97 protein-coding genes, 1 tRNA gene and 8 pseudogenes (1 of these 106 cut by a window edge) are annotated in these 115,343 nt (G+C 47.1%); 33 read left to right on the forward strand and 73 right to left on the reverse strand.

The window, feature by feature from the left end:
• Together RS889_RS18935 and RS889_RS18940 are read left to right on the forward strand one after the other, a co-directional pair.
• Positions 1 to 170, forward strand: the final stretch of a protein-coding gene (locus RS889_RS18935; RefSeq protein ID WP_315708361.1) for an NAD(P)/FAD-dependent oxidoreductase. 1,132 nt of this gene lie to the left of the window's left edge; the window shows 170 of its 1,302 coding nt (coding positions 1,133-1,302); its start codon lies off the left edge, out of view; its stop codon occupies positions 168 to 170.
• A gap of 48 nt (positions 171 to 218) precedes the next feature.
• Complete coding sequence (locus tag RS889_RS18940; RefSeq protein WP_315708362.1) at positions 219 to 590, forward strand: cupin domain-containing protein; 372 nt, start codon at positions 219 to 221, stop codon at positions 588 to 590.
• On the opposite strand, the gene RS889_RS18945 is transcribed toward RS889_RS18940, so the two are convergent.
• Together RS889_RS18945 and RS889_RS18950 are read right to left on the reverse strand one after the other, a co-directional pair.
• Positions 566 to 835 (reverse strand): hypothetical protein, encoded by a 270-nt coding sequence (locus RS889_RS18945; protein ID WP_315708363.1) that lies wholly within the window; start codon positions 833 to 835, stop codon positions 566 to 568. The two genes, RS889_RS18940 and RS889_RS18945, sit on opposite strands and share 25 nt — an antisense overlap.
• Before the next feature lie 53 nt (positions 836 to 888).
• On the reverse strand, positions 889 to 1,545 hold the full coding sequence (locus RS889_RS18950; RefSeq protein WP_315708364.1) for a helix-turn-helix transcriptional regulator: 657 nt from the start codon (positions 1,543 to 1,545) through the stop codon (positions 889 to 891).
• A gap of 336 nt (positions 1,546 to 1,881) precedes the next feature.
• On the opposite strand from RS889_RS18950, the gene RS889_RS18955 reads away from it, so the two are divergent.
• The 6 genes from RS889_RS18955 (at position 1,882) to mltB (ending at position 7,105) form a co-directional block, all read left to right on the forward strand.
• Positions 1,882 to 3,375: an APC family permease gene (locus RS889_RS18955; protein ID WP_315708365.1), complete on the forward strand. Its 1,494-nt coding sequence runs from the start codon at positions 1,882 to 1,884 to the stop codon at positions 3,373 to 3,375.
• Positions 3,353 to 3,958 (forward strand): DUF3156 family protein, encoded by a 606-nt coding sequence (locus RS889_RS18960; RefSeq protein ID WP_315708366.1) that lies wholly within the window; start codon positions 3,353 to 3,355, stop codon positions 3,956 to 3,958. Before RS889_RS18955 ends, RS889_RS18960 begins: the two co-directional genes overlap by 23 nt.
• Before the next feature lie 24 nt (positions 3,959 to 3,982).
• Positions 3,983 to 4,762 (forward strand): SDR family NAD(P)-dependent oxidoreductase, encoded by a 780-nt coding sequence (locus tag RS889_RS18965; RefSeq protein WP_315711117.1) that lies wholly within the window; start codon positions 3,983 to 3,985, stop codon positions 4,760 to 4,762.
• Positions 4,763 to 4,776: 14 nt separating this feature from the next.
• Positions 4,777 to 5,583 (forward strand): MoaF C-terminal domain-containing protein, encoded by an 807-nt coding sequence (locus RS889_RS18970; RefSeq protein ID WP_315708367.1) that lies wholly within the window; start codon positions 4,777 to 4,779, stop codon positions 5,581 to 5,583.
• A 10-nt stretch (positions 5,584 to 5,593) separates the two neighbouring features.
• The gene (locus RS889_RS18975; protein WP_315708368.1) at positions 5,594 to 5,731 is read left to right on the forward strand and encodes a hypothetical protein; all 138 of its coding nucleotides are present in this window, start codon (positions 5,594 to 5,596) and stop codon (positions 5,729 to 5,731) included.
• A gap of 282 nt (positions 5,732 to 6,013) precedes the next feature.
• Positions 6,014 to 7,105 carry a lytic murein transglycosylase B gene (mltB, locus tag RS889_RS18985; RefSeq protein ID WP_315708369.1) on the forward strand — a complete coding sequence of 364 codons (1,092 nt, stop codon included), beginning with the start codon at positions 6,014 to 6,016 and terminating at the stop codon, positions 7,103 to 7,105.
• Between the two features lie 174 nt (positions 7,106 to 7,279).
• On the opposite strand, the gene iolB is transcribed toward mltB, so the two are convergent.
• The 10 genes from iolB to RS889_RS19035 form a co-directional block, all read right to left on the reverse strand.
• Complete coding sequence (gene iolB, locus RS889_RS18990) at positions 7,280 to 8,113, reverse strand: 5-deoxy-glucuronate isomerase (protein WP_315708370.1); 834 nt, start codon at positions 8,111 to 8,113, stop codon at positions 7,280 to 7,282.
• Between the two features lie 60 nt (positions 8,114 to 8,173).
• A complete protein-coding gene (gene iolE / locus RS889_RS18995) occupies positions 8,174 to 9,064 on the reverse strand; it encodes a myo-inosose-2 dehydratase (protein ID WP_315708371.1) in 891 nt (296 codons plus the stop codon).
• A gap of 37 nt (positions 9,065 to 9,101) precedes the next feature.
• Positions 9,102 to 11,000, reverse strand: coding sequence for a bifunctional 5-dehydro-2-deoxygluconokinase/5-dehydro-2-deoxyphosphogluconate aldolase (locus RS889_RS19000; RefSeq protein WP_315711118.1), 1,899 nt, complete (start codon positions 10,998 to 11,000; stop codon positions 9,102 to 9,104).
• 62 nt (positions 11,001 to 11,062) lie between these two features.
• Entirely contained in the window at positions 11,063 to 12,187 is a 1,125-nt protein-coding gene (locus RS889_RS19005; protein ID WP_315708372.1) for a Gfo/Idh/MocA family protein, read from the reverse strand.
• Between the two features lie 35 nt (positions 12,188 to 12,222).
• A complete protein-coding gene (locus RS889_RS19010) occupies positions 12,223 to 13,248 on the reverse strand; it encodes an ABC transporter permease (protein WP_315708373.1) in 1,026 nt (341 codons plus the stop codon).
• 12 nt (positions 13,249 to 13,260) lie between these two features.
• Positions 13,261 to 14,808: a sugar ABC transporter ATP-binding protein gene (locus RS889_RS19015; RefSeq protein WP_021014523.1), complete on the reverse strand. Its 1,548-nt coding sequence runs from the start codon at positions 14,806 to 14,808 to the stop codon at positions 13,261 to 13,263.
• Between the two features lie 53 nt (positions 14,809 to 14,861).
• Positions 14,862 to 15,800: a substrate-binding domain-containing protein gene (locus RS889_RS19020; RefSeq protein WP_021014522.1), complete on the reverse strand. Its 939-nt coding sequence runs from the start codon at positions 15,798 to 15,800 to the stop codon at positions 14,862 to 14,864.
• A 53-nt stretch (positions 15,801 to 15,853) separates the two neighbouring features.
• On the reverse strand, positions 15,854 to 16,840 hold the full coding sequence (iolG, locus tag RS889_RS19025) for an inositol 2-dehydrogenase (RefSeq protein WP_315708374.1): 987 nt from the start codon (positions 16,838 to 16,840) through the stop codon (positions 15,854 to 15,856).
• A 372-nt stretch (positions 16,841 to 17,212) separates the two neighbouring features.
• Positions 17,213 to 19,144 carry a 3D-(3,5/4)-trihydroxycyclohexane-1,2-dione acylhydrolase (decyclizing) gene (gene iolD, locus RS889_RS19030; protein WP_315711119.1) on the reverse strand — a complete coding sequence of 644 codons (1,932 nt, stop codon included), beginning with the start codon at positions 19,142 to 19,144 and terminating at the stop codon, positions 17,213 to 17,215.
• A 55-nt stretch (positions 19,145 to 19,199) separates the two neighbouring features.
• Positions 19,200 to 20,711 carry a CoA-acylating methylmalonate-semialdehyde dehydrogenase gene (locus RS889_RS19035; protein WP_315708375.1) on the reverse strand — a complete coding sequence of 504 codons (1,512 nt, stop codon included), beginning with the start codon at positions 20,709 to 20,711 and terminating at the stop codon, positions 19,200 to 19,202.
• A 318-nt stretch (positions 20,712 to 21,029) separates the two neighbouring features.
• On the opposite strand from RS889_RS19035, the gene RS889_RS19040 reads away from it, so the two are divergent.
• Entirely contained in the window at positions 21,030 to 21,890 is an 861-nt protein-coding gene (locus RS889_RS19040) for a MurR/RpiR family transcriptional regulator (protein WP_290181680.1), read from the forward strand.
• Positions 21,891 to 22,032: 142 nt separating this feature from the next.
• Here RS889_RS19040 and RS889_RS19045 read toward each other — a convergent pair.
• Positions 22,033 to 22,179 (reverse strand): annotated as a pseudogene (locus RS889_RS19045) (helix-turn-helix domain-containing protein); the annotation flags it as partial.
• A 114-nt stretch (positions 22,180 to 22,293) separates the two neighbouring features.
• Between RS889_RS19045 and ddlA the strand changes: the two are divergent.
• A complete protein-coding gene (gene ddlA / locus RS889_RS19050; protein WP_315708376.1) occupies positions 22,294 to 23,391 on the forward strand; it encodes a D-alanine--D-alanine ligase in 1,098 nt (365 codons plus the stop codon).
• Positions 23,392 to 23,437: 46 nt separating this feature from the next.
• Here the strand turns inward: ddlA and RS889_RS19055 are convergent, their stop codons facing one another.
• Positions 23,438 to 23,722 (reverse strand): YciI family protein, encoded by a 285-nt coding sequence (locus RS889_RS19055; RefSeq protein WP_315708377.1) that lies wholly within the window; start codon positions 23,720 to 23,722, stop codon positions 23,438 to 23,440.
• A gap of 21 nt (positions 23,723 to 23,743) precedes the next feature.
• A pseudogene (locus tag RS889_RS19060) lies at positions 23,744 to 24,139 on the reverse strand (VOC family protein).
• A gap of 233 nt (positions 24,140 to 24,372) precedes the next feature.
• Here RS889_RS19060 and RS889_RS23890 point away from each other — a divergent pair.
• Positions 24,373 to 25,278, forward strand: a pseudogene (locus RS889_RS23890) (hypothetical protein).
• A gap of 390 nt (positions 25,279 to 25,668) precedes the next feature.
• Here the strand turns inward: RS889_RS23890 and RS889_RS19075 are convergent.
• The 4 genes from RS889_RS19075 to RS889_RS19090 all read right to left on the reverse strand — a co-directional run bounded on the left by RS889_RS19075 (position 25,669) and on the right by RS889_RS19090 (position 29,905).
• Positions 25,669 to 26,589 (reverse strand): DMT family transporter, encoded by a 921-nt coding sequence (locus tag RS889_RS19075; protein WP_315711121.1) that lies wholly within the window; start codon positions 26,587 to 26,589, stop codon positions 25,669 to 25,671.
• Positions 26,590 to 26,650: 61 nt separating this feature from the next.
• Positions 26,651 to 27,673 carry an iron-containing redox enzyme family protein gene (locus RS889_RS19080; RefSeq protein WP_315708378.1) on the reverse strand — a complete coding sequence of 341 codons (1,023 nt, stop codon included), beginning with the start codon at positions 27,671 to 27,673 and terminating at the stop codon, positions 26,651 to 26,653.
• Positions 27,674 to 28,164: 491 nt separating this feature from the next.
• Entirely contained in the window at positions 28,165 to 29,025 is an 861-nt protein-coding gene (locus tag RS889_RS19085; RefSeq protein ID WP_315708379.1) for an amidohydrolase family protein, read from the reverse strand.
• Positions 29,026 to 29,194: 169 nt separating this feature from the next.
• The gene (locus RS889_RS19090) at positions 29,195 to 29,905 is read right to left on the reverse strand and encodes an SDR family NAD(P)-dependent oxidoreductase (protein WP_315708380.1); all 711 of its coding nucleotides are present in this window, start codon (positions 29,903 to 29,905) and stop codon (positions 29,195 to 29,197) included.
• Positions 29,906 to 30,069: 164 nt separating this feature from the next.
• Here RS889_RS19090 and RS889_RS19095 point away from each other — a divergent pair, with 164 nt between their 5' ends.
• On the forward strand, positions 30,070 to 31,005 hold the full coding sequence (locus RS889_RS19095) for a LysR family transcriptional regulator (RefSeq protein ID WP_315708381.1): 936 nt from the start codon (positions 30,070 to 30,072) through the stop codon (positions 31,003 to 31,005).
• A gap of 47 nt (positions 31,006 to 31,052) precedes the next feature.
• On the opposite strand, the gene RS889_RS19100 is transcribed toward RS889_RS19095, so the two are convergent.
• A complete protein-coding gene (locus tag RS889_RS19100; protein ID WP_021014509.1) occupies positions 31,053 to 31,448 on the reverse strand; it encodes a VOC family protein in 396 nt (131 codons plus the stop codon).
• Positions 31,449 to 31,670: 222 nt separating this feature from the next.
• Here RS889_RS19100 and RS889_RS19105 point away from each other — a divergent pair, with 222 nt between their 5' ends.
• Entirely contained in the window at positions 31,671 to 31,910 is a 240-nt protein-coding gene (locus RS889_RS19105) for a DinI family protein (protein WP_021014508.1), read from the forward strand.
• Between the two features lie 237 nt (positions 31,911 to 32,147).
• Here the strand turns inward: RS889_RS19105 and RS889_RS19110 are convergent, their stop codons facing one another.
• The 9 genes from RS889_RS19110 to RS889_RS19150 form a co-directional block, all read right to left on the reverse strand.
• A complete protein-coding gene (locus tag RS889_RS19110) occupies positions 32,148 to 33,365 on the reverse strand; it encodes an amino acid deaminase (protein ID WP_315708382.1) in 1,218 nt (405 codons plus the stop codon).
• A 16-nt stretch (positions 33,366 to 33,381) separates the two neighbouring features.
• Positions 33,382 to 34,149 (reverse strand): IclR family transcriptional regulator, encoded by a 768-nt coding sequence (locus tag RS889_RS19115; RefSeq protein ID WP_201797187.1) that lies wholly within the window; start codon positions 34,147 to 34,149, stop codon positions 33,382 to 33,384.
• Between the two features lie 47 nt (positions 34,150 to 34,196).
• Entirely contained in the window at positions 34,197 to 34,580 is a 384-nt protein-coding gene (locus RS889_RS19120; RefSeq protein WP_315708383.1) for a RidA family protein, read from the reverse strand.
• A gap of 14 nt (positions 34,581 to 34,594) precedes the next feature.
• Positions 34,595 to 35,389 (reverse strand): amino acid ABC transporter ATP-binding protein, encoded by a 795-nt coding sequence (locus tag RS889_RS19125; protein WP_021014504.1) that lies wholly within the window; start codon positions 35,387 to 35,389, stop codon positions 34,595 to 34,597.
• Positions 35,386 to 36,048: an amino acid ABC transporter permease gene (locus tag RS889_RS19130; RefSeq protein WP_021014503.1), complete on the reverse strand. Its 663-nt coding sequence runs from the start codon at positions 36,046 to 36,048 to the stop codon at positions 35,386 to 35,388. The genes RS889_RS19125 and RS889_RS19130 overlap by 4 nt, the downstream gene beginning before the upstream one ends.
• Positions 36,049 to 36,056: 8 nt before the next feature.
• Entirely contained in the window at positions 36,057 to 36,719 is a 663-nt protein-coding gene (locus tag RS889_RS19135) for an amino acid ABC transporter permease (protein ID WP_315708384.1), read from the reverse strand.
• 47 nt (positions 36,720 to 36,766) lie between these two features.
• Positions 36,767 to 37,624: a transporter substrate-binding protein gene (locus RS889_RS19140; protein ID WP_021014501.1), complete on the reverse strand. Its 858-nt coding sequence runs from the start codon at positions 37,622 to 37,624 to the stop codon at positions 36,767 to 36,769.
• Between the two features lie 252 nt (positions 37,625 to 37,876).
• A complete protein-coding gene (locus tag RS889_RS19145) occupies positions 37,877 to 38,407 on the reverse strand; it encodes a GNAT family N-acetyltransferase (RefSeq protein WP_290181665.1) in 531 nt (176 codons plus the stop codon).
• Positions 38,408 to 38,539: 132 nt separating this feature from the next.
• Positions 38,540 to 38,965, reverse strand: coding sequence for a hypothetical protein (locus RS889_RS19150; RefSeq protein WP_315708385.1), 426 nt, complete (start codon positions 38,963 to 38,965; stop codon positions 38,540 to 38,542).
• Between the two features lie 459 nt (positions 38,966 to 39,424).
• Between RS889_RS19150 and nifJ the strand changes: the two genes are divergently transcribed.
• From nifJ to RS889_RS19180, 6 genes and pseudogenes are all read left to right on the forward strand, one after another.
• Positions 39,425 to 42,958 carry a pyruvate:ferredoxin (flavodoxin) oxidoreductase gene (gene nifJ / locus RS889_RS19155; RefSeq protein WP_315708386.1) on the forward strand — a complete coding sequence of 1,178 codons (3,534 nt, stop codon included), beginning with the start codon at positions 39,425 to 39,427 and terminating at the stop codon, positions 42,956 to 42,958.
• A 139-nt stretch (positions 42,959 to 43,097) separates the two neighbouring features.
• Positions 43,098 to 44,186: pseudogene (locus RS889_RS19160) on the forward strand (L,D-transpeptidase family protein); the annotation flags it as partial.
• A gap of 407 nt (positions 44,187 to 44,593) precedes the next feature.
• Positions 44,594 to 45,049 (forward strand): MarR family winged helix-turn-helix transcriptional regulator, encoded by a 456-nt coding sequence (locus tag RS889_RS19165; RefSeq protein ID WP_315708388.1) that lies wholly within the window; start codon positions 44,594 to 44,596, stop codon positions 45,047 to 45,049.
• Complete coding sequence (locus tag RS889_RS19170) at positions 45,046 to 46,167, forward strand: HlyD family secretion protein (RefSeq protein ID WP_315708389.1); 1,122 nt, start codon at positions 45,046 to 45,048, stop codon at positions 46,165 to 46,167. The genes RS889_RS19165 and RS889_RS19170 overlap by 4 nt, the downstream gene beginning before the upstream one ends.
• Positions 46,154 to 47,734: a DHA2 family efflux MFS transporter permease subunit gene (locus RS889_RS19175; protein ID WP_315708390.1), complete on the forward strand. Its 1,581-nt coding sequence runs from the start codon at positions 46,154 to 46,156 to the stop codon at positions 47,732 to 47,734. The genes RS889_RS19170 and RS889_RS19175 overlap by 14 nt, the downstream gene beginning before the upstream one ends.
• Positions 47,735 to 47,841: 107 nt before the next feature.
• Positions 47,842 to 49,320: a mannitol dehydrogenase family protein gene (locus RS889_RS19180; RefSeq protein WP_315708391.1), complete on the forward strand. Its 1,479-nt coding sequence runs from the start codon at positions 47,842 to 47,844 to the stop codon at positions 49,318 to 49,320.
• A gap of 58 nt (positions 49,321 to 49,378) precedes the next feature.
• On the opposite strand, the gene RS889_RS19185 is transcribed toward RS889_RS19180, so the two are convergent.
• A complete protein-coding gene (locus RS889_RS19185) occupies positions 49,379 to 49,588 on the reverse strand; it encodes a helix-turn-helix domain-containing protein (RefSeq protein WP_021014492.1) in 210 nt (69 codons plus the stop codon).
• Between the two features lie 440 nt (positions 49,589 to 50,028).
• On the opposite strand from RS889_RS19185, the gene RS889_RS19190 reads away from it, so the two are divergent.
• On the forward strand, positions 50,029 to 51,555 hold the full coding sequence (locus tag RS889_RS19190; RefSeq protein WP_315708392.1) for an MFS transporter: 1,527 nt from the start codon (positions 50,029 to 50,031) through the stop codon (positions 51,553 to 51,555).
• A gap of 77 nt (positions 51,556 to 51,632) precedes the next feature.
• Here the strand turns inward: RS889_RS19190 and RS889_RS19195 are convergent, their stop codons facing one another.
• The 5 genes and pseudogenes from RS889_RS19195 to RS889_RS19205 all read right to left on the reverse strand — a co-directional run bounded on the left by RS889_RS19195 (position 51,633) and on the right by RS889_RS19205 (position 54,840).
• Positions 51,633 to 52,643: an AI-2E family transporter gene (locus tag RS889_RS19195; RefSeq protein WP_021014490.1), complete on the reverse strand. Its 1,011-nt coding sequence runs from the start codon at positions 52,641 to 52,643 to the stop codon at positions 51,633 to 51,635.
• A gap of 281 nt (positions 52,644 to 52,924) precedes the next feature.
• Positions 52,925 to 53,008: pseudogene (locus tag RS889_RS23895) on the reverse strand (hypothetical protein); the annotation flags it as partial.
• 122 nt (positions 53,009 to 53,130) lie between these two features.
• Complete coding sequence (locus RS889_RS19200; RefSeq protein ID WP_315708393.1) at positions 53,131 to 53,490, reverse strand: VOC family protein; 360 nt, start codon at positions 53,488 to 53,490, stop codon at positions 53,131 to 53,133.
• 124 nt (positions 53,491 to 53,614) lie between these two features.
• Positions 53,615 to 53,782 carry a GNAT family N-acetyltransferase gene (locus RS889_RS23900; RefSeq protein WP_425475087.1) on the reverse strand — a complete coding sequence of 56 codons (168 nt, stop codon included), beginning with the start codon at positions 53,780 to 53,782 and terminating at the stop codon, positions 53,615 to 53,617.
• Positions 53,783 to 54,444: 662 nt separating this feature from the next.
• The gene (locus tag RS889_RS19205) at positions 54,445 to 54,840 is read right to left on the reverse strand and encodes a hypothetical protein (RefSeq protein WP_021014488.1); all 396 of its coding nucleotides are present in this window, start codon (positions 54,838 to 54,840) and stop codon (positions 54,445 to 54,447) included.
• Positions 54,841 to 55,606: 766 nt separating this feature from the next.
• Here RS889_RS19205 and acs point away from each other — a divergent pair.
• Positions 55,607 to 57,565, forward strand: a complete 1,959-nt coding sequence (gene acs, locus RS889_RS19210) for an acetate--CoA ligase (RefSeq protein ID WP_315708394.1) — start codon at positions 55,607 to 55,609, stop codon at positions 57,563 to 57,565.
• A 97-nt stretch (positions 57,566 to 57,662) separates the two neighbouring features.
• Here acs and RS889_RS19215 read toward each other — a convergent pair whose 3' ends face one another.
• From RS889_RS19215 to lpxP, 3 genes are all read right to left on the reverse strand, one after another.
• Complete coding sequence (locus RS889_RS19215; RefSeq protein ID WP_021014486.1) at positions 57,663 to 59,309, reverse strand: Na+/H+ antiporter; 1,647 nt, start codon at positions 59,307 to 59,309, stop codon at positions 57,663 to 57,665.
• A 419-nt stretch (positions 59,310 to 59,728) separates the two neighbouring features.
• Positions 59,729 to 61,096: an NCS2 family permease gene (locus RS889_RS19220; protein WP_021014485.1), complete on the reverse strand. Its 1,368-nt coding sequence runs from the start codon at positions 61,094 to 61,096 to the stop codon at positions 59,729 to 59,731.
• An 820-nt stretch (positions 61,097 to 61,916) separates the two neighbouring features.
• Complete coding sequence (lpxP, locus tag RS889_RS19225) at positions 61,917 to 62,840, reverse strand: kdo(2)-lipid IV(A) palmitoleoyltransferase (RefSeq protein ID WP_315708395.1); 924 nt, start codon at positions 62,838 to 62,840, stop codon at positions 61,917 to 61,919.
• A 431-nt stretch (positions 62,841 to 63,271) separates the two neighbouring features.
• Between lpxP and RS889_RS19230 the strand changes: the two genes are divergently transcribed.
• Genes RS889_RS19230 through RS889_RS19250 form a run of 5 tightly spaced genes read left to right on the forward strand, consistent with a single transcriptional unit; the run spans position 63,272 to position 68,248 of the window.
• Positions 63,272 to 64,144 carry a carbohydrate ABC transporter permease gene (locus RS889_RS19230; RefSeq protein WP_315708396.1) on the forward strand — a complete coding sequence of 291 codons (873 nt, stop codon included), beginning with the start codon at positions 63,272 to 63,274 and terminating at the stop codon, positions 64,142 to 64,144.
• Positions 64,134 to 65,027 (forward strand): carbohydrate ABC transporter permease, encoded by an 894-nt coding sequence (locus RS889_RS19235; protein ID WP_315708397.1) that lies wholly within the window; start codon positions 64,134 to 64,136, stop codon positions 65,025 to 65,027. Before RS889_RS19230 ends, RS889_RS19235 begins: the two co-directional genes overlap by 11 nt.
• An 11-nt stretch (positions 65,028 to 65,038) precedes the next feature.
• Positions 65,039 to 65,863 (forward strand): phosphodiesterase, encoded by an 825-nt coding sequence (locus RS889_RS19240; protein ID WP_315708398.1) that lies wholly within the window; start codon positions 65,039 to 65,041, stop codon positions 65,861 to 65,863.
• A 5-nt stretch (positions 65,864 to 65,868) separates the two neighbouring features.
• Positions 65,869 to 66,948, forward strand: a complete 1,080-nt coding sequence (locus RS889_RS19245) for an ABC transporter ATP-binding protein (protein WP_315711122.1) — start codon at positions 65,869 to 65,871, stop codon at positions 66,946 to 66,948.
• The gene (locus RS889_RS19250) at positions 66,941 to 68,248 is read left to right on the forward strand and encodes an ABC transporter substrate-binding protein (protein ID WP_315708399.1); all 1,308 of its coding nucleotides are present in this window, start codon (positions 66,941 to 66,943) and stop codon (positions 68,246 to 68,248) included. The genes RS889_RS19245 and RS889_RS19250 overlap by 8 nt, the downstream gene beginning before the upstream one ends.
• Positions 68,249 to 68,352: 104 nt before the next feature.
• Here the strand turns inward: RS889_RS19250 and RS889_RS19255 are convergent, their stop codons facing one another.
• From RS889_RS19255 to RS889_RS19275, 6 genes and pseudogenes are all read right to left on the reverse strand, one after another.
• Positions 68,353 to 69,471 carry a glycosyltransferase family 4 protein gene (locus tag RS889_RS19255; RefSeq protein ID WP_315708400.1) on the reverse strand — a complete coding sequence of 373 codons (1,119 nt, stop codon included), beginning with the start codon at positions 69,469 to 69,471 and terminating at the stop codon, positions 68,353 to 68,355.
• Positions 69,471 to 70,631: a glycosyltransferase family 4 protein gene (locus RS889_RS19260; protein ID WP_315708401.1), complete on the reverse strand. Its 1,161-nt coding sequence runs from the start codon at positions 70,629 to 70,631 to the stop codon at positions 69,471 to 69,473. Before RS889_RS19260 ends, RS889_RS19255 begins: the two co-directional genes overlap by 1 nt.
• Positions 70,610 to 71,500 (reverse strand): GDP-mannose 4,6-dehydratase, encoded by an 891-nt coding sequence (locus RS889_RS19265; RefSeq protein ID WP_315708402.1) that lies wholly within the window; start codon positions 71,498 to 71,500, stop codon positions 70,610 to 70,612. Before RS889_RS19265 ends, RS889_RS19260 begins: the two co-directional genes overlap by 22 nt.
• On the reverse strand, positions 71,500 to 72,534 hold the full coding sequence (gene gmd / locus RS889_RS19270) for a GDP-mannose 4,6-dehydratase (protein WP_021014474.1): 1,035 nt from the start codon (positions 72,532 to 72,534) through the stop codon (positions 71,500 to 71,502). The genes RS889_RS19265 and gmd overlap by 1 nt, the downstream gene beginning before the upstream one ends.
• A gap of 441 nt (positions 72,535 to 72,975) precedes the next feature.
• On the reverse strand, positions 72,976 to 73,041 hold the full coding sequence (locus RS889_RS23905; RefSeq protein WP_425475162.1) for an integrase core domain-containing protein: 66 nt from the start codon (positions 73,039 to 73,041) through the stop codon (positions 72,976 to 72,978).
• 86 nt (positions 73,042 to 73,127) lie between these two features.
• Positions 73,128 to 73,244 (reverse strand): annotated as a pseudogene (locus RS889_RS19275) (transposase); the annotation flags it as partial.
• A gap of 646 nt (positions 73,245 to 73,890) precedes the next feature.
• On the opposite strand from RS889_RS19275, the gene RS889_RS19280 reads away from it, so the two are divergent.
• The 3 genes from RS889_RS19280 to RS889_RS19290 are packed head-to-tail and all read left to right on the forward strand — an operon-like array spanning position 73,891 to position 80,668.
• Positions 73,891 to 78,516 carry a glycosyltransferase gene (locus RS889_RS19280; protein ID WP_315708403.1) on the forward strand — a complete coding sequence of 1,542 codons (4,626 nt, stop codon included), beginning with the start codon at positions 73,891 to 73,893 and terminating at the stop codon, positions 78,514 to 78,516.
• A complete protein-coding gene (locus tag RS889_RS19285; protein ID WP_315708404.1) occupies positions 78,513 to 79,427 on the forward strand; it encodes a glycosyltransferase family 2 protein in 915 nt (304 codons plus the stop codon). The genes RS889_RS19280 and RS889_RS19285 overlap by 4 nt, the downstream gene beginning before the upstream one ends.
• 5 nt (positions 79,428 to 79,432) lie before the next feature.
• Positions 79,433 to 80,668 carry a class I SAM-dependent methyltransferase gene (locus tag RS889_RS19290; RefSeq protein ID WP_315708405.1) on the forward strand — a complete coding sequence of 412 codons (1,236 nt, stop codon included), beginning with the start codon at positions 79,433 to 79,435 and terminating at the stop codon, positions 80,666 to 80,668.
• A gap of 455 nt (positions 80,669 to 81,123) precedes the next feature.
• On the opposite strand, the gene RS889_RS19295 is transcribed toward RS889_RS19290, so the two are convergent.
• From RS889_RS19295 to RS889_RS19305, 3 genes are all read right to left on the reverse strand, one after another.
• Entirely contained in the window at positions 81,124 to 83,055 is a 1,932-nt protein-coding gene (locus RS889_RS19295; RefSeq protein ID WP_315708406.1) for a hypothetical protein, read from the reverse strand.
• 141 nt (positions 83,056 to 83,196) lie between these two features.
• Positions 83,197 to 84,222, reverse strand: a complete 1,026-nt coding sequence (locus RS889_RS19300; RefSeq protein ID WP_315710871.1) for an IS630 family transposase — start codon at positions 84,220 to 84,222, stop codon at positions 83,197 to 83,199.
• Between the two features lie 32 nt (positions 84,223 to 84,254).
• Positions 84,255 to 84,584 (reverse strand): FAD-dependent oxidoreductase, encoded by a 330-nt coding sequence (locus tag RS889_RS19305; RefSeq protein WP_425475088.1) that lies wholly within the window; start codon positions 84,582 to 84,584, stop codon positions 84,255 to 84,257.
• 189 nt (positions 84,585 to 84,773) lie between these two features.
• Here RS889_RS19305 and istA point away from each other — a divergent pair, with 189 nt between their 5' ends.
• Positions 84,774 to 85,946: an IS21 family transposase gene (istA, locus tag RS889_RS19310; protein ID WP_315708408.1), complete on the forward strand. Its 1,173-nt coding sequence runs from the start codon at positions 84,774 to 84,776 to the stop codon at positions 85,944 to 85,946.
• Positions 85,946 to 86,719: an IS21-like element helper ATPase IstB gene (gene istB, locus RS889_RS19315; RefSeq protein WP_315708409.1), complete on the forward strand. Its 774-nt coding sequence runs from the start codon at positions 85,946 to 85,948 to the stop codon at positions 86,717 to 86,719. Before istA ends, istB begins: the two co-directional genes overlap by 1 nt.
• A gap of 82 nt (positions 86,720 to 86,801) precedes the next feature.
• On the opposite strand, the pseudogene RS889_RS19320 reads toward istB, so the two are convergent.
• Positions 86,802 to 87,002, reverse strand: a pseudogene (locus RS889_RS19320) (integrase core domain-containing protein); the annotation flags it as partial.
• Here RS889_RS19320 and RS889_RS19325 point away from each other — a divergent pair.
• A pseudogene (locus RS889_RS19325) lies at positions 87,002 to 87,292 on the forward strand (integrase core domain-containing protein); the annotation flags it as partial. The pseudogenes RS889_RS19320 and RS889_RS19325 sit on opposite strands and share 1 nt — an antisense overlap.
• Positions 87,293 to 87,303: 11 nt before the next feature.
• Here the strand turns inward: RS889_RS19325 and RS889_RS19330 are convergent.
• The 19 genes from RS889_RS19330 to RS889_RS19420 form a co-directional block, all read right to left on the reverse strand.
• On the reverse strand, positions 87,304 to 88,845 hold the full coding sequence (locus RS889_RS19330) for a hypothetical protein (protein WP_315708410.1): 1,542 nt from the start codon (positions 88,843 to 88,845) through the stop codon (positions 87,304 to 87,306).
• Entirely contained in the window at positions 88,842 to 90,167 is a 1,326-nt protein-coding gene (locus RS889_RS19335; RefSeq protein ID WP_315708411.1) for an NAD(P)/FAD-dependent oxidoreductase, read from the reverse strand. The genes RS889_RS19330 and RS889_RS19335 overlap by 4 nt, the downstream gene beginning before the upstream one ends.
• Positions 90,168 to 90,193: 26 nt before the next feature.
• On the reverse strand, positions 90,194 to 91,210 hold the full coding sequence (locus RS889_RS19340) for a lysylphosphatidylglycerol synthase transmembrane domain-containing protein (protein WP_315708412.1): 1,017 nt from the start codon (positions 91,208 to 91,210) through the stop codon (positions 90,194 to 90,196).
• Positions 91,210 to 91,986, reverse strand: a complete 777-nt coding sequence (gene rfbF / locus RS889_RS19345) for a glucose-1-phosphate cytidylyltransferase (protein WP_021014462.1) — start codon at positions 91,984 to 91,986, stop codon at positions 91,210 to 91,212. The genes RS889_RS19340 and rfbF overlap by 1 nt, the downstream gene beginning before the upstream one ends.
• 12 nt (positions 91,987 to 91,998) lie before the next feature.
• Positions 91,999 to 92,982, reverse strand: coding sequence for a glycosyltransferase family 2 protein (locus RS889_RS19350; RefSeq protein ID WP_021014461.1), 984 nt, complete (start codon positions 92,980 to 92,982; stop codon positions 91,999 to 92,001).
• Positions 92,979 to 93,812: an NAD-dependent epimerase/dehydratase family protein gene (locus tag RS889_RS19355; protein WP_315708414.1), complete on the reverse strand. Its 834-nt coding sequence runs from the start codon at positions 93,810 to 93,812 to the stop codon at positions 92,979 to 92,981. The genes RS889_RS19350 and RS889_RS19355 overlap by 4 nt, the downstream gene beginning before the upstream one ends.
• Positions 93,809 to 94,891 (reverse strand): CDP-glucose 4,6-dehydratase, encoded by a 1,083-nt coding sequence (gene rfbG / locus RS889_RS19360; RefSeq protein ID WP_315708415.1) that lies wholly within the window; start codon positions 94,889 to 94,891, stop codon positions 93,809 to 93,811. The genes RS889_RS19355 and rfbG overlap by 4 nt, the downstream gene beginning before the upstream one ends.
• A gap of 94 nt (positions 94,892 to 94,985) precedes the next feature.
• Positions 94,986 to 95,105 (reverse strand): IS1 family transposase, encoded by a 120-nt coding sequence (locus RS889_RS23910; protein WP_425475089.1) that lies wholly within the window; start codon positions 95,103 to 95,105, stop codon positions 94,986 to 94,988.
• Positions 95,106 to 96,196: 1,091 nt separating this feature from the next.
• Entirely contained in the window at positions 96,197 to 97,207 is a 1,011-nt protein-coding gene (locus RS889_RS19370; protein WP_315708416.1) for a hypothetical protein, read from the reverse strand.
• Positions 97,208 to 97,341: 134 nt separating this feature from the next.
• Positions 97,342 to 98,178 (reverse strand): class I SAM-dependent methyltransferase, encoded by an 837-nt coding sequence (locus RS889_RS19375; protein ID WP_315708417.1) that lies wholly within the window; start codon positions 98,176 to 98,178, stop codon positions 97,342 to 97,344.
• Between the two features lie 7 nt (positions 98,179 to 98,185).
• A complete protein-coding gene (locus tag RS889_RS19380) occupies positions 98,186 to 99,481 on the reverse strand; it encodes an ABC transporter ATP-binding protein (protein ID WP_315708418.1) in 1,296 nt (431 codons plus the stop codon).
• Complete coding sequence (locus RS889_RS19385; protein ID WP_290183053.1) at positions 99,481 to 100,266, reverse strand: ABC transporter permease; 786 nt, start codon at positions 100,264 to 100,266, stop codon at positions 99,481 to 99,483. Before RS889_RS19385 ends, RS889_RS19380 begins: the two co-directional genes overlap by 1 nt.
• 14 nt (positions 100,267 to 100,280) lie before the next feature.
• Positions 100,281 to 101,642: a phosphohexomutase domain-containing protein gene (locus tag RS889_RS19390; RefSeq protein ID WP_315708419.1), complete on the reverse strand. Its 1,362-nt coding sequence runs from the start codon at positions 101,640 to 101,642 to the stop codon at positions 100,281 to 100,283.
• The gene (locus RS889_RS19395; protein ID WP_290181628.1) at positions 101,639 to 103,069 is read right to left on the reverse strand and encodes a mannose-1-phosphate guanylyltransferase/mannose-6-phosphate isomerase; all 1,431 of its coding nucleotides are present in this window, start codon (positions 103,067 to 103,069) and stop codon (positions 101,639 to 101,641) included. Before RS889_RS19395 ends, RS889_RS19390 begins: the two co-directional genes overlap by 4 nt.
• Before the next feature lie 1,003 nt (positions 103,070 to 104,072).
• Complete coding sequence (gene rfbC / locus RS889_RS19400) at positions 104,073 to 104,633, reverse strand: dTDP-4-dehydrorhamnose 3,5-epimerase (RefSeq protein ID WP_315708420.1); 561 nt, start codon at positions 104,631 to 104,633, stop codon at positions 104,073 to 104,075.
• A 6-nt stretch (positions 104,634 to 104,639) separates the two neighbouring features.
• Positions 104,640 to 105,512: a dTDP-4-dehydrorhamnose reductase gene (rfbD, locus tag RS889_RS19405; RefSeq protein WP_315708421.1), complete on the reverse strand. Its 873-nt coding sequence runs from the start codon at positions 105,510 to 105,512 to the stop codon at positions 104,640 to 104,642.
• A 25-nt stretch (positions 105,513 to 105,537) separates the two neighbouring features.
• The gene (rfbA, locus tag RS889_RS19410) at positions 105,538 to 106,401 is read right to left on the reverse strand and encodes a glucose-1-phosphate thymidylyltransferase RfbA (protein ID WP_315708422.1); all 864 of its coding nucleotides are present in this window, start codon (positions 106,399 to 106,401) and stop codon (positions 105,538 to 105,540) included.
• A 3-nt stretch (positions 106,402 to 106,404) separates the two neighbouring features.
• Complete coding sequence (gene rfbB, locus RS889_RS19415; RefSeq protein WP_315708423.1) at positions 106,405 to 107,469, reverse strand: dTDP-glucose 4,6-dehydratase; 1,065 nt, start codon at positions 107,467 to 107,469, stop codon at positions 106,405 to 106,407.
• Positions 107,470 to 107,708: 239 nt separating this feature from the next.
• A complete protein-coding gene (locus RS889_RS19420; RefSeq protein WP_315708424.1) occupies positions 107,709 to 108,086 on the reverse strand; it encodes a winged helix-turn-helix transcriptional regulator in 378 nt (125 codons plus the stop codon).
• A gap of 616 nt (positions 108,087 to 108,702) precedes the next feature.
• Between RS889_RS19420 and cspE the strand changes: the two genes are divergently transcribed.
• Positions 108,703 to 108,915 (forward strand): transcription antiterminator/RNA stability regulator CspE, encoded by a 213-nt coding sequence (cspE, locus tag RS889_RS19425; protein ID WP_021014446.1) that lies wholly within the window; start codon positions 108,703 to 108,705, stop codon positions 108,913 to 108,915.
• Between the two features lie 369 nt (positions 108,916 to 109,284).
• Here the strand turns inward: cspE and RS889_RS19430 are convergent, their stop codons facing one another.
• The 6 genes from RS889_RS19430 to dsbC form a co-directional block, all read right to left on the reverse strand.
• Positions 109,285 to 109,455 (reverse strand): YnfU family zinc-binding protein, encoded by a 171-nt coding sequence (locus tag RS889_RS19430; RefSeq protein WP_021014445.1) that lies wholly within the window; start codon positions 109,453 to 109,455, stop codon positions 109,285 to 109,287.
• A gap of 315 nt (positions 109,456 to 109,770) precedes the next feature.
• A tRNA-Gly gene (locus RS889_RS19435) sits at positions 109,771 to 109,844 on the reverse strand.
• Between the two features lie 170 nt (positions 109,845 to 110,014).
• On the reverse strand, positions 110,015 to 111,532 hold the full coding sequence (gene lysS, locus RS889_RS19440; RefSeq protein ID WP_315708425.1) for a lysine--tRNA ligase: 1,518 nt from the start codon (positions 111,530 to 111,532) through the stop codon (positions 110,015 to 110,017).
• 9 nt (positions 111,533 to 111,541) lie between these two features.
• A protein-coding gene (gene prfB / locus RS889_RS19445; protein WP_315708426.1) for a peptide chain release factor 2 occupies positions 111,542 to 112,640 on the reverse strand; the annotation gives its coding sequence in 2 pieces (ribosomal slippage) (positions 111,542 to 112,564 and positions 112,566 to 112,640; 1,098 coding nt in all).
• A gap of 187 nt (positions 112,641 to 112,827) precedes the next feature.
• Positions 112,828 to 114,561 carry a single-stranded-DNA-specific exonuclease RecJ gene (gene recJ / locus RS889_RS19450; RefSeq protein ID WP_315708427.1) on the reverse strand — a complete coding sequence of 578 codons (1,734 nt, stop codon included), beginning with the start codon at positions 114,559 to 114,561 and terminating at the stop codon, positions 112,828 to 112,830.
• Positions 114,562 to 115,278, reverse strand: a complete 717-nt coding sequence (gene dsbC / locus RS889_RS19455) for a bifunctional protein-disulfide isomerase/oxidoreductase DsbC (RefSeq protein WP_315708428.1) — start codon at positions 115,276 to 115,278, stop codon at positions 114,562 to 114,564. It abuts the gene before it with no gap.
• Between the last annotated feature and the right edge of the window lie 65 nt (positions 115,279 to 115,343).

Consider the following 115,343-nt stretch of genomic DNA (forward strand, 5'->3'; position numbering starts at 1 on the left):
TTATTTGCAAAATCCTCGCCGAAGGCATTCTCGGTGGAAGTGAACGCTACCGATTAATCAGTTCGATACCACGCCAGACCATTTACGGTAAAGATAACTTCCGTTCATTGCTTTGTACCTTGGGAAAGGCTTTGCACCAGACCTCGGGGTACTGGAAGGGACGCCGCTAGGCTTCCGATCGCCGTATATTCTTACTTCACATGACATAAGGTAATGCTATGAGCCTGACAGCCATTAAACACGATCTCACCCTACAGGATTTAGATTCCTGGGGAAAATTCAGCGCCATCGGCGCCGAAGACCTCGGCGGTGATGTAGACGCTTTCGGTCGTATGACCATAGGGGCACCCACCGATCACGTAAGCGCCGGTTATTTCGGCACACCGCATGGGACATATCGCCTGCGCTACCCTTTCACCGAGCAGGCTACCTTGCTGTCGGGTGAAATCATCATGACTAACGAAGACACTGGCGACGTTTTCCATTTTAAATCCGGCGATAGCTGGTTGATTACGCAAGGCACAACGACGAAATGGCAGGTGGTGAGTCAAAGCTTTGTGAAGCACTATCTGGCGATAGTGACTGACTGATTGTAACCTTCCGCCCTCCTGACACCGCCGACACTTGTGCCGGCGGTACTCATTTCCATCATTTCTTTAATAGTGCGACGGCTTACGCTGGCAACAGCGTGATTTGTTACCAGAGATATACGCCACGTCACCAACAACACCAGATCAACAACACGAAGATAGCGCGTGATACTTAAGAGAGCATCAATTGCACCATTAACAGGCATTCCCCCACCAGATATTTCACCTACAACATGCTTTTTCACTCCGGTTGCCACTCATCAAAACAGATTAGAGTGGCCAAGCCTGGTTCGGCATATCATGAATGCATATAGAGCGTCGTCACTAATTCAGTCCGGTTTGCTACCGAGGTTTTAGCAAAGATATTCCGCATATGGGTCTTTACCGTAGATAACGATATTCCCAGACTTAACGCGATACGCTTATTGCTGGCCCCATCGCGCAACATCCCGACAATTTGACGTTCTTTTTCGGTTAACGGCAGTTGCAGCGGCAGATCCTGAGAATAGAGATTCTCCGCGGCCAATTGAATTAGAGGCAATATGTCCTGTAACCGCCCCAGTTCCATGTCGGTAAATAGGCTGTCGCGCAGAAGCGAAAAACCAGCCACAATACGCCCCTGCCGACGGATAAATACTTCGGTAATATCGCGAATCGCATTAGGCCGCATAAATCCCTGGTAATAATCCTGTGCCATCTTCTGGCTCAACTGATTGATACCTATCACGTTGACATCGGCATGGAGAAAATTGGCGGGGCGTAATGGGTCAATTTTTTGAAAACTTTCGACATATTGACGATGAATGCCGACTGACATGTTATGCAGGACGAATTGCTGTGGCATGAGCTGGTTATCAACCCGATAGAATGCGCTAGCCGTAACCGGCACTAATCTTGAGACGGTTTCCAGACAGGTCTGTATAACAGTATTGCTACTCATCAGCGCCGAAGACATTATTTTTACCTTAATACATTCCACCCACTTACCGTGGTTCAATGAACGCCATTACCTACAGAAAGTTCAGCCATATCCTGCAGAGCAAACACATTTAGAATATGCAATGCAAAAAATATACCAGGTAGTTAATCCCCCCGCTGATCCCCATTAAACCTTACAACAATCGAATTAATCCCTCGGCTATCGATCCGGCCATCGTCCTTTAGAACGATAGCTGGACGGTTCAGTTTGTTTTTATATTGAAACAAGCACGAAACAAGGTGGCAACATGCTGCCGTCGCCTTATGTCGGATACATACCGACTTTTACATTTCACAGCAGGGGGAGTGATATATGCCTTTTTCAAGCAAACTCACCACCTATCTTGGACAGGGTGTAATCGGTTTTCCGACCACACTAGCCAGTTCGGTAGGCGTGATAATGGCAAGCCCGGTGATCCTCACGGTAACCAGTGGTTTTGGTATGGGCGGCAATATGTTCGCTCTGGCAATGGTGATCGGTTTTATCATGATGCAAGCACAGCTCACCACATTTTCAGAAGCGGCGTCCATGCTGCCCACTTCAGGCTCGGTCTATGATTATATTTCCTGTGGTATGGGCCGTTTTTTTGCCATTACCGGCGCACTTTCCGCCTACCTTATCGTGCATGTTTTCGCAGGTACGGCGGAAACGATACTTTCCGGCATTATGGCGTTGGTTAATTTTGAACACCTCAACACCCTGATGGAGAAAAACAACACGTCGTGGATGGTGGGTGTCGGGCTGGTGGTCATTTTCGGCGTGCTCAACGCCGTCGGTATCGAGGCCTTTGGCAAAGCGGAAGTCGTGCTCACTTTTGGCATGTGGTCCACGCTAATGGTATTCAGTATCGCCGGATTGGTTCAGACGCATGCTGTGTCACTGGTCAGTTGGTTCGGCTCGCCACTGACCTGGGATGACCCAACGATGGTGCTCAGTCTGATTGGTATGGCGATGTTTATGTTTGTCGGTTGTGAACTGGTAACCCCCATGGCACCAGATATTAAAAACTCCGCTAAAACCATCCCTCGCGCCATGTCCCTCGGGCTATTCGGCGTCGCCTGCTGTATGTTCCTGTATGGTGCGGCGTTAAGTCATCAGGTACGAAATATTCCGTTGGACGCCACAGGCACTGTCCACCTCCTGGATACGCCAATGGCGATTCCCGCATTTGCCGATCAGGTGATGGGACAATTTGGCAAATACTGGATAGGTATCGGGCTACTGCTGGCTGGCGCGGCCACCATTAATACGCTGATTGCCGCCGTTCCGCGGATTCTATACGGGATGGCACTAGACGGCGCTTTACCGCGTATCTTCGCGTATCTCCATCCGCGGTTTAAAACACCGGTGGTAGGGATTGTGGTCGCGGTACTGATCCCTTGTACCCATGCCTTCATGATAAAGGGCAATCTGGACAAGATCATGCCGTTAGTCCTGGCCGCTGTCTGTGCCTGGGGCTTAGCCTATTTGCTGGTAACGCTGTCGGTGGTAATGTTACGGATTAAACGTCCGGATTTCCCTCGCGCCTATCGGTCTCCCTGGTTCCCATTACCACAAATCGTTTCCAGCGTAGGTATTCTCCTTGCCATCGCCTATATCACCCCACAGGGAATGAACCCCCGGGATATTTACATACCTTTTGCCATCATGCTGGGACTGACAGCGATATACGCCCTGTTTTGGACACTGGTGGTCCAGCGTGTGAATCCGTTTCAGCCGGTCCCGCTTGAAGAGGTGTTGTCCAAGGAATTCAGTAAGACAGACTTTATTGAGGATGAATTCGATGAATTTCGCTCCTTTTCGTGAGTATTGGGCGGGTATTTGTGGGGCTGACCGCTTACCAGCCGGCTATCTCGCCGGTGCGACGTTGCGCCGACTTCAGGACAACCTGGCACCTCATCAAATGGAACCTTCGCCACCAGCAAATTTGCAGCTTACGTTGCCTGATGGCGGTTTTGTGCATATCCGCGAACAAGTGCAACGACTTTTTATGGCCCACATCGTCAGTTGCCCCTTTAGCAGTAGCGGCACGATCCCCCTCGACGGCGCATTTATGCTGACGGTCATGCATACCGGAATGGTGCGCCGGAATGCGGTGCGTTTCCAGACAAAATCCGCTGCCGCCGAAGCCCATATGCTGGCAACCAGCTTGCAAGAGGATAAGCGGCTAATGGACCTCTTGCTGGGCCTTGATTTTCGACGTTGTGAAATATCGGTAGCTGAACGGCGCTGGACATTGTCCATTGAACACTTCGCGGCATCGGAAGTCATCGGACGCCTGCCGGCGGGGAGGCGCTATCTCAAATTGACACCGGCACAGCGTAAAAAATTATTGATGGCAATCATGTTGTTCAGACGACATCTATCGACGTTTCAACCGCAGAAATAGGATCACATTATGTCAGAACACAACTTGTCGCCGGTGACAATCATCACCGGTGGCGGTACAGGGATCGGTGCGACCTGCGCACGTCGTCTGAGCGCCGAGGGTACCCGCGTCATCCTGATCGGTCGCCGCATCGAGCCTATCGCATCATTGGCGAAAGAGATTGGCGCGATCGCGTTGGCTGGTGATGTATCGAATGCCGCCAGTTGGCAGTTATTGGGCAAGGAGATAGCCACCAATGGGCAGATCGTTGACCGTGTGATCTGCTGCGCGGGCGAGATGGGCATGGGGAAAATCACCGATATGTCCGATGCCGATTGGCAGCAGTCGTTAGAAAGCAACCTGACCAGCGCCTTCGCCACCGCCAGAGCCTGTCTGCCCGAGTTGATAAAAACCCGGGGCAACATTGTTTTTGTCGCGTCCATCGCTTCACTGGCGGCAGGACCGGATGCCTGCGGCTATGTAACGGCCAAACATGCATTACTGGGACTGATGCGCTCCGTAGCACGGGATTATGGTCCTCTGGGCGTTCGTGCCAATGCCGTATGCCCCGGATGGGTCAGAACACCAATGGCGGACGAGGAGATGCTTCCATTGATGGACGCTCACCGATTGACGCTGGAGCAGGCATATCAACACGTCTGTCGTAACGTCCCATTACGGCGACCGGCTACAGCAGATGAAATTGCGGCTATCTGCCAGTTTGTCAGTTCGCCAGCCGCGTCTATTTTAACCGGCGCCACACTGGTGGCAGACGGCGGATCCACTATTGTCGATGTACCCACATTGGCTTTTAACTCACTATAAACGAAGGTATCTCCATGACGACGGAACCCGTTTTTATTCAAGTAGGCGATCTGGCGACCGGCTTCGCCCCTCACAGTAATGTGCTCGAAACTACTGATGCATTGGTCAATCAATGTTACCAGTTGCATTTCGACGCGCTGGAATCGGTGGAGTGCCGATTCATCAGTGCTCAGGAATTAATCTGGGGCGGTCACAGTACAATACAATACCGTGCTACCAATATCCGTAACGGTATATTTTTTATCGATTTCTTACATCCGGAAAAAGCTTCTACAACGGTCAGTCTGGTACTTGATATCAACGAAGGAGGATTCACTCTGGTCGAGGGCCTGTTACCTGATGAGCAGCAAGTTCATCTAGACCCGTTTACCCGGGTGGGAAAAGGGTTGGAATTGACGGCAGTGAAGGCGGACTACTGCCACGGCACGTTAGATAAACCGTACCGTCAGGAGGATGTACCTCATACCGCTACCGATGAATTAATTGGTTTGCGCAACCTGTACGTGTATAGCGAGACCGAACGTTACGAACACATTTATCTCAATGGCTCATTTTATGCGTGGCAATGTCTGGATGGCGTGGAAAAAGGTCTGGCAGATGTGGATCGTTGTCATTATATCAAAATCGCCGCGCAGCTTTATCTGTTCATCTGGCGTGAAAAAATCATTCCTACGCTAGGGGTGTTGATGATTGATTTACAGCAGATGATCACCGACGGCAAGATCCTGGGTTATAGCGATGAACATTTCAGCACATTAAGTAATTTCCCGGTCGGGGCACATGCACAGATAATTAATCGCACGCATTACCCCGCCGCATAAGGATAACGAGATGTCTCATGACGATACTATTACACAGACCTTTTCAGCTATGGCCGTTGCCGGACAGGTCGTGTTGGTGACCGGAGGCACCCAGGGGATCGGCTTGTCAATCAGGCCATTACCGACCACACTCCTCTCGGGCGGTTGAGGGGGCCACAGGATATCGCCCCGAGTATGGTTTTTCCCGCCTCAGCCGCCGCAGGCTAAATTACCGGGCAAACCACAATTATTGATGGCGGCGCATTGCTTACGGAAAGCGGCGGATAATAACTAACCTGGCATACCGGTGCCGAACCGCGTCGGAAAAACCATCACGAACGGGCTATTTTAGCCCTTAATCCGTTCGTAACTCACAATCCAGTTTTTTCATGCTGGTCGATGCGTTACCATTGCTATCACGTTGTTTCTTTCCAGGTTGTATGGATATCTGATGCGTCATCTGATGGCTATTTTGCCGTTTCTTGTTCTATTGTCTGCCTGTAGCAGTAATAAATCGACTTCCCCCTCTTCCGCCGAGTTGTCCGAACATCCGTCAGCGAATGTGTCGGGTGGTTTTTTGCTCGCCCCATCACATATCGGCAACCTATCGACAGGCGATTTTGCTTTCAATCCGGAGATGGATCGCTTTATCGATGAAATGGTACGAGAGCATGGTTTCGACCGACAGCAATTGCACGATGTGCTGGCGCAGACTCGACGCCTGGACTGGGTAATCCGGCTGATGGATAGGCAGGCGCCACGGCCATCGACAGAACCGCCATTGAATATTCCGAATGGTGCCTGGCTCCGCTACAGCAAACAGTTCCTTACGCCGAAGAATGTGCAGAATGGCGTCATATTCTGGAACCAATATCAAGATGCGCTGAACCGCGCCTGGCAAATATATGGTGTGCCGCCCGAAATCATCGTCGGCATTATCGGAGTGGAAACCCGTTGGGGTCGTGTGATGGGGAAAACCCGCATCATCGACGCATTGGCCACCCTGACCTTCGCTTACCCGCGCCGTGCCGACTACTTTAGAACCGAACTGGAGTATTTTCTGCTGATGGCCCGGGAAGACGGATTTGACCCGCTATCCCTGCGCGGTTCCTTTGCTGGTGCCATGGGCTATGGGCAGTTTATGCCTTCAGCTTTCAGAAAGTATGCGGTGGATTTCAATGGCGATGGTATTGCGAATCTGTGGGATCCCATCGATGCGATTGGCAGCGTCGCCAATTACTTCCATGCCCATGGCTGGATCAAAGGTGGCAGCGTGGCCGTACCGGCGAATGGTCAGGCATTGGCGCTTGATACCGGCTTCGATACCCACTATCCGGTCTCTGCACTGCTGAACGCAGGGTTAAGGCCGACAAGGCCACTGGGGAATGTGCAGGAAGTCAGTCTACTGCGTCTGGATATGGGCAACCGTTATCAATACTGGTACGGATTGCCCAACTTCTACACCATCACGCGTTATAACCATAGTGTCCACTACGCGATGGCGGTATGGCAGCTTGGGGAAGAGGTAAAAAAAATGCGATGAGAAACCCGCTTCTCTTTTCCACGTTCAGGTGTTTGCCTGTCTGACTCGTCGTTTCTGTCTTCCGAACATATAATCCCCGTGAAAACGGGGATCTCCGCTAAAGCCGACACATTGACGTTAAAACCGACAGGAATGGCGCGCTGAAGATAACGTTAGCCGCTGGCCGTAACATGGTCACGCCGTCCCGCTATGCTTGGCCGCATATTCCGGACTGTTAATCCACTGGTGGTCAGACTCCCAACTAAAACGCCATTGCCGTGTCGGACCCGCCATGACATTCAGGTAGTAACTGTCATAACCAGCAATGGTCGCTACCGGGTGATACCCTTTCGGCACCATCACGACATCTTTATCGTAAACCGCCATGCTTTCATCTAGTGAGCGATCGTCGGTGTACACCCGTTGCAGGCAAAATCCCTGAGGTGGATTGAGCCGATGGTAATAGGTTTCTTCCAGATAGGTTTCATGGGGAGGATCATCACGATCGTGTTTGTGGCTGGGATACGAGCTGGTGCAACCTTCGTCGGTATAGACTTCCACTACCAGCAGACTGTCTGCGGCTTTATTCTCCGGCAGAATGTTGTGCACGTAACGGCGGTTGTTGCCATAACCACGCTGTTCGGCGTCAATATCCTGTGGAGCGATCAAACGCGTGGGATAAGTACCCTCTCCCGGCGCCGAGCACACCGCCAGTTCCAGCGATGTGTGCGCCACAACCGTGATGGTTTCACCGGATGAGACATACACGGCATACGGTTTTTTACGCTCAAACGGGCCCATCCGTTCACCGATATGCTCAAAGCTCGCTTTCGGTGTCGTCACTGTGGCCTTGCCACCCAGTAACACCAGGCAGCGTTCATTATCAGATGCCGCCAGCGACAACATTGTACCGGCTTCCAGTTGGTAGACTTCAAAACCCACATATTCCCAACGGGCCTTCTCCGGGGTGATACGCTGTATGCAACCCTGTTCGTCCGGAATATGGTAGCGGGATAACAGCTGAGACATGGCAATCCTCCTTGACTGAGAGCATCCACGCGGTGTGAATGCTTCAGTAAGACACGATGATTAAATCAGCCCGGCCTGTTGAACCAGGCGTTGCAGGTTGTTAAATCCCAGGGTGGCATAAGTCAGCGGATCAGCCACCGCCGGATCCTGCTCAGCTTCCACTACCAGCCACCCCTGATAGTGATGCGCCTCCAGGATACGGAATACCGCCGGGTAATCGACACAACCGTCCCCCGGCACGGTAAATACCCCACCAAGCACCGCATCCAGAAAGCTGGTTTTACGGTTTTTGACATCCCGTAGCACATCAGGGCGAATATCTTTGCAGTGAACGTGATTGATGCGCGTTGCCCAGCGTTCAGCAACTACCACGGGATCATCTCCGGCAAACGTCAGGTGGCCGGTATCCAGCAACAAACCGACTTCCGGCCCGGTATATTCCATCAATTTGTCCACGTCATCTGCACTTTCAATCACGGTTCCCATATGGTGATGGTAGGCGATCTGCACACCTTGACGTTGGGTATAACGGGCAAACTCGCTCAGTTTATCGCCATATTCCCGCCACCGCTCCACCGGGAAACGGGGACGCAGATGTACCGGTTTTTGCTGGTCGCCATGAATCGCCCCCGTCACTTCGGCAAACACCATGACGTCAGCGCCCAGAGAGCGCAACAGATTGAGATGATCCTGCACCGCTTCGATCTCCTCCTCCACCGTGTGGGTGAGCAGTTGCCCGGAATACCAACCGGAAACCAGAGCGAGATCGTGTTTTTCCAGAATCGGCCCCAATACACCGGGCTGGCGAGGGAATTTGTTCCCCAGTTCAAAACCAGCGAAGCCCGCCTGCCTGCCTTCACTCAGACAGGTTTCCAGCGGTGTTTCCGCACCCAGTGAGGGCAGATCGTCATTGGTCCAGGTCAGTGGGTTAATACCAAGTTGAACGGCCATACTATTTTCCCTTAATTTACTGGTAAAGAGGTTTGGGTTACCCACGCTGGCGCCACAGGGCGATCAGTTGTAGATAGTTGTGTTTAATGTGCTGAACCAGCAGATCGTCGCCAATCTCACCTTTCAGCCAACTCTGCGCGGGCTGGGCGAATAAGGTGCGTCCGACGGCAAATCCTTTGACAATGGGGAACCCCACCGCCGCATTGAAGCCCTGCCGCAAGCTGTCCAGCGGCGCGTCCAACCCCAGAATGACCACGCCACGGCAGTGCGGATCACGCAGCTCAAGAAGGTGGGTCAGCTGTTCCCATCCGGTCGCTGACAACGGTGGCAACTTCCACCAGTCCGGCTGCACACCCAGGTTGTAGAAACGCTGAATAACCCGCAGATAGAGATCGTCGCTACGCGGCATATCCGCCGGTAAAATGACCTCCAGCAACAGTTCATGGCCGGACTGGCAGCAGGCCTGATACACTTCCATCACCTTCTGTTCCTGCTCCAGACGCAAATGGCAATCATCGTCCGGGTGGAAAAACACCAGGCACTTCACCACATGCTCCAACGGCCAGGTGATCAGCTGTGAGCCGATATTGCCGTGTTCCAGCACCAGCGGGCGTGAGCCTGGCAGTTCAATCGGCCGTCCAATCCACCATCCTTTACCGGTAATGCTATTGAGCGCATCCTGCCCAAAGGTGCCGTCACACAGCAATCCGGCCTTCCCCTCCAGCCCGGCTTGCTGCGCGGCTGCGATACTGGCCTGCAAAATCAATTGTTTAAGTAACGAAATCCGCTGAATATCGACACCGCAGTCAAGCGCCATATCTTCCAGTTGACTACGGTGATCAAAGGCGATAACACATAACTCTTCCCACACCTTGCGCCGAGTGGTGACACGATGCAGATGGTTCAGCTGAGGATCGAGATCCGGACGCGGCACCGCCGCTGCGCGGGACAGGTAGTTATCCAGCTCGATGCGGCTTGGCATAGCCGGCGCGCAACCGTGACGAGATACCACCAGTGCGCCGCAGGCATTGGCGTAAGCGCAGGCTTTTTCCCACCCTTCACCACTGAGATAACCACGCAACAATCCGGACATGAAAGCATCACCGGCGCCGAGTACATTGAGCACCTCGACCCGTACTCCTTTTATCGTCAGGCCTTTGTCCAGATGATCCGGAATTGAGCCACTGAATACCGAACATCCCAGCGAACCGCGTTTACACACCAGTTCGGCCTGCGTTGCCGCCCGCACCTGATGCAATGCCGCCAGCGTATCGGTGCTGCCACCGGCGATATGGAACTCCTCTTCCGTACCAACAATCACGTCAAACAGAGTCAACACCTGTTGTAACTGCGCCGTAACCGGGGCCGATTCAATAAATCGCGTTTCACCATCCCCCAGCGAGGTCAACCCCCATAGCACTGGGCGGTAGTCAATATCCAACACCGTTTTGACCCCATTACGCCGCGCATAGCGTAGCGCCGTTAATACCGCTTCACGGGTACGGGGATGAGAAAGGTGCGTGCCGGTCACCGCCAGACAACGGGAAGAGGCAATGTATTCTTCACTGAAATCCTCCGGTGTAATGGCCATGTCCGCACAGTTATCCCGATAGAAAATCAGCGGGAAGGTTTCACGATCTTTAATTCCCAACACCACCAACGCAGTCAATCGCTCTTTATCAGTGATCAAATGGCTGGTATCGCAGCCGACCTGTTGTAACTCCTCACGCAGAAAGCGCCCCATATGCTCGTCGCCCACCCGTGCCAACATGGACGATCGTAATCCCTGCCGTGCCGTGCCATAGGCGACATTGCCGGAGGAACCGCCCAGATATTTGGCAAAGCTACCCATATCTTCCAGACGGGCACCAATCTGGTGTCCGTAGAGATCGACGGCTACCCGCCCCATACAAATCACATCCAAGGTTTTTTCCATACTCATAGCGACGAGATCCTGTTAATAAAGAAGGAATGTAAATTCAGTTAGTTGCCGGAATATCAGCTCACCTCAACCCAGCGCGATACCTGATGTGATAAGACGATGGCATCCAGAATCCGCGACACTTTCCACCCTTCTTCAAAATCCGGCCATAGCGGCAAATCGGCGGCAATGCCGTCGACCAGATCACGAACTTCTACCGCTTTCTGATCATTGAAACCAATACCATGTCCGGCACTGGCACAGAATGCGGCGTAATCAGGATGCAGGGGCCCAGTCAGCAACGTGCGGAATCCCTGACGATTGGCCGGATCATCCTGTCGGTACAGCTTCAGCTCCGCCATTCTCTCCTGGGTGAAGCTCAGCGCACCTTTCGTACCGGTGACGACGTAGGTCAACCCCATTTTGCGGCCACAGGCGACGCGGGAGGTTTCAATTACGCCATGCGCACCGTTGGCAAACCGCACCATCGCATGAGCCTGATCTTCGTTTTCCACCCGCACCTGTGTGGACGCCCCCGCCCCGGACGGACGCTGCGGTATCACGGTCTGCAAATCACCACACACACTGGCGATATCCCCCACCAGGTACTGCGCCATGTTGACAATGTGCGCCCCCAGATCACCCAGCGCGCCGAGTCCAGCGGTTTCGTTGAAACAGTGCCAATCGGCGGGTGTCGACGGATCCGCCAGATAATCTTCGTTATGTGTCCCGTAGAAATGGGTAACCTCGCCTATCCCGCCATGAGCGATGATCTCTTTTGCCAGTTTGGCAGTGGGATTTTTCATGTAGTTGAACCCCATCAGCGTTTTCACGCCGGCCAGATGCGCGGCGTCTACCATATCCCGTGCATCTGCGGCATTCAGCGCCAGCGGTTTTTCGGCGTAGACATGCTTGCCATGCCGGATTGCGGCCATCGCCATCTCTTTATGTAAAAAGTTGGGAGAACAGATATCCACCACGTCGATATCCGGATCCGCCACCAATTCACGCCAGTCGCCCGTTGAACGTAAAAAACCAAACTCCTGCGCCCGCCGGGCGGCCAGTTCAGGTGATATTTCCGCTACCATCGCTTTGACCAAACGGCCTTTGAGCGGAAATACCGTTGGTGCCTGTGCATAGGCAATCGCATGTGCACGTCCGATATAGCCCGTTCCGATTAATCCAATACGAACTTCTTTCATATCAACCTCGTTCGGAGCAATGCTGTTGACCCCAATTACATAGCGCCACGCCGACTTTTCGCGTAAGTATCAAATGCCACCGCCAGTATGATGATCAGCCCGGTAATGATTTGCTGGTAGTAAGCCGAAACGTTCATCAGCACCAGCCCGTTAATCAGGATGCCCATAATGATGGAACCAATGACGGTGCCGCTAATGCGTCCGTATCCGCCCATCAGTGAGGTTCCGCCAATGACCACAGAGGCAATCACGCGTAGTTCGAACGATATTCCCGCCACCGCTTCTGCGCTTCCCAACCGGGCGCTGAGAATAAACCCCGCCAGACCGGACAGACAGCCAATCACCACATACACACTGACCAGTACACGGCGCACATTCACACCAGCCAGACGCGCCGCTTCGGTATTGCCGCCGATAGCGTAGACAAACCGTCCCCAGCGGGTTTTATGCAGCGCCAGATAACCGATAATGGCCACCAGGGCAAAAATCCAGATCGGAATAGAGATGCCCAGCAACTCTCCCCGCCCCCACCAGCGATATCCGGCATCAAAACCGGCCACCGGCGCACCGTTATTGATGACCAGCGTCAAGCCACGCCAGATGGTCATTCCTCCCAACGTGACAATAAACGGCGGTAAGCGCAGACGGGTTACGCCCAATCCTTGCAGAAATCCGATGACAGTTCCCATCCCCAGACAAATACCCAGACCAATAAGCCAGCTCATGCCATACCAGGCATTGGGATCGACAGTGGTTAAGTTGTTACCTTTGATAAAGGTGGCAGCAGCCATGGCGCATACCGCCAGAATGGAACCAACCGACAGATCTATCCCGGCGGTCAGAATGACGAAGGTCATACCCACTGCCATGATGCCGTAGATAGAAACTTCGGTAAGAATGTTGGTAATGTTGCGTTCAGTCAGAAAATGGCTGTTCTGCAATTGAAAGAAAATCAGCAACAGAATCATGAAAATCAGCACACCAAAACGCTCGAAGAACGCGATGGGGTCAATTTTTTTCCGGCTTTCAACCGGTAGCTGGGTTTTGGAAAGCGGCAACATGAGTAACCTCCGTTATGCTGCGTGTAATGCGTTGTGGCAGATAGCCATCATGGTCATCAGCTTCTCTTCCGTAGCGTCGTCGCCGTGTATTTCTCCGGTCACCCGCCCTTCACTGAGCGTGATGATCCGATCTGAAATCGCCATGATTTCCGGCAGATCAGAAGAGATAACAATGACCGCCACGCCCTGCTTCGCCATATCGAACAACACCTGATGCACTTCGGATTTGGTACCAACATCAATACCGCGCGTCGGTTCGTCCACAATCAACACTTTGGGATTCAGCGCCATACAACGCGCCAGAATGACCTTTTGCTGATTGCCACCGGAGAGCTTGCGCACCTCCTGCTGGCTGTCGACCATCTTGATATGCAGTGCCTGACGATAGGATTCGATGAGTTGGTCCTCTTTGCGGGTATCGACGAACCAGCGCCAATGCAGTAATGACGAGAGGCTGGACAGCGAAATGTTGTCCCGAATGGACAACCCCAGCACCGCACCCTCTTTTTTACGGTCTTCCGGTACCAGCGCGATGCCTTGTTCCAATGCGTGCATGGGGTCGGTGGGATGATAGGGCTGACCATCCAACATAAATTCCCCGGTGGAAAATCCATCCGCGCCAAACAGACAGCGGGCGATTTCAGTACGCCCGGCGCCGACCAATCCGGCGATACCCAACACTTCACCTGCGTGAACCTGAAAACTGATGTCTTTTAACGTGATGCCATGAGAATCCAGCGCCGATTTTTCCCGGTTCAGTCCCATGACCTGAAGGCGGACCGGTTTATCCTTATGGCTCGTCTCGGCTAGCGGGCGCCGGTCAAACACCACATCACGGCCCACCATCATGCGAATAATTTCCTCAACGTTGGTGTCGGCAACATCACCTGAGCCGGTATAGCGGCCATCTTGAAACACCGTAAAACGCTCACAAAGCTGGAAGACTTCGTGCAGACGATGCGTCACATAAATCACACTGACGCCCCGGTTTTTCAGCTCCCTAACCACCCGGTGCAGGCTTGCCACTTCACTGTCACTGAGCGCCGCCGACGGTTCATCCATCACAATCAACCGCGCATTGAGCGTCAGCGCCCGGGCAATTTCCACCATCTGTTGCTGCGCAACACTTAGCCGCGCTACCTCGGTGGTGGGTGCAATATTCAGTTGCAGATAATCCAATATCAATTTCGCTTCCTGATTGACCGCCGCGTTTTCTACAAACAGATTGCCACGCAGTATTTCCCGGCCAAGAAACATGTTCTCCGCCACCGTCATATTCGGTAACAGATTGAATTCCTGATAAATGGTAATGATGCCGGCTTGTTGTCGATCAACCGGCGAATCCTGTGCCGACAGCACTCGACCGTCAAACCAGATGTCGCCGCTGGTCTGTGGTTGTGCTCCCGACAGAGCCTTCAACAGCGTCGATTTACCGGCGCCGTTTTCCCCCAGCAGGGCATGTATTTCCCCCGGCAGCACGGTCAGTTGAACTTTGCTCAACGCCCATACACCGGAAAAACTCTTGGCCAGATCGGTGATTTTCAGTAAAGGTTCAGTCATGAATCGCAATCCTCCGGCACGGGCCGCCGGAAAGCAGCCCGTATTTGATTGATTTATTTGCTGATTTCCCCAATACGCTCCGCATCCTTCAAGTTATCTTTGGTAATGATGATCGGTGGGTAGTCGGCGCCGGTGATGGGCGTTTTGTTACGGATATTGTCAGTCAATTGCGTCAGAGCAGTCGTCACGGCGTATCCTGGACGTTGGTCGGCGGTTACCGCCATCCAGCCATCACGAATACGAGCCAATGCTTCTGGCACGGCATCAAACCCGGTCACCATCACGTCACCCGGTTTTAGTCCCTCCTCCTGCAACGCTTCGATAGCACCCAGTGCCATGTCATCATTAGCTGACAAAATCACCTGCGGACGTTTGGGCAGCGCCGGCAGTGCACTTTCCACAATGCTCATCCCTTGTGAGCGCATCCAGTTACCGCTCTGGTCAACGACGATATGGTATTTGCTGCCACCGGCCTTCAGGCTGTCGCGAATACCATTCGTCCGTTCAATGTTGGAGGAAGAACCCGGTTGTCCGGTCAACAAAATGATGTCGGCGCCATTCGGGAATCGGGATTTGACGAAATTGGCAATCGCCTGCCCGCCTTTGTAGTTATTGGCACCGAAATGCGGCACTTTTTGCTTGGTGTTTATCGAGCGGTCCAGCGTCACAACCGGCAGGTGCGCATCCTGAATTTCTTTTACGGAACCGGCTACTGCGTTCACGTCATTGGGTGATACCACAAAACCCTGAGCACCGCGGGTAATCGCATTTTCCAGATCAGAGGACTGTTTCGGCGAGCTGCCCTGACCATCCAGCACTTGCAGGTTAATGCCAAGATCTTTGGCGACTTTCTCGGCGGTGCGTTGCATATGCACCTCAAACGGCATGGCAAGGTTGGGGGTACTAAAAACAATCTGTTCATTCTTTGCCTGAGCCAACCCCGCAATACTGAGTGCGATGAGGGTGACGGTGACGTTGATTATCTTTTTCATTGTTTTTTTCTCTACATGGGTTAGGAATCGTAGGGTTTTGTTAGCAGGTAAGGTTACAACGTGATTTCTTTGCCCTGAGCCAGAGACTCAAGCGCTTTGTCAGCCAGATACAACGCCCGCTCACCATCCGTACCGGTACACTCCGGCTGAGTGCGGCCATTGAGGACATCAACGAAATGGCACCACTCTGCGGCATAGGCATCACGGTAGCGTTGCAGGAAAAAATGTTCGGGTTTGGCGGCCAGACAGCCTTCGTCTGTCCACTGTTCCACCATGTTTTCACGAATATTGCCCGCGCTCAGCACACCTTTGGCGCCATGCAATTCAAGGCGCTGGTCATAGCCGTAACCGGAGCGGCGACTGTTGACGATGGTAGCCATCGCACCTGAGGCAAATTTCAGCACCACAAAGGCGGTGTCGATATCACCTTCTTTGCCAATGGCCGGATCCACCAGATTGCTGCCCTGAGCAAATACTGATACCGGCTTCTCACCCATGATGAAACAGGCCATGTCGAAATCATGAATCGTCATGTCACGGAACATCCCACCGGAGACTCGTACATATTCGGCCGGGGGTGGCAGCGGATCGCGGGAAATAATCAACAGGGATTCGGCCTTGCCGATACGGCCCTCTTCGGCCAGCGTTTTCACCCGGCGAAACTGTGGGTCGTAACGGCGATTAAAACCGACAAACAGCGGCACCTGCTGTTGTTCCACCACCGTCAGACAGTCACGGACGCGGGCGATATCCAGATGTACCGGCTTTTCACAGAAGATGGCCTTACCACTTTTGGCCGCCAACTCAATCAGATCAGCATGGGTGTCGGTAGCCGAGGCGATCAGCACCGCATGTACGTCAGGGTCGTTCATGACCTCTTCAACAGTCTGAATACGGGCGTGATATTTATCCGACAACGCCTGAGCATTCAGCGGATTGGGATCAACCACAGCATAAAGGGCAGTTTCTTTGTGTGCCGCAATGTTCACGGCATGAACCTGGCCAATGCGGCCGGCGCCCAGTAAAGCAATGTTAAACATAGAGGCTCCCTTGATACCTGAGTATCTTTTACATGGTTTGGGTGTAGGGCTGGGAGGCAACATCCTGCATAACGCCTCCCCTATATTTGTATCGCTGGTTTTGATGTCTAAAATTAAAGCAAATAAAACATTTATTTCAATTTTATAAAAACTGGAAATTATGTTTTTGCGTAGCAGTTAACATTTCCATGACATGATGCGTTATTTTTGTTATCAAAATCACAAATACAGCAGGAAAGACGCCGTACGGGGAAACATGATGAGAAAGGCAGAAGAAGAGAATATCAGTAGATTGCGCGACAAAATGAAATGTATATTTCAAAAAAGTCATACTGCCCATTCAGATTGGCAGTATGACGTAGAGGAGAATGCTTAATACTGACGGGCATCCATTAACTGAAGTTGTATCTGCCGGGCAGCCGACTCAATAGCCGGATCATCTGCCACTTGCGCAGTACCAGTACGCCACCAGGACTCATAGCCGTGGGTCATGGTTTTCGGCAACACCTTGATATCCAGCAACACCGGTCCAGGATGCTGGCGAGACGCTTCCAGCGCCTGCAAAAGTGATGCTTCATCGTGTACTTTCCACGCCTTGCAGCCATAGCTCTCGGCATTTTTCGCAAAATCAACCGACACCAACGGGCCACTCAGTTGACCTGACTCACGACAGCGGTGCCGGTTTTCGGTACAGAAACTGCCCATTCCCTGACTCATCTGCAAGTTGTTGATACAGCCAAACCCGGCGTTATCAAACAACAGTATGGTGATTTTTATGCCCTCCTGTACCGCTGTTTGCAGTTCCGAGTGCAGCATCAGGTACGAGCCATCCCCCACCATCGCATAGACAGGCTGACGGGGTGCGGCGAGTCGAGCACCCATCGCCGCGGCAATTTCATAACCCATGCAGGAGTAACCATATTCCAGGTGGTAGCTGTCCGGTGTCCGCACCTGCCACAGACGCTGCAAATCCCCCGGTAACGACCCGGCCGCCCCGACTACAATCGCGTCTGCTTCCAACGCCTGATTCAGCAGCCCCAGCACCCGGGTTTGTGTCAGATGGGTCCCGAGCGTCGTGCGGTATTCATCCAGTTTATCGTCAGACTGATCAGCAATCTCCGGTATCAGATCGCCATCATCCTGAATAGCGGACAACCGCTGTAGTTCGTTGTCCCACGCCGCACGCGCCATAGCGATCTCCTCACCATATTGGCTGTGATACGACTCCACCGCCAGACGCTGGGATAGCATCTGCAAACCGACCCGCGCATCAGCAATCAATGCGGTGGCATCCAGTTTCAGGGCATCAAACTCCGCGACGTTAAGCAGAAGAAATTCAACATTCGGGTGTTGAAACAATCGCTTGGAACCGGTGGTAAAATCCGTTAACCGCGTTCCGACACCGATAATCAGGTCAGCATCCTGCGCCAACCGGTTCGCCGCCAGGCCGCCGGTCACGCCGATACCACCACAATTGAGTGGGTGTGAAGACACCACCGCGCCTTTCCCCGCCTGCGTTTCACCGAAAGGAATATGACACTGCTCAGCAAATTGCAAAAATACCGTGTGGGCTTCAGCGTAACGGACCCCACCGCCGCAGATCAGCATCGGCCGCTGCTTGCGGCAAATCAGCGCCACCGCGTCTTCAAGCCGGGTCGCATCCGGTGGACGGCGTTCGATATGGTGTACACGTTTGTGAAAAAACGCGGCGGGGTAATCCCACACCTCAGCCTGTACATCCTGTGGTAAACACAGGGTCACCGCACCGGTGTCCGCCGGATCGGTTAATACCCGCATGGCATTGATCAGCGCACTCATCAGTTGTTCCGGACGATTAATCCGATCCCAGTACCGTGATACCGGTTTGAAACAGTCATTCGTACTGATTGAAAGATCGTGATATTGCTCGACCTGCTGCAATACCGGATCAGGCTGGCGACAGGCAAACAGATCCCCCGGTAACAGCAACACCGGAATCCGGTTCGCTGTAGCGGTGGCAGCCGCCGTGATCATATTGGCGGCGCCTGGCCCTACCGATGACGTCACCGCGTAAATTTTCTTGCGCTTGTGCTGTCTGGCAAAGCCGACGGCGATATGCGCCATTCCCTGTTCGTTACATCCCTGATGAACCAGTAGATGTCCGGCATCTTGCTCCAGCGCCTGACCGATACCCAGCACATTCCCATGCCCGAAAATGGTCATCACACCGTGTACAAATGGGGACTCCTTACCATCCACGCTGACATACTGCTGGGTGAGAAACCTGACCAGCGCCTGCGCCATCGTCATTCGTAGCGTATCCATCATGCGGCTCCTGCAAATTCAGCGGCCTGTCAGACAGGCCCTAAAGTGGAATCAATCACTCCAGCGTTGGCATTACAAAGCTGCTGGTATGCTGCTCAAGGCGTACACTGGCCGGCCAACGGCTGGTGACGGTTTTCATCCGGGTGTAAAAACGCACACCGTCGCTACCGTGCACATTGAGCGGCCCGAAAATGGAGCGTTTCCAGCCACCGAAACTGTGGAACGCCATCGGCACCGGAATTGGTACATTGACACCCACCATGCCAGCTTGCACATCCTCACAGAACTGCCGCGCCGTTTCGCCATCGCGGGTAAAAATCGCCGTACCATTACCGTATTCATGGCGGTTAATCAGCGTCAGCGCCGTCTGATAGTCCGATACTCTTACCACAGCCAGTACCGGCCCAAAAATCTCTTCACGGTAAATTTTCATTTCTGGTGTGACGTTGTCAAACAGCGTTGGACCCATAAAGTAACCCTGTTCATGATCGGGAACGCTCAGTGTGCGCCCGTCGACCCGCAGCGTTGCCCCCTGATCCACGCCACTCTGAATATAACCCGCGATTTTGTCTTTATGCTGCGCCGTGATAACCGGTCCCATTTCATTTTCCGGCCCTTCTGTTATCCCCGGTCCGACACGCATCGCGCCAATCTGTTGTTCCAGACGCTGACACAGCGCATCGGCTGTATCATCACCCACCGCCACCACCACCGACAGCGCCATACAGCGCTCTCCTGCCGCACCGAAACCGGCGCCCATAATGGCGCTGGCAGCCATATCCATATCCGCGTCTGGCATCAGGATACAGTGGTTTTTAGCGCCGCCCAGCGCCTGACAGCGTTTACCCTGTGCGGAAGCGGTACGATAAATGTATTCCGCCACCGGTGTTGATCCCACAAAGCTTACGGCCTGAACACGCGGGTCTGTCAGCAACACATCCACCGCTTCCTTATCCCCCTGAACGACGTTGAATACACCATCCGGCAGACCAGCCTCCTTCAGTAACTGAGCCAACATCAGTGAAAGCGACGGGTCTTTCTCGGAGGGTTTGAGCACAAACGTATTGCCGGTGGCCAGCGCGATAGGGAACATCCACATGGGAACCATGGCCGGGAAATTGAATGGCGTAATACCGACACAGACACCCAACGGCTGCATCAGCGAATGGCTGTCAACGCCGGTTCCTACGTTGGCGGAATGCTCCCCTTTTTGCAGGTGCGGAATACCGCAGGCAAACTCCACCACTTCCAACCCACGGGTCAGTTCTCCCACCGCATCGGAATAGACCTTGCCATGTTCTTCCGAGATCAACCGGGCCAGAGTATCCATGTTTTCTTCCAACAACGCTTTGAAACGGAACATAACGCGCGCACGCCGTAACGGGGAGTGTCTGGACCACGCCGGGAATGCCGCAGCAGCCACACTGATCGCCTGTTTCACGTCGTTCGCGTTGCTCATGGCGACCTGACGAATCTGCTCACCCGTCGCCGGGTTATATACGGCCGCATAACGTTGACTGCTACCGGAGGTCACTGCCCCCTGAATAAAACTAGATATGGTTTCCATGTTGACACCTCTATGGGGTTTAAGGGTGATAAGTGGCAGGTACGGGATTACTTTATATGAAATAAATATTCTATTTTAAGTTGAAATAAAATAAATATTAATTATTGTGATCCAAGACGAGTTTTTATGTAACCGGAATGCTGCGGTTTTTGATGCGATACTCCAGCGTTTTTGGTTCGAATGTCGCCATCCTGAATTGAACTGTATGTTCTATTTTTGAGGACAAAAATGAAAAAGACGTTTGAAATGACAGCATAAGTCACTAGAATCAATAATTAAGGACCTATTTGGGATAGGCTCCTTCTGGGGAGAAAAATCATGTCTGTGGCGACCAGCCTGAGAGAGTTACAAGAGCAGATCCGCGACCGTTACGATACGCTGAGTAAGCGTCTACAGCAGGTGTCACGCTATGTGCTTGATAATACCAACAGCGTGGCATTTGACACGGTGGCCGTGATTGCCGAACAGGCGGACGTTCCTCCCTCGACGCTGATCCGTTTTGCCAATGCCTTTGATTTCAGCGGGTTCAACGAAATGAAACAGTTGTTCCGCATGAATCTGGTGGAAGAGACCGCCAGCTATACCGACCGGGCGCGCCTGTTTCGCGAAATGGAAACAGAAACGGTGCCGGAAACCCCGCTCGACATTCTGCATGAATTTGCCCGTTCAAACGCTCAGGCGATGCAGCAACTGGCGGCACGTATACCACCGGAAGATTTGCAGAAAGCGGTCGATTTACTGGCGCATGCCGATACCATTTACATTGTCGGATTGCGGCGTTCGTTCAGCGTAGCCTCCTATCTGGCCTACGCGCTAAGCCATCTGGAGAGTCGCCCGATATTGGTTAATGGGCTCGGTGGCATGTTTCGCGAGCAGCTCAGCAGGATTAGCGACAAGGACATTGTAGTTTCCATCAGCTTTTCCCCCTATGCACAGGAAACCATGATGGCCAGCGAAATGGCCGCTACCGCTGGCGCACGCCAGATTGTGATTACTGACAGCCAGATAAGTCCGTTGGCAACACTCAGTGATGTGTGCTTCGTGATAAAAGAAGCACAAGTGGATGCGTTCCGCTCCCAGTCTGCCACGCTGTGCCTGGTACAATCGTTAATGGTGTCGTTGGCATATCAACAAGGCAACGGCGGCAGACAAACGCCAGGGAAGCAACAGCGAACCTGATCAACCAGAGAGCCGAGAATCATAAGGCCGTATCGATGAGGGGGCACGCAAAACCGGATCCCGGTCAATCAGGCAGTTAATCTGCGCGCGCTTCTGGGAGGCACCGAGATTGATGACAACGTGCGAATCTCAGCGGTTAAATTCAGACCATGAAAACTTCTGGTCCTTTTTCTTCAATAACATTGATGATGCGTAGCGCGGCCTGATTTGGTTTGCTCTCATCGCGCTCCCACTTCGACACGCTCTCAACTGACATGCCTATCATGCGGGCAAGCGCCGATAACACCATTAAAAATAGCCATCAGGAGTAAGTTAGCCTTGCACCGGCAGGAATTTAGCGGTTTCATTTAGCAAAATTGACTGAACACGAGCGACAAAAACGCTTCGTAACAGGAATGTTCATATGAATAAGATTCGGGTTGGTGTGGTGTTTGGCGGAAAATCGGCGGAACATGAAGTGTCACTACAATCGGCAAAAAATATCGTCGATGCCATCGATAAAACCAGATTTGACGTCACACTGCTGGGCATTGATAAGCAGGGAGAGTGGCACATTAATGATGAATCCAATTATTTACTGAATGCGGAAAATCCGGCGTTGATTGCCCTCAACCGCTCAAATCAGAATGTCGCGCTGATACCGGGCCAGACTCATCATCAGTTGATTGAGACGCACAGTGCCAACGCATTGTCACAACTGGATGTGATTTTCCCGATTGTCCACGGCACACTTGGCGAAGACGGATCCCTGCAAGGCTTGCTGCGCATGGCCAATATCCCGTTTGTCGGCAGTAACGTGCTGGGCTCCGCCGTCAGCATGGATAAAGATGTCACCAAGCGTCTGCTGCGTGATGCCGGTTTGCAGGTTGCGCCGTTTGTGACACTCACCCGCGCTAATCGTAGTCAGCATAATTTCGCCATCGTGACCGCCCGGCTTGGGCTGCCACTGTTTGTTAAACCGGCTAATCAGGGTTCTTCGGTGGGCGTCAGCAAAGCAAGAAACGAGGCCGAATTCCGTCAGGCCGTCGAGCTGGCGTTCCGTTATGATCATAAGGTGCTGGTGGAGTCCGCCATTGCCGGACGCGAAATCGAATGCGCCGTCCTGGGTAACGATTCACCACAAGCCAGCGTGTGCGGGGAAATTGAGCTCCATGACGAGTTTTACTCATACGATACCAAGTACATCAACGAAGATGGCGCGGCAGTGACGATACCGGCCAAGCTGTCACCGGAAACTCATGACCGTATCCGTGCCGTGGCATTAAACGCTTTTCAGGCACTGGAATGTCAAGGCATGGCCCGGGTGGATGTATTTCTGACCAACGATGAAGACATCATCGTCAACGAAGTGAATACCTTGCCCGGTTTTACCAACATCAGTATGTATCCCAAACTGTGGGAAGCCAGCGGTATTGACTACACGTCGCTGATTACCATCCTGATCGAGCTGGCGCTGGAGCGTCATACGCAGGACAGTAACCTGCAAAGCTCGGTGCGTTAACCGGTTCGGCCCGGCGCCATCGTGTCAGGGCCAATACTCACCGGCATCAGATATGGGTTAACGCACTAAATGCCTCTGTGGTCATCGAAGGCTGGAAATCAGTGATGTCGTAATTGGCCACGGCCTGAAACGGATCCTGCCGCAGGAACTCATCCAATGCCGCCCGTTCCATACTTTTCGCCAGGATCACCCCACCAACACGAGGATTTTTACGTCCGGACGCAATAAAAAAACCCTGTTCATACCCTTGTTTCAGCCAGCTGATATGTTCCGCCAACAAGGCTTCCACCTGATCCAGGCTGGTTTTATAGGTCAGATTGATAATATACATGGTTGTTTATCCTTATTACTGTCAACTGACCACCGGCCAGCTACTGTTTTGTAGTACCACCCGATAGCCATCATGGTCGCAGAAGGTTTTCCCCTGTTGATCCCAATATGAATTGAACGATTTTACTGTGCTGAATCCAGCTTGTTCCATACGCTGACAGGCAAGCGCCCATTGATCCTGCTCAGGAATATACAACACTAGCAGATCATCCACCTAGGGAGACGGTATTATCGGATGCGTATGACAGAACGTGAGCGCCAAATGCCAGGACAAATTTTCCCGTCCCAACATCACACCGCTAAACCCGGAATGATCAGCAAATTCAGCAAGTTTCTGTAATGCCAAACCGCGGCTATACATTGACTGGCTTTTTTGCAAATCCGTTACCGGACGGACAATGCGCAGTGTCGTTATCATAGAGAGTCCATATCAGTGTTAATCAAGTCCCTTTTTTACCATTTCCTTATGACAGATTCAGTTGGTTTATTCCTCTATTTTTGAGTTCTCTGATAATGGATTCCGGCAGGAGCAATAGCTGGCTGACCATCAGTATTAATATCAAGATCGAGCTGGCGCTGAGCTGTTTTAAGTTAGGGACAACTAAATGACTTCACTTCAGACTCTGTTGCAATTGGCGAGTACCCCAACAAATCACTACTCCGCACGGGGTGAGCATCAACCTTCGCTCCACCCGTAAATCAGCTAATTGTCCTGAATGCCTGAAACGCAGTGGCTCCGTACATAGCTGCCGGCGTATACAACATCTTCCGTGTTCAGGGCAAACGCTTTATCTAATCTTTGCTGTCCACCACTGGTACTGCCACAACCCAGTATGTTCACGTAAAATCTTTGCTGAATCTCTGGCCCCCTTCTCAGGTTCGAGGCAGCAATATTCAGAGGCAATGCAAAATTTACAGCATAAACTGGGGATAATCGCTGGTGGCGAGGCTGGCGGCAGGTTGCCACTGAACTGTCGCCAAAAAAGAATGCTCCGGAAGTTCAGCCAGCAACATCGCCGGTACTTCTACTTCCGGAGCGGATCAGGCAGCAAAGGCGTGAAAAGCGGCATCAACGCCGGACGGAAGTGAGTTTGCTCCATAAAAATGGGCGAGGGATCAGAGAAATATCTCTCATCACCGGGTTATCACGAGTGACTGTTCACCGATGGATACAGTCGGTTACGTTCCCTGGGATGTCAACCCGGCCACCAAAGCCCGGACTTCTTGACTCACGGCGTAGCTGTGACGAGAAAAGCGAACGCTTTGGCTTTGGTCTGCGTGGTTGTCACCGTGGTACGTCAGGGCGCCTGCTGGTCCTGAGTCTGCTGGCGACGTGGGCCACAGCAGTACTGTAGCTGTTGGGCTATGACGCTGAAAATAAAGGGTTACATCTGAAATATCAGGCCAACAGCGTAAAATCACGACGGGTCATCTCTTACCTGACATTAGCGGAGAATGCCTTGCGACACTCTCCGCTGACATTAAAACAAACAGCATTGCACGCTGTTTCTTAATCATCTCGCCAAAACCTACCGAAGTATGGTGTTGGTTTATTAGTGCTGATTTTGTGAGGATCCCTCAGCACGAAAGCGGGCTGTATTATCGTTATATTCAAACGTTAAGAAGACACCAGATAACGCTTTCCGGCCTGAATCCACGCGTTGTCGTAACAGGATCAATTCCCTCCGGTCACAAACGCCTCTATGCTAAAACATCGCTCTTATCCTGTTTCGGATCCGGAGATCCGATTTCTGTGATTCACGATAGTCAGTTTCTTGACAAGATGAGTTATGGGTCAGGAATCGTTCAATCGAGTTGACCACACCCGTCGCCAGCGTATGTGCAGAATTCAGACCGCCCGCAGGATGAGCCGGTGCAACCGAAGAAACAGCCTTACAAGGTGTAGTTGAACACGCTAATAAGCTTCTATTCCTTTTAGTTCACATCTCATAATTCCTCACGTGGAAATGAGGGTTCCACCACTTTTTTTTTCGTGGAACAACACACAATTCCGAAAACGATCAGCAAAAGTGTGATGATGTGATAAGTCTGGAACGCGTTGCCGAGAAAAGCGATCCCCATAATGCCGCCCGATACCGGGATCAAGTGGGTGTAAATCTCACTACGGGTGGTACCAATCAGCGAAACACCCTTGCTCCAGAACACATAAGACAGCCATGAGGGGAAGATGATTAAATAGAGAATGCCGACGATCACCACTGGCGAGATAATATAAATTACGCCGTGGAAATCTTGCGCTAGCGCGAGGTGAAGTAAAAACATCGGTATCAGAATGATTGTACCAATCAGTGAACTGAAGGCGACAAACGATGTATTTGTCACATCTTTACTTTTTAGACGCAAGAACGCACAATAAAAAGCCCAACTTAAAGCAGAAATAATGGTCAACACGTCACCCTTTCCAAAAGCCTGCATGCTACTGGCTCCTTTGGCATTGGAAAAAGCAAGATAGATAACGCCAACGGTGCTGGCGATCACGCCTATAATATTCTGCTTAGAAATACTTTCGTGGAAAATAAAATGATTGATAAATAATACGAGGCAGGGTGTGCTGGATATATAAATGGCTGCGTTAAGTGAGGTGGTATATTGCAACCCAATATATAAGCTTAGTGGAAAACTCACCTGCCCAAGAAAAGAAAGCAGCACGTTAATACCAATATTATTGCGTAAAGCAGAAAAGTCACGCCAAAAAGCTTTCCAGTAAAGTGATAACATAATCAGTGTGGTTCCGCTCCAACGGATCAGGCTTAATCCATAGGGGTCAACATATTGCACCAGTATATGCCCAACAACATAATTACCCCCCCAGAATATTGCTGCTAATGTCAGTAATAAATATGCCACATACCACCTCTTTATATATTTAATAGATGATGGCCCGACAATTATTTTCGGGCCATATGAATTATCGGAATGCATTCATTTTTTGCATTAGTTGGTCATAGTAGCGTTCTGCTGTTCGTAATCTGAGTAAACTTCCGATATAAAATTCTTTGCATGTTTCTGGGTATCTATTAGCGATCACATCAATAACATTGTAAAGCCAGTCATCACCGTGCTTGATGTCTATCATAATATGTTCAGTGTAATATTTTACATCTCTGTCAATTAAACCAAGGCGTAAACATCCATTCACTAATTTTTCGTATTGCGGGGGATCGAGTACCTCGGTCATCGCCATTACACCCAGTAATTTGTAGTAATGTTTTCGATTGACTGAACCAAGCATAAAGGCGTTGTGACCAGCTAATGCTTCGACGCCGTACATGTCAGCGTAGTGGTTTTCAGGTAGCTTAATATCCTGTCTTGTCAGCACATCTTTGTAGAGATTGACGTGAGTAAAAACATTATCGCCGTGCCCTATCTCATCCCACAGGTTTTCACTGATGGTACCTCGGGTTTCAGGTTGTGAACCGATAAGGGTATAGGCCACCAAGTCAAAAAAGATCAGGTTTAATGCACTATCACTTTTGAAGAAGTAATAAAGCTGTTCCCTTGAAGCGTCTTTTTCCAGAAATTCGAAAACCGGGTGGTGTGAGGCATTATGGGCTTGCCAAATGGTTTTTAAAAAATCACCAAAATGTGTCGAGCTTTCTACTTCTGGCGGAATAATTAATCCAGAAAACTCATATTCCAACCAGCCGTGCTCAATTTTATCTTTTATTTCCAGTAAATTGCTATCATATTGCCGGGATGCTGGCACGGATAGCGGATGAGTAAGTACGCTTTGGTAAATAATAAATAGGGCGTGTTGGATGATTTGTTGATCATTGATAGAGTTTTTATTATAAGCATGCTCAATGATATCATCAATTTTTTCTTTTTCAGGGAAGTTATCGCGCTCACCATGAATATAAGAGATTAATGCTTTTGTGAATCCATAAGTATCATCAGTAAAAGCTGGTTTTATTCTTTCAAGATTAAACATCTTATATTTCCTTATTAAAAACTCACTTATTCTGTGGTTATAAGTCATAAAAATTTTGTGATATACATCACAAAAAATAATTATACAATTAACAAAAAAAGCTCTTTAAGGGAGTTAAGGACGGGGTCTGAAGCCCACCGTGGCTTGCATGAATAATCCAGGGACTTAGGACTGGTATCAAATCAGGCTCTGTTAAGATTTGAAGTGAAAAATCAAAGCCATAAGAAAAAACTTTGTCACAATTTTGCCACACTCACACAGCAGAGCATAATTAAACTTAGAGATGATTTTTGCTTAGCGTGGGAAATTTTCCGTTTTCCAAGCGGACCCCTGTTCGTCATAAGTGCACCACGAACAACCTCATGCACGTGAGATTCTTATACCGATAGAAGTGATGTTCATAACGAATCCCCCAAGATTGAAAGTGTCCCATGATTGCACAATAGTTAACCAGTTACATAATCAGGGGAAGTCCCTTCCATTCGTTAAGACTATTTGTTGTTGCACTCACTCTCAGGAAGCTTACTTTTTCCAACATCGTCAGTCAGCCGCATCCAGTTGCCATAAGCAAAACTTGCCTTTCCTCCGTCATCCAGACCACATTCTTCCAGGAAACGTCGCGCTTCGCGGCCCAACCGATATTGATACGGGAAGTCAGTAGAAAACAGCAGGCGATCCGTACCCACGATGGCGGCAGCTCGCGCCAGAAAATGAGGGAGGAACATACCGCTTGCCGTAACATAAAGATTTCTACGCAGGTATGTCGCGATGGGGTGAGCCAGACCCGCCACGTGATCCATGGCAGCAAGGCGCTCCGCATAAAATAACACCAACTCCCCCCAATGGCCCAGAATGACCTGAAGACCAGGCATACGATCGAAATGCCCGGCAAGAACAAGACGGATAAACTGAATGCCCGCATCATAATGCCAGCCAAGCCCATATGTTGAGAGTGCGGCATTTACCTCCTGGCTGAATCCCGAATAATATCTATCTCTTACAACCGGATCCGGGACTCGTGGATGGAGAAATATCGGCGCATTCAATGTTTCAGCGCTGCGAAAAATCGGCAAAAAAACCGGATCGTCTATGTTGCCAGCGCCGGTTCCTCCACACAACATCCCCCCTTTGAATCCAAGTGTCCGGATACACCGTTCAAGTTCTAGTGCCGCTTCGTCGGGCATCGTGACGGGCAACGTTGCCAGTGCCTGGAACCGATCTGGATATCGCGTGACCACCTCTGCTATCGCGTCATTAATGCGTCTCGCCATATCGAGGCTTTCATGTCCCAAATCGTGAAGTGCCGGCGTGGTGAGTGATAGAACCTGAACATCTACCCCGCTTTCGTCCATAAGGGAGAGGCGCTCATCGGCGAGATCAAGGAGGCGTCTCCCTATTGGACCCGAATGGAGAGCAATACTGGGGTCTGACGCCTCGAGACCAATCTCATTCCAGGCTTGGTGAACCTCTGTAGTAAGAAAATGTTCTTCAATACCGATCAATTTCATCATAGTTGCCATTTCACCAAGGGATAGTGCGACCAAGATAATCGAGATATTCCAGGCCCGGTTTTCCCTGTTTCAAGAGAAGGACATTGACCAGGCTGGGAATACTGTCTTCGATGGTAAGCGGTGCTTCCGGGCCACCTAAGGCGGTATTGATCCAGCCCGGCGCCATTGCCACCATTGCACGCGATGTTCCGGCCTGACGAGCCGCGAAACTTCGCATGAACATGTTCAGGGCCGCCTTGCTGCCGCGATATACCTCACGCATGCCGGTCTCATTATTGCTGATGCTCCCCTGCCCAGACGACATCACTCCGATCAAACCTGTCTCGCCAACGTAGCACTCCAGGCTTTCGATAACACGCATCGGGCTAAGAGCGTTAGTGATCATGACATGTATAAAGTCATCGGTAGCCACCTCGCCAACAGTTTCTGTCGGATCCCGGTTGGTCGTCCCGGCATTGACAAATAGCATATCGAACATTTTGCCATACAGGCGGTCATGCAACGCCGCCAGTTGATTCTGGTCACAGATATCCAACGTTTCGATCTCGACCCGACCGCGATATTCATCGGCCAGATCATGTAGCAGAGTCCGGGGTTTTCCACCACGTACCGTACCGACAACATTCCATCCTTTTTTTAAAAATTCGACCGCCATGGCATGGCCGAGGCCACGTGATGCCCCGATAAGAAGAACCGTTTTTTGCGACTTATTGGTTTGCATTAATTATCTCCTCTGAGTTTGGTACTGACATCGAAACCAATACCCGTCGTGGTTTGGTTCATGAAATATAGCCATACAGAAGACATGGCGGAAGACACAGCATTTGCATTGATAACATGCATCAGACGCCTTCCCTCGTTTTTCAGATCGGCATACAATGCCGTATGACTGAACCCGATCTCAATCTACTCATTGCACTCAACGTCCTTCTTGCCGAAGGAAGCGTGGCTGGCGCTGCTCGTCGCCTTGGCTTAAGTGCTTCAGCGATGAGCCGTACCCTCAGCCGCCTTCGCGGCGTAACCGGCGATCCCTTACTGGTTCGGGCAGGCCGTAATATGGTGTTGACACCTTATGCTGAAGAGATACGTGAGCGCACTCAGCGCGCAGTATTTGAGGCTCGCGCCGTACTGCGCCCCTCGTCGTCAGAATTGAATTTATCCACGCTGGAACGAACCTTTACCCTTCGCACCAACGATGGCTTTGTCGAGGTTTTTGGCGCGTCGCTTATCGCCGCCGCCGCAGCGGTAGCACCTTTAGTGTGTCTGCGCTTTGCGCCAAAACCAGAGAAGACCTCAAGGCATTTGCGCGAAGGTCTGGTTGATCTTGAGATTGGTGTCTTAGGGGAGATGGGGCCAGAAATACGCTTGCAAGCGCTTTTCAGGGACCGTTTCATCGGCGTGGTAAGAAAAGGTCATCCATTTTTGGCCGAACACGGGGTGAACGCGGCGCAGTATGCTGCTTTATCACATGTAGTGGCTTCACGCCGTGGACAAATACGCGGGCCGGTAGATGAAGCACTGGCGGAATTAGGTTTAGAACGGAAAATTACCGCCGTGGTTCCGGGCTTTTCTGCTGCATTGGCAGTGGCTCAGGCAACGGATCTCGTGGCGCTTGTGCCTGCATCTTTCTTTACCCGTATTGATGGATCTTGGGCAACTAACGCACTTTGCGCTTTTGAACTTCCTGTGAAAACCAAACCAATTACGGTATCGCAGATGTGGCATCCGCGTTCTGAGGTTGATCCCGCACACCGCTGGCTTCGGAAACTAGTGTTGAGCACCTGCCAACAACAGGTGCCGGAGTTAATCCGCATCGCATAGCAATGGATCAGTCAGGGTGTATCAGCCTCACCAACAGACCCTGACTGTCAACTGACCACCGGCCAGCTACTGTTTTGTAGTACCACCCGATAGCCATCATGGTCGCAGAAGGTTTTCCCCTGTTGATCCCAATATGGATTGAACGATTTTACTGTGCTGAATCCAGCTTGTTCCATACGCTGACAGGCAAGCGTCCATTGGTCCTGCTCAGGAATATACAACACCAGCAGATCATCCACCGAGGGAGACGGTATTACCGGATGCGTATGGCAAAACGTGAATTCCAGATGCCAGGACAAATTCTCCCGTCCCAACATCACACCGCTAAACCCGGAATGATCAGCAAATTCAGCAAGTTTCTGTAATGCCAAACCGTGGCTATACATTGACTGGCTTTTTTGCAAATCCGTTACCGGACGGGCAATGCGCAATGTCGTTATCATAGAGAGTCCATATCAGTGTTAATCAAGTCCTTTTTTTACCATTTCCTTATGACAGATTCAGTTGGTTTATTCCCCTATTTTTATTGAGTTCTCTGATAATGGATTCCGGCAGGAGCAATAACTGGCTGCCCATCAGTATTAATATCAATTTAGTGAAAATACCGTTGCCACGCCACACACCATGTCTGTATATTTACACAGTGTTTTTATAGGGACAGCATTATGTATGTAGAACTGGTTTACGATAAAAGAAACGTGAATGGCTTACAAAACGCCGCAGTGCTGATCGAAGCCGAATTAACCAAACGTATTCACCGGGTGTTCCCAGATGCGGAAATAAAAGTCAAACCCATGCAGGCTAATACGATTAACTCCGACGCTACTCGGCAGGAAAAATCCACGATTAACCGCATCATTGAAGAGATGTTTGAAGAAGCCGATGAATGGCTGACGATGGAATAGCCAGCCCTTGATCCTGTTATTACATTACGCGTTTTGACATCACACCGCTGATTGCCAAGCGCGTATCACCTGAACGTAGCTGACGCTGACCACCACCCCCTTCGTATTCGCCGTACGCCATACAATAAGACAACAGCACTGGTATTTATGGCACATTGCGGTAACCACCGTCAGTGAATGCCCTGATAGACAGGGCATTGGGTAATTCATCACATTGATAACACACCGCTATTCACATCAGAAATACGTTGGCAGGGTTTCCACCACATTCAAGGATTCATCAACCAGCGTGACATAACGCCATTTATCAAAGGTCAGGCAGGGATGAGACGCGCCAAAGGCGATCACATCGCCAACCTGAAGCGAATGATGTTCGGGTATTTGCAGAAACGCGTGCTGATCCATCAACGCGGTAACGCGAAACGTCTCATCCAGTGCCACCGACGTGAATTGTTGTCGGGAAACCGCATAGGACCGTAACGGCACCGGCAATCCGGCATCAAACGCGATATCTCTTTTACCTAACGCCACAATGGCGCACCCCGGCTCAGGCAACGACTGAACATGGGCCCACACCTCCATCGCTGGCTGTAGCGCGCTATCCATTTCCGGATGACGGTGTAACAGCGACGCCTGTGACGTCTTGTACAAACCATGATCATGTACCAGATAACATCCCGGACGTAGCAAGGGCTGGAAGTCAGTTTCAGCCTGCAAGCGCTGAAACTCCCCGGCGATCAGATCATACCAGGCCGATCCAGATGCCGTGACATACGGATAGTCGAGATCAAACCTGCCAGCCGCTTTCAACATCACCGCCGTTTGTACCAGATAAGCGGCAAACTTGCGGATATCCTCTTCTGCCTGTTCGCCATGAATGACCCCCTCATAACCTTCGATACCGCTCAACCGCACCGCAGGACATGCCGCAATCGCTGCCAGCACCGCATCAACCTGTTCCGGCGTACGACAGCCACAACGACCATGCGCCACGCCGATCTCCAACATGACGTTGATCGTCAGCCCTTGTGCGGCAAAAAACGTCCCCAACTGACGCACATTTTCCGGGCTGTCCACCAGACAGTGGAACTCCACCTTATGCTGCCTCAGCAAAGCGGCGATGATCGCCATATTGGGTGTACCCACCAATTGGTTTGCCAACAAAATACGCGGGACACCTTGCGCTGCGGCGACCGAACACTGTACCGCTGTTGCCAGCGTGATCCCCCAGGCGCCAGCCTCCAGTTGACGTCGAAACAGGCCCGGCGTCATGGTGGTTTTCCCGTGGGGTGCCAAACGGGCACCGTGTTGCTCGGCATAACGTTGCATCCACATCAAATTATGCTGCAACGCGACCTGATGCAGGACCAGCGCTGGCAACGTCACCTGAGTCAGCAAATAGCTACCGTTAACCGGCACGCCTTTCTCTACATGGCTGTGAGACAGTTCACTCATTGAGAACTCCTGGGCATCAGTGGCCGGACAAACGCGCTTCCATCGCGCGAGCGCACTCCAGCAACACATCCCGATAATGGTTGTAATGGGTAATGGCATCACCACGCGGTGCCACAATACAAAAGGTGGCGACGCAGCGACGCGCTGAATAAATACCGGCGGCGAAACAGTGGGTATACGTATCCGCAATGCTGTCAAACGAGAAAAAACCATCGTGCCGGGCCTGATGAATTTCCTCCAGATAGTCAGCCACCGGCAGGTATTCGCCATTAGGCAGACGGAAATCCTCTGGTGGAATAAAAGCCTGGATTTCATCGTCACTCATGTGCCCCAACAGCAGCCTTCCAGATGCTGTCCAGGGAATCGGCGTATCCTGCCCCACTTCAGAGGAAATGCGAAAAGCACGCTCCCCCTCACGCATCAGCGCCACGTTGTATTTATTCCCGTTCAGCAGACACATCTGGGCCGTTTCACCCGTCTTTGCGACAATTTGTTGCAAAAAACGGTCCGACTCACGGGAAAAATCGAAATGATCAAGATGCGCCTGTCCGAGAAAATAGAGCTCTCGTCCTAAATACACCATGCCATCGTTCCCGACGGCTTCCAGAAAACGACGTTCCTGAAGCAGAGCCACCATCTCGTACACCGTGGATGTCGGCGCATTGATACCTTTCGCAATATCATTCGCCCGCATTGGCTGACGCTGTTTCTTCAGATAGTCCAGAATATCAAGTGCCCGGTCGATACCCTTGGCCCGGCGCCTGACGTCGGGTGATGTCATCATCAAACTCCTTACCCCACCATAGTCAATGTTGATGCCGCCAATCCCGGCTACTTAGCCTTGTAAGCCACGCAGTCAACTTCAACTTTACAATCTACCATCATACTGGACTGAACACAGGCGCGCGCGGGGGCGTCCGCACCAAAATATTCGCTGAAAACACGGTTGAAACTCCAGAAATCCCGTGGGTCATCCAGCCAGACGCCAACCCTCACCACATGCTCCAGTCCATATCCCGCTTCATGAAGAATAGACACCAGATTTTGAATCGCCTTGTGGGATTGCGGGATAATGCCCCCTTCCGCGACCTCACCGCTTTCCATCGCAATTTGACCGGAAACATACAGCCAGCCATCCGCTTCTACCGCTCTGGCAAAAGGCAACGGCTGTCCACCAGCGCCTTTTTCTCCGGCACCATAACGGGTAATACTCATAAAAAGCTCCTTGATTAAAAATGAGAATGTTTAAGAAATTCGACTAAACGCGGCGATTGTGGATGATGGAAAAGCTGTTCCGGTGTTCCCTCTTCCTCGATGCGCCCCTGATTCATAAAAATAATCCGGTCTGAAACTTCATAGGCAAAACGCATTTCATGTGTGACCAACAGCATGGTCATGCCCTCTTCCGCCAGACTTTTCACCACCGCCAGCACTTCTCCCACCAATTCCGGATCCAGCGCGGAGGTCACTTCATCAAACAACATCAGGCTCGGATTCATGGCAATAGCACGGGCGATAGCCACACGCTGTTGCTGACCACCCGAGAGCTGACCGGGGAAATGATCTCGCCGGGCCAACAATCCAACCCGATCCAGCCACCGTTCAGCAGTGGCTATCGCTTCATCCTTGCGCATCTTTTTAACTTTAAGCAGGCCCAACGTGACATTTTCCAGGGCCGAGAGATGAGGAAAAAGATTGAACTGTTGAAATGCCATACCGGTCATGGCTCGATGCTGTGCGATGACTTTTTCGGAATGACGAACCCGTTGCCGGTTTTTTTCGTGATAACCGATGCGTTGATTATTTAATAAAATATCCCCTTGCTGAAACTCTTCCAGCAGGTTGACGCAACGTAGCAATGTGGTTTTTCCAGAGCCACTGGAACCAATGAGCGTCACCACATCGCTTTTATTCATACAGAGATCGACGCCTTTCAACACCTCCACCGTGTCATAACGCTTATGTAGATTGTTGATCGTAAGCAGTGGCGTGCCTGAAGTCGCGGTTACTACAGTCTGATTCATGGAAGCCTCACTCTTTTTTCCAGATAACGCCCCAGGCACTCAATGGAAAAGTTGATGATGAAAAACAGCAAGCCGGCGAAAGCATAGAACGGCAGGGTCATAAAGGTTCGGGCGATAATCTGTTGAGAACTCAGCAGTAGATCCGCCACCCCGATGACAGAAAGCAAGGTGGACGCCTTGACAATTTCCGCCGCAGAGTTGACCCAGGTTGGCAGAATTTGTCTTAGTGCTTGCGGCAACTGCACATACCACAGGTCTTGATAAAAGGTCAGGGCAATCGCTTTCGCGGCCTCGCTTTGGCCTTTAGGAACCGCCTGTAACGCCCCACGGACAATTTCCGCTACGTGCGAACTACAGAACAGAGTCAGTGCCAGAACCCCCGCTTCAAACGCACCGATGTTCCAGCCGACAGCCGGCGCAATATAAAAGCAGGCCAGCACCAGGACCAGTACCGGCGTACCACGAATCACATCAATGTATAGACGCAATAGCAGGCGTAACAGACGATGACCAAAGGTGATGACTACGCCGATCAACGTACCCATGACCGTACCACCGATAATAGCCAGCCCGGAACTCAGCACCGTGACCATAAATCCCTGGGCAAGTGTTGTTTTGGCCTGCCACAGTTGGTACCACCAGCTAAAAGGATCATTCATAAGGCCTCCTAACGCGCCAATGCCAATCGCTGTTCGACCATCCGCAATGCGCTGGCAATCAGGTAGCAGCTCACGATGTAAAGCAGACTGGTCACCAGCCAGGTTTCAATCACCCGATAGCTTTCCAGATTGATCTTACGGGCATAGAACGTCAGTTCTGGCACCGCGATAGTCGCTGCCAAAGAGGTGTCTTTAAATAGCGAGATAAAATTATTACTCAGTGACGGCAGCACGTTGCGAAACATAATGGGAATGACGATATAACGCTTGATCTGCCACTCTTTCAGCCCGATGGCCTGCCCGGCTTCACGTTGTCCGGCCGGAATATTCAATAATCCGGCCCGGAACACCTCGGTCAGATAAGCGCCAGCATAGAGAGACAGCGTGACAATGAACGATCCGATCTGATCGAGCATGATACCGAGGCTCGGTAAGGCGAAGTAGATCATCAGAATCAGGATTAGAATCGGCAGGTTGCGCACCACGGTGACATAAATCAACGCCAGCCAGCGTAACGAGGCGTGTCTGGATAACATACAAAATGCTGAAGTAAGCCCCAGCACACACCCCAGAACAATGGAAAGCAGAGACAGTTCAAGCCCCAGCCACAATCCCGATAGCAGCAGATCGAAATTTTGCCACACCGGTGCAAAATTAAGTTGATAATTCATAGTGTTACCTCAATGCCCGGTGGAGAAAACCACCAGGCATTCGCCCCTTATTTATATTCCACCGGGAATCCGATTGCCGGCGATGGCAGGGAAACACCAAACCATTTCTTATAGGCAGTGGCATAGTCACCGAAATCTACCCCGGTCATGGCTTCATGTAAGGCGGTATTGAGATAGTTTTCCCACTCCTGATCGCCACGTTTTATCGCACAGGAATAACTTTGCGGGCTCCAGGCATAGTCAGGAGAGCGATAATGCCCAGGAGTTTGAACCATCAGCCAGCGTGCGGACGACTGATCGGTAGCAACAGCATCTGCCCGTCCCGAATTCAACGCCTGATACATCAAGTCAACACTGTCATACTGCGCAACAGTCGCTTTGGGTAATGCCTGATGCACCAACTGTTCGGCATAGACATTCTGCAATACTGCGACACGCAGCGAAGTACCGGCCGCCTTCATATCATCAACCTGTTTATACTTGCTGTTTGCCAGTAACAGCAACGCCACGCCTTCCCGATAATAAGGAATAGTGAAATCAACCTGTTGGGCCCGCTGAGCAGTGACTGTCATGCCTTGGCAGGTTAAATCCACTTTGTCCGTCAACAGATTTGGAATACGGGCATCCGAGGATTGTTGTACAAACTGCACTTTGTTCGGATCGTTAAACAATCCCTTGGCAATGATTCTTGCGATATCAATATCAAATCCCTGCAATTGACCATTTGCCCCTAAAAATCCCCACGGTGCATTGGTACTTCCAGTACCGACGATCAAATAACCTCGCTTTAAAACATCCTCTAACTTGGCGGCATATCCAGAAGTGGCATAGGCAAATAGCATCACGCCACTCAGCAACAAACAGCCCAGTTTTTTATTTTTCCCTGAAAATACGTTTATGTTCATAATGTCACCATTTTACGTTATAACGGAATTGTTTTCGTAACAATGGAATATATGCAGTAAAAATGCCAATATGAACATATTGAAAAAAAATTGCTTAATACGATGAAAAAAGACGAAAAATAGTTGATAAGGACAACGTGAAGGTAATGTCTCTGGGAAGAAAAAAAAGATGTAATTGCACCAAATTAAATCATGATGCACAAAAAAGAAGCATATATGGGAAACATCAGCGAAAGTGGCAGGTTGCTATTTCTATGCTTTTCGGCGGTAGAAACACAAGGTTTCTTCCCGTTCCAAAACGGGAACAAATAGGGTTTTGCAATCCAGAAAGTGAAAATGACTTTTTAGCAGCACCCGGCCTGATGCAGAATTGTGCCGCAGGTGGCAGCTGTATAGCTGGGTCAATCCAAGTTGCTCGAAAGCAAACTGGCAGATGTGATAATTTGCTTCCGTAGTAAACCCTTTACGTCTGAAATCCTTTCCCAGCCAAAAACCTGTTTCAGGATATTGACTATCAAGCGCCAAGAGCGACACCGTACCTATCAACTCGCCGCTCTCCCGCAGAGTAATAGCAAATACAACGCTTTTTCTGCTTTCCCAGTCACCGGGATGAGCGGCAATCCACGCTTCAATAGTAGGTAAAGGACAAGGATAAGGAATATCGATCGTCATCTCGGCAATGTGAGGATCGTCATTTAATAAGGCGCAAACTCGTACTGCATCATCGGCCTGGAAAGGGCGCAGAATTAAACGGTTGGTATTAATAGATGGCTGCTGCTGCATAATATTACCCTTCTGCCGGTGGTACCGATATCATAAACAGCGCCAACCTGACTGACGAACGATAACCGTTTGTGAGCTTCCGGCATTGATAGTTCCGGGTCTGGCAGCAAAAATACAGACCCGGAAACAGAATCAAGGGTAGAGCATGCTGGCAACCTGTTCGCTTTCCTGTTGGCAATAACCGGCATAGGACATTGCCGCGACAAATGTGGCGCGATCGATGTTCGAGTGGGCATCAGACGTGAGCACAATCTGTCCGATATCCTGTGGCGTCAGCTGTGGATAACAAAAGTGAATGCTATCCGCCACATCTCTACCGACATAACCGAGCTTACGCAAGATAACCCCATTATTCTGCGCGGAAATATCATCTTCGTAGGCCATCTGAAGAACCTCAACAACCAATCGGGCCGTCAGAATATTAATCCGGGAAACATCGGTATATTGGCTACCTAACGCCTGAATGATGTGATTAACCGCCTCTTCTGGCGTAAACCCGTTTTCCCGCAAGGAAGACAATACAGAAACCAGCTTATCTTTCAGCTCAGTCGACATCATGCTGTTCCTTCATTAAGTAAATGTTTCTGTCAATAAAAGTGCCCCGCTTCCTTACCGTCACAGCCTGATTCCATTAGCAAATAGGCAATTATCTCCCCGGATAAGCCACATCGCTGCCACTACACTTACAGACAACATAAACAACCGTTAACTGTTGCCTTATTCAAATCTACTGGCAATAACATCCTGTTGCACATCTTCTCGCTCAAATCGTGACATAAAATCAATTAATAGCTGCCCGCTCCCGTTTTAATTTCACACCATGTCCACTTTTCATTACCACACCCCATAATGTTCGCTGCTATGCTTTCACTATCTCATCTACGGGCGCTATCTCATCTACGGATTAGAAGCAGGATTCATGCAGTAAAAAATTACACACTTTGATACAACCCTATGTGACATCAACGGCGATAATACCGTTTCATACCGTAATTCGTTCAGCAATAAGGCGTAGTCATGATCACCACCGACGGTAATAACGCGGTCACCTCCGTGGCCTGGCGAACCAATGAAGTCATCGCCATCTACCCCATCACCCCAAGTTCCACCATGGCAGAGCAGGCGTCAGCCTGGTCGAGTGATGGGCGTAAAAATATCTGGGGAGACACGCCACGCGTAGTCGAGATGCAGTCGGAAGCCGGTGCTATTGCGACTGTACATGGTGCGTTACAGACCGGTGCGTTGGCGACGTCCTTTACTTCTTCGCAGGGATTACTGTTAATGATCCCGACACTGTACAAACTGGCCGGCCAGTTGATGCCGTTTGTACTGCATGTTGCGGCGCGTACCGTCGCCAGCCATGCGTTGTCTATTTTCTGTGACCATTCCGATGTCATGGCGGTACGTCAGACAGGCTGTGCCATGTTGTGCGCCAGCAACGTACAGGAAGCGCAGGATTTCGCACTGATATCCCAAATAGCCAGCCTGAACAGCCGTTTACCCTTTATTCATTTTTTTGATGGATTCCGCACCTCACACGAGATCAACAAGATTGAACCGATCAGCGATGTGCAACTGCATCAGTTACTACCACAGCAGGCCATTGCCGCACACCGTGAGCGAGCACTTACACCTGACCATCCGGTGATCCGCGGTATCGCCTCAAACCCAGATACTTTCTTCCAGGCCCGTGAAGCCACCAATCCCTGGTATGACAACGCCGTCCGGCATGTCGAGCAGGCAATGAATGATTTTGCCAACGTTACCGGGCGTCAGTACCAACCATTTGAATATTATGGTCATCCAGAGGCGACGCGCATTATCGTGCTGATGGGTTCTGGCGTGGGCACCAGTGAAGAAATGATTGATACACTGCTTACGCGCGGTGAAAAAGTCGGGGTGGTAAAAGTGCGGTTATACCGCCCATTCTCCGCTCGTCATTTGCTGTCGGTTATCCCGCAACAGGCGCAGCATATTGCTGTGCTGGATCGGACCAAGGAACCGGGATCGTTGGCTGAACCGCTGTATCTGGATGTAATGACCGCACTGGCGGAAGCCTTCTCTCGCGGTGAGCGCTCACTGATGCCACGAGTGATCGGTGGACGTTACGGTCTCTCCTCAAAAGAATTCACACCGCAATGCGTGGAAGCGGTATTTAAAGAGTTAGCACTGACCAACCCCCGGCCCCGTTTCACCGTGGGAATTTATGATGACATCACCCATCTATCCTTGCCGCTCAGCGCCGAAACGACACCCAGCCACTGCACACTTGAAGCACTGTTCTATGGACTGGGTAGTGACGGCACCGTCTCTGCGGCCAAGAATTCCATCAAGATCGTCGGGAATGCCACTCCCTTGTTTGTACAGGGTTACTTCGTCTATGACTCCAAAAAAGCCGGCAGTCTGACCGTTTCCCATATGCGTGTCGGCCCTCATCCGATTAACGCCGCCTACCTGATTGATCAGGCCGATTTTGTCGCCTGTCACCAGTGGCAGTTCATGGATAAGTACAATATGGTGGAACGACTGAAACCCGGCGGCATTTTCCTGATTAATACCCCTTACCCCAGTGATGACCTCTGGCATCGTCTGCCACAGGAAGTGCAGGCCGAGCTGAACCAGCGCCAGGCCCGGGTTTATTGCATCAATGCCGCCAGAATTGCCCGTGAATGCCAGTTAGGCGCACGGATTAACACCGTCATGCAAATGGCATTCTTCCATCTATCCCGCATCTTGCCAGGGGATGATGCACGGGAAAAACTGCGTTCGGCTATCGCTAGCAGTTACGGTAATAAAGGGCAGGATCTGGTTGAGCGCAACTGGCAGGCGTTAGATGCCACGCTTGACGCATTAGCTGCGGTGAATCTGGAACCGGTGAACCCGGAAAGCGGGTGCCGCCCACCGGTAGTATCCGATGCCGCGCCAGATTTCGTAAAAACCGTGACCGCAGCCATGCTCGCCGGGTTGGGTGATAGCTTACCGGTCTCGGCCCTACCACCGGACGGCACTTGGCCGACCGGCACCACCCAGTGGGAAAAACGCAATATCGCAGAAGAGATTCCGTTGTGGAAACCAGAGCTTTGTACCCAGTGCAACCATTGCGTGGCGGCCTGCCCTCATTCGGCGATTCGCGCTAAAGTCGTGCCCGCTGACGCCATGGCTTCGGCACCGTCGTCACTGCAATCACTGGATGTCAAATCCCGTGACATGCGGGGCCAAAAGTACGTACTACAGGTCGCGCCGGAGGACTGCACCGGGTGCAATCTCTGCGTGGAAGTCTGCCCTGCCAAAGATCGCCAGGATCCGACAATCAAGGCCATCAATATGGCGTCACGACTGAAACATCTGACCGTAGAAAAAACGCACTATGATTTCTTTCTGCAACTGCCGGAAATTGATCGTTCCAAACTGGAGCGCATTGATATCCGAACGTCGCAGCTGATCACCCCGCTGTTTGAATATTCCGGTGCCTGCTCCGGTTGTGGTGAAACACCTTATATCAAGCTGTTGACCCAGTTGTATGGTGATCACTTACTGGTGGCCAACGCTACCGGGTGCTCTTCCATTTACGGCGGCAACCTGCCGACAACACCCTGGACTACCGATGCTCAGGGACGTGGGCCGGCCTGGGCCAACTCGTTGTTTGAAGATAATGCCGAATTCGGTCTTGGTTTCCGCCTTAGCATAGATCAACACCGTCAACGCACACTACGGCTGCTGCTGCAACTGGCACCACAGTTACCGGCAGAACTGGTCGTCGATTTGCAGGAAGCGACCGCCACCACGGACCTTCGCCGCCAGCAGGTCGCACAGTTACGGGAGCAACTGAGCAAGATAAACAGCGAACCAGCCCGCATACTGGCCGCCGATGCCGATCATCTGGTGGATAAATCCGTTTGGCTGATCGGCGGAGACGGCTGGGCCTATGATATCGGTTATGGTGGTCTGGACCATGTAATGAGCCTGTCGGAAAACGTCAACGTACTGGTACTTGATACCCAGTGTTACTCCAACACTGGCGGACAACAGTCCAAAGCCACCCCGTTGGGAGCCGTGACGAAGTTTGGTGAAAAGGGCAAACGCAAGGTACGCAAAGACTTGGGCATCAATATCATGATGTACGGCCATGTCTATGTGGCGCAGATTTCCCTTGGCGCCCAACTGAATCAAACGGTGAAAGCCATTCAGGAAGCCGAGGCCTGGCCTGGTCCGTCATTGATCATTGCCTACAGCCCTTGTGAAGAGCATGGTTACGATCTGGCGTTCAGTCACGACCAGATGCGCCAGCTTACTACGACCGGCTTCTGGCCGCTGTACCGCTTCGATCCGCGACGTAGCGAGCAAGGTAAACCGGCCCTGGTGACGGATTCCCGTCCGCCGTCCGCCAGTCTGAGCGAAACCCTGCTTAATGAACAACGCTTCCGCCGTCTTAACAACCAATCGCCGGATGATGCAGCACGGCTTTACCAGGAAGCTGAAGAAGATCTGCGCCGTCGTTATGATTTTCTGACCATGATGGCCGGAAAAACCGAAAAAACGTCATCGGAGTAACAGCAAAAAATGTGATTCATCGCACGGAGTATTTCTCTGTGAGCTTTCTGCACATATAATGCGCATCCGGTCTCTATTGACCATAAATAAGCATACTCCGTTATGCTGGTAGGCTTTAACACTCAACAAAGACATGAAAATGAGTATTCGCGCGACCCTGATCCTAGTTCTGGCGACTGTCACATTTAGTCAAGCAGCACTCGCCGTTGTCTACCCACTGCCAGCCGGTAAAGGCCGGTTAGTCGGTGAAAATATTCACGTCACTATTCCAAAGGATAGTACGCAACCATTAGAACATTTTGCCGCCGAGTATCAGATGGGGCTGAGCAATATGATGGAAGCGAACCCCGGTATTGATGCCTATTTGCCGCGTCCAGGCAGAACCATGCTGATTCCACAGCAGTTGATCCTGCCGGATACGCCACATGAAGGCATTATTATCAACAGTGCGGAAATGCGCCTTTACTACTACCCCAAAGGCACCAACACCGTGATTGTATTACCTATCGGTATCGGTGAACTGGGTAAAGACACCCCGATCAACTGGATAACGTCCGTGCAGCGGAAAAAGGCGCGCCCGACCTGGACGCCAACGGCCGCCATGCATGCCGAATACGCTGCCCGTGGTGAAACACTGCCCGAGGTTTATCCGGCCGGTCCAGATAATCCGATGGGATTGTATGCACTTTACATTGGTCGGCTGTACGCTATTCACGGTACTAACGCCAACTTCGGCATCGGTCTGCGCGTCAGCCACGGTTGTGTTCGTCTGCGTGATAAAGATATCAAGTATCTGTTCGACCACATACCGGTGGGCACTCGCGTACAATTTATCAACGAACCGGTGAAAGCCACAGTTGAACCGGATGGTTCACGCTACATTGAGGTACATCACCCCCTGTCTCGTGACGCTGCGGAGTTCAACTCCAACGCACCCATTCCGATCACACTGCCTGACAGCGTAGCCAAAATCCTGGCGGATCCGAGCGTAAATGATCGCGTGACTGATCTGGCGCTTAGAAACCGTCTTGGCATACCGGTGAAAGTCAACGGACCAGCAGAAGAAGTGGATCCAGAGGTCACCCCTGCTCCCGAAACACAGGCGCCAATTATTCAACAGGCCTCCGCGACACCGGCCACTCCGGATAATAGCCCGTCCACCGCGCAACCAGCCGCCACAGCGGATGGAAGTGCACAAACAACAACACCAGCCACTTCGGATAGCAGCCAGTCTGCCGCACAACCGGCCGCCACAACGGATGGAAGTGCGCAAACAACAACACCTGCCACTTCGGATAGCAGCCAGTCTGCCGCACAACCGGCCGCCACAACGGATGGAAGTGCGCAAACAACAACACCTGCCACTTCGGATAGCAGCCAGTCTGCCGCACAACCGACCGCCACAACGGATGGAAGTGCGCAAACAACGCCTGTCACACCGGCGACCACCGTTAACAAATCGTAGTATTATTCTCAGGAGCAGCCCACGGGCTGCCCTGCTCTCCTCTATCATTTCCCTTTTTCTACCATGCGTAACCAGAGAGAAACGTCTGTGCGATATCGCACAAAATAAATTGACTTGTCATTAGTTGCATTGTTAATTAATTATATGTCACTCACTGGATATAAATCGTTATGTCATTTATTGAATCATCTTCCCGTCGTCGCTTCGCCGTGATGCTTGGGCAAACTACCCGTCTTTGGCGGCGTGTCATCGACCGTGAATTACAGCCGTATGGGTTAACACAAGCCACCTGGTTACCCTTGTTGTACATCGCCCGGGCAGAAACACCCTCCCACCAAAAAGCCCTGGCCGATGCTATCGGTCTGGATGCCTCAGCGGTAGTGCGGTTACTGGACTGCCTGCAAAAACAGGGGCTCATCGAAAGGCGAGAAGGTACAGATCGTCGTTTTAAAGAGATTCATCTGACCGAACAAGGTCTGCAACAAGTGGAAAAAGTAGAAAATATTGCCAACAAGATCCGTACTCAAGCATTGGAAGGGTTATCGGAACAAGACATTGAGCAGGTAAGCCAGTTTGTCGGGCAGGTCATTGATAATTTAACCCGCCTAGAACAAAACCAGTCATGAGAATAACGTTACCGATGCTGGCAGGGTTTCATCATCTGAATCACCGCCATAAAACGCTATTGCTGGGAGGCGTGGCAATATTGCTCGCCGTGCTGGTGGCAACCTCGTTCTGGTTTTACCAACGTTTGACGCACATTACTGAAAACGATGCGCATATCGTGGGAGAAGTCATTTCCCTTGCCAGCCGGCAAGACGGCTGGTTGACGGCCCGCCCGGTGATTGACGGTGATGTCATCAAAAAGGGCCAGATATTGGCGCAAATTGACAATCGTGACGCAAAATTGCAGCTTGCCGCGCTGGAGGGCAGCCTGGCGGCGGCCGATGCCCAGGTCAGCTACAGTCAGACTCAACGCCAAGTTACGGACCTTACCACTCAAGCTGAACAGGCACAGGCACAATCAGAGCTGGCGGCAGCTGAATCGGCTCTTAGCAACGCGGGTTATCAGCTCACACTGGCTCAGAGCAATTTTCAGCGTGATGACCAGTTATTAAAACGAAACCTGACGTCGAAAAAAACCTGGGACGAATCCCACACCACATGGCTACAGCGGCAAAGCGGACTACAGGAAGCGGAGGCTCAACGCGATGCACAACGGGCGGCACTCGCCAATGCCAAAGCACAACGTAATACACTACAGGTACTGGATCGACAGATCGATATGCAGCGCCAGCAACGCGCCGCATTACAGGCACAAGTTGAGCAATTGAAGCAAGACATTGCCGACCGGACACTGCGTGCTCCAGTAGATGGCGTCGTTGACCGCACCATCACCAACGTTGGGGAATACATTCAGGCTGGGCAATGGATCATGATGGTACATGACCCACATAACCTGTGGGTGGAAGCCAATATTAAAGAAACAGCTATTGCGCGGGTGAAAGTCGGGCAACCGGTTGATATTGAAGTTGATGCTTATCCTGGTCAACAATTTCAGGGACATGTCGTCCGGGTCGGAAACGCTGCAACTAACCAGTTTGCTCTGCTACCCAGTCCCAATCCATCAGGTAATTTCACCAAAATTACCCAGCGTGTACCGGTACGTATCGCACTGGATAACGTCGACACCCGCCTGAAACCGGGCCTCATGGCACAAGTGACCATCAATGTCGCCGATTGAAGCCCAGGCACAGCGTTTTGGTCACACATATCGCTGGTTAGCCACAGTGACAGTGATGCTCGGCACTATTGCGACTACCGCCACCGCGACTATTGTTAATGTCGCCATGCACGACATTATGGGCGCTTTCGGTATGGGGCAGGATCAGGTGCAATGGCTCTCCACCGCGTTTCTGGCCTCCATGACCGCCACCATGCTGATGACAGCCTGGACGCTGGAACGCTTTGGTTACCGCGCCACATTTGTCGGCGCGTTAGTTGTTTTTGTGCTGGGCAGCATCATGGGAACCCTCAGCCAGAGCAGTACCGAGGTGATTATCGCCCGTATCCTGCAAGGCAGCGCGTCCGGCATTATTCAGCCATTGGCGATGATTATCATTTCCCAGGTTTTTCCTGCCTCTGAACGAGGGCGAGCCATGGGTATCTACGGCGTCGGCGTCGTCTTGGCGCCAGCCCTCGGACCAGCGGCCGGCGGGCTGATGGTTGACCAGTTAGACTGGCGTGCCGTTTTCATGGTGGTTGTCCCGTTCTGTCTGGCGGGCATTGCCGCAGCCTTGGTGGTACTACCGGGAAAAAGTGCTGATGCCGCTACACCACGACATAAATTCGACCTGCCAGGGTTTATCTTGCTGTTGATCGCACTGACCACGCTACTGGCTGGTTTATCCAACGGACAGCGGGAAGGCTGGAACTCATTTTTTATCATCGGAATGTTGAGCTGTTCTGTACTGACGACCCTGGCGTTCATTATTTATGAACTGCTGACGCCACAGCCGCTGCTCAGTTTGCGGGTATTCAACAATCGGGCGTTTACTGCCGGCTGTATCGTTGCTTTTGCCCTGGGAGCCGGTATTTACGGTTCAACCTACATTATCCCGCTGTTTGTACAAACCATTCAGGGTTATACCCCTACCCGTTCCGGTCTACTGCTGATGCCCGCTGGCCTGGCATTAGGAATGGTGTTTCCATTGGCCGGGACGCTCAGTGATCGAGTGAAACCACATTATCCGGTGATCATCGGCTTGTTACTGTTCGGATTATCCTGTTGGCTCTCCAGTGATGCGGATACCAATACCCCATTCTGGACCATGGCTTGGTGGATTGTCGTGGGACGTGTCGGCCTGGGCGTGATGTTACCGGCGTTGAACGCTGGCGCACTGCGTGCCCTGACACCAGACAAGCTGGCTCAGGGGGCTGGCAGCCTGAATTTTATTCGTCAGTTGGGAGGGGCATTAGGCGTCAATCTGCTCTCGGTGCTGATCGAACGTCGCACCACCTTTCACGGTGAAATGCTGGCAGAGTCACTGACTGCCGCTAATCCGGTGGGAAACGATGCTATCCGCCAGCTCGGTAGCCTTTACACTCACTGGGGTAACCCGTTTGGCGACCCATTCAATATCAGTGTTAACCCTGGCGTAATGGAATTTATTCAGCGTATGCTGACACCTAAAGCACAGATGCTCGCTTATCAGGATAGCTTTTACATTGTAGCGATGTTCTTTTTTGCCGCGATCATCCCCGCCTGGTTTATCCGTCAGGTATCAACACTAAATCCGCCCCGCCGGTAATACCGGGTGATGCCGGCAAAGCTGACCGGATACACAGGTTGCTCCAGGACAGAAAGGTCGCTATCGTTAGGCAGTTAATCTCTTTTTCCATTTCGGAATCGCCGATAATGTCCAATATCACCCAAAACCTTTCTACCGTTTCCTTGCCAGCTACCGTTCAGCAGCCGCACTATGACCGCAATGCGTTGAAACCCCGCATTGTTCATATCGGTTTTGGCGCCTTTCATCGTGCACACCAGGCACTGTTGACCAACCGGGTGCTAAATCAGCAGGGTGGCGATTGGGGGATTTGTGAAATCGTGTTGTTCAGTAACGATACGATGATCACATCATTACGCCAGCAGGATCATTTATTCACTGTGCTGGAAAAAGACGCCACCGGAAATCACGCCATTATTATCGGATCCGTATGCAAATCCCTACACGCCCGCGTGGAAGGTATTCCGGCTATTCTGGCACAACTGGCAGATCCGGAGGTGGCGATTGTCTCCCTGACCATCACCGAGAAAGGCTACTGCATGGATGGCTCCAGCGGTATGTTGGATCAGAATAACCCATTAATACAGCAGGATCTGGCCGATCCTCTGCACCCGTCTTCCGTACCCGGCCTGCTGGCCGAGGCGCTGCGACTGCGCCATGAACACGGTATCGCGCCTTTTTCCGTACTTTCCTGCGATAACGTGCCGGAGAACGGCAAAATCGCCAAAAAAGCGGTGATGGAATCGGCCCGGATACGGGACGCCGATCTGGCGGAGTGGATTGACAGTCAGGTCACGTTTCCCAATACCATGGTGGACCGCATCGTGCCTGCCGCCACGCCGGAAACCTTGCAGCAGATTACCGACGCACTGGGCGTGGCAGATCCATGCGGGATAGCCTGCGAACCTTTTATTCAGTGGGTGATCGAAGATAATTTCGTCGCTGGCCGACCAAACTGGGACATTGCCGGAGCACAGTTGGTCGATGATGTCCTGCCGTTTGAAGAAATGAAGCTGAGAATGCTCAATGGTAGCCACTCTTTTCTCGCTTATCTGGGTTATCTGGCAGGCTATGAGCATATCAATGATTGCATGGAAGATGAGCACTATCGTCAGGCAGTTTACCACCTGATGCTAAAAGAGCAGGAGCCCACACTGCGGCTGAAAGACCGAGATCTTGTTACTTATGCTGATCAACTGGTTACCCGCTTCTCCAACCCGGCGCTGAAACACCGTACCTGGCAGATTGCCATGGATGGTACCCAGAAACTGCCACAACGTATGCTAGCCTCGCTGCGCTGGCACATCGAGCGCAGTAGCGATTGCCGTTGCCTGATTCTGGGCATCGCCGGTTGGATGCGCTATGTCAGTGGTACAGATGATGCAGGACAAACAATAGATGTCCGCGACCCATTGATTGAGACGCTACGGAATATTGTCAACACAACGGCTGATGACATCGAACGGGTACGCAAATTATTGTCGCTGAAAAGCGTATTCGGCGATGATTTGCCCGTCAACAATACCTTTGTCACTGCCGTCACGCAGGCTTATCTGGCGCTACGCGATCACGGAGCTAAATTTGCCGTTGCCGACCTGCTGAAATAAGCCACAGTACAACTATTGATAATCCCCCGTTCCGGCGGGGGTATTGATTCGCAGCCCCTTATTCATCCGGCCGGTATTCCAATAAATCACCCGGCTGGCACGACAATGCAGCACATATTTTCTGCAACGTATCAAAACGGATACTTCTCACTTTCCCTGATTTCAGCAATGACAGATTTTGTTCCGTAATCCCGATTAAGCAAGCCAGCTCCCGCGACTTCATTTTCTTTTGTGCCAATAACACATCCAACCTAATAATGATTGACATAAACCATCCTGATTATGGTGTTAATCATGGAAGTGCCATGAAGATGTTTTGCTCATTGCAGGAGAGTAAATAACAATACAACCTGTTTTCACTCTCCCGGTTCACTTCAGTTGTTACAATAGCGACAACGCTCATCCTCCGCGCTCACGAACACCTCCGCGCTAACACTTATCTTTTCATAACGGCATCATGCTGGTTGAAACACAACAAACTTACTGTATAGCGATAAAATATTAATGTTAATTAGTAAAATTATATATTTTTATTCACTTTTATCAGATCCAATTAAAAAATCTTATTTCATGATCTCTCTGACAGAATGCTATTAAAAACCACCAGAACCGTGATGGTTAGTTTACTTTATCAATTGGAGAGCAAATTATGGAAACATGAGTTCATTTCAAATGAAATAATGTTTCATAAGTGTAGGAAAATTGATCATGAGTAAACCCATCTCTTTTAAGCACACTTTCTGTTATGGCAGCGCTAACCTGCTGGGCAGTGGTGCCTTAGCCATCAGTGGTGCCTGGCTACTGTACTTTTACACCACATTTTGTGGTCTGACATTAGTACAGGCAGCGTCAATTTTCTCTGTTGCCAGTATTATTGATGCTATCAGTAACCCGGTAATGGGTTACATCAGTGACAATTTCTACAACACCCGACTCGGCCGGATGTTTGGCCGTCGTCGTTTCTTTATTCTGCTAGGCATTCCGTTGGTATTAGTCTATCCCATGCTGTGGATGCATGGTTTCGGCTTTTGGTATTACCTGGCTACCTATGTCCTGTTTGAGCTAATTTACACCTCAATCATGGTGCCTTACGAAACGCTGGCCACCGAAATGACCAGTGATTTTAAAATGCGGTCTAAACTAACAGGTTCTAAAGCCATTTTTGGTAAAGTGGCCAACTTTCTGGGCGCATTTATTCCAGGTCAATTTATTCTTATTTATGGCAAGGACTCTGCCACCCCCTTCTTCTACACCGGCCTGGTTTATGGTGCCATCATGTGTGCCGCAATGGTTTCACTCTATCTGACATCCTGGGAACGGCCTATCAGCGAAATCGTGCATGAAAACACTACCAGCCTATGGAACGCGCTGAAAAAACTCAGTGTGGATATGGCATCAACCTTCCGCCTGCGTATTTTCCGTAAACATATGGGTATGTACTTGTTTGGGTTCGGCGCTGAGTGGTTGTTCGCTTCTGCCTTCACCTATTTCATCGTTTTCGGTCTGAAGCAAAACACAGCGCTGGTTTCCCAGCTCTCCAGCTTCAGCTCTATTATGCAGTTGATTTCCACCGCAGCCTTTATTGGTATCTGTGTAAAAATGGGCTTCGCACGGCCGTTCCGCCTGGCGCTAACCGTGGTTATTGTTTGTGTAATAGCATATGCCGCGCTCTATTTTGCTAACTGGTCTCACACCGCAACCATTGCCGTACTGTTCGGTATCACCGCCATATTTGGTCTGAGCACCGGAGGGATATACTATATTCCCTGGACGGTATACACCTTCCTGGCTGACGTGGATGAAGTCCTGACTGGTCGTCGCCGTGAAGGTATCTATGCTGGCGCCATGACATTCGCCGGTAAAATGATTCGCTCCGTTATCGTATTTGTCATGGGGTGGACATTGAGTCAATTCGGGTTTGTTTCCGGTCAGTCAACTCAGCCGGAAAGTGCGGTTTTGGCCATTATCGGGGTGTTCTCTCTGGGCGTGACGGGTCTGGCTATCATCGCCATTTATTACACCACCCAAATGAAGCTGGATCGTAAAAACCACGCTATCCTGTTGGAAGAAATCGCCCGCATCAAAGCCGGTGGCGCTATTGCCGATATTCCTGCCGAAGCGCGAGTGGTTGCAGAAGAACTGACTGGTTGGAAATATGAACAGTGTTGGGGTAACAACCCGCTCGGGGTGCAACCAGAAGTAAAAGAACCGGTTGTCGCAATTTCATCCCGCTAACATGATATAAGTCACTTGTTCCAGCCCGGGAATTTGCCGGGCTGAATGTTTTGGAAACACCTCGTCACCCACCGTATTCAGATCAATGCAGCTTCTTTCAGCTCACTTTTCAGATAGGCATAGTATATCGGCGCGGCAATCACACCGGATATCCCGAAAGCGGCTTCAAAAACCAGCATCGCCAACAGTATTTCCCAGGCATGGGCTTTAATTCGGGTACCCACAATTTTAGCGTTAAGAAAATACTCCAGTTTGTGAATCAACATCAGATAAACCAGTGCCACCAACGACACCGGCACTGAAATGGACAATGCCGCAATGAACACCACGGAATTGGAAATCAAATTGCCGATCACCGGCAGCAGACCAAATATAAACGTCAATATCACCAGTGTTTTGGCAAACGGTAAATGAACGCCAAATCCGGGGAAAATACCCAGGATAAAAACGGCAGACAGGGTGGTATTCACCAACGATATTTTTACCTGCGCGAACACAATATTCCGAAATGATGCGGACAACAGCGCCACACGGTGTAGTAACTCTGTTTTCAGTAACGGTTTTTCAACGTCTGGTTCAACGTTATACAGAGAAATGATCGCACCCAGGATCATACCGATCAACATGGTGACAAATCCATGCAAGAAATCCTTACCCAGATTCTGCAATATCACTACATGCTTTTGCAGCCAGGACAGAAACTCACGCTGTAATTCGTCAATACTTACCGGTAAGTATCCAGGTAAATAAGTCATGAATTGCTTTTGCACGTCATGTAAAATAAACGCAATACGCTCATTAAATACGCTGGTGTCTTTCATTTCCTGCATCAACAACCCTACCAGCGTACCAAAAACCACACACAGCAGGCTAACCACTACCGTACTAATCACCGCCACCACCAACAACCGTGCGCGCTTACCACTGATAACTTTCTGAAAATACGGCGTTAGCAGATTGATGATTTCATACACCAGAAAACCCGCGACAAAACAAGCCAGCAGGCGTAGCACAATCAAAAGCAATAATCCGCTCATGATAAAGCCAATGCTTAATAATCTGGCCTGCCTCAAATTCAACAACTGCATGATGAGATCCTGTATTCTGGTGATTGATAACGTAATAGTCGCCATAATCATTTTGGCTGATTAAGTAATATTCAGGCCACGCCTCGCCAAAATAGCCATTGTCACGTGCATGACTATTGTCTTCGATATGACATCGACATCATTTAGCGACCCAAACTCTTCGGCTTCTGTGCCAGGCAGCCATTTGGATAGTTGAACAAAACATTTCTTGTGGCTCTCCGGGAGTATGACCCCAATGGAGTCAGGAACGTCACGCGTTGACGGTCCGCTTGAATTGTTTGTTATGTCTTCAGATATCTTGACAGTATACCGCTTATGAAAGGCTCTTTCTGGCGTAAGTAGTCAGCCATACTCATTCCTCTAGCAACAAGTTTTCTTTTGAGTTCACCATAAGCCTTGAAGTCACTTTCATGATGTTCAAGGCAACGCCCAACTCAAGCGGGCAATTTGCAGCAACAGCGGGAGATTGATCCATTGCGTGCGCTTGTTATACGCGAGCTTCAGACCACACCGCAAACTCATTACCACTTGGCTCAAGAAAATGAAAACGGCAGCCGCCAGGAAACGCAAATATTGGACGGATAACTTCACCACCATTTTTCAGCACGTTGCTTAATGTTGCCTTGATGTCAGCACTATAAAAAATAAGAAGTGCTCCGCCAGTTGTTGTTTGGCTACAAGCGTCAGATTTATAAAAACCACCGTCTAAACCTTGATTAGCAAACGCAGTATATTCCGGCCCATAGTCAACAAAGTCCCAGCCGAAAACAGTGGTAAAGAATGATTTTGTTGCGTCTAAATCCTTAGCAGCAAATTCTACGTAATTAAGTTTTTCATGCTGATTCATGTTCACTGCTCCGTCTGATTTTCCAGATAAGTGTATAACACGCCATTAAACCGCAAGCGTTAGTGAGCCCAGTGAAAGACTCGCCTTTTGCGGTCGGAACAATATTTGAGCGGCTTATTAGCATTTAGCGTTCCAGCACCATTGGCTGAAATCTAATTCCCTCTTTACTTGTCACAGACTCGGATTCCTTAAACCCCAACTTCTTATATATTGGGACAGCGTATATAGATGAACGAACTGTATAGGTGTTTAAACCCAAAGCAAAGTCGACGATGACTGAACATATTATCACCTGACGAGGCCATAATCTGACCTTTACCGTCCCTGTCTTTGAGCAGTTTCAACTAAAATCAGTCAGAAAACTGAAGTCTCTGGCAAACCGGTTGAATGTTAAAACGGAATGGGGTGATCTGAAACCCGTCAGGCAGCAATAATAGTCAGTAGATATACGGGTTAAAAGACCAAACTTGAATTAACAACGATGAGTATAAAGGTCACGATCAGTATTACTAATACAGACTACTCATGTAAATTTAACAATTCATTATATACCCGTCATACTTCAAGTTGCAGGTGTGTTGGCTGCGTTCGTTCACCCGAATCACTTACCTGAGTAAGCTCCTCGGGATTCACTCTCTTTCCGCCTTCCTGCAACTCGAATTATTTGGGGTATATATGCTGATTATTCTAAAAGGATTGGCAATATTCACAACATTACTCATAACACATGCATAAAGATAAATTTCTCTACTCTCATTAATGAGTTTTCTTATTCTATAGATATAATTTTTAATTATAAAAACACCACCATCGAAACGTATCGATGAAATCAACTGAAATAAAACTGTAATAAAGTGAGTGATTATTACTGGTCAAAAAAAATGGCAGCACTGCTGATAGGCGCAAAAATGTTCAGTTAAGGCTGCCATTCATTGTTTTGTGTAATAAAAACGCTTAAGAAGCGAGGTGTGATGTAGTGTCAGTATTTTCTTGATTCAGAATCACTAAGGATAATACCCGGTTTTCCACATTCAATTTCGAGAAAGAAAGCGTACCCTGGTTCTTTTTAGAAAAACCATCTGATAATAAATCCCAGACCACGCGAGTGCTAAGTACATCACTGTTGGTTATGAAATCCTGATATGCAAATTTCACGTTAACCGGCAATACATCGTCAATAGATACTGGAGTATTAGGCACGGAGCGTAGGCCAAAATGCGCATTAAATGCAGAATTGGCGTAGATCACCTTGCATTTTTCATCAATTACTGCAACAGCGCGCCTATCATTGTGCGCTGGGGCGGTACTTAACATGTTTATGATTTCGTTCTGCCCAAATATCAGACTCATTATTTCCTCTGCTTCATGCTGTGTAAAAGCTGTCCATCTGAGTAGGTGTGAGTAAGCCATAGTTCAAGAGCCACATGATGATAGTTCTTAAACTAACCAGATCGGGGAAATCCGATTGATGTAAAAATCGCCAAACCGTTCAGGAATAATAACCAACTAGTTGAATTATATAAATAATGAAAATTGTTCAACATTATTGGTTACTGACCTGTTTATTATAAATAGACAAATAATATTACCGTCGAGTCATTATTGGTTTTGATTATCCACATCAACACATCATTAAATAATCAAACCTATTTACTAATTTTCAGTCTATTTTTTATTCAAAAGAAGAAACTGGCAAATGGCTGTATAATACAGTCTGTATAGGATCTGCTTTCGATCCAAGCGCACTATACCGTCTTCTTCCCCGAGGTTATCGACTGAATAAGCGTGATTTTTGCGCCATTTGATCGCATAGTCCGATCAAATATTCATTAATAATAGTTATAAGCAATTGAAAGTGTCAGATTGGACATTACTTTCCTCATGATCAAGTAAATAGTTTTTGCAATACCTAAAAGTGTGATCGTTATCACATACCATCAATGCCTGTTATCAATCCCAACACCTGGTGTTTAAAAACCAGAGCCCCCTTAAATAGCAACCTCACCATGGCTTTCCAACAATGCGTGATCTATCGCGCAGAAAAGAAACAAATGCCGATGGCACACTACTATTAACTATTGGTTGACATATTATTAACAGGTTTAAGGAGAGCACTATGAGCCAACAGAATAAGCACCCCATACCCGTTAACATCGCGAAAGATGCGTTAATAACAGCCGATCAATATAAAAAGATGTACCAGGAATCTATCCAGGATCCTGCCGCCTTTTGGCGAGAACAGGGGAAGATCGTTGATTGGATGAAGCCATATCAACAGGTCAAAAACACATCATTCGATCCCGGCCACATCCATATTGGTTGGTTTGAAGACGGAACCTTGAATGTTGCCGCCAACTGTCTTGATCGTCACCTGGAAACACGTGGCGATCAAACTGCCATCATCTGGGAGGGTGATGACGCTAAAGAAAGTAAAAAGGTCACCTACCGGGAACTACACCAATCCGTCTGCCGCTTTGCTAACGTTCTGAAAGCACAGGGAATAAAAAAAGGCGATGTGATCGCTATTTACATGCCGATGGTACCTGAAGCCGCCGTCGCTATGCTGGCTTGCGCTCGTATTGGTGCTGTCCATTCCGTTATTTTTGGTGGTTTTTCACCTGAATCTATTGCCGGGCGTATTATTGACTCCAGCGCGAAACTGGTTATCACCGCTGATGAAGGGATTCGCGCCGGGCGTGCAATTCCGCTAAAGAAAAATATTGATGAGGCACTAAAAAATCCCGCTGTAAACAGTGTTTCCAACGTAATCGTTTTCCGCCGTACCGGAAAACAAGGTGAGTGGAAAACCGGACGAGACCTGTGGTGGCACGATCTGATGGAACTGGCCGATGATCATTGCCCACCGGAAGAAATGAACGCGGAAGATCCACTGTTTATCCTTTATACCTCCGGCTCGACCGGCAAACCCAAAGGCGTCCTGCATACTACCGGTGGTTATCTGGTTTATGCGGCTACCACCTTTAAATATGTCTTTGATTATCATCCTGGAGACATCTACTGGTGTACTGCCGATGTCGGCTGGATCACCGGTCACAGTTATTTGGTCTATGGTCCGCTGGCCTGTGGCGCCATTACGCTGATGTATGAAGGGGTTCCCAATTGGCCAGATTCCAGCCGTATGGCACAGGTAGTTGATAAACATCAGGTCAATATTCTTTACACCGCACCGACAGCCATCCGTGCATTGATGGCGGATGGAGACAAAGCGATTCAGGGCACCTCCCGGACATCGCTGAAAATCATGGGATCCGTCGGCGAACCCATCAACCCGGAAGCTTGGGAATGGTATTTCAACAAAATTGGTAATGCGAAATGCCCGATCGTGGATACTTGGTGGCAAACCGAAACAGGTGGTTTCATGATCACACCGCTGCCTGGTGCTACCGAACTCAAAGCCGGTTCAGCAACCCTACCGTTCTTTGGTGTACAACCTGCGTTGGTCGATAACCTCGGAAATCTTCAGGATGGAGCCTGTGAAGGCAATCTGGTCATCACCGACTCCTGGCCTGGTCAGGCCCGTACTTTATTTGGTGATCATGACCGCTTTGAACAGACCTATTTCTCCACGTTCAAAGGGATGTACTTCAGTGGTGATGGCGCGCGCCGCGACGAAGATGGTTATTACTGGATCACTGGCCGAGTGGATGATGTGCTGAACGTATCCGGGCATCGCCTGGGAACCGCTGAAATCGAATCTGCATTAGTGTCTCATCCCAAAATAGCCGAAGCCGCCGTCGTTGGTATTCCACACCATCTCAAGGGACAGGCTATTTACGCCTATATCACGTTGAATCACGGTGAAGAACCGACCAGCGAGCTGTATACCGAAGTACGCAACTGGGTACGTAAAGAGATTGGCCCGATTGCGACACCCGATATTCTACACTGGACCGACTCTTTACCTAAAACCCGTTCCGGCAAGATTATGCGGCGTATTCTGCGCAAGATCGCTGCCGGGGATACCAGCAATCTAGGGGATATCTCTACGCTCGCCGATCCTGGCGTTGTGGAGAAATTGCTGGAAGAAAAACAGACGATGAATATTCCTTCTTAGCCTCTGTCCGCTTTGCACCAGGCAGCCTGGACTGTCTGGTGTAAAGTAACCGGCCTCTCTCCATAGGACTGGATGCCTTGCGGTTTTTCTGCGACAACTACACTTTTTCACTTAGCACTGCTTCTAGTAAATCAAGCTCCCGTAGCATGCTTTGCAATGTTTCATTACTGATTTGCTGAGTCGCACGTAGATGATAAAGCTCGGCACGCTCCGCATTTACCGCCGCTAACCGAAAACGTCGTTCCAGATTCTCAATCATCAAGCTGTTTTCCAACTCATCCTTGCCCACCACCCGACGGCGTAACATTCCTATGACGCGGGTACTAACCTCTTTTAGTACCTGCTCATCAATATCCTCATCCCGGTCCATCGCCAGGCGCTCTTCCATCTTATGCAGACTATCGATAGCCACTTCAGCCATCGAAATACGGGCCATTCGTTCCTCTTTTTTATGCATACTCTTGTCTGTCAACACCATGCCTTTTAACAACAGAGGTAGCGCCACAACCCCGCAAAGCAATGACAGCAAAATAACGCCCGTCGCAATGAACACTAATTGATAACGCGATGGAAAAGCGTCACCATTTATCAACATCAATGGAATGGACAACACACCAGCCAACGTAATAGCGCCACGCACACCGGCAAAAGAAGAGATCCACAGTTCACGGGTCGAAAACTCGGCAAATAGCATCGGGTGCTTATCCTGGATCTTCTGACTATAGGTTTTCATCAACCATAACCAGCAAAAGCGCAACAGCAGTAATGCAAAATAGATAACCGCAATATCGGCAAATAACATCCAGGTTTCGATAGTAGGGTCACGGCTTGCCTGTAACATCGAATCTTCCAACACGCCGGGTAACTGTAGCCCTAGCATCAAAAACACCATGCCGTTAAAAACGAATTCCAGCATCGACCATACACCATTGGCGCGTAACCGCATGTTCAGAGGGGCGTTGCGAATAATACCAGATTGGCTGATGGTCATTCCTGATGCAACAGCAGCCAGAATGCCAGACACACCAAGATGTTCAGCAATCATATAAGCAGCAAAAGGGAGCAATAGCAGCAAGACAATCTGGGTTGCCGCGTCATCATCACTCCAGCGGCTGAGCAAGCGTAGCGATTTACTGTAAACCCAGGTCACAACGATACCGGCCAATAATCCTCCCAGCGCCACCAGCAAAAAGGCCAGCGTAATGCCGGAAACACTAAACGCCATGGTTCCCAGGGCTATCGCTACTGCAAACTTCAGCGAAACCAGAGCAGAAGCATCATTCATCAATGCTTCACCCTGCAAAATACTCATCAGCTTTTTCGGTATCCGGTCTTCTCCCACGATACCGGACAGCGCTACCGCATCCGTGGGAGAAAGCACCGCCGCCAGTGCAAAAGCAGCCACCAATGGCATTCCCGGGATCATCCAGTGAATAAGGTATCCCATGCCCACCACGGTAATCAGCACCAGCGCCAGCGCCAGCCCTAAAATTTCCCGCATATGGCGCAGAAATTCTCGCGTTGGTGTTTTCCAGCCATCAGCAAACAACAGCGGGGGGATAAATAACACCATGAATAATTCTGGGTTAAAGTCGACATGTAGACCGAATTGCGACCAGGCCAGCATGGCTCCCAACACAATTTGCATTAATGGAATGGGTATCTGAAACGGCATGATACGAGTAACAACGCCAGACAGCGATACCACCAGCATCAATATCAGAATGGTAAAAAAGATTTCCATACTTTCCCTGATTCATTGCTGTTACATCGAGGATGTCCTCACCGATTCCTCAACGCGACATGTCCTGTAACGATGGCCGATCCAGCAACCATCAACATCCGCAGGCGAGAGAACCACCTTGGCTTGTGCCGGTGAAAAAATAATAACAACATGTGACACAATAGAAAGGAAATGAAGGTAAAAATATCAGCGACAGGGATAAAAAAGGGAATACTGAGTTTAATAATAAAGGCTATATAGCGGCGATAATGAGAGATCGTAAAGACGCTGTAAGTCCCTCCCTGTAAGCTCAAGCCGCGCCATCCCTGACGCGGATGCTTTACTCCTCTCCCTCATTATCACCGTTCTGACGCTATACGTAGATTTGTCAACGCTCTGGGGGGAGCACAGTTCCCCTTCAGTTTACGGCAGCTAAGGATTTACAACGCCCAGCCACCTGCATAGAACACCACCAGCGCAATGGCAATAATTACCGTTCCTATGTTCAGCTTACGCCATTCACCAGCGAACAGACGTCCCAACACCAACGAACCAAAACCCAACATGATGCCGGTGACAATGTTACAGGTCAGTACGATAAATACCGCACACACCAGGCCAGACATGGCATCCACAAAGTCATCGAAATTCAGTTTGGATACATTGCTCAGCATCAGTAAGCCGACATACATTAACGCCGGGGCCGTGGCATAGGACGGAACCAGATAAGAAAGCGGCGACATAAACAGCATAAACAGAAACAGGACACCAACCACCGTAGCAGTCAAGCCGGTTTTACCACCTGCCGCCGTACCCGCTGCAGACTCGATATAAACTGCTGCCGGAGATGTCCCCACAAAGCTGGCAAAAATACTGCTCACGGAGTCTGCGGTCAGTGCGCGACCGCCACTGATGATCTGACCGTCTTTGTCCAGCAAATTAGCCTGCCCCGCGACGGCCCGGATAGTACCGGTAGCATCAAAGACAGCGGTCATCACCAGTGCCAAAACGCTTGGCAGAACAACTGGCTGCAAGGCCCCCATGATATCCAGGCCAAAGATCAATGACTGACCATTCGCACCAGTCAGACTTGGAAGTGCAAACAGCCCCTGATATGTCACATTCGGATCAAAGATCAGGCCGATAATGGAAATGGTGACAATCACGATCAGGATACCGCCCGGTACACGGCGTTTTTCCAGGCCGATGATCGCTGCCAGACCAACCAGCGACATGATAACCGGAAACGCAGTGAAATGGCCCAGCGCGACTGGCAAACCATCAATCGGATTCTTCACCACCAGGCCAATACCGTTAGCCGCGATGATCAACAAGAACAGACCGATACCAATCCCCGTACCATGTGCCACGCCTAATGGTAAGTTACGTAAAATCCAGGAGCGAATACCGGTAGCGGAGATCACAGTAAACAGTACGCCCATCATAAAAATGGCGCCCAATGCGACCGGTACACTAATATGTTGCCCCAGCACCAGACTGAATGCGGTAAACGCCGTCAGAGAAATGGCACAACCGATAGCCATCGGCAAATTTGCCCACAAGCCCATCAGTAATGAACCGAAACCGGCGACCAGACAAGTGGCAACGAAGACGGCTGCTGGTGGGAAACCAGCCTTCCCCAACATACCTGGAACGACGATCACGGAATAGACCATCGCCAGAAATGTCGTTAAACCCGCCAGGATTTCCTGACGGACGCTACTTCCACGCGGTGTGATTTTAAAAAAAGCATCAAGCGCGCCATGCGGACGAGCCGCATCGTCAGCCTGATGAGTCGTATTGGACATGGTGGTATCCCCTGAAATGTCATCATTATTAAAAGCCTATTCCAATAAGGCTACCGGAATAGGCTTTGAGTCAGTTTTCGGCTGAAACCACACCGTTTCATTTGCCCTTGCCAGACACAAACAAAACACAAGGCCTCAGCAACCCACTACGCAAACGATTACCTTGGTCATTGCCAAACAGCTGAATTCTGCCAGGTAATTTGAAGCGAACGATTATCCTGCCTTCATGACGTCGATTTCAACTGCTATTCACCACTATTTCGCCGTCGTTATCGTTAAATTACTCAGAGAAATGATGAAATAACGTAAATGTTATCCATGTCGAACAGGCACATCTTTTTATCGACCTGTGATGAAGTGTAGCGTGAGAAAATCATAATGATGGAAGGAATTGAAACGTGGGTTTAGTGACAACAAACTGTATGTTTGTTTTTTTGTGATTCACATCACAAAAAAGTTGACCGCTATTTTGACGAGGTGTATCTTTAAAACCGTGAACAGCATCACAAAAAAATTAACCAAACTGAGGAAGACGAAAATGAAACTGCTGAACAAAATTATCGCTATGTTTGAAAACATCACCGTAAGCTTCGGTACTTTCAACAACTAATTTTAAGATTACGTGTGGGTGCGACATATGAATATTGTCCGTGAAATCAACAAATTATTAAAAGCGTTGGGCAAGACCTATCGCGGTGTCAACCCATACGCTATCTTTCGTTAATCACTAACGTTCACCTGTTTAAAATGGCTGCCAAAAGGCGGCCATTTTTTTGCCTGACATTCACAATAGAAACCTACCGCTACGCTGCCACTTTATTCAGGCATACAAAGAAACTTCGCCAGCCGGACGCGTTTTAAAACGGCGATGGAGCCAAAGATATTGTTCTGGTGCCCGCAAAATTTCCTGTTCAATCACCCGATTAATGTAACCGGCCGCCAGTTGTTCATCATCGTACGGATAATCCTGCAATTCTGGCTGAATCACCAAGTGATATCCCCGACCATTCTCTTTACGGATTAACACGGTAGTGATCATGGCAGGTCTTGCCAGACGGCTGATGGTAAAGGTTCCACTGGTCGTGGCAGCGCGTTTCACCGCAAAGAATGGCGCAAATACGCTACCTTTCGGACCATAGTCCTGATCCGGCGCGAACCACACGGCCTCGCCCTGTTTTAGAGCCCGAACCATGCCACGCAGATCTTTACGATCAATCATCGCTTTATTAGAGCGAGAGCGTCCCCAGGTCTGCACCAGCTCCATCACCTTATTGTTATGCGGACGATACATCGCCATCATTGGTTGGCATAACCCCATCGCCCGCCCCCCCAATTCCAGAGACATAAAATGGATACCGATGATCATCACGCCTTTCTGATCCCGACCCGCATGCTGTAAATTTTCCAACCCACTGACATCAAACCATGTCCGTACCCGACGATCAGACCAAAACCAGGCCATACCGGTCTCTATCAGTGCCATACCCAATGACGCAAAATTGGCTATCAATATCGAGTCCCGTTGTGCAACAGGCATCTGCGGGAAACAGAGTTCCAGATTACGTCTGGCGATGACTTCTCGGCGTTTAAGAAAAAAACGAGAAAATCTGCCAACACGGCTGCCGAACCACATAAGTAGTGGATAAGGTAACTGAACCAGCAGGAATAACACACCAAGACCAAACCAAACCAGCCAATAGCGTGGATGAAGCAATGCTTTCGTAAATTTTTGTGGAGTGCTCATGAATATCGTCTTGTGTGCAGCCAACACCAAACAACAGTGCTGGCAGAATGAAGTATTTTTCGTTGGTTAAAGGCAACAAACCGAAAATGATTAATGGATAGACGTGTAAAAGACTCAGCGCCAGACAAACGAACGACACCATATTACCCGATGTGGCTGTCTGAATGATTATAAATAAAAGCTATATCACAATAGGGTAATAATTAAATGCTCGTAATATAGACAACATTGCCTCAGTTAAGTTCAGGACCACACACCGAACTTATGCATCGCGTTATGGCACCTCCGTTCACTTTCTCAACCTTGAAATTTATTAGATAGATAACGTAGTCAATAGTGCGTCATCACAAAACCGTCACTCACTTGCAATGTTCTTGCAGCATTTACTGCTCAGGATAATCCACTCTTTTTACAGAAAGAATGAATACACCATGCGTAGTAAATGGTTACCTTGGCTAATTTTGTCGCCTTCTCTGCTATTCCTGTTCTTGTTTACCTATTTCCCGCTACTACGGTCGGTTTTCGATAGTCTTTACGACACCCGCATGACAGAAAACTCGCCACCCTTTGTCGGTTTGGGTAATTACATCCGCTTGATGAACGACCCGGTATTCTGGCGCGCACTGCTGAATAATGCGCTGTACATCCTGATGACGGTGATACCCGGTGTAATACTGGCATTGCTACTGGCCGTCGCATTGAGGGAAAACTCCACGGTTAACCGTTGGTTGCGTACGGCTTTCTTTTTTCCAATGATTATTCCAATGGTCAGCGCCGCCGCCTTGTGGTTATTCATTTTTATGCCAGGCATGGGGTTGCTGGATTACTACCTGGCCAAGCTGTTTGGCCCGATGAATAACAACTATCTCGGCATGAGTCACAGTGCGCTGATTGCACTGAGCGTGATTGGTGTATGGAAATTCGCAGGCTATTACATGCTGTTCTTTCTGGCCGGACTGCAAGGTATTCCCCCCTCTACCCGAGAGGCCGCCATGATGGAAGGCGCTTCGCCGATACAGATTTTCTTTAATGTTACGCTGCCATTACTGCGCCCCACCCTCAGTTTTGTGATTACCACCGCGTTTATCTACTCCATTACCCAGATAGATCATGTGGTAGTGATGACTCATGGCGGGCCGGATAACGCCACTACCGTGCTGCTGTACTACATCCAGAATCTGGCCTGGGACACTCACGACCTCGGTAAAGCCTCTGCCGCAACCTTCCTTACGCTGGTCGCGTTGTTCCTCTTTTCGATGATTAATCTGAAAGTGCTTAATAAAGGGGCCCATTATGAGCGTTGAGATCTCTCCATCCGCTTCCCGTTCAGCCCACACAGTCGCATCTCTTCCTGCGTGGCTGCGAATACGCAGCCTCAACAGTGTGACGCTAAGTACCTTACTGATTTGCTCCGCATTTCTATGGGTAAGCCCATTTATCTGGATGTTGTCGTCCGCTTTCAGCGCCAGCACTTTTAGTATCAATATGGCATCACTACTACCGCGCTTGCCACTGACGCTGGACAACTTCCGCGATGCCTGGCAAAGCGCCGACTGGTTAAGTCTGTATGCCAATACGCTGTTTTTTGCCCTCGGCACCTTTTCCGTTCAGCTACTGACCATCACCACGGCCGGTTATGTGTTTGCCTGCCATGAATTTCGCGGCAAACAGACGCTGTTCACGCTGTTTCTGGTGCAATTGATGATCATGCCGGTAGTAATGATCGTACCCAACATGATGACCCTGAAACAATTTGGTCTGCTCAACACACTAACCGGCGTGATGATGCCCTATTTCACCTCCGCATTTGGCGTATTCCTGATGCGTCAGGCATTCATGAACATTCCCAAAGAGATTGAAGAGGCCGCGCTGATGGAGGGCTGCCGTTGGTGGCAAGTAGTATTTCGTGTGCTGCTACCGATGTCCTGGCCTTCCATTCTGGCGTTCGCCACAGTCAGCATTACCTACCACTGGAATGAGTATTTATGGCCGCTGATGATGCTCAATGACCCAGATAAGCAGGTACTGACTGTCGGGCTGGTCTCCTTCGCCATGGGCGCAGAATCCGGTGGGCAGTGGGGAGTAATCAGTGCGGGGACATTGATGGTATGCCTGCCGCTAATGTTGGCGTTTATTCTTTTTCAAAAGCAGTTTTTAAGAAGTTTTGGTTTTTCAGGGATTAAATGAAGGAGTAAGTCATGCTGTTAGCCCATATATCCGATACCCATTTTCGCAGCCAAGGGCAAAATCTGTACGGGTTTATTGACATCAACGCCAGCAATGCTGATGTCATGTCCCAGTTGAATGCATTAACTGAACGCCCGGATGCAGTAGTGATCAGCGGCGATATCGTTAATTGCGGCCACCCGACAGAATATCAGGTGGCGCGCCAAATACTGGGATACCTGCGCTACCCGTTGTATATCATCCCCGGTAACCATGACGATAAAACACATTTTCTGGAATATCTGCACCCGCTTTGTCCGCAATTGGGTAACGATCCGGAGAATATGCGCTACGCGATAGACGACTATCCAATGCGTCTGCTGTTTATCGACTCCAGCCGGACCGGTACCTCAAAGGGCTGGCTGACGGAAGAGACATTGGCATGGCTGGAAACACAACTCAGTACCAGCGGCGATAAGCCGACAGCCGTGTTTATGCACCATCCACCCATCGCACTGGGTTCGGCACAAATGGACCCCATCGCCTGTGAAAACGGCTATCGACTGCTGGAATTGGTGGAACGTTTTCCCTCACTGGTCCGTATTTTTTGCGGTCACAATCATTGTCTGATCATGACCCAGTATCGCCAGGCAATCATCGCCACCCTGCCTGGAACAGTGCATCAAGTGCCTTATTTCCATGAAGATAAACGCCCTTACTACAACATGTCACCACCAGCCTGTCTGATGCATCGGCTGGTCGACAACCATCTGGTGAGTTACCTCCATTCTCTGGCGCACTATGCAGGCCCATGGCTCTACGATGAAACCATCAGCTACCCGGTGGATGAACAGTGATGTCAATGTTGCGACTGAATAACATCAATAAGTATTTCGACGGCAAACCAGCGTTACAGTCATTATCCCTGGATATTGCCGACGGTGAATTTTTAGTACTGGTTGGCCCTTCGGGCTGTGGTAAAAGCACGCTGCTGCGATTGTTGGCAGGGTTAGAAAATGTCAGTGATGGGGAAATCTGGCTAAACGGCGAGAACATCACCACGCTTTCGCCCCGCGAGCGCAATTTCGCGATGATCTTTCAGAATTACGCGCTGTTCCCACATTTAACAGTAAAAGAGAACATCACTTTTGGCATGCGGATGCGTAAAGAACCCAAGGCTATCTATCAACCGCAAGTAGAAAAAGTCACTCGGTTACTGCAACTGGATACGCTGTTGGATCGTAAGCCAGCCAAACTTTCCGGCGGCCAGCGCCAACGAGTGGCGATGGCTCGTGCCATCGTGCGTAATCCACGCCTGTTCTTAATGGATGAACCGCTCTCCAACCTGGATGCCCGACTGCGCACCGAAGTCCGGGACGGTATTATGGCACTGCATCAACAGTTGAAAACCAGCACGGTGTACGTTACCCACGACCAGACGGAAGCCATGTCGATGGCTGATCGTATCGCCGTGATGGATGGCGGTAAACTGCAACAGATTGGTACGCCGGAGCAGCTTTACACCTATCCGGCCAATCTGTTTGTCGCGCGGTTTATCGGTACCCCAGCAATGAATGTATTTGAACTACCCTGCAATGATGGCAACGTGTTGGTGGATAAATGCACCATGCCGTTACCTTCCCATGCGACACAGATACAAAACGTCTTCTTTGGCGTACGACCAGAACATATCACCGACGCCCCCAACGCAGAAGAGCACACTCTACAGCTTACCGGCACCGTAATACAGCGGGAACTGCTGGGTGCCGAGTATCTGCTACACGTCAATACGCCTATCGGCCTATTGCGCTATTACCGCAAAAATCGCGGAACAGCTCCGATCACCGGCGAAACAGTCTGTCTCGGATTTTCACCCTTGGATGTTCATCTTTTTAATGCCGAAACCCGGCATAATTTATACCAGGAGATCCCCCATGCATAAGTTACAGGCACTAACGCTCAGCGTCGCCATAACGTTCTCTGGCGCGGCGTTAGCAAAACAAGATATTGATTTCATGTTTCCAGCACCAGTAGATGGCAAGCTGACCATGGAAATGACACGGATCATTAAAGACTTCAACAGCTCACAAGACAACGTGAAAGTACGCGGTATCTTCACCGGCAATTACGACACCACAAAGATGAAAGCGGAAGCAGCCACTAAAGCCGGCCAGCCTCCTGCATTGGTGATTATGTCTGCCAACTTCACTACCGATCTGGCACTGAAGAAAGAAATTCTGCCGATGGATGAACTGTTTAAATATGGCGATCAGAAAGCCACACCCTTCCTGATGAACGAATTTTGGCCCGCGATGCATAAAAATGCGCAGGTAATGGGCGTGACCTACGCTATCCCATTCCAGAATTCCACGCCGATCCTCTACTACAACAAAACCATGTTTGCGCAGGCCGGCATTCATCAGCCACCGCAAAATTGGCAGGAATTGTTGGCAGATGCCAAAAAACTGACCGATAAGAGCAAAGGTCAGTGGGGCATTATGTTACCGTCCACTAACGACGATTACGGCGGCTGGATTTTCTCTGCGCTGGTACGCGCCAATGGCGGTAATTACTATAACGAAAACTATCCTGGCGAAGTGTATTACAACTCCCCAACGACTATCGGTGCATTACGCTTCTGGCAGGACCTGATTTACAAGGACAACGTAATGCCAGCTGGCGTACTGAACTCCAAGCAAATCAGCGCGGCGTTTTTCTCCGGTAAGCTGGGTATGACGATGCTAAGTACCGGAGCACTGGGATTTATGCGGGAAAACACCAAAGGCTTTGAGCTGGGTGTCGCGATGCTGCCAGCAAAAGTACAACGAGCTGTAACGATTGGCGGTGCCAGTCTGGTCAGCTTCAGAGGCATATCGGAAGATCAGAAAAAAGCCGCTTACACGTTCCTGAAATATCTGGTTAGCCCGAAGATTAACGGCAGTTGGAGCCGCTTCACCGGCTATTTCTCACCGCGCAAAGCTTCTTATGACACACCAGAAATGAAGGCTTATCTGGCGAAAGACCCTCGTGCGGTCATTGCGTTGGAACAGCTGAAATACGCACATCCTTGGTACGCCACCTACGAAACCGTAGCGGTGCGCAAAGCGATGGAAAATCAGTTGGCCGCAGTGGTCAATGATGCAAAAGTGACGCCTGAAGCCGCGGTCAAAACCGCACAGCAAGAAGCGGATGCAATTATGAAACCTTATGTTGACCAGACCACGCTGAACACAGTGAAATAATCAATGCATCAGCCCCACGCGAGTGGGGCTGAATTTATTCGGTAGCTTATAAGTCTTTCAGCAAAGAGAACCATTTACTTTTATCACGATTAATTCAGGGAAGCTCAATTATATTCCGCAATCAAGCGTTCATAGATACTCATATAACTGTCTACCATTTTGGTAGCAGTAAAGTGCTCATAAAATCGAAGTTGTGCACTTTTCCCCATATCCTGGGCCATATCAGGATTGGACCAAAGACGAATCAATGCCTGTCTCAAATCCTGGACATCTGCTGGTGCAACGGCTAACCCCGTGACATTGGGTTCATTAACAAATGTTGTAGCAGTACCAATCTCGCAGGAAATCATTGGTCTTCCATACATGGCAGCTTCCAGCAATGTCATGCCATATGCTTCAGAGCGGAGATGTGAAGGGAAAACCATCCCATAGCAAAGCTCAAGCAATGCGCACTTATCTTCATCCGTAACTGGGCCGATAAAGTGAGTCTGCTTAAGCCCCAAAGCAGCTGCCTGAGCTTTGAGCTCCTTTTCGCAGGGCCCTTCACCTATAATAACCAGAGGATAATCCAGTCCGGCCATCGCCTGAAGTAAATAGGACAACCCTTTGTAATAGCGCAAAAAACCAACAAAAAGGAAAAAACGGCCACCAAATTGATTACGCCATTTCTCAAGTTGGGAAAAAGATGCTTTCGCATAGAAACTTGGTTCCAAACCATAAGGAATCACATCAGGTGTTCTTTTAAGTGACTGTAAGACTGGGCTGGTTCGCATATAATTCGGCGACGATGCAACAACGGCATCAACGCTATTCAGGAAGTGATACATCAACGGTCGATAAATGCGTAATAAGTTTTTTTGTTTAACAATATCAGCATGGTAACTCACAACTGTCGGTTTACGAGGACGAACCAGAAAATGGACCAAATCCATGTAAGGCCATGGGAAATGGTAATGTATCAAATCAGCCTTCTCGGCAAGGCGACGAAAATCATTGATTGCCGAGAGAGAAAATCCCGTTGATGCTACATATAGATCTTGACGAGATGTATAAACATGATGATTGCCATTGAGCCTATTTTGTGAAGGCCCATTAGGACTCAACGCTAGGACATCCACTTCAGCTCCCCGTTTACAAGAGCCTTCAGCAAGTTGATAAATGACTTGCTGAATCCCACCATAAGCGTCGGGATAATAAGTTTTGAAGAAATGAAGAATTCTCATTAGCTGTTAACAACTTTCTCATAAACGGCAATTGTCTGTTCAGTACAACGTTGCCATGAAAACGCGCCAGCACGTCGCAACCCACGGGTGATACTGCTACTTCTCCACGGCTCATCCTCAATAGCCTGAGCCAACAAATCTGTCATACTGTCTACATCATCCGGTTTGCACATTAATCCTATATCTCCAATTACTTCGGGTAAAGAAGATGAATCTGAGCAGACTACAGGGATACCAGAAGCCATTGCTTCAAGTACTGGTAAACCGAACCCTTCATATAAAGACGGAAAACAAAACACTCGTGCACCAGCAAACAACACAGGTAGCTCTCTGGCAGGCAAATAACCAAGATAACGAGCCCATCCTTCTCTCTCTGCAACTTCAATCCGGTGCATGATATCTTCATTATGCCACCCCTTATATCCCGTCAGGATCAAAGGAATTAGGCGCCGACAATTAAGAGAAAGTCTGGAATAGGCATCCAATAATGCCACGAGATTCTTACGTGGTTCAATGGTACCGACATAGAGTAAATATTGCTGGTATTTCAATTGATACTTGTTCAATACAGGAAGGCACTCATCTGCAGTGCGAGGGTGAAAATCAGCAGAACAGGCCAACGGAACGGCATGAATATACTCAATAGGCCAGTTGAAGTAATCTGCAACCTCCTGACGTACATAATCAGAGTCCGTGATCAACGCATCAGCACAACTAATTGTTTTTATGAGCTCTTTCTGCATAAAACGAATTCGCTGCGATGTGTTGCATTCCGTCCAGGTAAATGGAGATAAGTCATGGAAGGTGGCGATCTTTTTACCCTGAAATGGCGGTAAAAAAAAATTTGGGCCGTGATAAAGGTAATCACCATATTCTTTCAATGCCTTGCGTTTTAGCAAAGGCATTAGAACCCGGTAAACCTCGGTAGCAAAATAGCTTTTCTGTACCCACTGTTTCATACCGTGCTGCAGCCCGGCTCTCTCTTGAACCACAGGTAGCTCTGAGAGAAAACGATTACCAGCGAAGAACTTGAGGTCAGAAAGTTGGGGAGCCTGCATTAGAGCAGATGCAAGCTCCCATGTGTAACGGCCAATACCCGTTAAAGGAAACCGAATTGTTTCAACTGATAATATAATCCTCACTCCGATTCCAACATCCAACGGAGTGTTTCTTCAAGTTTCGGCGTCTGCCATTCACCAATCAACGAACGAAGCAAGGTAGCATCACCGCATAACGTTTTGACCTCATTTGTCCGAACACAAGCAGAATTCACACTAATACCTATATGATAACCAGTAATCGACTCACAGAGAGCAATCACTTCACGCAGGCTGTGCATCTGGCCGGAACAGACATTGACCACCTTGCCCGCGACACCATTTTCAATCAAACGGCGATATGCCTGAACCAAGGCACGTACATCACTAAAATCTCGCCAGACATCCAGGTTCCCCAGTTCAAGAATCTGAGCTTTACGCTTAAAGTGATCGACTATCTTAGGTAGCAGAAAGTCATTCGTCTGACCAATCCCTGTGTAATTGAAAGGCCGGGTGATGACGATCGGTAGGCGATCCATCCACAGATGGGCCATAAATTCCATAGATAACTTACTGACGGCATAGTCATTAGCAGGATCCGGCTGAGCATGCTCATCCAGCATGCCTTCCGAACGGTTACCATAAACATTGGCACTGCTGGCAATCAGAACTGACTGAGGCTTTTTGGTCGTTTTATCAAGGCATTCGAGCAGATTATGCGTGCCAATTACATTCACCTGATAGTAATCATTGGCATTACCATGGCCGATAAAGGCCAATGCGGCCAGATGGATAATCGCATCCGGTTGGATGTGATCAATAACGTCCTGCAATCCGGGTTGGTCAGCCAGATCAACCTGGAAAAAATCGGCTCCGGACGAAGGTTGTGTCCCCAACCCAAAGACATGATACCCTGCCGACGACATTTCGCCTGCCATATAACGGCCGGTAAACCCATTAATGCCAGTGATCAGAATGCGTTGTTCAGCCATCAGAAAGAGAGTCCTGTTTCATTACGACGAAGGTCTGCGCTCACCATCATCTGGCAGAGTTCTTCCAGTGTAGTTTTAGGTTCCCAACCCAATTTCTTTTGGGCATAGGCAGGATTACCAATCAGTAACTCCACCTCTGATGGACGATAAAACTTCGGATTCACTCGCACCAAGACCTTTCCAGTAGTCGTATCAATCCCGACCTCATTCTCTGATGCCCCTTCAAACTTCAGCGTAAAACCACCTGCTTTAAAAGCCATGGTCACAAAATCACGCACACTCTCGGTACGGTTAGTCGCCAGAACGTAGGTATCTGGAGTATCAGCCTGCAGCATCCGCCACATACCCTCAACATACTCCTTAGCAAAACCCCAATCACGCTTAGCGTCAAGATTTCCTAATTCCAGCACATCTAGTTTGCCCAATTTGATTTTGGCAACTGAATCAGTGATCTTGCGCGTTACAAACTCCCGACCACGCAGTGGAGACTCGTGATTGAACAGGATGCCGCTACAAGCAAAAATATTGTAACTTTCGCGGTAGTTTATGGTCATCCAGTGAGCATACAATTTGGCTACACCATAAGGACTACGTGGATAGAAAGGCGTGTTTTCAGTTTGCGGAATAGCCTGAACCTTACCAAACATCTCGGATGTCGATGCCTGATAGAAGCGGATCTTTGGATTAACAATACGAATAGCTTCAAGCAAGTTCAAAACACCAATACCGGTAATTTCAGCAGTGGTTACAGGTTGTTCAAAAGAAACGCCAACAAAACTTTGTGCCGCAAGATTGTAGACTTCTGTCGCCTTTGTGTTCTGTAGCAAACGGATACTGGCGGACATATCGGTTAAATCGTATTCAACCACATGAAAATTCGGATGTTTATCAATGCCTAGCTCTTCGAGACGCCAAAAGTTAACGGAGCTGGTGCGGCGATATGTGCCATATACCGTATAGCCCTTGTTCAGCAATAACTCGGCCAGGTAAGCGCCATCTTGACCAGTAATACCCGTAACAACCACGGATTTCATACCTACGCTCCAATTTAGTAAATAAATTTCATGCCAATAAACAAAATACCTATTTCTCTTCCACCTTCAGCTAATGAAAACGGGCACAGTGGATAAATAACAAGTCAATTATCGTCATTTCACAGGATAGAACAAGTTACCTTATAATCTATTGGGCAGAAGATATGAGTATAAAGCTATCTTAATGATCCCCATATACAAATCTCACCGAGTTATCAATATGTTCAGTGACCCCTTCACAGCTTTCGAGCCTAGTCAACTTATCGCCTCCTTAGTCAGAATAGATGGGATCCCCATTAAAAACACTTATAGAGATGGGGAAGAGGGTGGAACGTATTTCCCCCGAGCGTAAATCAGCGGCGTTGGCTAAATTATACCCATCAATCTGTAATCCCTCCGACTTTAGTACCACTGCCATTGAGAGTTTTCGGTCAGTTTTTATCATGCATAAATAACCGACGGCAGATTTCCGAGTGAGCTGTGTGGCCGCTCTTCGTTATATTCCATACGCCAGTTTTTTGTCAGATATCGTACCTCTGACAATGCATTAACACCCAGATTCAGTGCTTGCAAAACGGAGGTAGTCCATAGATATAGTAACCAGCTTTCGCTACGCCATTTTCGCGACAGACATCCTTCACATGTCGGCCACCTTCAACTTCTTTCAAGACCCGCTGGATCTGAGTTTCCGTGAAACGCGCTTTCTTCATGATGGTTCGCCTATTGATTGTATTTTAACCAGATGACTCTATTGCGTGACACACCTAAACACTTGTACATGCAGAGTCGTGCTAACCGTTCAATGTTTATGCTAGTGTGACAGGTGAAACAGAGGGCATTGATTCAATCACAAGGTCTATCTTTGATGTTCCCTTCATGAAGCTCAGTTTCATATGGTGATAGCGGATCATCACATCAGGAAGGATGCAAATTCTCTTCAGCGTTCTACTATTCAGCATATTCCTTTCCCGTCGTATTCTTGCTGAAAATATATAAAAAAGAGAGTTAAATGACAAAATGGTTTCAATGGTATGTTATTTAACTGGTTGTGATTTATGATGATATTGCGTTATATTACGCTTCAAAATTGAAGTCTGAATACCTTAGTCATGCGATATCAAGGCCTTAAAATCAGCCAGGTTGGTTTGTCTAAACATCAGCATTGTCCCCCTTGAAAGTAATAGCGTGGCGGGTGAGGCAGTTGTGAATACGTTTGCAAAAAATTGCGACTTTTCTATCATTAGCGGACAAAATATTGTGTTCTTGTATTAATTTCTTTATGGACGGAACGGAACCAGAACCATGTTTTGCTCTGGTGCGGCTCGATAATGACTCTCTGATCAGGAAAATTAACTTATGACTTTTGTTTCATACGCAAAAAATTTTGAGGATGTAATTTTAAAGCGTGCCCTGAAGCAGATGAGTAAAGGTTTTTATATCGATATTGGTGCAGCCCAGGCAGATATTCATTCTGTAACGAATGCATTTTACAAGGAAGGTTGGCATGGAGTTAATATTGAGCCGAACATAGATTCATTTAACCAATTGGTTCAGAAACGTCCTAAAGATGTAAATCTGAATATAGCGATTTTGGATAAAAAGTATTCAGATGTTCCGCTTTACGTTTTCAAAGAAAAAGGGATTTCAACATTTGAAAAAGGTTTAGTTAAATACTTTTCAGACTACGGGTTTAGCTACAAAACATATACTTCAAGTTCTTTAACCCTTAAAGATATATGGGAAAAATACGTTCCTCAGGGGCAAGAGGTGCATTTTCTCAATATTTCTGTGGAAAATACTGAGTTACAGGTTATTGAGGGAAATGATTGGAAACGCAACAGACCCTGGATTGTGGTTGTACAGACCGTTGATCCGCTCGGGGGGGAAACCAAATCAAAGAAAATTGAAGACGCATTTCAGAAAGCTGGCTATGATTCGGTTTGTTTCAATGGAGCCAATCGTTTTTATCTGGCGCATGAAAAACGTGAGCTTGCCGAGCTTCTCACATTACCTTCCAGTTTATTCGACGAATTTGTGCCTGTAACAGAGTTTGAAAAAGCTAATGCGCTGGTTGCGTTGAGCTCTGCTATTGCTGAACGTGATGAAGCGCGTGCTGCACTGAATGCGGCAATCGCCGAGAGGGACGAATACAAAGTTTCCGCTGATGCGATCGCGATTGAGCGTGATCAGTTTGAGAGAGACAGGCATTTTTTGCTGCATTCGCGATCTTGGCTGATCACAAAGTTCTTACGAGAATTGTCTCTTTTTGTTAAAACCCAGAAAGCTGCATTAAGAAATAATATGAAATCAATCATCATTTTTTCTTATAAAAAAGCACGCAATTTCCCTTACCTGTTGAATCTTGTAAAGAAAATTTTGTCAATGTCTCCGCGCATTGAAATTAAAATTAGGCGACTGGTGTCCACTTATCGGCAAAACCTAATTCTCCCATGTGACAACATCAAAATAAAAGATGGACATGACGATCACAACGTCTCTCTTTTAGTGAATGGTTTGAATGTAAAGCCTATTCAGAAGAAAATCGTTTTTGTTTATGTTGATTTTACTTGCAGACAGGATTCGATGTTTGGCATTACTCGTGTGGTGACAAAATTGACCGAAAATCTTTGCAATTTGGGCGAAACTGTTGTTCCGGTTAAACTGTCTCCCGATACGCTCAGATTAGCGCCGTTGTCCGAAGCAGAATTGGAAAACTTCAAGAAAATTGCAAACATAAAGCTCAACTCTCTTTCGCGTCATCTTCTTGATAAGGATTATTTTGATCAGGTTGGGCCACATCTAAAATCGTCTCCGGTGCAACACTGGCTTCTTGTCCCGGAAGTTACATATCATACTTATCATAATGTTCCTGTGACCTCCCGGTTAATCAAATGTGCACGGGATTGGGGCCTGAAAGTTGGTTCCGTGTTTTACGATCATATTCCTCTGACACACGAGTCAGCGAGTTCTAATGCTCTTAAACATATGCGGTATTTGTCCGATCTGTCTCTGTCAGACATTATTTGGCCAATAAGTGATTTTTCCGGTAGAGAGCTACATCATTATTATGCCGCGATAGAGAAGCTTTCTACCAGAGAGACTCCCGTCATTTCTGCCAACAATTTGCCAGAAGCGGATGCATCTGAGAGACAGATTTTTGATTGGTCTTCTACTGAAAAAATCATTCTTTCCCTTGGATCAATATGCCTGAGAAAGAACCAGTTAACGTTGGTCCGGGCATTTAATGCCTATTGTCATTCTCATCCTGAAACAGAGTGGAAACTGGCTCTAGTCGGACAGTACGTCGAACCGGAATATATGGTACAGGTCCAAAACGAAGCCCGGAAAAATAAACGTATTTGCATATACAACGAGATGAATGATGCGGATCTGGACCTTCTTTATAAAAAGGTCGCCTTTACTGTGTTCGCCTCGACGAATGAAGGGTATGGATTGCCGATCGTCGAAAGTCTCTGGCGCCTGAGACCTTGCATTTGTGCTGCAAACGGAGCGATGCTGGATCTGGCAAAGCATGGTGGTTGCGTAACAGTAGATGTTACAGACCAAGTGGTTTTACAGAGTGCAGTTGAAAAGTTGATCGTAGACAGATCATTCTATGACGCAAAAATAGGTGAGATCATCCGACGACCAATGCGAAGTTGGTCTGAGTATGCCCAGCAAATAATCAATGAAACGAATCGACCTAGATCGAATCTGACATTTGATGGTGTGATTTGCGTTTGGGTTGATGCGACTATTGCATCTAGCGGGAATAGCGGTATTCAACGTGTAACCCGACAATTATGTCGCACTCTAATAGAGGCAGGACACCGGTTGGTGCCAGTAAAATGGGATGAAAAAAGACATTGTGTAACCGTTGCAAATGACACTGAGCTTGCAGTTCTGGCAGCATGGAATGGCCCAGATCCGAAGAGATGGTTGAAAGAGCTGCCTCAGGATAGTGACCATGAGCAGATCGTTTATCTTTTAAGCGATTTACCTCTCAATCGTGATCTTTCTTTTCAGCAAGAGGTGATTCAATACTTCAAAGAAAAATCGGCTCATTGTTGTAGCATTTTCTATGATGCCATCCCTCTTATCATGAATGACATATATCCGCAGCCCTTTGTTCAGGCGATGCAACAATATATGAAAATGCTCGATCAGATGGACCAGGTTTTTAGTATTTCAGAGAGCAGCAATGATGATCTTTACCGTTTTTTAAATATAAACGCTCTTAAAGGTCTTGCTCTTGAGCAAAGATTAAAAGCAGTCTGTTTGCCTGAACAGTACTCAGCATCCTCAAGAATTAAACGGCCTGCCCTGTCATCGGACGAAACATGCAACATTATTTGTGTGTCGACTGTGGAGCCAAGAAAAAATCACCTGGTACTTTTACAGGCATTCCTTGATGCTGAAAAAAAATCTCCACGAAAACTGAAATTAACACTGATTGGCAGCGGTAATACATTCGATACAACACTTAAGCCAAAAGTGAATGATCTGATTGCCCAATCAGAGAATATTGAATGGATTCAGGATGCTGATGATCAAAAGCTTAGCGAATGCTATCAATCGGCACATTTCACGGTCTATCCGTCTGTACGAGAGGGGTTTGGCCTGCCGATTGTTGAAAGTCTATGGTTTGGACGTCCTTGTATTTGCGCCAATTTTGGTCAAATGGCAGAGCTTTTACAGCATGGTGGGTGTTATGGAGTAAATGTACACAATGCTGATGAGATTAGAGACGCTATTATTGCGTTAGCCAATAACGGCAGTGAATATCAGAAACTTGTGGAAGAGGCATTAAATCGCCACTTTAAGACATGGGATCAATATGCAGAGGAGCTTGTTTCACTCATTTGCGAACATACTGCGTATAAAAAGGTGGCAGTTCTACCAGAAGTACCAGATACGTCAATTTCATTGTTCCTTCCGGAAAGGCCCAAGCTGTCTGTTTGCATAACAACATATAATCGTAAAAAGTGGCTTGCGATTAACATTGAGAACTTTATCTCGGTATCTGCCGGTCTGGAAAAGGACGTCGAACTAATTATTTGCGATAACTACTCTCATGAATGTATAGATGATCTGATTGCGAAATATCACCATTATTCAAACATAACGATTTACCAGAACAGTGCGAATATCGGGATGTTAAATAATCTTCCCCAGACGGTTTCGTTTGCAAATGGCGAATATGTCTGGCTGATAGGTGATGATGATCTGATCCACAAAGATGCTTTGCAAAACATCCTTGACATAATTAAGAAAAAATCTCCCGACCTTATCAATTTGAATTACAATGTCAGTAGTGCTGATGTGCCAGAAAGTCTGGATTCTCTCGATGAATATTTAGACAAGGCTCAGAATTATACCCTGGCCGGGGTGAGCAAAGTTGCACCGATCAGGGAAATATCGTCTCGGAACGAAAATTATTACACAGCCATTTATTCCTTTGTGGCGCGCCGAAATTTCTCATGGCGTATTTTTAACCAGGATACGTCAGGCGCTCCGTTCAGCAGCATGCAAACCTGTGTTCCTTCATCAAAATATATCCTGTCCAAGATGATGGAGGAGAAAGGCTATTGGTTAAACAAGCCAGCAATAACCATCAATCTGAAGGTATCCTGGGGAGAACATGCGTCAATCTGGCTGCTGGAACGAATCCCTGAAGTATACGATCTGGCTGAGCTGAATGGTGCGCCAGAAAAGGATGTATCTCATTGGCGTGACCATACATTCCGAAATAGTATCCATTGTCTAGATCTTCTCCAGAAAGCTGACAATAATGGATCTTACCCTAACTTCAGTTTTGCTCGCTATCTTCGTCGTAACCGCGGGGTGGACAGTTTTGAAACATATCTTCCAATCGTCAAGAAGAGCTATCAAAAAGCTCGGGATAATGGGATCCCATTTGCGGATCTTACCGAAGAGGAGTTTGCCACAATCTCAACTACTAGAGTGGAGCAGCAGCAATGAGCAATCCTCTTCTTAGCATTGCTATCCCTACCTATAATTTCGGCCGATTTCTTCCGGATACGCTCAATACCATTCTGCCGCAGGCAGAGGAGTATGATGTCAATGTTTTGGTTTTTGATGGCTGCTCGACTGATAATACACAAGAAATTGTTTCACAATTTCAAGAGCGCTACAATAACCTTAGATATATAAAGGCTATGGCGAAAGGTGGCATTGATTATGATATGACATTGAGCGTTTCCTTTGCCGACAGTGATTATTGCTGGCTTTTTTCGTCAGATGATTTGTGCCTTGATGGCTCTGTAGATTATCTTCTGAGCCGAATTAAACGATATAGACCCGATTTGCTTTTGGTCAGGCACAATGAATGCGATTTTGATATGAAAGTGCTGACAGATTGGCCTATTCTTAATCATAAAAATGAACGTTTGTATGATCTGAATAATCCACAAGAGTTAGAGCAATATTGTGGCTCGTCAAAAACATCAGAGGCGTTTTTCTCGTTTATGGGTGGTCTCGTTGTCAATCGTAAAACATGGTTCGATGTTCCGTTGAATCTGGATGCCACGAACAAAAGCTGGGCACATGTTACCCGCATTTTTTCGTTGACCCGTAAAAGCTTTAAGTTGCTTTATTGCCCTCAAGTGCTACTTAATAGACGTGGTGGCAATGACAGTTTTTCTCAGAGCGGGATGTTCGAACGTCTGAAACTTCAGGTTAATGGCCTTCAGTCTGCTGTTGCGAAATCAACTGAAAATCCGGTAGTTATGCGAAATCTGAAGCGTGTTATTTTGAACGAAATTTATCCTAATTGGTATAGGGCCGTTGAGGCTGACCTTGTGTCTCAAAATGCATCAGCAGAAACGATGTCGGAATTGGGATGCTTACTTCAATCAGTCAAGGAAGTTTAAGCTAAATGAAATATAATGCCATAAAACAGTGTAGAATCGGAAAGTCGGAAAATCTGCAAATGGTTCTTTCGTTAGGGAATCAGGCTCTTACTGGCGTTTTCCCCAAAAGTCCTGATGAAACTATCACATCAGGCCCGCTGGAACTTGGCTGGTGCCCGGATAGCGGCTTGCTGCAGTTAATGCATTCTTATGAACCTGATGAGATGTATGGCGATAATTACGGGTATCGCTCTGGCTTAAACCAATCAATGGTAGATCACCTTACCAGAAAGATTTCCTGGTTGGAACGTCGTGCTGAATTGCAGAATGGCGATACAGTTCTGGATATTGGATCAAACGACTGCACTTCTCTCAAAGCCTATTCTGTATCACATATCAAACGCATCGGCATTGATCCAACGGGACGTAAATTCAAGCAGTACTATCCTAATGATGTGAAACTAGTCCCTGATTTTTTCAATGCTGTGAATTTTAAATCCGCTAGTAATGAAAAAGCCAAAATCGTAACCTCGATTGCTATGTTTTACGATCTGGAAGATCCAATTGCCTTTGCGCGGGACGTAGCGTCCATCCTGCATCAGGATGGAGTCTGGCATCTTGAGCAAAGCTACATGCCTTCCATGCTCAGGATGACATCTTATGACACTATATGTCATGAGCATCTGGAATATTATTCTCTCGAAGCCATTTGCTACATCATGGACCAGGCCGATCTCAAAGTGGTTGACGTGTCAATGAACGCAGTCAACGGTGGCAGCTTTGCGGTAACAGTTGCACATAAAGGTAACACTCGTATTAAGCCAAATACGCCAGTTATCGAGTGGCTTCTGGCTCAAGAGGACGCAATGGGACTTTATACTCCGCGCCCTTATCGTGATTTTGAAGAACGCGTATATCGCCATCGCAAGGATGTTACCAATTTGATCCGTACCTTGACGGCTGATGGGAAAAAAGTTCTGGGTTATGGCGCGTCGACGAAGGGCAATGTGTTGCTGCAATTCTGTAATCTGACAGCAGCAGATATTCCAGTGATCGCTGAAGTAAACGAAGAAAAATTTGGTCGCTTTACGCCGGGAACGAATATTCCAATCGTGTCCGAGGCCGAGGCACGTGCAATGAAGCCTGACTATTTCTTTGTTCTGCCATGGCACTTTAAAGAAGGCATACTTAAGCGGGAAAAAGACTTCTTGAACTCTGGTGGCCACTTCATTTTCCCATTCCCGGAAATTGAAATCATCTGATACAGGAAACTGCAATCATTCTAGTGTCATAGAGAAAGATTGGGTCTATCTTGTCAACTACTGGAGAAAGGTTTTAAGTCTTTAGAACCTTTCTCAATATCAGCGCAGCAGACTTTTTGGCTGAGTAGGAATTAGATATTCATCGGCATCCAAACCATGGCCAATCGGCTAACTCTCGTTGTGTGGATAAAAAGATAACGTAATAATCTAAACTATTTTCGACGTAGGACAACAGCTCGTTTATCCGGTTGCTGAGCCAAGAAAACAATAGTATCAGCAGATTACACAATCAGAGATGAGGGTCATGACCGTTGAGTTTAACGCTTTCCAACTATAGCCAGGAGTGTCCACGATCCTAGGGGCAGTCCACCTTTTTATCAGAAGTGTCCTCGGTAACGGGGGTAGAACCCCGCTACCTAGACAACTATGCTGATACTTGGAGGTTGAGCTTACTGTTAATCAAATGATATTTTTTTAAAACTGAATCCAAGTTTTCGCCCATCCTCATTGAGTCCGACTTCTTTAGGCGAAGTAGCATCTGGCATTTTAAATAAGAGTGTATAAATTTCTGCAGTAGGAACACCTCTCAAATCAATCACTAATGGGTTATTTGAGTTTCTGGCTACGGAAAAATTGCCTTGATAAACATCCTTTCCATTAACAAACACCTGCAGGCGCTGACTATGCAAAGACCCATACAAGAACGGGGTGACCTCAAGTTTTACTGTTTTAAACACAGAGCCACCTGCAGCACATTCAAAACTCGCAACAGCTCCATCCGTCCACCTTCCATGAGATTCTGCACTACTAAATCCTTTCAATAAACGTTCAGGAACCGAACCGTCAAGTGTAAAGTCAAACGGGTGATGACAATTTCTTGCACTTTTGAGTCGATTCTCAAAGCACTGGGATTCGATTATTGAGATATCTCCAGAAGAAATACTTCTACAGCCAATAGATCCGTAAATTTTGTTTGACGATGAACTGACAATATATGAATAGTTTTTCAGTTGAGTGAGGTTATTTTTGATTAAGACGTTCTGTACCGCTAAATTCTTTGGAGTTTTGGCAATAGAAATTGAAAATAAGTAGTTAATAATATTCGGAAATCCATTCAATCCAATAATAACATTGGATTTACCCTCATTAGCCAAAGGAAGCGATAAGTCAACCAGATTGGTCAACCTCTTTTCCATTGAAACGATATCGGACACATCGAGAGTCTTAGTTGCCGGCACATTTAAAAAAAGAACCGAGAGCGAAAGGATAAATAGCACGATTGTATTAAGGATTGCGCAGTCAAACTTGGCCCCAAAAACACCTAAGCTTTTAGGCTTGGTCTTAGTAATGGCCATAGATAGCATCACTGATAGTTGTAATAATAATACCGTCGTTAACCCAAAAACATATTTTTTAACAGCATATTCTGATCCTTGGCCAAAAAAGGTGAGCACATACTGGAGCAAGCATAGTCCTGCTGTCGCCGCCCCATAAATAGAAAAATACTTTGCAGCGAGAAACTCACTGCCATCCTCGCGCCTTACCCACTGAATAAAGAGAATTATCGATGTGGTTAAAACAAAAAAACAGAGCGTCAAAAAACCAACAGGGTAAGAGATATTACTTAATTCAAGAGAATTATTATTCCTGGAAATTGCTCTCATAGCCGAGAATGAGGGATGAAGGACGATGGTACCTATCGATATAAGCAGCATTGCAGTAGCAAATATCAGAATTCGAAACCCGACACGACCATTCTGATACTCAGTAAATACAAATACAGCGATGAGACCCACAATTAAACCAAGAATTTCAAGGGCAGGAAGAAGATGAATGAATGCTACAAAAAACATTAGCGGCACTAATGCCACAATTGCCCATAGAACCCCATTCTTCTTCTCAATACTGATGGCAAAAACCATGCTCAAGAAAAGAAATGCGTGCCCCACCAACTGAGCATAGAAAAAATTGCCAACAATCTCATGGCCATGAAGGTCAAACTTGAAGACAAAATGATTGACCATCACGAGAGCAAGAGCAGTGGTGAGCGCAATAGTCCGTGCATAACTTGGCAGGCCGTTCAGAATGTAAATAGCGCTTAACCAAAGCAATGAAAATGAGATTAATGTTGTTAATTGAACTCCTAGAAAAGTTGAATTAGCTAATACTCCAATTATTGCAGCAATAATATGACTGCCCCTTGGATAGATATTCATTTCTCCAAGAGTTGGGTCGGAATGCGAACCAAGTGTCCATTGCTCTGAAATCCGATATGCGAGGGCGTAATGATGTGCCAGATCGGCGCTGGAACTCCACATTGCATCAACATTGTAAAGAATGAATATGGCCGACACACCGATCATCCATATCATATGTAACTTCTTCATCTAATTCTCCATCGAAGAGCTTTAAACGCGTTTTTACTCATAGGAACTTATCAGCAATTACCCGCGCTTCACGAATAGCATAATTAGTGCCTCTATCCTCCGGATAAATCTGTGCCATTGTCGATATATACCCAATAAACCTCAAGATGCAGATTTCAGTACCTGAAAACGGTCATTAATTCGGGACGTCAGAGAACCCGCCATGTCCGGTAGCGTATCGCTGAAAAATTCAGATATTGCATCCCTGAACTCCCTGCTACTGCTGAAGTAGCGATTATTCCGGGCATGTTCGTTCATTAATTTCCACATTCGTTCTATCGGATTCAGGTTCGGACTGTACGGCGGGAGATAATGAAGTTTTATATTTACCACCTCCGCCCACTCTTTCACTAACTGTGAACGGTGATAACCTGCACCATCCAGAATAACATGAACTTTCTGGCCATAATCAGGATAAACCTTACGTATCTCATTGAAAAAACGAGATACATTGTATTCATTAATCGTTTTATATTCGCAGATTAGCGGGTGTTCCGGGGCCTTCAGATTCAGCGCCCCCATGATGTTCAGCCGTGTACGACTTCCCGTTGTTTTTACCGCTTTTCTCTGGCCTTTGCGTATCCAGCCATAACTGATTTTAGTGGCCTGAGTAGGATGGACAGCATCAATAAAAAGAACCGGTTCATCACCCGCAGTTGCTTTCAGTTCCTCATAATATTCAATGAATTGTTTTTGTTTCTCTTCACTAAATTTATGGGGAACACCTGACGGTTTTTTGTAGGTAAAGCCGTTACGGTGCAGCCACTTATTCATTCCCGGAACGCTGAAAACGATGTTCCATGTCCGGGCGACAAACGCGACAATATCACGGGTCTGATGAAATACGTTATCAGATAACTGGCTGATTAAAGAGGCTGTTTTTTCAGCACTGAGTTTACTGTCTGAACCGCCATTCTCTGGTTTCAGTTTCCCTTTATTCAGAAACTCGCTGATATGATGGTCAACGGTGGTCTGATGCAGCCGCAAAGCCTGAGCGATCATGGCCGAACTCCAGCCTTCGGAAGCCAGAAGAATGGCTTTAATACGATCGCAAACACGTTTATCACGACTGGAATCGTGAAGGCGCTCAAGTTCAGCTTTTTGTTGGTCAGTGATGAATATTTTCATGGTGAACAGCATGATCTTCTGTTGCCTGAAAATCAAGCATCTTCAATGATCAGGGGTATAAAAGCATTTTTAAACGGTGTATCCCGTGCCGGAATATAGCTCGAGTAATCTCGTTCTGTGACCGGTTGTGCGTATTCGGAGCGCCAGACTTTATATTCCACAACCCAAGACTCATCGATTTTCGGGAACATGCGTTTTAAATGCCTCATAGCAAAATCGAAATATTCATCATCGGAATACAGCCAAACAGGATCTTCAACAGCAAGGTAACGAGAAAGATACGCAATATGCGTACCCTTGTAATTGTCTAGTGAATCGAAGTTGGTATGTTCAATTGTAGTCCCTCCTGTTTTTAGTACCACCCCAATGAGGATCCCCGGCCAGTTTTTGCCTCGCATAGATAACCGGTGGCATATCACTCAATGAGCTATGTGGGCGTTCCTCGTGATATGTCGGCAACACTGATATAAGACCGGAAAACAGCATGAATTTTGTCCACTCCACCCAACATAGGCTTCTCTTAAGGTTCCTACACCAGACGGAGAAGCCGCATGTTAAGCAGAGGGGACCTTCTCATGATAAAGCAGATGCGTATTCACGGCGCGCACATTATCGACATTGCCCACCACATCGGATGTTCTGAGCGCACGGTTCGACGACATCTCACTGAAAAAACCGTTAACGCCCGACGGCGTGAACCAATGAAAAAACTTCGTCCGTTCATGGACTATGTTGATCTGCGATTGCGCGAGCATGTCTGGAACACTGAGGTCATTTATCAGGAGATAAAACAACAGGGTTATGACGGCTGCCGCTCCACGTTGCGTCAGTATGTGCATCCCAAACGCGCCCTGCGTGCGTCCAAACAGACCGTACGCTTCGAGACGCAGCCTGGTCAGCAACTCCAGCACGACTGGGGTGAAATCGAGACTGTTGTCAACAACCAGCGCTGTAAAGTGAGCTTCGCCGTTAACACCCTCGGTTACTCCCGGCACTTCCATGCATGGGCGACTGATAGCCAGGATGCCGAGCATACCTATGAATCACTGGTCAAAGCCTTTGCCTACTTTGGCGGCAGCGTCAAAACGGTACTGGTTGATAACCAGAAAGCGGCCGTTCTCAAGCATGACAACAGTGGCGAGGTTATCTTCAACAATGGCTTCCTCCAGTTGGCAAAACACTATGGCTTCACGCCACGTGCCTGCCGTCCACGCCGGGCACGAACCAAAGGCAAGGTGGAGCGTATGGTGAAATACCTCAAGGAGAACTTCTTCGTTCGTTGCCGGCAGTTCGACAGTCTGGCACATATCAATCAGTTGCTGATGCAGTGGATAAATACGGAAGCTGACCACCGCACGCTTCGCCAGTTCAGTCAGACACCGGCAGAACGCTTTACCCAGGAGCACCCTCATCTGCTGGCATTACCGGCGGGCGACTTTGACACCAGCTATCACGACATCCGGCAGGTGGCCTGGGATGGCTATATCGAGGTTCGTGGTAATCGATATAGCGTGCCGGAAAGCTGGTGCGGTAAAGCGGTCAGCATCCGTATCTCACTGGATGATGAGCTCAGGGTGTATGGAGATGACGTCCTCATCGCTACCCACCTTCTGGCAGAAAAACCGGCGGGCTGGCAGACCGTAGCCGCGCATCATCGACCTCTGTGGCAGCAAGCCTGCCGGGTGGCACAGCGTGCGTTGAGCGATTATGAGGAGTTGCTGTAATGAGCGAACTGACAGAACTGATGGCGCGACTGAAGATGGAGCATCTGACAGATGCGGTAGACAATCTGCTTGAGCAGGCCGTAAAGGAAGAACTTAACGCACGAGAAACACTGGTTCGTGTGCTGAACCATGAATGGAATGGTCGGCGACATAAGGGACTGGAATCCCGGCTGAAACAGGCCCGACTGCCCTGGGTGAAAACGCTGGAGCAGTTCGACTTCAGCTTCCAACCTGGTATCGACCAGCGGGTTATCCGGGAACTGGCCGGGCTGGTGTTCATCGAACGTAATGAGAATGTCATCCTGCTGGGCCCTCCGGGTGTGGGGAAAACGCATCTGGCGGTGGCGTTGGGGGTAAAGGCCGCAGATGCGGGTCATCGGGTGCTGTTCATGCCACTGGATAAACTGATGGCAACACTGGTGAAAGCCAGACAGGAAAACAGGCTGGAGCGCCAGTTGCAGCAACTGAGCTACGTGCGGGTGCTTATCCTGGATGAGATCGGTTATCTGCCGATGACGCGTGATGAAGCCAATCTGTTCTTCCGACTGCTGAACCGGCGTTACGAAAAAGCGAGCATCATCCTGACCTCAAACAAGAGCTTCACCGACTGGGGTGAGGTGTTCGGCGATCATATACTGGCAACGGCGATCCTGGACAGGTTGCTGCATCACTCGACAACAGTAAACATCAAGGGAGAAAGCTACCGACTGAAAGATAAGCGGAAAGCTGGCACGTTACCCAAAACCATAGAGGAGAAAAACACCGAAAACTGAATGCTACAAGCGGACATCAGAAATGATGAAAACCGGACAAAATAAATGTTGAAAAGCGGTCATTAGGCAGTGTTGTTGACAGATATTCTGTGCGCCAGTCTTCTGTTAGTCCGCGCACTTCAGACAACGTTCTGAACAGATACATATCGAGTATTTCCGTTCGCAGTGTTTTGTTAAATCGCTCAATAAATCCGTTCTGCATCGGCTTATCGGGCTGAATAAAATCGAGTATCATACCGTGGCGTTCTGCCCATTCGGTTAAGGCGGCGGCGGTGAGTTCTGGTCTCACTGGCGCTGGCACAGTGGGCAGAAGAACATGATGTATTGCTGGAGTTTATTAATCTGGGCAAGCCGACACAGAATGCCTTTATCGAACGTTTTAACCGGACGTACCGGACAGAAGTCCTGGATTTTTATCTGTTCAGAACACTTAGTGAAGCACGGGAAATCACGGAGCACTGGCTGACTGAATATAACAGCGAGCGTCCCCATGAATCCCTGAATAACCTGACACCGGAAGAGTACCGGCTGATGGCTGAAAACCCCAAAATCTCAAAAAGTGCGTGGAACTAAAACAGATGCACTTACACTTTTATTCTTATTTTTTGAATATCTCCTTTACTTAACTTTATATATTCGCCATATGAAGTTTCTTTAGATGCATTCTTCACTATCGCATTAATTTTACTCTGATCAAAATGACAATTATCAGGAAAAATAACATCATTCCCATTGTGGGTAGGTGATATAAGCACTTTTCTGCAGTCAGGACCAACAATCCCTAAATATGATTTATCATGTATGCTTTCACCATAGCCAGAATATCTTTCCTGAAAAACTTCTACTGGAGGGTTATATAACCATGGCAATCTTTTTTGTATCAAGAATGAAATAGCTGATGGTGTGATATAACTCTCCCCTTTACGGGGATCATTCTTTTTAAATGTAAAAATTGACGTCATTATAATTAGAGTAATTATTATGTAAAATAAACCACTACGCAAAACAACATTTTTAGAAATAAACATAAAAATTGGAAAGGCTAATGGTAGATACCATAATGCATATCGGGCCAACCCAGGAGTGCCACCAGAATTTATGTTTGTCGTCGATGAATTTACGTAGAAGTTAATAGCAAGATAAAGCATTAAAAATAAAACTATCCGCCCATCAAAATATAGGCCTTCTCTATTTTTTTTCCTACACAGCAGAAATGCCGCCAATATAATAGAGAGAATACCCAATGGCCAATTAGGAATTAATCCTAAGTCAGGATCTAAAATCCATATATAGAATATAGATAAGTTCTTACCTAATGAAGCTCCGCTAGTAAGTAATTCAGGTGTAATTACCCCAAATCGCAAGAAATAATAAACAGGATGTACTAGCACAAAGAGAGCAGTAGCTACAAACATGATAACTTCAGTTAATAAATATTTATCTTTTCTTTGCAGAATGACTCTATAGCAGAAGGGAATAAATGCAATTAATGCGAAACTTGGATTTTGAGCCGATGCGATGGCAAATACTAATGCAGATGGAAGATATTTTTTTGCATATATAAATATTATACCTGACAGTGCCAAACAGTAAGTATATAGTTCTGTATGAACCTTATCAGTGAACCAGAGTACAGGAGAAACAAAGGTCATCAAAACAACGATAAAAACACCTTGCCATTTATAGTATCGGTAAGCAATAGACATTGTCATGAAAACCAAAAGAAAATGAAGTTCTAGGAAAGCTCCATGTATAGATATATTAATTCCCAGTAATGATGTAAATTTTGCACATATAAAAGCCAGAAAGCTATAAAACCAAAAATGATTAAAGTCAGCAGTACTTCCTGCGATTAAAGCAGGAAAGGACCTTTCAAGGGTATCACGAGGAACTAAACTTATTATCTCATGAGAGGAAATTAAGTGCCCATATGCGTCATAGGCTGAAGATGTCATCCAGGGACGGAATACAGTATCCCATGCATAAAAAAGAGCATAATACTCTGATCCATCGCCTACACGTATTGGTGTAAAACGGCCAACAATTAAGAAAAAGATGAGCAACCCTAAACCTATATAAAAGTAATGCCTTATTTTATTAACATCTACTTGATTAAAATCCGTCATTTAGCTTGTCTCTCCAAAATATTCTTAGCGATTCGTCTACCTTCACGAATAGCATAATTAGTGCCTCTATCCTCCGGATAAATCTGTGCCATTGTCGATATAAAAGCATTTTTAAACGGTGTATCCCGTTCCGGAATATAGCTCGAGTAATCTCGTTCTGTGACCGGTTGTGCGTATTCGGAGCGCCAGACTTTATATTCCACAACCCAAGACTCATCGATTTTCGGGAACATGCGTTTTAAATGCCTCATAGCAAAATCGAAATATTCATCATCGGAATATAGCCAAACAGGATCTTCAACAGCAAGGTAACGAGAAAGATACGCAATATGCGTACCCTTGTAATTGTCTGGTGAATCGAAGTTGGTATGTTCAATCACACCAACAAAGGGGAAACCCGGATCGTTCACGTTCAACCAATAAGTTCCCGATAAGCTGTGCTTCAATCTGAGAACCAGGCACATATTTCCTAGGTACTTTACTCGGCGCAAACTTGCGATCCATTTTGGATCAGTGGAGTCCTTCAAAATATCTGCAATGATTGGGAACGATGGTGTAAATAAATATTTATCACCTTCGATAACCCCTTTATCCGTCAGGATCGAGATAATTGCATCTCCGCTTGTGTTAGTGTTAACCCCTGTTACACGATGTCCAAGACTAACTTCGCCTCCATTTATCCTGATCGCCTCGACAAGTGTTTCTGCAAGCCTGCCAAATCCGCCTTTAAAATAGGCTAACTCCTCTCCGCCCTTGTCATTTCGGGTACTACCGCGAAGAACTAGTTTTTTCCACATCCATACTGCGTTTACTGTCTCTGAATAGATTGAAAATTTTGACTCAATTAAAGGTTCCCAAACAATTTTATATACAGCCTTACCACATAAAGGCTCTAACCATTCGCGGATACTAAGATGCTCAATTGTTTTCCAATCTTTAATACGACGAACCTGGAATACGAGAAGGCCGAGTCTGATTCGATCAATTAGCGATAATGCTTTGAAACGTAATAAATCTAGCGGTGTTGAAAGTTTCCACATACGACCATTAAAATACATGCCTGTCCGGGTTGGTAGTAGAATAATGTCGCCTTCCATCCCCAGTTCTTTTACTAACTCAGGTACATAAACATCATTGTTAAACCAATGATGATAAAATTTCTCAAGCTTAACACCATCAGCGAATTCAAAAGTACCGGCTAAACCACCTGGGGTACTATCAGCTTCAATGACTTTCACTTTTTTACCCTGCTTTGCCAATACATAGGCTGCAGTTAGGCCAGTAAAGCCAGCACCAACAATAACGACATCGTAATTATCCATAATTGTTACTCAATTTTTATATAAATTTATGAAACAGGTCTTGAGTGAAGAGACCTGAATAATTCAGGCTTCATTAAAATCGCAATTGCACCAGCCAATGTCGTTGGTAACCATAATGCCAAATGGGATAAAATTGCATAACTCCCCGCTTGGGTGGCAGTACCACCGAGCATCGATACTGCAGCGAAAGCAGCTAAATGGAAAGGCCCCACATAACCAGGTGATGATGGTACTAAGGTTGAAAGTGTAGCTATTGACATAACAACCACAGCTACAGCTGGCGTTGCATCGAAATCGAATCCAACTAATAAGAAGTAAAATAGACCGGATTCGCCAACCCAGACAAACATAGAAATGATTATTATAGAAAATAATACTTTTGGCCGTGACATAACCTCAAAGCTGGATAATAGGCCACTAGCCACTACTAATAGCTTATATATACGATCAGGACCTTTAGAAGATGCTCTTCTGCTGGCTATATGATTAATATACTTGGCTAGAGACCCGCTAAAGAGAAACCCCAAAATGAGGGCCGTTCCACCCACAACAGCCATTGTGACTGCAGATTCCGCGATTAGTGGTGGAAGATGAGTCCCACTTAATGTTAACAAGCCAATTGCCAAGCATCCCAATAGTGTCATCAGGTCAATTAACCGTTCCATAATCAGACTCGTGGTTGCTATTGTTTTACTTATTCCCATTACTGACGGGAAAACAAATGCGCGAACTACATCACCAAGACGCAATGGCAGTACGTTATTTAGTGCAATAGAGCCAAGAAATGGTGCTGCGCAAATGCGCCATTTTATATTAGTTCCTGTTGCACTCAGCATCATTGCCCAACGAAATATTCTCAGAGAATAACCTAGGGCAAGAGAAGCTATTCCCATAGTCAGGTATTCCCATTGAAAACTTTCCAGTGCAGAAATAACTTCCGCAATATTGATCTGACGAACAATAATTACCAAACACAGAACCGTAATCGTAGGTCCAATAAGGTATTTAGCCCAATTACGTTTCTTGTTATTTTCAGTCATCATTAAGAATTCCACACTTGCCATGGGGCGTTACCTTGACGCCATAAATACTCAAGCTCCCGTTTGTCACGGAGGGTGTCACAAGGTTGCCAGAAACCGGAATGCAAGAAAGCCGCTAGTTGATTATCTCTAGCCAAGTTAACTAGAGGGGCTCGTTCCCATGATGTTGCATCGCCTTCAATATAATTAATCACCGAAGGTTCGAGGATAAAGAAGCCGCCATTAATCCAACCAATTTCATCACTTGGCTTTTCTTCAAAACTCGTCACATGATGGTCTGAATTCAGGTTTAAAACACCAAAACGACCCGGAGGCTGGACAGCCGCTACTGTCGCAAGTTTGCCATGGCGTTTATGGAATGCGATTTCTGCTGTAATATCGATATCGGATAAACCATCGCCATAGGTTAAACAAAAAGTTTCGTCACCCAGATATTTTGCAACGCGTTTCAAGCGGCCACCGGTCAGAGTATCTGGACCTGTATCTATCAGGACAATATTCCAGTCTTCTGATTGGCTATTCAATATCTGGTGTTCACCTGTGCCAAGGTTAATACGCATATCAGCCAAATGATGATGGTAGTTAAAAAAGAACTCTTTTATGACGTAGCCTTTGTAACCCAGACATATAATGAAATCGTTAATACCATGATGAGCATAGGTTTTCATGATATGCCAGAGCAATGGATGCCCCCCAATATCTACCATAGGTTTTGGTTTAGTATCTGATTCTTCTGCGATACGAGTACCTAAACCGCCAGCTAAAATAACCGCTTTCATGTAATTACCTATTTAAAATTTTAGTTCAGATTGAGGTAAATTAAGACTTTTCTCAATCGTTGCAATGGGTTCAGCTCTGAGTAACAAATATATACGCAAAATGTACTCACCTATTATTCCCAACAGAAATGAATTAAGCCCGATACCAAATAATACAAGTATATGAATACTGGCAAGTCCACGAGGTAGCTCAGGGTTGAATAAACGTAAGGCTACATAATAAAGAGCACCTAACAAACTAATAGCCAAGATAATAGAACCGAGAAATGATGCAGCGCGAAGTGGAACGGTGGAGTGGTTAAATACTGCAGTTAATCCTAAGCGGACTAATTGTGATATATTAAACTTACTTTCACCAGAGATTCGTGGTTCTCGTTCATAGGCAATCCCGGTTTGGTTGAAACCTAGCCCAGCAATCATTCCTCTCAGATAAGGACTATAAGTCTTTATCTTACATAAAGCATTAATTACCTTTCGATCAACTAAACGAAAATCACCAACATCTCTTGGGATTGGATGATCACTGACTTTGTCAATTAACCAATAACCTAGCTTACGGAAACCATTCATTAACCATCCCTCAGGGCGTTTTTCCCTGATACCATAAACAACATGATAGCCTTGTTTCCATAATTCGAAAAAAGACTCCAGCATTTCTGGTGGATCTTGTAAGTCGGCATCAATTTGCATTACAGCATCACCTTTAGTGTGCATATAGTTTGCAAGAATTGAGCGTTGAAACCCATAGTTCTTAGAAAAACCGATAGCTTTTACTCGAGGATCTTTCGCTGCAAGTTCGCTTAACAGTTCCCATGTCTTATCATCAGAATGATTATCAGAAAACACGAACTCAAGGTCACATTTCTCGCTCATTTTATCAGCGATGTCACATAACCTTGAATATAAGGCTGGAAGGCTTTCTGCTTCATTAAGAACAGGAATTGAAATAGAAATCAGTGGTTTTTTATCAGAAAAATTATTTTCTTCCTCTGTCATACCAAAAACTCCCTATTCAGTAAACATTTTTTTAAATAGATCAAAATACCTGGAAGCGTGTCTCTAAACTCAATTCCATTCAACTCACTCGGCCGATGGGATATAATTCCATAGTTATCATCTTTGGGTTCTAAGTATGCCCCAATAGACAATAACTCTTCCAGAGAAAGCGCTTGGAATACATAATTAGCAATATCTTTTAACTTTACTGACTGCCCATGGCTTAAATTAAAAACCCCATAAATACCGTTATTTATTAATGTATGAATTGCTTTTACATCATCATCAATATGGTGATATTCTCTTAATTGGTTTCCTGGGGACATCTCAAATATTGATTTATTTTGTAGAGAATCATACAGTTGACCAAGAAACATAAATGGACTTGGCAAACCTACGCCATATAATGTATGCATTCTAATATGCAATATATTTTTATTTATACCAGACAAATTTGATATAAAGCTACCGAGCATAGCTTTGCTATTTACATATACGTTCCCAGTCGAAATAAGTTCCTCCATTATAGTCCCGAAAGTAACAACTTTGAGTCCTAAATGAGATGTGGCCTCAATAATATTTTTTGGTAGTAAATAGTTAACTTTTAGAAGTGCTTCTTGTGATAATTTAGGATCAAGTAGCCCTGACGCTATAAAAATAACAGAGTTAGGCTCGAATCTGTCTTCGAAATAACGAGTAATATCACCTCGACAGGACGTTACTCCCCAGTTTTCATAGAGAGAGCGCTCTAAAACTGTAATATTCTCTAGCGGGTAAGATTGATATATTGCATTGCCTAAGCGACCATGACTGCCTATTAAGAAGTTCACTCTTTTATACCCTCACGCCACGCATTTATTTGTTTGAGAGTTATTTCTCTGGCACAAGAAGGATTTTTATAATAATCACGATACCATGCTGATGTTTCTCTGATAACACGTTCGGTATCCCATACTGGGCACCATCCCAGCAGGTTACGGGCAAGAGAACTATCTAACGCTAAGCTACCAGCTTCATGTAGTGGATTATCCATATAATTTAATGATGGACGCTCCCAATTTAAGCACATGAGTTCCAGTACATCACGGACAGAATATTGTTTTAAGTCTTGCGGCCCTATATTCCAGGCTCTTGCATAGTGTGCTGGTTTTTCAGAAATTAAACCTGACATCAGAAGTATATAGCTATGGGCAAGAGCAAGTACATGTTGCCACGGCCGTATTGCATCGGGATAACGTAAGGTTAGTGAGTTATTTTCTACAACAGCTCGAGCAAAATCAGGGATAAGTCGATCCTCAGACCAGTCCCCGCCACCTATAATGTTCCCGCCTCTGGCAATCGCAATAGCTGGACCTTTACCTTCAGAGAACGGATATGAGGCAGCAAAGCTTTGAATAATCATTTCAGCGGCAGCCTTAGATGCACTATAAGGGTCTTTCCCACCGAGTGGATCATTTTCACGATATGGCCAAGGCCACTCATTATTTTTATAAACCTTATCGGTTGTAATACATAAGATGCCTTTGACACTTTTTACCATACGGGCTGCGTCTAGGACATGTGCAGTGCCTTGCGCATTGACTAAAAATGTTGAGACAGGTTCTCGATATGACCGACGTACTAAAGGTTGAGCTGCAAGATGGAGGATTAAGTCCGGTTCAAAAGCTTCAATAGATTTGAAGATTTCGTCATAATGGCAAATATCACCGAATGTGGTAGGAATATCGTCAGCTAAGCCAAGACAATCAAACAATGCGGGAGATGTCTCTGGTGGGAGTGAGAAACCCGCAACGTTTGCACCAATAGACTTTAACCATAAGCAAACCCACCCTCCGGTAAAACCGGTATGACCAGTGACCAGTACCTTTTTACCAATGAGTGACTTTTCAAATTTTAGCTCGGTAAGCACAATAGGTAATTACTCCATCTTATTGGTAATGATGCATATTTAAATTATATCAGATAACTTTGTTATGGGGTTCTTCAGATTTTGAAAAATATAGCTATTTCCGATAAAGGCGAGCCAAGTATAGCCTGAAATTCAGATTGTACCGCTCAATCCGCGGTGTGCAACGCTTACTAATAACATAAAATCCCCCCATCAAGGCAACAAACTCATACATTAACCAGCCATCTGTTATCCATATCGAATATCAAAAGAAAATAACTTCGATAATAGTCGGGATAACGCTATAGTTCTTCCAACATTTAGTCGTACCACACAATAGTGTTCTCTGGTTGATACTACCAACGGGAGAACTATTATAAAAAAGCATATTTCACAGAAATTCAGATCCTGCAGGTATTGAAAAAAGTTGAAGGTAACCGTTGAAATGTCAATTCACTAGTCAGATAAGGGCCCTTGTCTGCTAGTGGTACTATCTGCATCGGAGGCAGGTTGGTATACTCCGGTTCGTTACATACCATAACTATCTGATGCTCTTCTTCGGCAACCAGTTTATGGGCAGGCACTAGACGCACTGCCGTGGTTCGGCGCTTTTCAGTCTACCCGTTCCAGCACCGTCAGTTGCTCAGACTGAGACCACCTCCCGACAAGCGAAGACCAGGAGCATATTCGAGAGTAGAGGGCAGTCGTCCTCTTTCTCCTCACTGTAATGTTGATTCAGCTTTTTCTCAGTACTCTTCGGCATATCGAGGCTCATCACAGAACAAGGTTTTTGCTGAGTAACCATTGCAAGTACTGGAACTGATTTTAACCATGTTTTTCTCGTGACTAAGATGGAGGTGAGATCGGCAACGAGCACCTTAAGTTATTTTGGTCCATAATTTACCTGCCCATGTAATAAAGATGAACATATCAAGAATAGGAAATTACACAATTTTAATTATAGGTTCTGAAAAAGCCCTGCATACCCTACCCCGATCTAAATTCTTATTATTTATCTCAATCATTTTAGTATAGAAGAAACTCTTTTTATTATTATTTTAAAAAATATTTTAATTTCCCCTACAATGTATTGTTTTATGAAAAATTATTTATTTGTAGCATTATAAATAATAGAGTCTATTCTTTCTACTCTCACATGTACATTTTAGCATTTAACTTTTAAACTCTTAGAGACCGTTATTATTACATCCGAATTGACCATATATTCAACCTTCCTCAAATACTATTATTTATTCATTTTTGAATAAATAAATAGGAATAATTCCATGAAATGTCTTTTTATAAAACGTAGTGGGGATGTTACTTTCAAGACCTGCTATTAAGCAGCGCATTAACATGTTGTTCACTGCGTTCTAACTCTATCAAATAATGATTATTTCGCTCCTCAAGGTTAGAAATTTCATCCTGTATAGTTTTAATTACGGCATATATTTCCTGCTCTTTAGTATTAATTATGGTATATATTTCTCGTTCCTTGGTAATATACCCCCAAGATTCATACACATCCCTCAGATAATTATCTGGAACAGCTACCGATATATTAAATGGACTAGAGTACAAATCTATATTAAGGAATTTATTAACCCAAAACTCACGATCATCAAGAAGAGATTTATAATTTACTGCAACGCCATATTTCCTGGCTCTATCATCTAAATTAACAGATTCAACTCCAAAATAGGGTGATTCTGTATTTACAGATGAACTTATTGCACAGCATTTATCTATAGACTCTGTTATTAAAAATTTATAAAAATTTTTCTCTGATACAATTTCCGCGCCATATCGTTCTATAATTATTTGATCAACACTTTCATCGGTCAAATTAGGGTGTGGGCGATATATAACTCGCGGATAATCTCTGGCTAAGGCATCAATCTTATCGAGATAAGACGTTAATTTTTTAAATTCGCCATCGAAATAGATGCTCTTATCAATTGGAGTTTGGCCAAATATTGCTAACGTTTTTTCTTTTTTTATTGATGTTGAATTAATAGATGATTTAATTTTATTGACACAAAAATCGATTAAACCAGTGCTTGCCGCATGATTTGAAAGATCATAGTCAAATGATGTTGTAACGTCAAAATATAAATCATCTAAGAAACGTATAGGATGAATAGAAAAATTAACCCATGGTATTTTATTTTCAGAAAAATAATTTATGTCTGCATCAGAAATTTCAAAACCAATAATAGCCGTATTAGACAAATCTAGATTGGCAATTTCTGATACTCTATTTTTATCAATGGACTCCCGCCATACCTCAAGCCAATCAGATATGCTTACCTTCTTATTTACCTCACTTATATACATAGAGGCTGTGACGTTAACTTCTTTAAATACAGGAGAAAAAAAGGCGGAATAACCGCTCTATATTCACATCTTGGGCACCGCGATTCACATCACCAATAAATAAGACATTCATTAATTATTTCCTGTTTTCATTACTATATTTGGCAAGTATTGAATCTTATAAATTGTATCTTTTTTTCAAGAATGTAAATATTAACCTGACCAAACTGGTTTTCCACAAGTTTCATTTCATCCATAGGTAATAACTGGAATGTATTTATTCCATCTTGTTCAAATCTATAAACATCTTGACCAAACCATTTTACAAGTTTCACTTCTGGAGGAAGCATTTCTATAAATTTAGAATGTTTATAATGTCGGAAATGAAATTTATGAGGATTTTTCTCTAAGGAATGAATCTCATCATTAGGCACTGAAATAAATGCAGTACCACCAGGTTTCAATGAACTGATGATTTCATTTAACATCTTTTGATCTTCTTCTACATGTTCTAATGATTCAAAACATGTGACGAAATCAAAAGATGAAATGGGTAATTTAAACGGAAAAAGTTTGTGGCTGAAATAGTTATTTTCTTGAGTATAACACTCATTTGCTAGTAATATTGCTTCCTCAGATCCATCCAATCCAATTACCGTAGCTCCAGGTATATTTTTAGATATAATATAAGTACCATATCCATTTCCACAGAACACATCGGCAATATGAATAGAAGCGTCTTTTTTACAATCAGCTATATACTCAACAGCCATATAATATCTATTGGTATGATCTGATCTAATATCATCCAATTCTCTTCCAACTTGTCTTTCGCCACTTGTTAAAGAATAATCTTTATCCGTATCACAAGAAGCCTCTATATATTTATCATCATTAGAATGATCATTCGTAACCGAATCATTATTTTTATCATGAGTATTTATTGCTTCATCGGTTCTACCAACAAGGATTTTTTTAATAAAATTGATCATATTTAACTCACTTAGCTACTTTTATTTTTTCAATATGGATATCAGCATCAGCAAAAATATATCCACCAAAATTTCTTTTCAGTAATTCGATTTTTGGCGTTACCGTTATCACTTTTGCACAAAAAACTCTATCATAGAATATGATCGAATAGGGGTCTGGTTTGATACCAATATCTATACGAATTTCACCTGACGCTAAAGGAAACTTCATTTTCCATCTAATTACAATTAATTCTCCCTTATTTACTGCAGGTAAAAAATAGTCATAGTAATTTGAATTACACGCTACCAATGGATAGCCTGTTTTATCAGCCATTAATAATCCAATAGCGGAACCAGCTTCTACGTCATTATTAGCTTTGATATATGCAGAAAACTCTACAAGCTCACCTTGAGTACAGTTTGTAATTTGTACTCCTTCACGATTTTTTAAATCAAATTTTAAAAACTGTAAATGAAATGTACCAGTTTCAGAATCCAGAGAGTATTTTCTCAAATTTTTATCTTCTTCGATTATTTCACTCCCTATGTCATTTTCTATTTTAGAAGTAACTTCATCTTTCTCTTCTCTATCCAATCCAAGAAGATCATTTTGAAATAAATCACATACTTCTGATACATTTGAAAATTGTTCTAATCTTCCATCTTTAATATATATAGCTTTATCACAAAATTGCCTAATTTGATTAATCGCATGGCTAACAAAAAGAATAGTCGTCCCAATGTTTTTCAAATACTCCATACGCTGCATACATTTTGCTTGGAAGGCTATATCACCAACACTTAATGCTTCATCAATAATAAGGATGTCCGGTTTTACACAAGTTGCGACTGAAAACGCTAATCTAGACTGCATCCCACTAGAATATGTTCTTAATGGCTCATCAATATATGATCCTATATCAGCGAAGGCTTCTATTTCGGGCATTAACTTGGTTATTTCTTCTATGCTTAGCCCTTGCAACTGCCCTGACATGTAAGTATTCTGACGACCGGTAAAATCAGGATCAAACCCCATACCCAGTTCAAGCAAAGCTGCTACTTTACCGTCAGCTCTAATAGATCCTTCGGTCGGCTCTGTTGTGCCGGTAATCATCTTTAGCAACGTGCTTTTGCCAGCACCATTTTTCCCAACGATTCCAATAACCTCTCCAGGCTCAATATCAAAATTAATATCTTTTAAAATCCATGTCAGAGTGTGCTTTTGTACAGGAGTTAAGCTAATCCATTCAATTAGTCTTCCCCACTTATTATGATATTTTTTGTAGGCTTTACCTACTCCTCGAACTGATATATTTGCCATTACAATTCATCCACCATCTCGCCCACATGTTTTCTAAATAGATGCATGCCCAAAAAGCACATCGCAATACTAATAATTGTTACTAATATTAAGCCATCCCATTTTGGAACCTGTTTTAAAACAAAAATAGACTGAAATGCAGAAATGATTGGAGTCATAGGATTGAGTGATATTATCTTCCTTATGTTTTCTGGCAGTGCATTTATTGGATAAACAATAGGGGTAAACCAGAACCAAAATTGAAGAATGATATTAAATAGCTGTCCGACATCCCTAAAAAATACATTTAAAACGCCCAATGTGATGCCTAATCCAATTGAAAAAATGCATACTATGATTAGTACTGGAATAAAAGAAAAATATACAAAACCAGGATTTTCTCCACTAATAAGTAAAAAAACAGTGAACAGAGAAAATATAATAATAAAATTAATTAATGCATTAGCTACTACCACAATCGGTAGGCACATTCTGGGGAAACTAACTTTCTTTAGTAAGTTTGCATTATCAATAAAAACATTTTGAGCCCTACTGACAATTTCTGAAAATAATCCCCACGTCAGCACACCAGAACATAAATAGATACTATAAGCATACGTATCGTCAATTCCAGCAATTTTTGCTTTCATTACATGTGAGAAAATTACAGTATACACAATGATCATCGCCAGAGGATTTAGTACCGTCCATGTGGCTCCCAATAATGAATTACGATATTTGCTCTGAAATTCGCGCTTAACATTGCCGAGAATAAATCCCCGGTAATTCCACAACGCTCTCAACATTATGAGTGGCATACTTATCCTTTAATCAAGTGATCTATTTCAGCAACCTTTGCCCATACCAGCCCTGGCTGAGCCTGGGTTTCAATGTTCAGGCGCAAAAGAGGCTCGGTATTTGAGGTACGGACATTAAGACGCCAACCTGGCATATCCATACCAAGACCATCAGTGCGATCAATACTAACAACCTCAGACTTAAAGGTTTCTTCAATACGAGCAATGATTTCTTTAGCATTGGTAACTTTATAATTAATTTCACCACTACATGGATAAGCTCGCATACGAGCACCAACCAATTCGGACAACATCGCTCCCTTAGAAGACAGTAGTTCAATAACCAACAGCCATGGAATCATACCGCTATCACAATAAGCAAAATCACGAAAGTAATGGTGAGCACTCATTTCGCCACCATATATGGCGTTTTCAGCGCGCATACGCTCCTTGATAAAAGCATGACCCGTCTTGCACTGTACTGGTGTACCACCAGCTTCCTTCACCATCTCAATGGTATTCCAGGTCAGACGTGGGTCATGGATAATCCGGGCCCCTTGGTTTTTAACCAGGAAAGCTTCAGCCAGAAGACCTACGATATAATAGCCTTCAATGAACTCACCATTTTCGTCAAACAGGAAGCAGCGGTCAAAGTCACCATCCCATGCAATGCCTATATCAGCCTTATGCATCTTGACAGCATTAGAAGTTACGGAACGGTTTTCAGGCAATAGCGGATTAGGGATTCCATTTGGAAAATTACCATCCGGCTCATGATGAATTTTGATAAACTCAACGGGAATCTGCTGTTTCTGCAGCATCACTTCAATCGCGTCCACTACATGCCCGGCAGCACCATTACCTGAATTGACCACCAGCTTCAACGGTTTAATTTTTTTTACATCAATATAAGACATTAGATGATCGACATACTCATCCACCAGAGACAATTTGGTATAACCCCCTCTCTGATTCACAGTACAGAACTTACCCAGCTCAACTAAATCACGTATATCATTCAGCCCTGTATCACCACTAATCGGGTTGGCTCCACGGCCGACCAATTTCATTCCGTTGTAATCCATAGGATTATGGCTGGCCGTCACTTCAATCGCCCCATCCACATCTAGATGAAAAGCAGCAAAATAGATCTCTTCTGTTCCCGTTATGCCAAGATCAATAACATCAGCACCAGCATCCCTCAATCCCTCAGACAATGCTGATTTTAGTTCTTCACTACTCAGACGAATATCACCACCTATAGCCACTTTTTTCGCCTGCATGTATTGACCAAAAGCACGCCCAATTCGATAGGCAAGATCTACATTCAGTTCATCACCCAAACGGCCACGAATATCATAGGCCTTGAAGCAAGCTAATGTCATTGGTGAACACTCCCATTTTCATCAAATCTAACAATATCGTCGTCCCCCAGATATTCCCCACTCTGCACTTCAATCATGATGAGATCGATAACGCCTGGATTTTCTATTCTGTGTTGTTCACCTGGAGGGATGTAAGTGGATTGGTTCGTGGAAAGGAAAATATGCTTATTACCGTTGACGATCCTTGTCGCTCCAGCCATTACGATCCAGTGTTCACTTCTGTGATGATGTAACTGCATACTCATCTTCGCGCCAGGTTTGACAAGAACACTATTGATCTTGAAATTGTGTCCTTGTTCCAACACTGTCGATGTGCCCCAGGGTCGATGAACCGTTCGGTGAATCTTGTAGGCTTGATGCCCCTTGTTTTTGAGCTGGTTATAGATAGATTTTACATCCTGACCGCTATCCTTGCTTGCAACAAGCAAAGCATCCGGGGTATCGACAATGACCAGGTTATCGACACCTACCGCGCCAATCACACGCTCATCAGCCTTGATATAACAGTTAGTTGCATTATGCGTCAGTATTTCAGCATCACCTTCTATGGCATTACCATTCTCATCTGGCACGATTAATGCCCCAAGCGCCGTCCAGGAACCGATATCACACCAGCCAATATTGCAGGATACAACGGATACCTGTCTGGATTTTTCCATCACTGCATAGTCGATGGAAATATCTTCAACTTGTGAGAATGTATTCATATCTAACTCAAGTTGAGTCGCCCCACCACCTTCAAGCCTGCGAGACAGGCTCATGCTATGCTTAACATCTGACAGCACCTGTGGACACAACATTTCCATTTCTTTAAGGATAGTTCCACAAGAGAAACAGAACATACCGGAGTTCCAAAGGTATTTCCCCGACTCAAGATATTCCAATGCTTTGTTATAGGAGGGTTTTTCAACAAAATGCTCAACCAGGTTACCCCGATACTTGATATATCCATATCCGGTTTCTGGTTTTTCCGGCTGAATACCAAAAGTAACTAATCGAGATTGTTTCGCAAGTTGAGAAGCTTCTGATACAGCCTGTATGAATGCAGTATGATCTTTTATCAGATGGTCGGCAGCCAGAATCATCAGTACGGCATCATCACCATATTTTTGATGTGCCAAAAGCGCCGCTGATGCAATTGCAGCGGTAGTGTTACGACCAACAGGCTCCAAAATATAAGAGATGGGAACGGTTCCTTTGTACACCTCAGAAAATGCATCAACAGCTTTAAAAAGAAGTTCCTTATTCGTGACGGTAATGATCTCCTTAACACCATCAAATGTTAGAGCACGCAACAGAGCCTTTTGAATCAGACTACTTCCGTCGGCCAAACGAATAAATGGTTTCGGGTGTTGCTCACGAGAAACTGGCCAAAGCCGTGATCCACTTCCACCACACATGATCACGGGAATAATCGTTATTGACAAAGAGACCTCCTGCCCTTATGGGTTTCTCTTGCACCATAAGGAATGTAATTACATGAAATTTTCCTTAAAAATAGTAACAACAGATAAAAAATACTAGTTTCAGGCAAAGCTACCGCACGAAAGTAGACACTCTCGATGCAAATATATTGTACAAATTTTGCTTTTGGTATTCACCAAATCACCCTAGGCCAAATCCCCAAGACAGTGTGCGGGTTGGTCCTTTTCACACTACATCTACATTTATTACACGGTAATGATCAACACTCGCGCAGATGTATCTTTCTTACATTTACTCCAAGGTATCATCGCGCCATCAGACCGAATCAACGTGTCCGGGCATGATATTGACTACCTAAAAATTTCTATCGATTATACGCTGATGCCATCATTACCATTTGCTTTATCAGTATCTATTCCATGGAGATGGTATTCACAATGAAACGTAACGCAGAACAAGAATGAAATCATGGCGCATAGTCGTCCTACGGGCAAGTTCGACAGCATAGAAGGAGTTTTTTCAGACGTATCCCAAAGGGACGAAGCCACTTCAAGACAATGTTTCGTTGTTCCCTTATATAACTGTAGTGTCATTCTGGGCACCGATTTAGGAGCATTGAAGTAGTCAATAAAAATTGGCCTTGGCTTTTTAGTCATTTTCAGAATCTTTCCGATTCATTGGATATGAATCCATCGTGGTATTGGCAAGGATGGTGTTGGTTGTAATTACCAATAATATAATTATAGTGCTCCCATTTAAGCCAGACATTTCACCACAAGTATTAAGACGAAGGGGCTGACAGGTATTTAGCCCACCCTATCAGCACTTTTCGAAGTATAATACTAGCTCATTGATGTGAATTTTGTGGAAATCCCTCAGCCCATAGTGTGCTAACAAATGTGGCCGTTACATGAATACCGTGAACAGATGTTAGTGACCAATCACCCGTATCCGTTTTTTGTGAAGCAACGACAACGATCGCAATTAATGTGCCTAAATCAGCACTCAAAACAATTTGGCTTCAACACCACAAATACTATTGAAATATATACCTTTTTTATCTTTTTCGGATAAAACAGGAATTCCTGTCAACGGCCATTCAATACCAATATCAGGGTCATTCCATAAAATGGACTGCTCAGCATTGGGATTATAATAATCAGTACATTTATAAACGAATTCGGCTTCATGACTGGTCACATAAAAACCATGCGCAAATCCTTCAGGAATCCAAAGTTGACGCTTGTTTTCAGCAGAAAGGTAAACACCGGTCCATTGACCAAACGTGGATGACGATTTACGTATGTCAACGGCGACATCGTAAACTTCACCAGAAATAACACGCACCAACTTACCTTGGGCATTCTCAGTCTGATAATGAAGACCGCGTAAAATGCCTTGTCTCGATTTTGAATGATTGTCCTGAACAAAATTGCAAGGGCGTTTTACTACCATATCCTCGAATTTTTTTTGCTGCCAGGTTTCCATAAAAAAACCACGTTCATCACCAAATACAACGGGTTCAATAATTTTTACATCAGGGATTTCAGTATCGATAACGTTCATAATCTATTATTTATATGCATGAATATTATTTAGTGCCAGTTGCCAGTTACTCGGTTCGATACCAAATTGTGCATTGACCTTCTGGCAATTCAAACGAGAGTTTACCGGCCGTTTCGCCCGGGTTGGATAAGCCGAAGTGGGAATTGATGTTAGAACAGGGATCGTCTGCAGGACGGATTTTTCCGCTGCATGAGCAAAAATTGCTTGAGCAAAATCAAACCAGCTTACATGAGGCATACCAGAGAAATGGTAAATTCCCCATTCCGGAATTTTACCTGTTTCCAGGTAGTCCACCATTTTGATCAAAGCACCCGCGATATCACCCGCATAAGTTGGGCCACCAAACTGATCACCGACAATACTCAGTGCCTCGCGAGTTGCCCCTAAGCGCAGCATCGTTTTAACAAAATTATTGCCATGCTCACCAAATACCCAGGCAGTTCTCATAATTAAAAACTTATCAGTCGCTGCCGCCACCGCAAGTTCTCCGGCAAGTTTACTTTTGCCATATACGCTCTGCGGATTGCAGGGCATTGACTCATCATAAACAGATTCACTGTCACCATCATAGACATAGTCGGTCGAGATATGCAGCAACACCGCACCGATTTTTTTTGCCGCTTCGGCAAGATAGGCTGGCCCATCACGGTTTATCGCATAAGAGAGATCTATTTCATCTTCGGCTTTATCTACAGCAGTATGTGCCGCCGCATTGATAATGTAGTCAGGCTTGAATTGCGTAATAGCACGAGCCACCGCTACTTTATCAGTGATGTCCAGTGCATTCCGATCTACGGCCAACAGTTCGGCCTTACCGGCCAATTTAGAGACCAGACAATGTCCTACCTGACCACCACTACCTGTAATTAATACTTTCATGATTTCCAATCCTGAAATCGTTCGGCTATTTAAGCAGAGCCATAAGATATTTACCGTACTCATTCTTCAACATAGGCTTAGCAAGCGACATCAACTCTTGATTAGATAACCAACCATTTCGCCAGGCAATTTCCTCCAGACAAGCTACTTTTAGCCCTTGAACATTCTCAATGGTTTGTACGAAAGAAGACGCATCATGCAAACTCTCATGCGTTCCCGTATCCAACCAGGCAAATCCGCGACCAAAAATCTCTACGTTCAATGAGCCATCATCGAGATACATCTGATTAATTGACGTAATCTCCAGCTCCCCTCTGTGAGAGGGTTTTACTTGCTTGGCAAACTCAATAACTCGTTTATCGTAAAAATAGAGACCGGTGACAGCATAGTTTGATTTGGGTTTAGCTGGTTTTTCTTCTATTGAGATGGCTTTCATTTCGGTATCAAATTCAACTACGCCAAAACGCTCAGGATCTCTTACCTGATAACCAAATATCGTGGCGCCGAACACTTTCTCAGCGGCACTTTTCAGCATTTTACTGAATGACTGTCCGTAGAAAATGTTATCCCCTAACACCAGACAGCATCTGTCCTGCCCAATGAACTTTTCGCCAATAATAAATGCCTGAGCCAAACCATCTGGACTGGGCTGAATAGCATACTCAATATGGATGCCAAAACTGCTGCCATCCCCAAGCAGGCGGCGGAAACTATCACTATCCTCAGGGGTGGTGATAATAAGCACATCTCTGATATCTGCTAGCATCAGTGTCGAAAGCGGATAATAGATCATAGGCTTGTTGTAGATAGGCAACAACTGCTTTGATACGCCGCGAGTGATGGGATAAAGACGAGTACCGGAACCACCGGCCAGAATAATACCTTTCATTATTTATCCCCCCGCACCTAGACGTTCACGGCTATAAGAACCATCAAGGACACGGCTCCACCAGCTCTGATTATTCAAATACCACTCTACTGTTTTGCGAATCCCGGACTCGAAGGTTTCTTCCGGTACCCAGCCAAGCTCGCGTGCAATTTTCCCGGCATCAATAGCATAACGAACATCGTGACCGGGCCGATCTTTAACATAAATAATCAGGTCCTGGTACGCCTTTACGCCCTGGGGCTTATTGGGAACTAACTCTTCCAACAGTGCACATATTGTTTTCACCACACCAATATTGGTTTTTTCGTTATGACCGCCAATATTGTACGTCTCCCCGACTTTCCCTTCGGAAACGACCTTATAAAGGGCTCTGGCATGATCCTCAACAAATAGCCAATCACGAATCTGCATTCCATCGCCATAGACAGGTAGCGGTTTCCCTTCAAGCGCATTAAGAATCATTAGTGGTATGAGCTTTTCCGGAAAATGGTAGGGGCCATAATTATTCGAGCAGTTAGTGATGATGGTCGGCAAACCATAAGTCCGATACCATGCCCGAACCAGGTGATCACTTGACGCCTTGGAAGCAGAATAAGGGCTGCTTGGAGAATAAGATGTCGACTCAGTGAAAAGCCCGTCAGCACTTTCCAGGTCACCATAGACTTCATCGGTAGAGATATGATGGAAACGAAATCCAGATTTTTTCCCCGTACCTAATGTATTCCAGTAAGTACGAGCAGCCTCCAGCAGGGTATAAGTTCCCACGATATTCGTTTCAATAAAGGCAGCCGGGCCATCAATTGAGCGATCAACATGCGATTCTGCAGCCAGATGCATGACAACGTCTGGCTGGTGTACCTGGAAAACGTGATCCATTCTGGGCCGATCGCAAATATCGACCTGCTCGAACGTATACCGTTCGTGGTTTTCGATATCGGTCAGTGACTCCAGATTTCCCGCATAGGTAAGCTTATCAACGTTAACAACAGCATTCGCCGTATTTTTAATGATATGACGAACTACCGAGGAACCAATAAACCCGGCCCCGCCTGTAACCAGTATTTTCATGCTATTACATCCAATGACGAAATTGCTCGGGTCCGACAAGAGCTAATCCGAAGCGACAACTGACAAGCCTCAATCACGCTCTCGCCCTTAGTACCGCGCTTGAAAGACAAATTTCAATTCAATTGTTGATTATCATGTGTTTCTGACTGTCTGATAATGAAATCAAATTAACAGGGAAACAGTGCGCACATTCTACATGTCCATTGAGCAAGGTGTAAAACACCACGGGTTGACTCCTGTTAAGCGAGTGGCTCGGTGACATTAGCCTCATCATAACGCTGCTGAGACTGCATTATCACCTCGATATTGTTTTCGGCCCAATGTGTTAATTCGTTAATGGTTTTAACTAATGTTTGCCCCAACGAGGTAATGGAATATTCCACTGTCACCGGTACCGTAGCGAAAGCCTGCCGGTGAATCAGACCATCACGTTCCAGATTTTTCAGTGTCTGTGACAACACCTTCTGAGATATTCCTTCGACATCCCGTCGCAGTTGGTTAAATCGTACCGGTTCATCTGCTAAGCGATCCAAAATCAATAACGCCCACTTGTTAGATAAACGATCCAGTACAAAGCGGGCTGGGCAGTTTTTGCTATACACATTGAATTCAGACATAACGTTCATCCTCAAAAAACATTCCATCAGAGTGAAATATTCACCGTCAACTCCAACACTCCGCTAACCATACTGCACTTGATATCTTATTGAAAGTTAGTTTCAAATAAATACCAACATAACAAACCCACTGCCAATAGACATTTTAAAAATGCCACTTTTAATTACTTTTTATAACGCTACGAATACATTGATATAAACGGTTTGGTTTATCTCAGGAGAGATTTTATTTCTCTTATACCCACCATTTGTTGAGGAAGGATCCAAGACAACGATCTATGATAAATATCATGCTACAAATCATAACGATACCATTCATGACGATAATCATTTCACTGAGTATTTATGCTTTCCTTCGACTTTTTACTACTGACTTTTTAAGGATTATTGAACTTTATAAAAATAAAGCTTGCTTAATGAGCATCAGATGTGTGTTAATAGCGCCATCGGTTTGCAAGTCAGACCTTATGTAAGCAGTTTTAGTAAAGCAGTCCTCAGTTCAAGCGCTATCATAGATATCTCTTCTTCATAGGTCTCACCTAAGTGCATCATAAGCTATCTCGAAGGCAGGCCATAATACCCACATTTTGTGGAAAAAATTATAAAGGAAATATCTGTGTCTAATAAAATGACTGGTTTAGTAAAATGGTTTAACGCCGATAAAGGTTTTGGTTTTATCAGCCCTGCTGATGGTAGCAAAGATGTATTCGTACATTTCTCCGCTATCCAGAGTGATGATTTCAAAACACTGTATGAAGGTCAGAATGTGGAATTCTCTATTGAGAATGGCCAGAAAGGACCGTCAGCAGGTAATGTCGTTATACTGTAACCAGTATGCGCCAACGAAGCTTATAACAGCAATGAAAGTATATCTCTGAGCAGCTAAGCTTCATAAAAAAAACAATCCATATAATGTGGATTGTTCTTTTTGCATTCAACATGGGGGTCAATATAATCATTTCACTATCCATTATTCCACGACATCACAGATAGCCTTTCAAATAAATCACCGATGATTTTTATTCATAATTAAAATTGCCATCATGAAAATAATGATAAAAATAACCCGCCCATGAAAATTGTAAAAATATATAAATAATTTATTTTCACATAAATAAATCGCATACCTTCTAATAAATCAGGTCAACGCTAATAATGTATTATTTTAATAAAACCTATAGGTTCTATATTCTAGAATTTACGACGGTTTCGCATCTTTAGGCAAAAAAAGCGTGCCGCAGTTAGGGCAAATCAGCGTAACATCCTTACTGATTTTTGAGGCTGTCTGTTTAGTCACATAGGCACATTTAGGACACGCGATAGAAACTTTCCGCTCATTAAACAGTTTTAATCCATCCAAAAAAGACATCACGGTTTCCTCACCATAGATGGGTGGCTAATAATACGCCGTTAGAAAGAGAATTACCCGATATGTTTACTCCTTGACCACACTAGTTAGATGCCTGACGTTTCCTCTGTCGCTCTCGTATCGGTACTCATTGCCGCCATAATGCCATTAGTATAGACATTACTGGCCCAACGCGCGTCTGGCGCCAACCATCCTTGCTTTACCATGTCCGTTCGTGCACGCGCAGTCACATCACGGCGCAGAAACAACCGCAACGCAAAAGAAAAAATTTATTGAGGATAAAATTTGGTAAGGAGTATGAGATTAGACTATTTTTGGAGCGAGCGAAGGGAATCGAACCCTCGTATAGAGCTTGGGAAGCTCTCGTTCTACCATTGAACTACGCTCGCATAATAAATTGCACTGCATTATAACGCTATCTGTTTGCCGGGCAAGACAAAAACCCAGCCAACTGCATACGGTTTGAGCAATCAACCTGCCAGTACAGCAATCAGCAGAGAATGTGACAAAAAAACCGGTGCATAAGGCACCGGTTTTGATATCACGATAGTTGCAGTGATTATTTCTGCGGACGCATGGCCGGGAACAGGATCACGTCGCGTATCGTATGGCTATTGGTGAACAGCATTACCATACGGTCGATACCGATACCCAGACCTGCCGTCGGCGGCATACCATGCTCCAGCGCCGTGACATAATCTTCATCATAGAACATGGCTTCATCATCGCCCGCGTCTTTGGCTCGAACCTGATCGGCGAAACGTGCAGCCTGATCCTCCGCATCATTCAGCTCGGAGAAACCGTTACCAATTTCACGACCACCGATGAAAAACTCGAAACGATCAGTAATATCCGGGTTCTGATCATTACGACGAGCCAGCGGAGAAACTTCCGCCGGATATTCAGTAATGAAGGTGGGTTGAATCAGATTACTTTCCGCCGTTTCTTCAAAGATCTCGGTGACGATGCGGCCTAAGCCCCAGCTTTTCTCGATTTTGATCCCCAAAGATTGAGCAATCGCGGCGGCTTTATCAAAATCATCCAGATCGGCGACATCGGTTTCCGGCCGATATTTGCAAATCGCTTCGCGCATGGTCAGCTTTTCAAACGGTTTGCCGAAATCGAAAGTCTGATCGCCGTACTGTATGGTCGTCGTGCCTAGCACGTCCTGCGTCAGCGTACGAAACAGACTTTCCGTCAACACAATCAGGTCTTTATAATCGGCATACGCCATATAAAGCTCCATCATGGTGAACTCAGGATTATGACGCGGGGAAACGCCTTCATTACGGAAGTTGCGGTTGATTTCAAATACGCGCTCAAACCCTCCCACCACCAGACGTTTCAGATACAGTTCCGGCGCGATGCGCAGATACATATCAATATCCAGCGCATTGTGATGAGTCACGAACGGGCGAGCCGCCGCACCGCCGGGGATAACCTGCATCATCGGCGTTTCCACTTCCATAAAACCGTTACCAACCATAAAGCCGCGGATCGCCGCCATCACTTTTGAACGGATGCGGAAAGTGTGACGGGACTCCTCGTTAGCGATCAAATCCAGATAACGCTGACGATAACGGGTTTCCTGATCCGCCAGACCGTGGAATTTATCCGGCAACGGACGCAGCGCTTTGGTTAACAGACGCAGTTCAGTACAGTGAATAGAGAGCTCGCCGGTTTTGGTTTTGAACAGCTTACCGCGTGCGCCGAGAATATCCCCCAAGTCCCACTTTTTGAACTGTTCGTTGTAAATGCCTTCCGCCAGATCATCACGGGAAACATACAATTGAATACGGCCACCAACGTCCTGTAACGTCGCGAAAGAGGCTTTCCCCATGATACGGCGGGTCATCATCCGGCCAGCCACCGTGACTTCAAGATTCAGTGCTTCCAGTTCTTCATTTTCTTTATCGTCGTAACTGACGTGCAGTTGTTCAGAGATGCTGTCTCGGCGAAAATCATTCGGGAATGCAATGCCTTTTTCACGCAGCGCTGCCAGTTTTTCACGACGTGCTTTCAGTTCGTTATTAAGATCCTGCGCCTGCTCGGCACCCTGTGATTGAGGTTCAGACATGTGGATTCCTTATAGCCCCGCTTTTAAACTTGCTTCAATAAATTTATCCAGATCACCATCCAGTACCGACTGAGTATTTCGCGTTTCCACTCCGGTACGTAAATCCTTGATACGGGAATCATCCAGCACATAGGATCGAATCTGGCTTCCCCAGCCGATATCAGACTTACTGTCTTCCATCACCTGTTTCTCAGCATTTTTCTTCTGCATTTCAAACTCGTACAGCTTGGCTTTCAACTGTTTCATCGCCTGATCTTTGTTTTTATGCTGGGAACGGTCATTCTGGCACTGAGTAACAATGTTGGTAGGAAGATGGGTAATACGTACCGCAGACTCGGTTCGGTTAACGTGCTGACCACCCGCCCCGGAGGCACGGTAAACATCAATACGCAGGTCCGCAGGATTGATTTCGATATCAATATCGTCATCCACTTCAGGGTAGACGAAAGCGGAACTGAAGGAGGTATGACGACGACCGCCGGAATCAAATGGACTCTTGCGCACCAAACGGTGTACGCCGGTTTCAGTACGCAGCCAACCATATGCGTAATCACCCATAATTTTGATGGTGGCAGACTTGGTGCCAGCGACTTCACCATCAGACTCTTCAATGATTTCGGTTTTGAAACCTTTGGCTTCCGCCCAGCGCAAATACATGCGCACCAACATGCTGGCCCAGTCCTGGGCCTCTGTACCGCCAGAGCCCGCCTGAATATCAAGATAACAGTCTGCACTGTCATACTCGCCAGAGAACATGCGGCGGAATTCAAGCTGGCCCAGTTTATTTTCCAAAATATCCAGTTCGGCGTTGGTTTCGTTGAAGGTGTCTTCGTCGTCCTCTTCCACCGCCAGCTCCAGTAAGCCAGTTACATCGTCCAGTCCTTGTGTCATCTGGTCGATAGTTTCGACAATGGCTTCCAGCGAGGAGCGCTCTTTCCCCAGCGTCTGTGCACGTTCTGGTTCACTCCAGACGTCAGGCTGTTCCAGCTCGGCGTTTACTTCTTCGAGGCGTTCTTTCTTGGCATCGTAGTCAAAGATACCCCCTAAGGACGGCTGTTCTTTCAGACAGGTCCTGAATGCGGGTTTTTACCGGATTAATTTCAAACATGATTTTTAGGATCTTACGTTAAGTCGTAGATGACGGAATGCATTTAAACCATCAATTCTAACGGATTAAGCTCAGGGTTTATAGCAATCTGTACAGATTTTGACGCTATCCGACGCGATCGGGCTCTGGCTGGCAAGATGCCGAGACCAGAGCAAAGACAAAAACAGGATATAACCACGAATCGGCATTACAACGGCCACAGATGTTCGATCAGTAACTGTACCGAACGTTTGCCGCGGTATTCATTAACATCCAGTTTATAAGCCATCTCCACCTGCCGTACGCTGATATCAGGCCACAACAACGTGTCGATGTTAAAGGCGATACCATCCAGCAGCGGCCCGCCGTTCAGCGGTTCCACCATGACTTTCAGATGACGTTCTCCCACCAGTTTTTGCTGCAACAGACGAAAGCGTCCATCAAATGTCGGTTCCGGGAATGCCTGCCCCCACGGACCAGCCTCACGCAACATTTCCGCGGTAGTCAGCGTCAGATCGGGTAATTCCAGCTCTCCGTCCGACCAGATCACACCTTCTAACTGCGATGCATCCAGCCAGTCGCCCACCAACTCACCAAAACGCAGCCGGAATTCATCAAAACGGGTCTCCTCCAGCGATAATCCGGCGGCCATCGCATGGCCGCCAAATTTCAGCATCAAACCGGGATAAAGCGTATCCAGTCGCTCCAGCGCATCGCGCAGATGCAAGCCAGCAATCGAGCGTCCTGAACCTTTCAGAATACCGTCACCGGCAGGCGCAAAAGCGATCACCGGCCGGTGAAAGCGCTCTTTGATACGTGACGCCAGAATGCCGACCACACCCTGATGCCATTCCGGGTGGTACATTGCCAGCCCATAGGGTAATGCGTCACGGCTGTGTTCCAACTGATCACACAGACGCAGCGCTTCCACCTGCATTCCTTGTTCAATTTCACGCCGGGTCTGATTCAGAGCATCTAAATCATTGGCCAGCATCCGCGCCTGCACTATGTCATCACTCAGCAGCAACGCTACACCGATGGACATATCATCCAGCCGTCCTGCCGCATTCAACCGCGGTCCCAGCGCAAAGCCCAGATCACTGGCGGCCAATTTACTCGCATCACGATTAGCCACTTCGAGCAAGGCGCGGATACCCGCACGGCATTTTCCCGCGCGAATACGGCTTAACCCCTGCGCGACCAGAATGCGGTTATTCGCATCCAGCGGTACCACATCAGCAACAGTGCCAAGCGCCACCAAATCCAACAATTCTGCCAGATTGGGCTCGGACAATCCCTGTTGCACGAACCAGCCAGTCTCCCGCAGTCTGGCACGTAGCGCCATCATCAGATAAAACGCCACACCGACGCCCGCCAGCGATTTGGACGGAAACGCACAGCCGGACAAATTGGGGTTAATCATGGCATCGGCGGCAGGCAGAGTTTCACCCGGCAGATGATGGTCAGTCACCAGTACGCTAATGCCTCGCTGATGGGCATCATCCACACCGGCATGGGAAGAGATACCGTTATCCACGGTAACGATTAATTCCGCGCCTTTTGCCGCCGCCTGCGCCACCACCTCCGGACTCAGGCCGTAGCCATCCTCAAAACGATTTGGCACCAGATATTGAATATGACGGCCGCCCATACTGCGCAGCGCCAACAACGTCAATGCGGTACTGGTGGCACCGTCGGCGTCGAAATCGCCGACGATCACGATGCAAAGGTTGTCGGCCAGTGCTTGCTGTAACACATCAACCGCATGTTCAATACCGTCCAGCAAGTGGTAGTCCAATAATCCCCGCAGGCTGCGTTCCAGCTCTTGTGCCGCCTTAACGCCACGTTGAGCATACAGTCGGCGTAACAAAGGCGGCAGAGAAACGGGTAAATCAATGTGCTCCGCCGCCGGACGGCGACGGAGCTGGGTAATAAATTCCACTTAATCACCTGACTTCAGTGAAGCCTTATGCGCTTCCAGCATAGCAAGCATCTCTTTCGGATCCTGATAACCTGGAACTACCGTGCCATCGTCCATCACGATAGCTGGCGTACCCCGCACACCGAACAATACGCCAAGCTGGTACTGCGCAGTGATGTCGGTCTTGCAGGTAGCCGGGGAGATATCATCCCCTTTCATCGCAGCATCAAACGCTTTTTTGCGATCGGCGACACACCAGATGGACTGCATATCTTTTGCTGTCTCCGAGTGAGGCCCTTGCCGTGGAAACGCCAGATAGCGCACGGTAATGCCCAAGGCGTTGTAATCGCTCATCTGCTCATGCAGCTTGCGACAGTAACCACAAGTGATGTCGGTAAATACCGTGATGACGTGCTTTTCATCCGCCGCCTTGTAGATGATCATCTGATCCTGCAAGGCATCCATTTTATTTTTCAGCGCATGATTAGTGACATTGACCGGTGTCTTACCGCTGACATCATATAGCGGCCCCTGTAGCAGGTGTTTGCCATCTTCAGTGATATACAACACTCCACCGTTGGTCAGCAGCGCTTTCATCCCATTGACCGGAGCGTCCTGAATCTCTGCATTCTGCATCCCCAGACGGGCCAGTGTCTGTTTGATTGCCGCATCATCGGCGTGAGCCAGCCCGGTTACGCTGGTAGCCAACAAAGAAAGCAGTAATACACTCTTTTTCATTCGTTAATCCTGTTATCGGTAAGGCGCATGCGCCGGGCTAATCCGTTATGGCAGGTCTTCGTCAG

This window comes from Brenneria uluponensis (genome assembly GCF_032395385.1).
In the GTDB taxonomy this organism is placed as follows: domain Bacteria; phylum Pseudomonadota; class Gammaproteobacteria; order Enterobacterales; family Enterobacteriaceae; genus Prodigiosinella; species Prodigiosinella aquatilis.

Bases quoted from the DNA above. Each gene is read 5' to 3' on its own strand.
- RS889_RS18940 (WP_315708362.1), top strand. From the start codon at position 219: ATGAGCCTGACAGCCATTAAACACGATCTCACCCTACAGGATTTAGAT.
- RS889_RS18950 (WP_315708364.1), bottom strand. From the start codon at position 1,545: ATGTCTTCGGCGCTGATGAGTAGCAATACTGTTATACAGACCTGTCTG.
- RS889_RS18955 (WP_315708365.1), top strand. From the start codon at position 1,882: ATGCCTTTTTCAAGCAAACTCACCACCTATCTTGGACAGGGTGTAATC.
- RS889_RS18960 (WP_315708366.1), top strand. From the start codon at position 3,353: ATGAATTTCGCTCCTTTTCGTGAGTATTGGGCGGGTATTTGTGGGGCT.
- RS889_RS18970 (WP_315708367.1), top strand. From the start codon at position 4,777: ATGACGACGGAACCCGTTTTTATTCAAGTAGGCGATCTGGCGACCGGC.
- RS889_RS18975 (WP_315708368.1), top strand. From the start codon at position 5,594: ATGTCTCATGACGATACTATTACACAGACCTTTTCAGCTATGGCCGTT.
- mltB (WP_315708369.1), top strand. From the start codon at position 6,014: ATGCGTCATCTGATGGCTATTTTGCCGTTTCTTGTTCTATTGTCTGCC.
- iolB (WP_315708370.1), bottom strand. From the start codon at position 8,113: ATGTCTCAGCTGTTATCCCGCTACCATATTCCGGACGAACAGGGTTGC.
- iolE (WP_315708371.1), bottom strand. From the start codon at position 9,064: ATGGCCGTTCAACTTGGTATTAACCCACTGACCTGGACCAATGACGAT.
- RS889_RS19000 (WP_315711118.1), bottom strand. From the start codon at position 11,000: ATGGAAAAAACCTTGGATGTGATTTGTATGGGGCGGGTAGCCGTCGAT.
- RS889_RS19005 (WP_315708372.1), bottom strand. From the start codon at position 12,187: ATGAAAGAAGTTCGTATTGGATTAATCGGAACGGGCTATATCGGACGT.
- RS889_RS19010 (WP_315708373.1), bottom strand. From the start codon at position 13,248: ATGTTGCCGCTTTCCAAAACCCAGCTACCGGTTGAAAGCCGGAAAAAA.
- RS889_RS19015 (WP_021014523.1), bottom strand. From the start codon at position 14,808: ATGACTGAACCTTTACTGAAAATCACCGATCTGGCCAAGAGTTTTTCC.
- RS889_RS19020 (WP_021014522.1), bottom strand. From the start codon at position 15,800: ATGAAAAAGATAATCAACGTCACCGTCACCCTCATCGCACTCAGTATT.
- iolG (WP_315708374.1), bottom strand. From the start codon at position 16,840: ATGTTTAACATTGCTTTACTGGGCGCCGGCCGCATTGGCCAGGTTCAT.
- iolD (WP_315711119.1), bottom strand. From the start codon at position 19,144: ATGGATACGCTACGAATGACGATGGCGCAGGCGCTGGTCAGGTTTCTC.
- RS889_RS19035 (WP_315708375.1), bottom strand. From the start codon at position 20,711: ATGGAAACCATATCTAGTTTTATTCAGGGGGCAGTGACCTCCGGTAGC.
- RS889_RS19040 (WP_290181680.1), top strand. From the start codon at position 21,030: ATGTCTGTGGCGACCAGCCTGAGAGAGTTACAAGAGCAGATCCGCGAC.
- ddlA (WP_315708376.1), top strand. From the start codon at position 22,294: ATGAATAAGATTCGGGTTGGTGTGGTGTTTGGCGGAAAATCGGCGGAA.
- RS889_RS19055 (WP_315708377.1), bottom strand. From the start codon at position 23,722: ATGTATATTATCAATCTGACCTATAAAACCAGCCTGGATCAGGTGGAA.
- RS889_RS19080 (WP_315708378.1), bottom strand. From the start codon at position 27,673: ATGTTTAATCTTGAAAGAATAAAACCAGCTTTTACTGATGATACTTAT.
- RS889_RS19085 (WP_315708379.1), bottom strand. From the start codon at position 29,025: ATGGACGAAAGCGGGGTAGATGTTCAGGTTCTATCACTCACCACGCCG.
- RS889_RS19090 (WP_315708380.1), bottom strand. From the start codon at position 29,905: ATGCAAACCAATAAGTCGCAAAAAACGGTTCTTCTTATCGGGGCATCA.
- RS889_RS19095 (WP_315708381.1), top strand. From the start codon at position 30,070: ATGACTGAACCCGATCTCAATCTACTCATTGCACTCAACGTCCTTCTT.
- RS889_RS19100 (WP_021014509.1), bottom strand. From the start codon at position 31,448: ATGATAACGACATTGCGCATTGCCCGTCCGGTAACGGATTTGCAAAAA.
- RS889_RS19105 (WP_021014508.1), top strand. From the start codon at position 31,671: ATGTATGTAGAACTGGTTTACGATAAAAGAAACGTGAATGGCTTACAA.
- RS889_RS19110 (WP_315708382.1), bottom strand. From the start codon at position 33,365: ATGAGTGAACTGTCTCACAGCCATGTAGAGAAAGGCGTGCCGGTTAAC.
- RS889_RS19115 (WP_201797187.1), bottom strand. From the start codon at position 34,149: ATGATGACATCACCCGACGTCAGGCGCCGGGCCAAGGGTATCGACCGG.
- RS889_RS19120 (WP_315708383.1), bottom strand. From the start codon at position 34,580: ATGAGTATTACCCGTTATGGTGCCGGAGAAAAAGGCGCTGGTGGACAG.
- RS889_RS19125 (WP_021014504.1), bottom strand. From the start codon at position 35,389: ATGAATCAGACTGTAGTAACCGCGACTTCAGGCACGCCACTGCTTACG.
- RS889_RS19130 (WP_021014503.1), bottom strand. From the start codon at position 36,048: ATGAATGATCCTTTTAGCTGGTGGTACCAACTGTGGCAGGCCAAAACA.
- RS889_RS19135 (WP_315708384.1), bottom strand. From the start codon at position 36,719: ATGAATTATCAACTTAATTTTGCACCGGTGTGGCAAAATTTCGATCTG.
- RS889_RS19140 (WP_021014501.1), bottom strand. From the start codon at position 37,624: ATGAACATAAACGTATTTTCAGGGAAAAATAAAAAACTGGGCTGTTTG.
- RS889_RS19145 (WP_290181665.1), bottom strand. From the start codon at position 38,407: ATGCAGCAGCAGCCATCTATTAATACCAACCGTTTAATTCTGCGCCCT.
- RS889_RS19150 (WP_315708385.1), bottom strand. From the start codon at position 38,965: ATGATGTCGACTGAGCTGAAAGATAAGCTGGTTTCTGTATTGTCTTCC.
- nifJ (WP_315708386.1), top strand. From the start codon at position 39,425: ATGATCACCACCGACGGTAATAACGCGGTCACCTCCGTGGCCTGGCGA.
- RS889_RS19165 (WP_315708388.1), top strand. From the start codon at position 44,594: ATGTCATTTATTGAATCATCTTCCCGTCGTCGCTTCGCCGTGATGCTT.
- RS889_RS19170 (WP_315708389.1), top strand. From the start codon at position 45,046: ATGAGAATAACGTTACCGATGCTGGCAGGGTTTCATCATCTGAATCAC.
- RS889_RS19175 (WP_315708390.1), top strand. From the start codon at position 46,154: ATGTCGCCGATTGAAGCCCAGGCACAGCGTTTTGGTCACACATATCGC.
- RS889_RS19180 (WP_315708391.1), top strand. From the start codon at position 47,842: ATGTCCAATATCACCCAAAACCTTTCTACCGTTTCCTTGCCAGCTACC.
- RS889_RS19185 (WP_021014492.1), bottom strand. From the start codon at position 49,588: ATGTCAATCATTATTAGGTTGGATGTGTTATTGGCACAAAAGAAAATG.
- RS889_RS19190 (WP_315708392.1), top strand. From the start codon at position 50,029: ATGAGTAAACCCATCTCTTTTAAGCACACTTTCTGTTATGGCAGCGCT.
- RS889_RS19195 (WP_021014490.1), bottom strand. From the start codon at position 52,643: ATGCAGTTGTTGAATTTGAGGCAGGCCAGATTATTAAGCATTGGCTTT.
- RS889_RS19200 (WP_315708393.1), bottom strand. From the start codon at position 53,490: ATGAATCAGCATGAAAAACTTAATTACGTAGAATTTGCTGCTAAGGAT.
- RS889_RS19205 (WP_021014488.1), bottom strand. From the start codon at position 54,840: ATGAGTCTGATATTTGGGCAGAACGAAATCATAAACATGTTAAGTACC.
- acs (WP_315708394.1), top strand. From the start codon at position 55,607: ATGAGCCAACAGAATAAGCACCCCATACCCGTTAACATCGCGAAAGAT.
- RS889_RS19215 (WP_021014486.1), bottom strand. From the start codon at position 59,309: ATGGAAATCTTTTTTACCATTCTGATATTGATGCTGGTGGTATCGCTG.
- RS889_RS19220 (WP_021014485.1), bottom strand. From the start codon at position 61,096: ATGTCCAATACGACTCATCAGGCTGACGATGCGGCTCGTCCGCATGGC.
- lpxP (WP_315708395.1), bottom strand. From the start codon at position 62,840: ATGAGCACTCCACAAAAATTTACGAAAGCATTGCTTCATCCACGCTAT.
- RS889_RS19230 (WP_315708396.1), top strand. From the start codon at position 63,272: ATGCGTAGTAAATGGTTACCTTGGCTAATTTTGTCGCCTTCTCTGCTA.
- RS889_RS19235 (WP_315708397.1), top strand. From the start codon at position 64,134: ATGAGCGTTGAGATCTCTCCATCCGCTTCCCGTTCAGCCCACACAGTC.
- RS889_RS19240 (WP_315708398.1), top strand. From the start codon at position 65,039: ATGCTGTTAGCCCATATATCCGATACCCATTTTCGCAGCCAAGGGCAA.
- RS889_RS19245 (WP_315711122.1), top strand. From the start codon at position 65,869: ATGTTGCGACTGAATAACATCAATAAGTATTTCGACGGCAAACCAGCG.
- RS889_RS19250 (WP_315708399.1), top strand. From the start codon at position 66,941: ATGCATAAGTTACAGGCACTAACGCTCAGCGTCGCCATAACGTTCTCT.
- RS889_RS19255 (WP_315708400.1), bottom strand. From the start codon at position 69,471: ATGAGAATTCTTCATTTCTTCAAAACTTATTATCCCGACGCTTATGGT.
- RS889_RS19265 (WP_315708402.1), bottom strand. From the start codon at position 71,500: ATGGCTGAACAACGCATTCTGATCACTGGCATTAATGGGTTTACCGGC.
- gmd (WP_021014474.1), bottom strand. From the start codon at position 72,534: ATGAAATCCGTGGTTGTTACGGGTATTACTGGTCAAGATGGCGCTTAC.
- RS889_RS19280 (WP_315708403.1), top strand. From the start codon at position 73,891: ATGACTTTTGTTTCATACGCAAAAAATTTTGAGGATGTAATTTTAAAG.
- RS889_RS19285 (WP_315708404.1), top strand. From the start codon at position 78,513: ATGAGCAATCCTCTTCTTAGCATTGCTATCCCTACCTATAATTTCGGC.
- RS889_RS19290 (WP_315708405.1), top strand. From the start codon at position 79,433: ATGAAATATAATGCCATAAAACAGTGTAGAATCGGAAAGTCGGAAAAT.
- RS889_RS19295 (WP_315708406.1), bottom strand. From the start codon at position 83,055: ATGAAGAAGTTACATATGATATGGATGATCGGTGTGTCGGCCATATTC.
- RS889_RS19300 (WP_315710871.1), bottom strand. From the start codon at position 84,222: ATGAAAATATTCATCACTGACCAACAAAAAGCTGAACTTGAGCGCCTT.
- istA (WP_315708408.1), top strand. From the start codon at position 84,774: ATGTTAAGCAGAGGGGACCTTCTCATGATAAAGCAGATGCGTATTCAC.
- istB (WP_315708409.1), top strand. From the start codon at position 85,946: ATGAGCGAACTGACAGAACTGATGGCGCGACTGAAGATGGAGCATCTG.
- RS889_RS19330 (WP_315708410.1), bottom strand. From the start codon at position 88,845: ATGACGGATTTTAATCAAGTAGATGTTAATAAAATAAGGCATTACTTT.
- RS889_RS19335 (WP_315708411.1), bottom strand. From the start codon at position 90,167: ATGGATAATTACGATGTCGTTATTGTTGGTGCTGGCTTTACTGGCCTA.
- RS889_RS19340 (WP_315708412.1), bottom strand. From the start codon at position 91,210: ATGATGACTGAAAATAACAAGAAACGTAATTGGGCTAAATACCTTATT.
- rfbF (WP_021014462.1), bottom strand. From the start codon at position 91,986: ATGAAAGCGGTTATTTTAGCTGGCGGTTTAGGTACTCGTATCGCAGAA.
- RS889_RS19350 (WP_021014461.1), bottom strand. From the start codon at position 92,982: ATGACAGAGGAAGAAAATAATTTTTCTGATAAAAAACCACTGATTTCT.
- RS889_RS23910 (WP_425475089.1), bottom strand. From the start codon at position 95,105: ATGTATGAGTTTGTTGCCTTGATGGGGGGATTTTATGTTATTAGTAAG.
- RS889_RS19370 (WP_315708416.1), bottom strand. From the start codon at position 97,207: ATGTATATAAGTGAGGTAAATAAGAAGGTAAGCATATCTGATTGGCTT.
- RS889_RS19375 (WP_315708417.1), bottom strand. From the start codon at position 98,178: ATGATCAATTTTATTAAAAAAATCCTTGTTGGTAGAACCGATGAAGCA.
- RS889_RS19380 (WP_315708418.1), bottom strand. From the start codon at position 99,481: ATGGCAAATATATCAGTTCGAGGAGTAGGTAAAGCCTACAAAAAATAT.
- RS889_RS19385 (WP_290183053.1), bottom strand. From the start codon at position 100,266: ATGTTGAGAGCGTTGTGGAATTACCGGGGATTTATTCTCGGCAATGTT.
- RS889_RS19390 (WP_315708419.1), bottom strand. From the start codon at position 101,642: ATGACATTAGCTTGCTTCAAGGCCTATGATATTCGTGGCCGTTTGGGT.
- rfbC (WP_315708420.1), bottom strand. From the start codon at position 104,633: ATGAACGTTATCGATACTGAAATCCCTGATGTAAAAATTATTGAACCC.
- rfbD (WP_315708421.1), bottom strand. From the start codon at position 105,512: ATGAAAGTATTAATTACAGGTAGTGGTGGTCAGGTAGGACATTGTCTG.
- rfbA (WP_315708422.1), bottom strand. From the start codon at position 106,401: ATGAAAGGTATTATTCTGGCCGGTGGTTCCGGTACTCGTCTTTATCCC.
- rfbB (WP_315708423.1), bottom strand. From the start codon at position 107,469: ATGAAAATACTGGTTACAGGCGGGGCCGGGTTTATTGGTTCCTCGGTA.
- RS889_RS19420 (WP_315708424.1), bottom strand. From the start codon at position 108,086: ATGTCTGAATTCAATGTGTATAGCAAAAACTGCCCAGCCCGCTTTGTA.
- RS889_RS19430 (WP_021014445.1), bottom strand. From the start codon at position 109,455: ATGTCTTTTTTGGATGGATTAAAACTGTTTAATGAGCGGAAAGTTTCT.
- lysS (WP_315708425.1), bottom strand. From the start codon at position 111,532: ATGTCTGAACCTCAATCACAGGGTGCCGAGCAGGCGCAGGATCTTAAT.
- dsbC (WP_315708428.1), bottom strand. From the start codon at position 115,278: ATGAAAAAGAGTGTATTACTGCTTTCTTTGTTGGCTACCAGCGTAACC.